Origin of the sequence: Rhodoferax sp. (genome assembly GCF_030646845.1) — a bacterium.
Taxonomy (GTDB): Bacteria; Pseudomonadota; Gammaproteobacteria; order Burkholderiales; family Burkholderiaceae_C; genus Rhodoferax.
The window spans coordinates 1-108,658 of record NZ_JAUSLE010000031.1; the positions used below are offsets into that span (position 1 = coordinate 1).

A 108,658-nucleotide genomic window follows, 5' to 3' on the forward strand; every position below is an offset into this window, starting at 1 on the left:
TTTTTGCTGCGGGACGGCGACCGCCGCGCCTATTCGATGGCCAACGCACCGCACACCCAGGCCGAGCAGCCCGGGGCCGAGCTGCACATTCGCCACATGCCGGGCGGCAAGTTCACCGACCAGGTGTTTAGCGCCATGAAGGAAAAAGACATCTTGCGGATCGAAGGGCCTTACGGCAGCTTCTTTCTGCGCGAGGACAGCGACAAGCCGCTGGTGCTGCTGGCGTCGGGCACGGGCTTTGCGCCCCTCAAGGCACTGATCGAGCACATGCAGTTCAAGGGCATCACGCGCCCCGCCGTGCTCTACTGGGGCGGCCGCCGCCCGCAGGATTTGTACATGAACGACTGGGTGCTGGCCAAAGTGGCCGAAATGCCCCAGCTGACCTACATCCCGGTGATCTCCAACGCCTTGCCCGAAGACGACTGGACCGGCCGGACCGGTTTTGTGCACCAGGCGGTGCTGCAGGATTTGCCCGACCTGTCGGCCCACCAGGTCTATGCCTGCGGCGCGCCGGTGGTGGTGGAGTCGGCCAGGGCCGACTACAGCGCGCTGGCAGGCTTGCCCGCTGAAGAATTTTTTGCCGACTCGTTCACCACCGAAGCCGACAAGGCCCAGGCGGCATAACGCGGGTTCCTCTCGCCAAAACGCCTGAAACCATAGCTGCTGACGCCTGCTGTTAAAGCGCCAGCGGCACTTTTCCTATAAATATCATGATGCATCCTCAACCGGCCACGCGCCAGATTTTCAGCCTTGCATCGCTGGTCACCGCCAGCGCGCTGGTGCTGGGCGCCTTCACCGCGACCCTGGCAGCGCCCGCCGCAGCGCAGACCGCAGCGCCCGCCAGCAAGGTCATGCGCCTCATCGTGCCCTACGCGCCCGGCGGCCCGATCGATGTGACCGCACGCCTGATGGCCGAAGGCGTGAAGGACACGCTCGGCACCGTGATCATTGAAAATCGGCCCGGCGCGGGCGGCAACATCGGCGTGGATGCGGTCGCCAAGGCCGCGCCCGACGGGCTCACGGTAGGCATAGCAGCGGTGGCCACGCACGCCATCAACCCGTGGCTTTTCAGCAAAATGCCCTACAACGCGGCGACCGATTTCGCGCCCATCACGCAAATGGTGCGGGTACCCAACGTGCTGGTGATGAACGCCGACACGGCGCGGCGCCTGAACATCAATACCCTGGCCGACCTGATCAGCTACGCAAAAGCCAACCCGGCCAAGCTCAATTACGCCAGCGGCGGCAACGGCAGCGCAGGCCACCTGGCCGGCGAGATGTTCAAGGCGCGGGCCGGCATTTTTGCGCTGCACATTCCGTACAACGGCGGCAACCCGGCCCAGCTGGCGCTGCTGAGCGGCCAGGTCGATTTCAACTTTGACAACCTGGCCACCGCAGCGCCCAACATACGCTCCGGCAAACTCAAGGCCATTGCCGTGACCACGCTGACCCGGACGGGCGCCCTGCCCGATACGCCACCCATGGCGGACACCCTGAAGGGCTTTGCCATCGACACCTGGTGGGGCCTGGTAGCGCCCGCAGCCACACCCAGGGATGTGGTGGCCCGGCTCAATCAGGCCTTTGTGGGAGCACTCAACGCGCCGGAGACCAAAACGCGTTTTGCCACGCTGCTGGCCGAACCGGTGCCGACCACACCGGACGAGTTTGGCGCCTTCATGAAAGGCGAGCGCGCCAAGTATGAGAAGCTGGTGAAGGCCACCGGCGCCCGGGTCGACTGATGCAGTTGCCTGGCGCGTATCGGCAGTTGGTACTGGGATAGCAGGACCGGCGGACAGGCAGTGTCCAGATGTCAGTCGGTCCTGGCCCCGGCCTCGAACCACTGCTTGACAAGCAGCCGCTCGGCATCGGTGATGTGGGTGGCGTTGTTCATGGGCATCAGCTTCGTCACCACAACTTGCTGGTAAATGTTCTGTGCGTGGGTCTTGACGTTGGCCGGTGAGTCCAGCCGGACATTCTTCATCTGCACCTCTTCGCCATGGCACATGGCGCAGCGCTGGGCCAGCACCGCCTGCAACTCTTTATAGCTATTTTGGCCTGTAGTCCCCGTAGAATATGCGTTACCAGCTATTGAATTCATAGCAACACCATTGGCCGCCAGTACCGGCTCCGGCCTGAGCCAGACGATCACGGCCACGATGGCCGCCAGTCCCACCAGTGCATACGGCAGCGGATTGCCATTGCGACCCAGCTTGTAGCCGTGACGCATCACAAAAAACTGGCGAATCGCTGCACCGGCAAACATCATCAGAATCAGCACCAGCCAGTTCTGCGGGTGACTGTAGGTAAAACTGTAATGGCCGCTGAGCATGGCAAACAGCACGGGCAAGGTGAAATAGGTGTTGTGCACGCTGCGCTGCTTGCCGCGTTTGCCGTGGATGGCGTCCACCGGCTCGCCCGCCTTGATGGCGGCCACCACCTTCTTCTGCCCCGGGATGATCCAGAAGAACACACTGGCGCTCATGGTGGTGGCGAGCATGGCGCCCACCAGCAAAAAGGCCGCGCGCCCCGCAAACCAGTGGCAGGCCAGCCATGAGGCTACACACACCAATACGAACACCAGGGCGCCCACGATGGCATCACCATGCTTGCGCTGACCAAAAACCCGGCACACGAGGTCGTACAGCAGCCAGAACACAACCAGGAACGACAGCGCCACCGCGATGGCCGTGGCGGGTGCCCAGTCCATGCGCGATTTGTCAATCAGGTAGGTGCTGGCGCTCCAGAGGTAGGACACGGTAAACAGCGCGAAGCCCGACAACCAGGTGCTGTAGCTCTCCCAATAAAACCAGTGCAGGTGACTGGGGAGCTGTGGCGGCGACACGTTGAATTTGACCGGGTGGTAGAAGCCGCCGCCGTGCACGGCCCACAACTCGCCGCTGACGCCCTGCCTTTTAAGGTCTTCGTCGACCGGCGGCGTGAGGCTGCTGTCCAGAAAAACAAAATAGAACGACGAACCGATCCAGGCAATGGCCGTGATGACGTGGACCCAGCGCAGCAGCAGGTTGGCCCAGTCGAGATAGTAGCTTTCCATCAGTGTTCACCTTGTTCATGCCTGCGATTCTCGTCAGGCGCTGGCAATGTCTGCAATATTTGTGCCGCCACAGCGACCGCAATCACCGCGGGTTCCTTGCCGGCAATCCCCGGCACCCCGATGGGGCAGGTGATATGCGCCAACTCCTGCGGCGTGAAGCCCCGGCCTTCGAGCCGGCGCCGAAAAGTGGCCCACTTGGTCTGGCTGCCTATCAGACCCACATACGGCAAGTCTGCCTGCAGGCGCTGGCGCATGAGACAGGCCGCCACCACATCCAGATCCTCGGCATGGCTGAAGCTCATGATCAGCACGCGCGAGCCGCTGGCCAGGGAATTCACCGCCGCCTGCACCGGGTCGGAATGCTCGCAGCTGACATTGGAGGGCAGGTCTGCCGGAAAAATCTCGTCGCGGCTGTCGACCCAGCTGACCTGCAAGGGCAGATCGCCCAGCACACGCACCAGCGCATGACCGACGTGGCCCCCGCCAAACAAGGCCACCGGGTAACGCGTCAGCACCAGACGCGCTCGCAGCGCGTCGCTGTCCGCCGCTGCGACCGGCTCAAACCGCAGCTGAACCTCTCCACCACAGCATTGGCCCAAGGCCGGACCCAGGGCATAACGCAATACCGGTTCGCCGGCACCACCGGACAAGCGCTGGCGGGCTTCCGTGATGGCCTGGTACTCAAGGTGACCGCCGCCAATGGTGCCCACCGTGTGCTGGCCAAATACCGCCATCCAGGCACCTTTATCGCGCGGCACCGAGCCCCGTGACGCGTGCACCGTGATCAAAATGGCATCCTCCTCGACCAGGCGCCTGAAAAAAATATCCGTTGTAGTCACACTACCGTTACCTTTTGAAACCCAAAATGCTTCCCCAAAACGCATCAATTCGGGCAAAGTGTGCCCCTGAGGCCTGCCCGACGCAGCTGATCGTCAACCAAAAAACACCAGTCCGCCCTGGAGACGCCGCATGAACTACCTACCCAGACTCCGCCACACTCTGCTGGCAGCCACCTCCGTCGGCGTTGCCGCCATCATGGCCGGCTGCACATCCGCGCCGCCATCGGTACCGGCAGCGCCGGTTCCTGCGGCACCGCCGCCGCCAGTATCAAGCCACACCACGGCGCCCGCGACCCATGTCTCTGGCGCCACGAATCCCCGCGATTACCGCCGCGACGCGGCCACTCATCTCTACGGGCAAAATGCGCACCGAATTTTCAAGGGCCAGATGCCCCCCCTGCTCTACGCCATTGGCGTATTGCAGGTTGAAGTCGATGGCAAAGGCCGTGTCACCAGCACCAACTGGATGCGGGCGCCCAGCCACGCACCCGAGGTCGTCGCCGAGATCGAACGAACTGTCCGACTCGCCGCGCCCTACCCGGTTCCTGCGCGCATGGGCCGTGTGACCTACACCGACACCTGGCTGTGGCACAAGAGTGGCCGTTTCCAGCTGGACACGCTGACCGAAGGGCAACTGTGAGCGCATTCGCAATGGGTCACGAACCACGGTAGGTGGAGTAACTCCAGGGGCTGACCAGCAGGGGCACGTGGTAGTGCTGGTCAGCACGGGCGATGCCAAAATCAATGCGCACCTTGCCCAGGAAATTCGGTTCCTCCAGCGGGACACCGCGCATCCTGAAATAACCAGACACATCAAAAACAAGCCGGTAGGTGCCGCGCTTGAGACTCTCGTTATCAATCAGCAATCCATCCGGGTTGCGTCCATCCTGGTTGAGCACGAATTGCCTCACCAGTGTCGCCGTCTCGCCGTCGGTCGCATACAGCGCAACCTGCATGCCCGCCGCAGGTGTGCCGTGCATCGTGTCCAGTACGTGTGTGCTCAAACCCATGGTGTGTCCTCTGTCGTGACAACCGCCAATCTGACAAGTGCGACGGTAGGCTGAAAGTGTATACACTTTTTTGGATTGAGGCTATCATGCCGTTATGGCGCCCCCACCTCCCAGTTCTTCCACCAGTTCCGCGACCAGTCTGATCGTCGACGCATTGACGAAAGCCATCGTTGAGCACCGCCTTGCGCCCGGCGTCAAACTTTCCGAACAAAAACTGGCGGACCAGTTCGGCGTGTCCCGCACCCTGGTCAGGCAGGCGCTGTTCCAGCTCTCGCAAAACCGCCTGATCCGTCTGGAACCGGCTCGCGGCGCGTTCGTGGCCACCCCGTCCGTGGCGGAGGCGAAACAGGTCTTCGCCGTGCGACGCATGCTGGAAGCGGAAATGACGCGGGCATTCGTGCGGGAAGTCACGCCGGCCAGGATCAAGGCACTCAAAGAGCATGTGGCCATGGAAAAGTCGGCCGTGGCGCTTGACGACGTGCCCGGCCGTACCGAACTGCTGGGGGACTTTCATGTGCGCATGGCTGAACTGATGGGCAATGATGTGCTGGCCCAAATGCTGGTCGACCTGATCTCGCGCTGCTCGCTGATTACCTTGATGTACCAGTCCGCCAGCGCGGCCGAACACTCCAACGAAGAACACGCGGGCATTGTGAAAGCGCTGGCCGCCAGAGACGAAGCCCGGGCTGTTCGGCTGATGGACGAACACCTGAAAAACGTCGAGGCCAACCTGACGTTTGACAACACGGTCCCCGGCAACGATATTTGCCTGCCACTGTCCTGAATCCATGAACCACTACGACAGCACACTCCCCTATCCCCGCGACCTGACCGGCTACGGGCCCAAGCCACCCGACGCGCAGTGGCCGGGCCAGGCCCGTGTGGCGGTGCAGTTTGTCCTGAACTACGAAGAAGGCGGCGAAAACAGCGTGCTGCACGGCGATGCCGGGTCCGAGCAATTCCTGTCCGAGATGTTCAATCCGCCAAGCTTTCCGGATCGCCACATCAGCATGGAGGGCATCTACGAATACGGCTCGCGCGCGGGCGTGTGGCGCATCCTGCGGGAGTTCGAGAAGCGACAACTGCCATTGACCGTGTTCGGCGTCAGCATGGCGCTGGAGCGTCACCCGGAACTGGTGCATGCGCTGAAAGACCTGGGGCATGAGATCGCCTGCCATGGGTGGCGCTGGGTCAGCTACCAGAATGTTGACGAGGCCACCGAGCGCGAAGACATGCGTATCGGCATGGAGATCATTGCCCGCCTGACCGGTGAACGCGCCCTGGGCTGGTACACCGGGCGCGACAGTCCGAACACGCGCCGCCTGGTCGCTGACTACGGTGGCTTTGAATACGACAGCGATTACTACGGGGACGACCTGCCATTCTGGATGAAGGTCAAGAAAACCGATGGTGAGGTGGTACCGCAACTGATCGTGCCCTACACGCTGGACTGCAACGACATGCGCTTTGCACTGCCGCAGGGCTACTCCCACGCCGACCCCTTCTTCCAGTACCTCAAGGACAGCTTCGATGTGCTGTACGCGGAAGGCGCCGAATCACCGCGCATGATGAGCGTCGGCATGCACTGCCGGCTGCTGGGTCGCCCGGGGCGCATCGTGGCACTGCAGCGCTTCCTCGATCACATCGAAAAACATGATCGGGTGTGGGTCTGTCGGCGCGTCGACATTGCCCGGCACTGGAAAAGCACCCACCCCTACCAGGACTGACGCGAGACCGAACATGAGCATTACCCTCGATCAACTCAATGACGCACCCATCGGGGAGGCGGCGAAGCTGCTGGAGGGTTTGTATGAGCACTCGCCCTGGATTGCACAGCAAGCGCTGACCGCACGGCCGTTTGCATCCCTGGCGCACATGAAGCACGCCATGGCGCGCGTGGTCGCCGGGTCCGGGCCCGACGCCCAACTGGCGCTCATCCGGGCGCATCCCGAACTGGCGGGCAAGGCGATGGTCAGCCAGTCCCTGACCGCTGAATCTGCCCTGGAGCAGAACAAGGCCGGCTTGACCCAGTGCAGCCCGGCTGAATTTGAAAAAATCCAGCAGCTCAATGCGGCTTACAACGAAAAGTTTGGATTCCCTTTCATTCTCGCGGTGCGCGGACCCCGCGGAACAGGTTTGTCCCGCCAGGAAATCATCGACACGTTTGAGCGCCGTCTGCAGGGCCATCCCGATTTTGAACGCGCGGAGTGCCTGCGCAACATCCATCGCATTGCCGAGCTTCGCCTGAACGACAAGTTCGGTGTCGCACCCACGGTGGGCAACATGGTCTGGGACTGGCATGAAGAGCTGGCGCAATTCAGTGATCCGGGCTACCGGGAGAAGGGACAACTGACCGTCACTTACCTGACTGAGGCGCACCGCGCGTGCGCCGCGCAGATCCACGCCCAGATGCGGGACTGTGGTTTTGATGAGGTCAGCCTTGATGCAGTCGGCAACGTCGTCGGTCGATACCGCTCCGGCAACAAGGAGGCCCGCACCCTGCTGACGGGATCGCATTACGACACGGTACGAAACGGTGGCAAGTACGATGGCCGCCTGGGCATTTTTGTTCCCCTGGCCTGTGTGCGCGAACTGCATGCCCAAGGCAAACGTCTGCCGTTTCACCTTGAAGTGCTTGCCTTTGCCGAGGAAGAGGGACAACGCTTCAAGGCGACCTTCCTCGGCTCTGGCGCACTCATCGGCCAGTTCAATACCGCATGGCTGGATCAAAAAGATGCCGATGGCATCACCTTGCGTGAGGCCATGACCGGGGCAGGCCTGCCTATCGACGACATCACCAAATTGACACGCAACGCCGCAGACTACCTGGGCTTTGTTGAAGTCCACATTGAACAGGGCCCCGTCCTCAACGAACTGGACCTTCCCCTGGGCGTGGTCACTTCCATCAATGGCGGCGTGCGTTACCTCGCTGAAGTCATCGGCACCGCCTGCCACGCCGGCACCACACCCATGGACCGGCGCAGCGATGCCGCTGCCGCCGTTGCTGAAGTGTTACTTTTTGCCGAAAAGCGGGCCCTGCGGGACGGCGACTCCGTGGCCACCGTGGGACAGCTGCTGGTGCCCAATGGCTCCACCAACGTGGTGCCGGGACGTTGCCAGTTCACACTGGACATGCGGGCGCCGACCGATGCCCAGCGGGACGCCATGGTGAATGACGTCCTAACAGAGTTGGAAGCGATCTGCGAACGTCGCAAGGTTCGCCACACGCTGGAAGAAACCATGCGCGCCGCCGCCGCGCCGAGCGCACCGCAATGCCAGCAACGTTGGGAACAGGCACTCAGCACCCTGGGGGTACCGCTTCACCGCATGCCCAGCGGTGCCGGCCACGATGCCATGAAGTTGCATGAGGTCATGCCGCAGGCCATGCTGTTTGTGCGCGGGCAAAACGCTGGCATCAGCCACAACCCGCTGGAGAGCACCACCGGCGATGACATGCAATTGGCAGTGCAAGCGTTTTCGCTGCTGCTTGACCAGCTCGCCTCCGAGTCCTGATTTTCAAATACCTGGTTTTTCATGAACACCTACGAACAACTCGACGCCTGGATTGACGCGCACTTTGATGAACAGGTCCGCTTTTTGCAGGAACTGATCCGCGTCCCCACCGACACACCGCCTGGCAACAATGCCCCCCACGCCGAGCGAACAGCCGAACTGCTGCACGGGCTTGGACTGGACGCTGAAAAACACCCGGTGCCTGCGGCCGCAGTCCACGCGGCAGGCCTGGAGAGCATCACCAATCTGCTCGTGCGCCGCAAATACGGGCCGGGCAAGACCGTGCTCCTCAATGCGCATGGCGATGTGGTGCCCCCCGGCGAAGGCTGGACCAAAGACCCCTACGGCGGCGAGATCGAAGACGGCAAGATCTATGGCCGCGCCTCAGCCGTGAGCAAGTGTGACTTCTCGACCTATACCTTTGCGGTGCGTGCGCTCGAGGCGGTGGCCCAGCCGAAGGCGGGCAGCGTCGAATTGCTCTTTACCTATGACGAAGAGTTTGGCGGCGAAGTCGGGCCCGCGTGGCTGCTTGCGCACCAGATCATCAAGCCCGACCTGATGATTGCCGCAGGCTTCAGCTACCAGGTCATCACGGCGCACAACGGCTGCCTGCAAATGGAAGTCACCGTGCATGGGCAAATGGCGCATGCCGCCATTCCCGAGTCAGGGGTGGATGCCTTGCAGGCCGCAGTGCACATCCTCAATGCCCTGTACGCGCAGAACACGCTGTACAAACAGGTGCGCTCCACGGTCGAAGGCATTACCCATCCTTACCTCAACGTCGGCATGATTGAAGGCGGCACCAACACCAACGTGATTCCGGGTCGCGTCACTTTCAAGCTGGACCGGCGCATGATCCCGGAAGAAAACCCGGCGCAGGTTGAAGCCACCTTACGCCAGATCATCAACGACGCGGCTGCGCAAAAACCGGGCGTCACCGTGGACATCAAACGCATTCTGCTTGCCAACGCCATGCAACCTCTGCCGGGCAACAAACCCCTGGTCGACGCCATTCAAAAGCACGGCCTGGCCATGTTTGGCGAAGAGATTCCAGCGCTGGGAACCCCCTTGTACACCGACGTTCGCCTGTTTTGCGAGGCGGGAATTCCCGGTGTCATTTACGGCGCCGGGCCGCGCACCGTGCTGGAGTCGCATGCCAAGCGCGCGGACGAGCGGCTCGATCTGGAAGACCTCCGCCGGGCGACCAAAGTCATCGCCCGCACCTTGAAGGACTTGCTCACTTAATCAGGAGAATCAAATGGCCAAGGAACTCTCCCCCGCAGAAAATGCCCTCCGGGAAGCAGCCCGCGAATACCACCGCCTGCCGATGCGCGGCAAGATCTCAGTCACACCCACCAAGCCACTCTCCAACCAGCGCGACCTGTCCCTGGCTTATTCGCCCGGCGTGGCCTACCCGTGCCTGGACATTGAAGCCGACCCCTCGCTGGCGGCGGAATACACCTCGCGCGGCAATCTGGTGGGTGTGATCACGAACGGCACAGCCGTGCTGGGGCTGGGTGACATCGGCCCGCTCGCCGCCAAACCCGTGATGGAAGGCAAGGGCTGCCTGTTCAAAAAATTTGCCGGCATTGATGTGTTCGACATCGAGCTGGCCGAGCGCGATCCAGACAAACTGGTGGACATGATTGCCGCCATGGAGCCCACGCTGGGTGGCATCAACCTGGAAGACATCAAGGCGCCCGAGTGCTTCTACATCGAGAGGAAATTGCGGGAGCGCATGAACATACCGGTGTTTCATGACGACCAGCACGGCACCGCCATCATCTCCAGCGCCGCCCTGCTCAATGGTCTGGAACTGGTGGGCAAGTCCATCGAGAGTGTGCGCGTCGCCGTCTCTGGCGCCGGCGCGGCCGCCCTCGCCTGTCTGGACGTCATGGTGGGCCTGGGCGTGCGACGCGAGAACGTCTATGTGTGTGATTCCAAAGGAGTTATCTATGAAGGTCGGGCGGGCGGTTTTGACGATTCTAAAACCCGTTACGCGCAAAAGACCGAATGGCGTACGCTGGCGGACGTCGTCAACGGTGCCGACGTCTTCCTGGGCTGCTCGGCCGCGGGTGTGTTGACGCAGGACATGGTCAAAACGATGGCGGTCAAACCCATCATCCTGGCGCTGGCCAACCCGGAACCCGAAATTCGTCCGGAGCTGGCGAAAGCGGTGCGGCCGGATTGCATCATCGCCACCGGACGCTCCGACTACCCGAACCAGGTGAACAACGTCCTCTGCTTTCCCTACATCTTCAGGGGCGCGCTGGACTGCGGCGCCACCAAGATCACTGAGGCCATGAAACTGGCCTGTGTGCGGCAAATTGCCGATCTGGCCAAAGCCGACATCAGCGAAGAAGTCGCCACCGCCTATGCCGGCAAGGAGCTGGTCTTTGGGCCCGACTACCTGATCCCCACGCCGTTCGATTCGCGCCTGATCCTGCGCATTGCGCCTGCCGTGGCGAAAGCGGCTGAAGAATCAGGCGTGGCAGTCCGCCCCATCCGGGACATGGAGGCCTACCGCCAGCAGTTGTCCCGCTTTGTCTATCAGACCGGCATGATCATGCGCCCGGTGTTCACGGCTGCAAAAACCGCGCCGCATGGCAGCAAGCGGGTGGCTTATGCCGAAGGCGAAGACGAACGGGTGCTCCGCGCGGCGCAAGTGGCCGTGGACGAAGGCCTGGCCCGCCCGATCCTGATTGGGCGCCCGGCAGTGATCGCAGCCCGATTGGCGAAGGCGGGCCTGAGAATACGGCTGGGTGCGGATGTGGAGTGCGTCAACCCGGAAGACGATCCGCGCTTTCACCAATACTGGGAAACTTATCACCGCCTGATGGGCCGGCGCGGTGTATCCATCGATGCCGCCAAAGCAGCCGTGCGCCGCTCCAACACCACCATTGCCGCCTTGATGGTCAAGCTCGGCGATGCCGACGCCATGTTGTGCGGCCTGCTCGGGCGCTTCGACACACACCTGGAGCATATTCGTGACATCATTGGTGTCAGGCCAGGCGCTTCAGGATTTGCGACATTGAATGCCTTGATGCTCGAGCATCGAACCCTGTTCATTGCGGATACCTTCGTCAATGAAGACCCGGACGCCGCACAGCTGGCCAGCATCGCCGTCATGGCCGCCGACGAAGTCAGGCGTTTCGGCCTGCCACCCAAGGTCGCCTTTCTCTCACACTCCATGTACGGATCATCCAACCGCAAGTCGGCGGTCAAAATGCGGCTGGCGCACGAGCTGTTTTGCCAACTGGCGCCGGATGTGGAATGCGATGGCGAACTGAATGGCGATGCGGCCTTGTCGGAAGACATGCGCCATGCAGCATTGATGGACACCAAGCTCCACGGCGAGGCCAACGTGTTGCTCTGCCCCAACCTGGACGCCGCCAACATTCTCTTCAATGTGCTCAAGGTAACGGGCGGACACGGCGTGACCGTGGGTCCCATCCTGCTGGGGGCGGCAGCATCTGCCCATGTGCTTACGCCGTCCGCCACGGTACGGCGCGTGGTCAACATGACAGCGCTGGCCGTAGCCAACGCAGCCCAAGGGGAAAAGCGCCCAGGCTAGGGGTTACTGGGGATGCCTCAGGACGCCTCACTGCAGATAATTGGCACAGTTATTGCGTAATAAATTCTCATCCAAACCGGATTTTTTTCATCCTCATCGGAGCCTTTCCATGACCAAACGTCTACTCCTGAAACTGACCGCAGCCTTGGCTATCACCTCGGGGCTGGGTGTTGCCCATGCCCAGAACACGCCCATCAAATTCCAGCTCGACTGGCGGTTTGAGGGCCCGGCAGCCTTGTTCCTGGCGCCTGCGGCCAAGGGCTACTTCAAGGACGCCAAACTGGACGTCACCATCGACGCCGGCAATGGCTCGGGTGGTACCGTGACGCGGGTCGCCTCCGGCACCTACGACATGGGATTTGCCGACCTGGCGGCGCTCATGGAGTTCCATGCCAACAACCCGGACTCACCCAACAAACCGGTGGCCATCATGATGGTCTACAACAACACGCCCGCCTCCGTCATGGTGCTCAAGAAGTCGGGCATCAAGACCCTGGCCGATCTGAGCGGCAAGAAGTTCGGCGCCCCCGTCTTTGATGCCGGCCGACGCGCTTTCCCGATTTTTTCAAAGGCCAACAACATCACCGGCGTGCAATGGACCGCCATGGATCCGCCCCTGCGTGAGACCATGCTCGCCCGCGGTGACGTCGATGCCATCACCGGCTTCACCTTCACTTCGTTGCTGAACCTGGAAGCCCGTGGCGTCAAGGCCGCCGATGTGGTGGTGTTTCCCTATGCTGACAATGGCGTCAAGCTTTACGGCAACGTGATCATTGCCACGCCGAAAATCCTCAAGGAAAATCCGGCGGCCGTCAAAGCGTTTCTGGCGGCGTTCACCAGGGGCGTCAAGGACGTCGTCGCCAAGCCCGAAGCCGCCATCGACTATGTGCGCCAGCGCGACGGCATCATCAACGTTGAGCTGGAAACGCGCCGCCTGAAACTCGCCATCGACACCGTGGTGAACAGCCCGGACGCCCGCGCCGAGGGATTTGGACAAGCCAAAGGACCACGCCTGACCTTGATGGCATCCCAGGTATCTGATGCCTTCAATACCAAAACCCGTGTCAACGCCGATGCGGTCTGGAATGGCTCTTTCCTGCCCAGCGCCGCCGAGCTCAACATCCTGCCAGGCAAGAAGTAAGCAGGCATGCAGGCCGCCGCTGAAACCTGCTTTGTTGACTTCCAGGATGTCTGGCTGGCTTACAACGAGCAATTACTCGCCCAAAATCACTTCGCCGTAGAGGCCATCGATCTCAAGGTGCATGAGGGTGAGTTCATTGCCATCGTGGGACCGTCCGGCTGTGGCAAGTCCACGTTCATGAAGCTGACCACCGGGCTGAAAATGCCATCCCGGGGTCGCATTCTGATCGACGAACAACCGGTCACCGGGCCCTTGAAGATTTCGGGAATGGCATTCCAGGCCCCTTCTTTGCTGCCCTGGCGTACGACGGTGGACAACGTGCTGTTGCCGCTGGAAATTGTGGAGCCCTACCGCAGCAACTTCAAGGCAAAGCGCAAAGAGTTTGAGGCGCGGGCCCGCGCGCTGCTGCAAAAAGTGGGGCTGGCGGGCTACGAGGACAAATTCCCGTGGCAGCTTTCGGGCGGCATGCAGCAGCGCGCCAGCATTTGCCGCGCGCTGATTCATGAGCCCAAAATGCTGCTGCTGGATGAGCCTTTTGGCGCGCTGGACGCCTTCACGCGCGAAGAGCTGTGGTGCATCCTGCGCGACCTGTGGACCGAGCAGAAGTTCAATGTGATTCTGGTCACGCATGACCTGCGGGAGTCGGTCTTTCTGGCGGATACCGTGTATGTCATGAGCAAAAGCCCGGGCCGCTTTGTGGTCAGAAAAGAAATCGAGCTGCCGCGTCCGCGCGACCTCGAAATCACCTACACCCGCGAGTTCACCGACATCGTGCACGAACTGCGTGGCCATATTGGCGCGGTTCGAAACACGGCCGCGCAAACGGCGAGCACCACACCATGAGCCGACACACTACCGAACGCTGGGCGCCCATTGTGCTGGCGCTCATTCTCTTGCTGCTGTGGCAGTCCGCGTGCATGGCATTCGCCATTCCCGAGTTCATTTTCCCCAGTCCCCTGGCCATCGGTCAGGCCATGGCGGAGTTTGCCGGACCCATTGCCGAGGCCGGCTGGAAGACCTTCTGGGTCACCATGGTCGGCTTTGGCATCTCGATTGTGGTGGGCGTGATGCTGGGCTTTCTGGTGGGGTCATCCCGTCTGGCCTACGCAGCGGTGTATCCGCTGCTGGTGGCGTTCAATGCAGTGCCCAAGGCTGCGCTGGTTCCGATCCTGATTGTCTGGTTCGGCATTGGCGTGGGGCCGGGCATCCTGACGGCTTTCCTGATTTCGTTTTTCCCGATCACGGTCAACATGGCCACCGGTCTGGCGACGCTGGAGCCCGAGCTTGAGGATGTGTTGCGGGTGCTGGGGGCCAAACGCTGGGATGTGCTGGTGAAGGTCGGGTTGCCGCGTTCCATGCCGTATTTTTTTGGCTCCCTCAAAATTGCCATCACGCTGGCTTTTGTCGGCACCGTGCTGGCGGAGATGACCGCTGGCGACTCGGGCATTGGCTATCTGATGCAGTCGGCGGGCTCGTCCCAGCGGCTGCCACTCGCCTTCGCGGGCCTGGTGGTGATCGGGGCCATGGCCATGGCCATGTACGAGTTGTTCAGCTTTATCGAGAAGAACACAACCGCCTGGGCACATCGCGGCTCCCAGGGCGAGTAGGTACCCTGCCGGCCGCGTCCATCCATGGCCTGGCACGCATCGCTCCAGCTTGACTATGCGTTGCGGGCCGGGCGCACGGTTGCCCAGTTTCGCCATGATGGGCCGCTTCGTGTGCTGCAAAGCCTGTACCCCGAGGGCGATGCTGTGTGCCATAGCGTGCTCGTGCATCCCCCCGGCGGTCTGGTGGGCGGTGACACGCTGGACCTCCGGATCACGGCAAGCGATGCTTCCCACGGCCTGATCACCACGCCAGGGGCCACGCGTTTCTACCGCTCCAGCGGCGAACCGGCGCTGCAACGCACGCACATCACATTGACTGAACAGGCACGCCTGGAATGGCTGCCCCTGGAAACCATCTGCTACAACAACTGCCTCGCCGAAAACCACCTCACACTGGACCTGGCACCGCAAGCGGAGTTCCTGGGTTGGGATGTCACGGCGCTCGGGCTGCCACACGCCCATCAGCCATTTGACCAGGGGAGCTTCCTGCAGCACATCGAAGTGCCCGGCGTCTGGCTGGAGCGCGGCCGCATCCAGGCCGATGACCATCGACTGATGAATGGCCCGCTGGGGCTGGCAGGGCACCGCTGCCTGGCCTCCATCTTCTTTGTAGCCGGCAGCAGGATCGAGAGGGCCCGGCGTCAGGGCGCGCTGGACCTGGCCCGGGCAGTGATCGAAGCCCATGACCTGCGCCACACGGCGGGCGCCACCAGCCCGGACGGACAGGTCATCGTGGTCAGGGTACTGGCCCCCATGGTGGAGCCCGCCATGGATCTGCTGCGCCGCGTATGGGCCGGCTGGCGTCAGCATTTATGGACTCTTTCGGCTGCCAGTCCCCGTATCTGGTCGACCTAGTGCTATTATTTTCATATCAGCACAACATGAGGTGATCAAATTTTCCATGCAGCATCTGTTGCTGCTCCGCAGACGGGGACGTTCTGATGGCATTGCCTGAAGACGACTTGTCGGCCTCGCAAGCGCTGGTCATAGACAGCAACCCGACCTCGCGCTCCATTCTGGTGTCCCAGTTGCGCGATTTCGGGATGGGCGTCATCGTCCAATGCGCGCGGCTGGCAGACGCCCGCCGCCAGCTCGAGTACCGGACCTTTGACGTTGTCCTGTGCGAGCAGCATTTTGCCGGTGAGTCCTCGTCGGGCCAGGATCTGCTGGACGATCTGCGTCGCAACCAGCTCCTGCCGTTTTCAACCGTCTTCATCATGGTGACGGCCGAGGCGACCTACGCCAAGGTGGCCGAGGCGGCCGAGTCGGCGCTGGACGGCTATTTGCTCAAACCGCACAAAGCCACCCAGTTGGGAGAGCGCCTGCGGCAGGCCCGCATCCGGAAAATCTCGCTACAGGAAATATTTGCCGCGATTGAAGCAGAAGACTTTGAGGCGGCTGCCGATCTGTGTCTTCACCGCTTTGAGACGAAGGGCCTGTTTTGGCTGTATGCCGCCCGCGTCGGTGCTGAACTGCTGCTGCGTGTCGGCAAATATGCAGAGGCCCATACGCTGTACGAAGCGGTCGTGGCTGCCAAAACCCTGCCGTGGGCCAAGCTGGGCGTGGCGCGCTCCTTGCTGGATTCCGGCCAGACCGCCGTGGCCGCCAGCACGCTGGAGAACCTGATCAGCGAAGACCCCAGCTACGCTGACGCCTACGACGTGATGGGACGCGCCCAGTTTGAACTCGGCAAATTTGACCAGGCCATGGCCACCTACAAGATGGCGGCCGAGCTCACGCCGGCATCCATCAGCCGCCTGCAGAATCTGGGCATGATGACCTACTACTCGGGCGACCGGCTAGAAGCCGAAAAAATACTCGACCGCACTGCACGGCTCGGGCTGGACTCGAAAATGTTCGACTGCCAGACACTGGTGCTGCTGGCATTCACGCGGCTGGAAAGCGGTGACCGCAAAGGCCTGCAGCGCTGCCGCGACGACTTCGTCCGCCTGATCGAAAAGAATCTGAAAAGCACGCGTCATCAGCGCCTCGCCGACATTGTGGATGCCCTGTCCGCGATTCAACAACACCAGTTTGCGCAGGCCCTAGACGCTGTGCGGGCCATGATCCGCTCCGTGAAAGCCGCCGACTTTGATTTCGAATCAGCCTCCAACCTCCTGGCCCTGATGGCGCAGCTGGCGAACAAGGCCATTCAGCTGGATGAGGTGGAGTCGGTTGTTGACACGCTGGGTATGCGCTTTTGTACCAGCCGGGCCATGTGTGAGCTCCTCGCCGGTGCAGCTGCCGTGCACGAGCCCTATGCGACCCGCATCCGGGCAGCCCACGCGCAGATTCTGAAAATCACCGAACATGCCATGTCCCTCAGCATGGGCGGCGATCCCCAGGCCGCCGTCAAAAACCTTGCCTTCCATGGCAACGCCACTCTCAATGGCAAGCTGATCGAGACCGCCCACCTGGTGCTGCATCGGTATGCCGGCAAGATTGCCGACGCACAAACCCTGGGCGCCATGGTGCAGGACCTGCGTACCCGCTTTTGCAGCATCAGCACCAAACCGGCCCTGGGTGAGCAAAAGCGCCAGGCGGGCGGGCTGACCCTGCGCACGGGCAGCGCGTCCGCCAAGGCATCGGTCGTCGCGTCCTGAAAATCGGCCAATCAAGACCCTGGGTGTTCATCGCCCTCAAATCGCCACCAGCTGCCGCACCCCGTCGGCTTCCATCTCCCGGCCCTGGCCACTGGCGCGCACGCAGCCGCGCTCCATCACCACGTAGTCATCGGCCAGCTCCTGCGCAAAATCGTAGTACTGCTCCACCAGCACAATGGCCATGTCGCCGCGATCCGCCAGCATGCGGATGACGCACCCGATGTCTTTGATGATGCTGGGCTGAATCCCCTCGGTGGGTTCGTCCAGCATCAGCAACTTGGGCGCAGCTGCCAGGGCGCGCGCAATCGCCAGCTGCTGTTGCTGCCCGCCCGACAGATCACCGCCGCGGCGATGCAGCATTTGCCTGAGCACTGGAAACAGGTCAAACAATTCGGGCGGTATCGGTGTGCCCGCGCTCTTGTAGGCCAGCCCCATGCGCAAATTTTCTTCCACCGTGAGTCGGGCGAAGATTTCACGGCCCTGCGGTACGAAGCCAATACCGGCTCGGGCGCGCTCATACGGCGTGGCGTTTTGAATCGGCTTGCCATCGAGCTCGATGCTGCCGGTCTTGATCGGCACCAGGCCCATCAGGCTCTTGAGCAACGTGGTTTTACCCACACCGTTGCGCCCCAGAATGACGGTGACGCGGCCCAGGCTGGCCTGCAGACTCACATCCCGCAGGATGTGCGAACCGCCGTAATATTGGTTGATGTTTTTGACGTTCAGCATGCTCACCATTACCTTCCCAGGTAGACCTCAATCACCCGCTCATCGGCCTGCACCTGCGCCAGCGTTCCCTGCGCCAACACCGCGCCCTCACACAGCACGGTGACGATGTCCGAGATGGTGTTGATGAAGCTCATGTCGTGCTCCACCACCATCAGCGAATGCTTGCCTTTGAGGCTGAGAAACAGCTCGGCCGTGCGCTCGGTCTCTTCGTCGGTCATGCCGGCCACCGGCTCGTCCAGCAGCAGCAGCTTGGGGTCCTGCATCAACAGCATGCCAATCTCAAGCCACTGTTTTTGCCCATGGCTCAAGTTGCCCGCCTGGGCGCTCACGCTGTCCGCCAGGTGAATGGTGTGCAGCACATCCAGCAGGCGGTCGCTCTGCGCGGAATCCAGCCGGAAGAACATCGATGCTGTCACCGACTTGTTGGTCTTGAGGGCCAACTCGAGATTCTCGAACACCGTCAGTTGCTCAAACACCGTGGGCTTCTGGAACTTGCGGCCGATGCCCAGCCCGGCGATTTCCGGTTCGGTGTAGCGCAGCAGGTCAATCGTGCTGCCAAAGTACACCCGGCCCTCATCCGGTCGCGTCTTGCCGGTGATGATGTCCATCATGGTGGTCTTGCCCGCGCCATTGGGCCCGATGATGCAGCGCAGCTCGCCCGGTGCAATGTCCAGCGACAGCTTGTTGATGGCCTTGAAACCATCAAAACTGACACTCACCTCTTCCAGGTAGAGGATGCGGCCATGGGTCACATCCACTTCGCCCGGCGTGTGCAGGCGGGAGAAGCCCGCGGCGCGTCCGCCGGACTCGGTCTGCCCCGTCCTGGCCGCCATGGCGGCCCGGTGCGCCTCGATCCGGCGGGCGCCCTGCTCCAGCAGATCAGGCGTCATTTCTTTCTCCTCAGCAGGCCGACCACACCGCTCGGCAGGAACAGGGTGACGCCAATGAACAGTGCGCCCAAAAAGTACAGCCAGAACTCGGGATAGGCCACCGTCAGCCAGCTCTTGGCCCCGTTGACGATGAAGGCGCCAACGATGGGGCCGATCAGGGTGGCGCGGCCGCCGACCGCGGCCCAGATGGCAATCTCGATCGAATTGGCCGGGCTCATCTCGCTCGGGTTGATGATGCCCACCTGCGGCACATACAGCGCACCGGCCACGCCGCACATCATGGCGGAGATAGTCCAGATGGTGAGCTTGTAGCCAATCGGGTTGTAGCCGCTGAACATGACACGGGTCTCCGCATCCCGCACCGCCTGCAGCACGCGGCCAAACTTGCTGCTCACCAGCCAACGCGCCAGCAAAAAGAAGCCCAGCAGCGCCACCCCCGTCATCACAAACAGCGTCATGCGCATGCCCGGCGTGGCAATCGGGATGCTCAAAATCCGCTTGAAATCAGTGAAGCCGTTGTTGCCGCCAAAGCCGGTCTCATTGCGAAAAAACAGCAGCATCGCGGCAAAAGTCATGGCCTGGGTGATGATGGAAAAGTACACCCCCTTGATGCGTGAGCGAAAGGCAAAGTAGCCAAACACAAAGGCCACCAGGCCCGGCACCGCCACCACCAGGAACAGCGTCGCAACAAAGCTGTCGCTGAAGGTCCAGTGCCAGGGCAGCTCCTTCCAGTCCAGAAACACCATGAAGTCCGGGAGATTGCTTTTGTAGTTGCCATCGGTGCCAATCTGGCGCATGAGGTACATGCCCATGGCGTAGCCACCCAGTGCAAAAAACACGCCGTGGCCCAGGCTCAGAATGCCGGTATAGCCCCAGATCAGGTCCATGGCCAGGGCACAGATGGCGTAGCACATGATCTTGCCGACCAGCCCCACAGCGTAGTCGCTCAGATGAAACAGGCTCTCTGCGGGCACGAGCAGGTTCAAGGCCGGCGCCACGGCGCACACCATGATCAGGGCGACGACAAAGGCACTCCAGCCTCTGCCGGACAGCACCGGGCTTTTGGAAGGGAGAACAAGGGTGCTCATGCTTCGGCGCTCCGGCCCTTCATGGCAAAGATGCCTTGCGGACGTTTTTGAATGAAGATGATGATGAACACCAGCACGGCAATCTTGGCCAGCACCGCACCCGCCCAGCCCTCCAGAAATTTGTTCAGCACCCCCAGGCCCATCGCGGCATACACCGTGCCCGCCAGCTGCCCCACGCCACCCAGCACCACCACCAGGAATGAGTCCACGATGTAGCCCTGCCCCAGGTCCGGCCCCACGTTGCCCACCTGACTCAAGGCGCAGCCCGCCAGCCCCGCAATGCCGGAGCCCAACGCAAAAGCGTAGGTGTCGATGCGGGCGGTGTTCACGCCCATGCACGCCGCAATCGGGCGGTTTTGCGTGACACCGCGCACGAACAGACCCAGCCGTGTGCGGCCGATCAGCCACGCCACCCCCAGCAGCACAAATACGGCGAAGCCGATGATCACCAGCCGGTTGTAGGGCAGCGACAAATTGCCCAGCACCTGCACGCCGCCGCTCATCCACGAGGGATTTTCCACCCCCACGTTTTGCGCGCCAAACAAAGTGCGCACCAGCTGCATCAGCATCAGGCTGATGCCCCAGGTGGCCAGCAGGGTCTCCAGCGGGCGGCCATACAGAAAGCGGATCACGCTGCGCTCCAGCGCAGCCCCCATCAGGGCCGACGCCATGAAGGCCACCGGTACCGAGGCCAGCAGATACCAGTCAAACGCGCCCGGCAGATATTTCTGGAACAGGCCCTGCACCACGTAGGTGGCGTAGGCGCCAATCATCATCAGCTCGCCATGCGCCATGTTGATCACGCCCATTAACCCGTAGGTGATGGCCAGGCCGAGCGCCACCAGCAGCAGGATGGACCCCAGGCTGATGCCGCTGAAGATCGCGCCCAGCCGGTCGCCCCAGGCCAGCGCGGTCTCCACCTTGTGCAGTGTGTTCTGCAACGCGGACTTGACGTCCGGCTCGGTCTCCAGTGCCAGCCGAGCCAGCAACACGGTTTTGGTGTTGGCCTGCGTGCTGCTGCTGAGCAATTTGGCGGCTTCCAGGCGTCTGGTTTTGTCGGTGCTGTTGAGCAGCGCCGCCGCCCGCACCAGGCCCAGTTGCTCCTTGATCTGCGGGTTTTGCTCCGCTGCAAACGCCTTCTCGATCAGCGGCAGCTTGGTTTCATCGGCATCGCTCTGCAACTGCTTGATGGCAGCAATGCGCGTCTTATCGTCTTTGGAAAACAGCCTGAGCGCGGCCAGCGCTGAATCCAGCTCGCCGCGCATGCGGTTGTTGTTCATCACGTCTTCGGCACCCTCAGGCACCACGGCTTCGGCGCCGCTCACGGGGTCAAAGCCCTTGCCGTCCTTCATGATGAACACTTGATCACCGGCCATTTTCACTGCGTCGTCGGTGAGGGCCTGCAAAAACGCAGCCGTTTTGTCGTCAGCCGTGACCATCGCTTTGTTCAAAGCCTCAACGCGTGCATCGGACTCGCCGGATGCAATGGCTCTTGCCTCTGTAGCCGTTATGGAATATGCATGACCAGCTATAAATAGCGTAGCAGCCATGAGGAAATATCGAATCAGCATAAATGGAACTACAACTCCTTGGCCAACTACAAAACGCGAAGAACGGAAGAAGCGTAGCGAGCGGTCCGAGGTGGGGCGAAGCCCCACTTCGGACTGCCAGGGTGCTTCTTACTTCTTCGCCGGCTCATCAGGCTTGGATGCATTGCCTTCGATGTAGGGCGACCAGGGCTTGGCTTTCACCGGGCCGGGTGTCTTCCACACCACGTTGAACTGGCCGTCGGCCTTGATCTCGCCGATAAACACCGACTTGTGCAGGTGATGGTTTTTCTCATCCATCTTGCTCACGATGCCGCTGGGCGCCTTGAAGGTCTGGCCCGCCATGGCGGCGATCACCTTGTCGACATCGGTGGACTTGGCTTTTTCAACCGCCTGCTTCCACATGTTGATGCCGATGTAAGTGGCTTCCATCGGGTCGTTGGTCAGCGCCTTGTCTTTGTGACCGGCAATGTTCTTGGCCTTGGCGTAGGCTGACCACTTCTTGATGAACTCGTCGTTGGTCGGATTCTTGATGGACTGGAAGTAGTTCCAGGCCGCCAGGTGGCCCACCAGCGGTTTGGTGTCCACGCCGCGCAACTCTTCTTCACCCACCGAGAACGCCACCACCGGCACGTCTTTAGCCTTCAGGCCCGCATTGCCCAGCTCCTTGTAGAACGGCACGTTGGAGTCCCCATTGATGGTGGACACCACGGCGGTCTTGCCACCGGCGGAAAACTTCTTGATGTCTGCCACGATGGTCTGGTAATCGGAGTGACCAAACGGGGTGTATTTCTCATCAATGTCGGTGTCTTTCACACCCTTGGATTTCAGGTAGGCGCGCAGAATCTTGTTGGTGGTGCGGGGGTAGACATAGTCGGTGCCCAGCAGCACCCAGCGCTTGGCCGCGCCGCCGTCCTTGCTCATCAGGTAGTCCACCGCAGGGATGGCCTGCTGGTTGGGTGCGGCACCGGTGTAGAACACGTTTTTGGACAGCTCTTCACCCTCATACTGGACGGGGTAGAACAGCAGGCCGTTGAGTTCTTCAACCACTGGCAAGACCGACTTGCGCGACACCGAGGTCCAGCAGCCAAAGATCACATCGACCTTGTCTTGCGTCAGCAGCTGCTTGGTTTTCTCGGCAAACAGGGGCCAGTTGGAGGCGGGGTCCACCACCACGGGCTCCAGCTTCTTGCCCAGCAAGCCACCTTTGGCATTGATCTCGTCAATCGCCATCAGCACGGTGTCTTTCAACACGGTTTCCGAAATGGCCATGGTGCCCGAGAGGCTGTGCAGAATGCCGACCTTGATGGTGTCGGCAGCAAACGCTGGCATGGCTGTCAAGCCAGACAGGGCGACGGCAGCAGTGAGTGCCTTGAGTGTGAAACGACGTTGCATGTGTGCTTCTCCGGTAGGTAAAAAAGAAACCATTTCGTTGCGCAGGGCCTGTGGGTAAGACAGGCTTTCGCGTAACGATGAGGTGACTTTAGGGAGAAGCGTGAAATTGGGAAATACGCCGAGTGGCGTACGGGGGCCGCTATCGCTTGAAGAATGCGCGCCAGGCTTCAGAACTACTCGGCGGGGACACATAGGGTTCGTGAACTTCCGATATGCAGCGTTTGCGGGTACTGGCAAATGCCCGCTATCTGGTCGCCCAATTTCATGATTTCAAGTGCCGTTCAGCCGACGTTCGCGGACTTCGGCAAAGCTGACCATACCGATCCGTCAGACTACTGAAATGCCAACTCGATACCGGCCATTGCCATTGCACCATACTGATACTCACAGGAGCCATGGCAAAGCACTACTTGGCCAACATCCAAGCCGCAGTTTTCTGAATAACGTCCCGCTCAAGTCCATTGAAACCATGGTACGCCATGGCCTCGCAAGGGTCACCACTGTTATGCCCCCCTTTAAAGGCAAGCAGATCTTTCCTAGGCGAATTGGACAACTTCTCCATGAGCGTCGGTAATTTTGAAAATTCGCACAGCTTGCAACCATCCTGTTCGTGATGCACAACGAGAACTGGAATTCGTATCTTTCCCAGCGGCATTGCAGGAACTGCTCGGCTACGGTCATCGGTGAGAATGGTTGAAGTCAAAACGATGCCATCCGGGCCATCGGCATCAGATAACTCCGTGGCGGCGTAAGCGACGGACTGAGTACCACGGCTGGTTCCCACCAGCCAGACAGGTGTTTGGGACTGCCCTCGCATCCATGCAATCACTGCCTTGATGTCTGATGCATGTTCGGCCATCTGGCGAAAGCCACCAAGATAAGGTGGATTCTGCCTGTCGGATGGGGCATCAATGACAGCAACCATGAATCCTTGTTCGGCGAACAGGTTGCGAGTGCGAACCAGGAAATTGCCATCGCCCCACTTGAACGATCCGTTGGGATATATCTGCAATCCACCGTGGCCGCCAGCAAACAAAATGACGCTTGCCTTTGGCGCTGCCGACGAAATCACAAGCATACGTTGAGTAACACCAGTCCTGGTGGAAATCTCCACTACCTTTTCCACAGCCTGTGCATTGGCTTGCAAGAGGAATGCAATCGCAATGGCTGCGATCCTTGGTTTGATGAGGTTTCGCATAGGTGTTCTCTGGACGTTCGACGTTTGGCCCGCGCGGACGAGACGCCATCTTCACAAGAAGCAAATAATGCGTGAATATTAATGGCTTGGAACGGTGTTTAACTGAGAATTATCAACCAGACTTCCGTAAGTTTTCGTTCGACAAGGTGCCGTAAGAATTAACATAGGCGCGGGTAGATGGCACTTAGCAGTCACTGGGGACTGACACATTTGGTCGTCGGATCTGCAGCGGGTCCAGTCGTTCACGACAGGCAGCTTTCCGGCTGCCCAGTTCGACTCCAGTCAGAAGCCGTTTGCGGCGACCCGCAAGGTGCCCAAAAACGATACAGATCATTGAGCAAAGCGGTTGGTGGGTATTCCAGTCGATCGTGACCGGCCATTCCGATTCCGGTTTGTCGGTCGGCAAGAGTTCCACCGGTACTCAGTCCGTCCCCCTTGTTGGCAAATGGCTGCAAGTCTGGTTGGCCCAAAGCCCGGGAGAACATGTTCGGTACACCCCAGCGTCACAAGCGATGAAACCTGGCTTACCCGTGCACGTTGTGGAAACCTGACCACAACTCGTTGAGGTCGGAGAAATGCCATCTTCCCGGATCTTCCCGGCTTGCGATTCTGTCCCTACAACTTGACAAGGAAAGGTCAATGATCTCAGGCAGAATGCGCATGTCCGTCCTGGTGGAAAAGAACACTTTGACGCGCGGAACGGTCAGTGATTTGACAGTCTGCTCCATCACCACGCCGATGCGCCCCGAATTCAGGCGCACGAGCGAACCCACCGGGTAGATGCCCATGGCCTTGACGAAGGCCTGAAACACCTTGGGGTCAAAATGGCCCTTGGTCCACTCGGCCATTCTCCGCAAGGACTCAGCCGGGTCCCAGCCCGACTTGTACGGCCGGTCGGAGGTGATGGCGTCATAGACATCACACACCGCACCCATGCGGGCCCACAGACTGATCTGATCACCTTTGAGCCCATCGGGATAACCGGAGCCATCCATCTTTTCATGATGGTACAGGCAGACCTCAATAGCGGCCGGGTCCACATTGACGCCCCCCAGAAGCATCTTGTGCCCTTCGACCGGGTGGCTCTTGATGATGCGGAACTCGGCATCGGTGAGTTTGCCTGGCTTGTTGAGCACGTCCATCGGCATCACGGCTTTGCCCAAGTCATGGAGCAGCCCAGCCAGACCGGCCGCGCGTGTCTGAGTCTCATCGAGACCGAGTTGCTTGGCCAAGGCCACCATCATGGCGCACACCGCGACCGAGTGCAGGTAGGTGTAGTCGTCCGCCGTCTTGAGCCGGGCCAGACTGATAAGCGCGCTGGGGTTGCGCGACACTGAGTCGGCTATTTCCTCGACCAGTAACTTGGCATCGCCGACTTTCACGGTGTTGCCCATGCGTGCTTCTTCAAACATCGAGATCACGGCCTGTTTGGAGCGGCGACAGATAGTGGCAGCACGGTCCATTTCCTGTGCGGCGGAAACCGGCGCCACCTGACGCTGTTCATTGGCTATTGGCGTTAGCTCTTCTTCCACCCGGGTTTCGGACTCAAACTCGGACACGACAGCCTCGCCGCTGGCCACGTCGACACCTTTGTCGCAGTCAATCCAGACTTCCTTGATGCTGCTGTCCAAAATGGCCACGATATCCGCCTCATCGGTCAAGACAAAACTTGAGCGAAAAAATGGATGCTCCATCCAGGAGCCACAAAACTCTCTCAGGTGCATCCCGAGGGTGAGTTGATGAACACTGATTCGTTTCAGCATGTGGATTTGATCCGCTGCCCTTGACGTTCAAACCAAAGATTGCGGCTGTTCGATCATTTGTTGGTAGACCATGCTTTGCAGCATCATTTGGTCATTCGGCTGGAGATCAACAAACTCCAAACCAAAATGCGCCAACGAAGTTCCACTTTGCTTGATCGTCTCGTCGACGAGAACCGCACGCACAATGGCAACCAGCGACAAATTTGCCTCGATGTTGTGCAGCTTGAGGGGAAAAGTTAATCGAATGGAGTCGCCCGTCGCTGCTGTATTGCGTGGCCCATCAATCAAGGCTCCGTTGGCACTGAGATTGGAGATGACGCCCGTCAGATCGGTGCCACCTCCCTGTTCCGTACGGACTTTGACAATGATCTTGGTCTTGACCCGGGCCGCTTTGCGAATCACTGTTCCCTGTACTTCTTTGGGGAAGGAAACATGCAGGTAGCTGTAGGGCACCTTGCAAACCCTCTGAACGTCACAGGCAAAGCCGAAGGCGTTTTGGCTGGAAAAGACCCGCATGACGAGCTGGTCTCCCTCCATCAGTTGCAAACGCACACTGTTGACCGTTGCCGGCGTTGTGACCAACATGCTGAGGTCCTGCAAGTAACCGATCAGACGCACAAAACAGCGCTCGGCAGAAACTCTTTTGGGCGGTTGGGCCTGCAAACGATCAGCCACCTTGAGATTCATGGCTTCAAATGGGAAGCTGCTTTGGGACGCATTGGTGCTTGACTCGGGTGTTGCGGGGTCCTCGGCGAGAGTTTTAGCTGTGGTGTCAGTCTCAAAATCGCCTTGCTCAACCGAGTTGTTAGTCATTGTGTGTGATCGATACGTTAGAAGTGGCGGATGCATTGCGTCACTGCGATGGCAGTTAGGGGGGCAGCTTACTGAACCCCTCCAGGCTTGGGTATCCCCCAAATAGGGGATACCGGTTGCGCTCGTGATGGCCGTGTGGCGCAGACGTCCCAAGACGCCGGTGATGATTCGTTCCGACCAAGGAAGTCAGGTTGGAAGCGATGACTGGGCTGCTGCCGGTTTCATAAACACTTTTTTAGGGTGGTCTGTTCTTTGCACTTGAACGTCCGCAATGGAGAAGTGGCCTGAATGGCCGGTCTTGGTCGGGACTTGCCGGCCAGCTTGGTCCCCTTACCAGTCATCCGCTAGTCATGTTCGCCAGTCCGTTTATTAAGAACCGAATGACCGTCAATGCGAGTGCAAGTGATGTGCATCCGGCACATGCGGATGTTCATGACGCATTGGTTCGTGCCGATGCCAATGGCTGTGGTGCACCAAGGGTACGACATCGTGGGTATGCAGGTGGTGCCCATCCTCATGCGTATGGGCATGTTCGTGTTCGAGCTCTTCATGGTCGTGCTCGTGACCATGCGACTCAAATAAATGCAGCACAACGCCGACCAACATCAATACACCTCCTACGCCCAGCATCCAATTGCCAGAGCGGCTACCGAATGCGAACGCGCCCAGTGCCCCGATGAACGGCGCAAACGCAAACACGGAGCCTGTACGTCCTGCACCAAACTCCCGCTGGGCGAGCAAATACAGCCGCAAGCTCAGCCCATAACCGGTAGCGCCAATGACAAGCAGGGCACCCGCCGTAAGGAGTCCGGGCAATGGTTCGTCAAATAGAAAGGCAAGACCCACTGTCGCACATGCCCCCAAGCTGGATTTAACAAAAACAACCTGCCCCGGGTCGCGTTCCGCAACGCCACGCGACAGTGTGTTGTCTATCCCCCATGCGGCGGTGGCGACCAATACGGCCAACAGCCCCAACAGTTGGGTGTCTCCGGCAATACCTTGCTCCAAAACCAGTGCTACTCCACCAGCAAGCAGGAACAGCATGGCAGTTCCTACCCGTTTGTCCATGGTTTCGCCGTAGAGTCGCCAGGCAAGCACGGCCGTGAACAGTGCTTCCAGTGTGAGCATGAGTGAGGCGCTGGAGCCACTGGTGCGTTGCAGTCCCCAGGCCAGTGCCACTGGGCCGACTACCGCCCCAAAACCTGCCATGGCAACAATACGCGGCAGCTCTGAGCGGCGCAGGCTCGCCTCCCGCTCAGGGGGATGGCGCATCAAGAGCGAAACCACGGCCGCTCCTGCATACAGCAGTGCTGCGGTCGTGAAAGCGCCAAGCCCTTGCCCGAAATGCTGCACCAGCGGCGTGCTGAGCCCAAACAGCGCAGCTGCCAACAGTGCAAGTGAACCACCCCTGAGGGCAGGTGCAGACATTCGGATATCCAAGGCTTACTTTCCAGTGAAGTTGGCAGCGATGAAGTTGCCAGTCAGTGTGTAGAACATATAGAGGGTCTGCTTGGTGGCGTCTTTCTCAGCCGGGTTCTTGAAGGTGAGCTTCCATTCCTTCATGTTCTTACCTTCAACAGATTCGGCCTTGTCCAGTTTGACCGACTTCCATGAAGCGTCGATTTTGCCGTTGCTTGCCAATGAATCCTTGTAATCGCTGGCGCAGCCCGCGATAAGAGCTTGCTTTACAGGCGCATGACCGTGGAAGTGGCAGCCACCGCCAGCGCCCGCAAAAGCGGTAGGCGCTGCAAAACAGGATACGGTCAAAGCAGCGATAGATGCGAATTTTTTCATGATGATTTCCTTGGGGGTTAAGTAGGTGTGAAAGATTGAAGGGCCTCAAAGGGAGTTGCGGCTGGGGTCCAGCGTCTTGTCAATGTCCATGTCCTCATGGATGTGCTTGTGCTCTTGGACTGGGAAGCGGAAGCTGTCCGGGTTGGCATCATGTTGGTAGCCGTGCAGTTGCATGAAGAGCAAATACACCCCGGCATAAATCAAACCCAGGTTGGCGGCAAAACTGAAACGCTTGAAGGATGGACGATGGCGCCAGAACGCCAGCAAGCCAACCATCACCGTCAAAGCGGCAATCTGACCAATTTCCACGCCGACGTTGAAGCTCAGAATGCGCAACAGCATGCCGGTGCTGTCGTCACCCAAGGGCAACTGTTGCAGACGGGTAGACAGGCCAAAACCGTGCAGCAAGCCAAAGCCAAAGACAGCAGCCAACAGGTTGGGCGACTTCATGTCAAAGACACGCTGAAAGCCCCCGTTGTTGTCAAAGCCCTTATAAATCACACTGATGGCGATGATGGCGTCGACCAGGTAGTAGTTCCAGGTGATTTTGAAATAGGTCGCAAAAATCAGGGTGATGCAATGTCCCAGCGTAAAGACGGTGACGAACTTCGCCACGTCCTTGAAGCTGGTCAGGAAGAACACCACGCCAAACAGGAACAGCAAGTGGTCATAGCCGGTGAGCATGTGACTGGCACCCAGTCCGATGAAACGGACGTAACCACCATCGAGCATGCTTTGCCGGTCAGCCTCGGAAATTCCGTGAGCAAATGCCATGAGTGGCAAAGCCATGAGCAGCAGGGCCATGAATCGGCCAAAAATTAGTTTTTCCATCAATAGGGCAAACGTAAAGTTGTCGTGCAATAGCGCACGTGCAGCTCCCAGCTCAACACAGCCGGTAGCTCCGAAAGGGATTCAGATTGCGAAAGTCAGCAGCCCGCCATCAAGGGGGCCGGGTCTTTCATTACGCGTTTTGCATGGGTGGCCGCAGGGGGCCTTCAAGCGTGGGAGAGCGCCAAATGACGTGGCTGGCCTCAAGGGGCGACATGGACCGACCGTGCGCAAGCGAAGGCTGTAACGAGGTCAATAACCCGGCGGCATTGGTTCCAGAGTCTGCGTGCAGGTGCTGCACAAGGCCGTCATCGTCCATGTGCGACGCATGGTCTGCATGGTGGTGGTGATTGACATCTTGGCTGTGCACTGCCAGATGCTCCAGCTCGCCAGCCCGCTGTGCCACCGTCATCGAGCCGAGCATCGCCATTGACTGCCATAAGAGGACAGCCAGAAGGATGAATGCGCGAAGATTGCGTGACATGGGGCTGGATTTTAAGGGCATCTCCATGTTCGCAACTTGGTGGGGCTATCAACAATGACTGCGAAGACTGATCGCTCCTAGCTTTTAATGGACGGTAGCCGACTGACATCCCCCCGTTCTGAGTGACCGGTTTGGAGCGTGGATTCAACCGGTCATTCGCGAGACAAATCAGCCTGCCTGGAGCGGCCTGCTTGGCAGGCACATCAGTATCTGCGAGACTTTCAGGATGAAATTCAGTGAACTTGGTCTGGATCGCTGGTTGGCGGACAAAGCCAGCGAACTGTGTGGGCCCGATTTGTCCGTAGCCAGGGTCACCGCGGTTGACCGGGGGCGTTACCTGATCCGGGGTGAGGACGGCGAGGTGCCAGCCGAACTGACCGGCAAATTCCTCCACCTCGCCGAGTCCTCCGCCGAACTTCCATGCGTGGGCGATTGGGTGTGCGTGCACTACCGCGATGCCGGCGCGCAGGCCAGCATTCACCACCTGTTGCCACGCCGGTCCTTCCTCCGGCGCAAAGCCGCCGGCCGCGACGTCGAGTTCCAGATGATTGCGGCAAACATCGACGTGGCGTTCATCGTGCAGGCCTGCCACTTCGATTTCAATGTCCGACGGCTGGAGCGCTACCTCGTGATGGTCAGGGACGGCCATATCGAGCCCGTGGTGCTTCTGACGAAGACGGATCTGGTCAGTCCGGAAGAATTGGAGCGGTTGATCGGCCAGATCCGGCTCATGGGGATAGACGCGAAGATCGTCTGCGTCAGCAACGTGACGGGCGCGGGCGTCGATCAGGTTCGCGAGCTCATGGCGCCCGGCAAGACCTACTGCCTCCTCGGTTCGTCGGGCGTTGGCAAGACAACCCTCATCAACCGTCTGCTGGGTGGCGGCGCGCTCGAAACCCGCGAGGTCAGCCATACGGGTGAGGGGCGTCACACCACCACGCGGCGCCAGTTGATCGTGCTCGGGCATGGTGGCTTGTTGATAGACATGCCGGGCATGCGCGAACTGGGGATGCTTGGCGCTGGTGAGGGCATCAATGAGGCCTTTGCCGACATCAGCGCACTTGCAGGGAACTGCCGGTATCCCGACTGCAGTCATGGCCGCGAACCGGGTTGTGCGGTTCGTGCGGCGATCGAGCGGCGCGAACTGAGCGAAGAGCATTTGCAGAACTACCTGAAGCTGCGCAAGGAATCCGAATTCCACGACCTGTCCTACATCGATCGGCGCAAGAAGGACCGGGCATTTGGCCGGTTTGTCCACTCCTACAAAAAGCAAAAGGACGGGCCGGACCAGAACTAGACCGGCATGTGGAAACGGCGCACGGCTGCTTTCGGTGTTTTGTCACAATTCGGCCCGACTTGCCTTGTCGTTGAGGTATCTCATCGGTGCTTTGTCTTTTATATTTCAGGTAAATCGTTGGCTGAGAACATAAAAATGACCCAAGAAAATCAAAGTTTCAAACTGGTGAATGACGCGTTTCCCAATATCGGAAGATCCATTCTGCTGTTCTGGGGTCACCCTGACTTCCATGAATTCATGGAGGGCCTTCAGCAGGAAAAGGGAGGACGAACCAGAGCAGGGTTTCCGCCTGACGTCTTGAAGGCCCTGTTTGATCTGACTTCTGAACATGACGAAACGTTTCCGGAATTGGCTCCGCAAGCCACCGGTATTTGGGCATTGCGTAGCAAGGTAGGGGCATTTCAGGCACCTTGGTGACCATCGCGCGGCGCAGGTGAAATTGAGCAAATGCGCGCAAGCGTGTAGGCTCTGCTGTTCATGCAACTCCTCACTCGCCCCGCCAAACAAGTTCTCAAGCACCCCGGGGCATTCGCCCTGCGGACGCTGAAAGGTTTCCGCGCCAATCAGGGCCTGCTGCTGGCCGGGGCCGTCGCGTACTACGCCTTGCTGTCCATTGTGCCGATGCTCATCCTCACGGTGATTGCGCTGTCGCACTTTGTCGATCAGGCCGCACTGCTGCAGACCCTGGGCGGATCGCTCGAGTGGCTGGTACCCGGGCAGTCGAAGGCGCTCGTGGCCGAACTCGCCAACTTCCTGGTGCACCGCGATATTCTTGGCTGGGTGTTGCTGGGCAGCATGCTGTTCTTCAGCTCGCTCGCCTTCACGGTGCTGGAGAACGCAATGTCGGTGATCTTTCATCACCGTGTGGCCATACGGCGGCGCCACTTCCTGATTTCCGCTGTGATTCCCTATGCCTACATCCTGTCACTCGGGCTCGGTCTGCTGCTGGTGACGCTGGTGGCGGGCAGCCTGCAGGCAATGGGCCAGCAGCAGGTGGATTTTCTGTGGCGCAGCTGGTCGCTTGGTGGGCTGTCCGGCGTGCTGCTGTATCTGCTCGGCTTCGCGGGCGAGATCTTTGTGTTCACCTCCATTTACCTGGTGATGCCGGTCGGCCGGCTGTCGCTGCACCACGCACTGCTGGGCGCCATTGCAGCGGCGCTGCTGTGGGAGATCTCGCGCCATGCACTCGTGTGGTATTTCACGACGCTGTCCCAGATCGGCACCGTCTACGGCTCGCTGACCACCGCCATCGCGGTTCTCTTGAGTCTCGAGCTGGCGGCCACCCTGCTGTTGCTGGGCGCGCAGGTGATCTCCGAATACGAGCGCCTTGCGAGCGAGGGCCTTGAGGCGCCACCGCAGCCCTTCACAACCGACGCGCGATGAATTTGCCAGGCTTTTGAACAGAATTTATTCGCTACAAAATCAATAGCTGCTTACGCTTATTGGACGCGGGCTAGCGGCCTAAAACACTCTTAACGCCCGGCCTGGTCGCCCCACAGTTGTTTCAGCCGCGCATCCCGGCCGCAACTGGTGCGGTAGTACTTGTAGCGAATCGGGTTCTTCTGGTAATAGTCCTGGTGGTATTCCTCGGCGGGGTAGAAGGCGCTTGCCAGCGTGATCTCGGTGACGATGGGTCCCTTGAACGGTTTGGACTTTTCCAGTGCGGCGCGCGAGGCCTGGGCAATCTTCAGTTGCTCGGCGTTTTGCGCATAGATGGCGGTGCGGTAGGGTGAGCCGATGTCACAGAACTGCTGGTCTTTGACGGTCGGGTCGATGGTGTGCCAGAAATAATCCACCAATCGCTGGTAACTGACTTTGGCCGGTTCATACACGACCTCGACCGCCTCCGCGTGGCCGGTGATGTCGCTTGAGACCTGCTCATAGCTGGGGTTGGCTGTGCGCCCGCCTGTGTAGCCTGAGGTAGTGGAGATGACGCCGGGGATCTTGTCAAAGTCAGACTCCACACACCAGAAGCAGCCACCCGCAAAAATGGCCTTGGCCGTCGCCGTGGGCGCAGCCCCCGTCGGTGTGGTTTGCGCACGGACCTGCGCGCAGGTCAGCACCGCAAGAGCGAGTAGGGTCGCCAGGGCGAAAACGTTTGACCGTAGGTGTCGGAACATGGTGAGCCTCTATCGGGTGGGTAATATGCAGTTGGTCGCGCGAAGGCGAAAAACCTTTCATCAGCATAGCGACGAACACCTGTCCATGATCGTTGCAGTGGCTTCAACGCCACCGCGACGCCATGGCCCCAACTCAACAGCGAGACGACTTGAACAAATTAACCCTCGGCAAGGTCAATGACCACGTGTATCAGGTCCTGACGGACCAGGGCGCTCACGTGGGCAACCTGAAACTGATCAACGCAGTCTGGAAGTTCAAAGCGATTGGCTACGAGCCCAACGGCGAGGTCATCCCCGGCGGCGGGCCGCTGACGGACCGGCACAACACCACCTTCGACACCCTCGACGAGGCGGTGATTGCCGCCAGGCTGATGCCAGGCTGAGAGACTGTTGGCACGCCCGCGTTACCGCTACCTGTTGCCCTGGGGACCCCGTTGCTCATCTTTCTCGCGCCCGCTCCCCCGCCCCTGCTGCGGCGGCTGCCTGTGCTCCTGCCCGGCTGAGCCGCCTGGCGGTCTGCGCTGGGAAGGTACAGGGATCCGTTTTACGGCTTGTTCCTCATAGTGCTGGCGCACGACGGCGTCGCGCGGCTGGTAGCGGTAATTGCGGTCATGCAGCAGCGGCTGCTGTTCGGTGTGGGGGTAGCGATCGCCTGAATAGCCTCGCTGATAAATCGGCAACGGGGCGGGCGCCGGTACAGCCCGGCGGTCCCACCGGTCCCAGCCGCCTCGACGCTGCTCCCATTCCCTGCCCCAGTGCTCACCCCAGTGTGGCGGTGCATCCGGTTGCCAGCCGCGAAAGTACGGCGGCGGAACCCGGTAGTAGCGCACGGGGATTCGCAGGATAAAGAAGGGCACGTAGTTGGGGCCCACCAGGCCCCAGGGGCCGTTGTACCAGGAGCTCGCGTACCAGTTGTCACCGTGGTACACCCAATACATGCCGTCGTAGAAAAAGAAGTTCGCTTCCAGTCGTGGCGCGTAGTAGACCGGGTAGCCCGGTACCCGCACCAATTCCGGGTACACCGGCAGATTGAACCCGATGCTCACCCCAGGAAACCCGATGCCGATGCTCACCTGAGCGACGGCCGAAGTCGCCGAGCCCAACAGCATCAGAAACACAATGAGTAGGTAGCGCATTTTTGTCCTCCAAAAAACTGAACTTTTGCCAGACTACCCCTCTCTACCTGGCGACTCCTTGCGCAATCGCACATGGGGTGATCGGCGCATCGATGGATATGTTGATTCGTTATGGGCGGATTGGGTTAGACATTTACACAACGTCGCATTTCGACATCAATTTGATACATGTGCGCGCCATACTCTCGTTTAACCTGACAGTTCAAGCCCATGCAGGGCGCACCCGTCTCGCCCACTGCATGTGGCGGACCCCTCACACAGGAGAGAAGTGATATGAATCCCAACGATACGCCCAGGTCAGTTTCATCGAACAAATCGGGTTGCCAGGTCTCCGAAATCTCGATCGCGCAATTGGTGGGCCAGGTCTATGAATTCGCACCCCCCGCCGAGCGCAGCCGCCTGCTTGAGCATCTGCTCAAGCCACTGGGCGTGCTGTCCCTCGTCGCCGTGGCCAATGGCATCTTCGCGAGCATCCGGTTTCGCAGCGGGTGGCCGGACGTGCACGTTCGCATGGAGGATGCTCAAAACGTACAGGCCCGCGACGTGATCACCCTGGTCAACCATGTGCAGCAGGTCAGCGCCCACGCCGTCGATGGACTGGCCACTTTGCTTGCGGCTTCGCCGGCGATGGCGGGCTCGGCCGCCGCGGCGCTGCTGGTAACCGTGCTGCTGCAGCGCGCCCGAACCCGTCGCGCCGGTGACGGTGAGCTTGGCGATTCTGGCCCAGCGCGGGCCTGAGCGAGCCAGCTGGCAACAAAACGTCATGCCGGCGCCAATCGCCAGGCTTTGACGAAAAACCGCCAATTTCCCGCTAAGTTCGCCAGGACACAGACGGGCGCCACGCGGCCTGCTCCAATTGATTCACAACGCGTGCTGATGCACCCTCTCAGAGGATGGGCAATGCGGTGGAGATCGACATGTATATCGGCGCCGGCACCCTCCTGATCATCATTCTTCTGGTTATTTTTCTACGCTAGAACACGCCCCACGAATCACCCCGTGCCCGCACGCCAGGGGCGCACGCAGGAGCAAGTTCATGTACAAAAATAGCCAGACCTTCAAATTGTCCGACGACGAGGCCAGCCGGTTCGCCGTGCGCCACCGGGAACTGCCACATTGGGCACTCGGGTCGTCCCTTGACCTGCGCGCACCGGTGTGGCCGGGGATTCTGGCGACGCTGGGCATCATCGCCCTGCTGCTGACCTTTCATCAGGTCGTGCTGGGGGCCGTGGAGCAAGGCGACCTGCGACGGCAAGTCAACGCCACGCATGTCGAAGCAACGTGGCGCTGCAACGCCTTGCAGGGCCTGCGCGCCAGCGACGCCTGCCTGACGCAGCTGAATTCGGCGGCGCCTGGCTACGCCACGCAGCAAGCCGCGAACATGCCACGGGCGCGCCGATCAAATCCCCAGTATGCGCTGACAGCGACCTCAGTTGACGATTGACAATTGAACCAGTAGCTCCCGGCGCCTATATTCGATCAGGGGCGGGCAGCAAGTCGCAGCCGGCGAAACGCTCAGCATCGATCAACAACCGGAGGAATTTACATGCTTAAGAACAAAGTTGCGCTCGTCACCGGCGCTTCGTCGGGCATCGGGCGCGCCGTCGCGCTGATCTGCGCTCGCGAAGGCGCCAGGGTGGTGGTGTCGGATATCCAGCAAAAAGGCGGGGAAGAAACCGTGGCACTGGTGCGCGCGCAGGGCGGCGATGCGATTTTTGTGGCGGCTGACGTTGGCAAGCCGGAGGACGCCGAGGCGTTGGTGGCGCGTGCCATGGCACATTACGGCCGGCTTGACGTGGCCTGCAACAATGCCGGCATCGGCGGCCCGCAGGCCCCCACGGCAGACTACCCGCTGGACGGCTGGGCGCAGGTGATCAACATCAACCTGTCGGGCGTGTTCTATGGCATGAAGTACCAGATTGCGGCCATGCTCAAGACGGGCGGCGGCTCCATCATCAACGTCGCCTCCATCCTGGGGGCGGTCGGCTTTGCCACGTCCCCGGCCTACACGGCCGCCAAGCACGGTGTGGTGGGTCTGACCCAGGCGGGCGCGCTGGAATACAGCGCGCAGGGCGTGCGCATCAACGCCGTCGGACCGGGCTTCATCCACACGCCGATGATCAGTGCACTCGAGCAGGATGCGGGCGCGAACGCGATGCTGGTGGCGGCCCACCCCATCGGCCGGCTGGGCCGCGCGGAAGAAGTGGCCGAACTGGTGGCCTGGCTTGCCTCGGATCGTGCTTCATTCGTCACCGGCGCCTACTACCCGATCGACGGCGGCTACCTGGCGCGCTAACTGCAGTTAGTTTGATTTCGCTACGGCGTTGCGCTGCTCTGATTGGGAATCCCATCGATGGGCGCCTCGTCCGTGCCTATCGTTGTGCGGGTAAATGACTCCACCTGCGCGCGGGTGCCCTCGGGATCGCGCAGCCAGTTGGCGTAAAAATCGAACGGGCAGGCGGCCACGCCCTTGTCGCCTTCACCCGAGTTGATCACACCCGTGTAGCCGCGGTGCAGCAGCTTGAAGAGATGGTTCTCGGACTGGCCATTGCGCCGGAAGTCGCGAATCAGGCTCTTGGACAGGGCCGCATACTGAATGCCCATCTCCTCCTCGCCGCACTCGCCCAGCGTCCGGCCGTCAAAGCCGATCAGGGCCGAGTGCCCGAAGTACGAATACACCCCGTCAAAGCCCGCCGCGTTGGCCACGGCCACATAGGTGTTGTTGGCAAAGGCCATGGCCTTGGAGATCAGGATTTGCTGCTCCTTGGCCGGGTACATGTAGCCCTGGCAGCGCACGATCAGCTCGGCGCCCTTCATCGCACAGTCACGCCAGATTTCCGGGTAGTTACCGTCATCGCAAATGATCAGGCTGACCTTCATGCCCTTGGGCCCGTCACTGACGTAGGTGCGGTCGCCCGGATACCAGCCTTCAATGGGCACCCAGGGCATTATTTTTCGGTACTTCTGCACAATCTCACCCTGGTCGTTCATCAGGATCAGCGTGTTGTAGGGCGCCTTGTGGGGGTGCTCTTCATGGCGCTCGCCGGTAAGCGAAAAGACGCCCCAGACCTTGGCCTTGCGGCAGGCGGCGGCAAAGATCTCCGTCTCGGCGCCCGGCACGGTGGCGGCGTTCTCATACATCTCTTTGGCGTCGTACATGATGCCGTGCGTGCTGTACTCGGGAAAGATCACCAGATCGAGTCCGGGCAGACCCTGCTTCATGCCTTCGACCATGCGGCCAATGTTGCGCGCATTCTCCAGTACCTCGGCCTGGCTGTGCAGCCGGGGCATTTTGTAGTTGACCACCGCCACGCCGACGGTGTCCTTGCTGCTTGATATATCGCCGTGAATCATATTGACCTCATTCGTTGATGCGACCTCGCGGTCAGTGACTGATCATCCAGGGGCGCTTGCCCGGGAAGGCCTTGTTGCCGTTGGGGGCCGTTACCGTGGCCCCGCGCTTGCCGGTCGAACAGCAACCGCAACCGGCCGGGTGTTTGAGCCGCGCATAGTCGCCGGAGCGTTTGGGCTCGTGTCGGGCACGCTCGTTGGCATCCATGGCACGGCGCGTGCCACCCTCCATCAGGGCCAGGTGGGGAGCGCTGGCAAACACGCGCGGTGCAGCACCGCCACACTCGGGGCAGACAGCCGCCTCGTTGCGTGCGGCCAGCGTGCGAAACGCGTCGAAGCCCCCGCACTGGGGGCAGGCGTAGTCATAGGTGGGCATGGGGCTGGCCTCGTGTTGTGTCAGATCAGGTCGTGCGACAGCGGCATGTCGACCTTGCCGTCGATGTGCTTGATGGGCCCCAGCGCATTCGGGTTGATGTCGAAGTCGAAGATCTGCGTCGGCAGCCACAGCGTGGCGCAGGCATTGGGCACGTCGACCACGCCGCTGATGTGGCCCTGCACCGGCGCCGTGCCGAGGATGGAATAGGCCTGGGCGCCGGAATAGCCGAACTTCTTCAGGTACTCGATGGCGTTCAGGCAGGCCTGGCGGTAGGCCACGTTGACGTCCAGGTAGTACTGCTTGCCGGTCTCGTCGACCGAGATGCCTTCGAAGATCAGGTAGTCGTTGTAGGCCGGCGTGATGACGCTGGGCTTGAAGATGGGGTTCTTGATGCCGTACTTGGCCATGCCGCCCTTGATCAGGGTGACCTTCATGTGCACCCAGCCGGCCATCTCAATGGCGCCGCAAAAGGTGATCTCACCGTCGCCCTGGCTGAAGTGCAGGTCACCCACGGAGAGGCCGGCGCCATCTACATACACGGGGAAGAAAACCTTGGAACCGCGCGACAGATCCTTGATGTCGCAATTGCCACCGTGCTCGCGCGGTGGCACTGTGCGCGCGCCCTCGGCGGCGGCCTTGGCGCGGGCCTCGCCGGTCATCTTGCCCATGTGGGCGGTACCGGCAGACGGCGGGTTGGCCAGGCCAGGCACGCGGGTCGGATCACTGTCAATCAGGTTCTGCTCGCGCACATTCCACAGGTCCAGCATCGCCCGGTCAGGCAGGCAGCCGATCAGGCCCGGGTGGATCAAGCCGGCGAAGTTGACGCCGGGGATATGGCGTGAGCTGGTGAACATGCCCTTGAAGTCCCAGATCGATTTCTGGGCCTCAGGGAAATGTTCAGTCAGGAAACCGCCGCCGTTTTTCTTCGAGAAGAAACCATTGAAGCCCCACAGGCTGTCCTGCTTGGCGCCGATGTCGAGCAGGTCCACCACCAGCAGGTCGCCGGGCTCGGCCCCTTTGACGCCGACCGGGCCCGACAGGTAGTGCACTGTGCTCAGGTCGATGTCGCGCACGTCGTCGGCACTGTCGTTGTTCTTGATGAAGCCGCCCGTCCAGTCGAAGGTCTCCAGGATGAAGTCATCGCCGGGATTGACCCAGCAGGCCATCGGGATGTCCGGATGCCAGCGGTTGTGGATATTCTCGTTGTCGGTGGGCGATTTGCTCAGGTCAACTTTGATCAGGGTATCGGTCATGTCACTTCTCCTGGGTTAGGGCGGTTTCGGGATTTTTGATGCTTGCAACTACACGGACAGGTACTGCTTGATGCGCGCAACGTCGGTGTCGGCGCGGGCTGTCTCATGGACCAGCCTGCCGCCTTCTATGACGAAAAGACGGTCAGCCACTTCGAGCGCGAAGCTCAGAACCTGCTCACTCACAACAATCGTGATTTCGCGCAGCTTCCGGATTTCGTTGAGCGCCTTGGCGATGTCCTTGATGATGGAGGGCTGAATGCCCTCGGTCGGCTCGTCCAGCAGCAGTACCTTCGGATTGGTGACCAGCGCCCGGGCGATCGCCAGTTGCTGTTGTTGGCCGCCCGACAGATTGCCCCCCTTGCGCCGGCGCATGTCCCAGAGCACGGGGAACAGCGCATAGATCTCTTCGGGGATCACCCGGTGCCTGGCGTTCTCCAGCCCGGTCTGGATGTTTTCCTCCACCGTCAAGGTGGGAAAGATCATGCGGCCCTGCGGCACGTAGGCGATGCCCTTGGCCACGCGACGGAAGCTTTCGTCGTGGCTGATTTCCTGGCCGGCCACCGTGACGGAGCCACTGCGCGTGGGCAACACGCCCATGAGGCTTTTGAACAGCGTGGTCTTGCCCATGCCGTTGCGGCCCATGATGGCCACGGTTTCCTTGCTGGCGGCATCGAACGAGATTCCGTGCAGCGCCTCGCTTTGCCCATAGGCGACGAAAAGGTCTTTCACATTCAACATGGTTTGGCTCCTCAATGACCCAGGTAGACGTCGATGACCTTGGGGTCGTTCTGCACTTTGTCCATCGACCCTTCGGCGAGAATTTTTCCCTGGTGCATGACCGTCACCTTGTGGGCGATCTGCTTGACGAATTCCATGTCGTGCTCGATCACGATCACAGACCGGTTCCTGCAGATGCGCTGCAACAGCTCGGCGGTCAGCTCGCGCTCCCGGGCGCTCATGCCGGCAATGGGCTCGTCGAGCAGCAGCAGTTCCGGGTCCTGCATCAGCAGCATGCCGATTTCAAGCCACTGCTTCTGGCCATGACTCAGCAGCCCGGCCTCGGTGTCGAGTTTGTCGGCCAGGTGAATATCCTGAGCCACTGCTTTGACGCGGTCCTTCACCTCATCGGTGCACTTGAATGCCAGCGCCCCCATGACGGATCGGCCCTTGGGAAAAGACACCTCCAGGTTCTGGAAAACGCTCAGGTTCTCGTAGATCGAGGGCGTCTGGAACTTGCGGCCTATGCCCATGCGCACGCGCTGGAACTCGGCCATTTTGGTCAGCTCGGTGTTCTTGAACTTGATGCTGCCGGCCGCCGCCTTGGTCTTGCCGCAGATCAAATCCAGCAGGGTAGTTTTGCCCGCTCCGTTGGGGCCGATGATCACCCGCAACTCGTTCTTGTCGATGTAAAGCGTCAATGCATCGATGGCCTTGAAGCCGTCGAAGGAGACCGTCAGGTCCTCAACGGCGAGCGCGAAATCCGTATTGCTCATGGCTTGCTTTCTGGTTCAGGCTTGTTGGCCGCTGATGCCGGAGGGCAGCTTGGCGGTATCTTCCGTGCTGCTGGAGGCAGCCACTGCGCTTGAAGGCAAGCCGGCTTTGCCCAGGCGCCATCTGTTCCACCTGGGAACCACGTGATCCACCCACACACCGGCCAGTCCCATCGGGAAGGCCATGGTGACGCCAATGAACATGCCGGCCATCAAGAACAGCCACAGGTCCGGGAAGCTTTCCGAGAAATAGGTCTTGCCCGCGTTGACCAGCAGCGTGCCGTACACCGCGCCAACCAGGCTCATGCGCCCGCCGACCGCGGCGTAGATCACCATTTCGATCGACGGCACGATGCCGACAAAGCTGGGGGACATGAAGCCGACCTGCAAGGAAAACAGCGCACCACCAATGCCCGACAGCGCCGCAGCGAGGCAGAAGGTAAAGACGCGGAAGTTGGCCACGTCGTAGCCGGAGAAACGCACCCGGTCCTCCTTGTCGCGCATCGCCAGCAGCAGGGTGCCGGCCTTGCCGGTCTGGATCCAGCGGCACAACAGGATGCTGCCGATCAGCAGCGCGACGCAGAGGTAGTACAGGATGTACTTGGCCGAGTCGGTGCGCGTGTCCCATCCCAGCACGGTCTTCAGGTCGGTCATGCCGTTGACCCCGCCGGTATAGCCCTGCTGGCCGATGATCAACACGGTGACAATGAGCGCCACCGCCTGGGTGATGATGGCGAAATACACCCCGCCTACGCGGCGCTTGAACATCGCATAACTGATGATCCAGGCCAGCAACGAAGGCACCGCCACCACCGCGATCAGCGTCAGTGGCAGGCTCTTGAAGGGCAGCCAAAAAACCGGCAGCTCGGTCAACTGGTTCCAGTCCATGAAGTCTGGAATTCCTGGGGTGGACTGGATCTTGGTGGTGATCGGGTCACTGGCCTCCAGTTTCAGAAACATGGCCATCGCGTAGCCGCCCAGGCCAAAGAAAACGCCCTGCCCCAGGCTCAGCACGCCACCGTAACCCCACACCATCACCAGCCCGATGGCGACAAAGGCATAGGTGAGGTACTTGCCCACCAGATTCAGGCGGAAGATATCGAGCGCCAGCGGAAAAACCACGGCCAGCAACACGGTGAGCAGCAGCAGGCTGGCCAGCTGGTAGCGCTTGATCAGGTCTTTGAAGTCATTCATGGGGTAGTGCTCCGGGTAATTTTTCGGACGTTCAGCGCCGCACTTTGCTGGCAAAGAGTCCTTGCGGCCGGATCATCAGGATCAGTACCACCAGGGACAGCGTGATCACTTTGGCCATCGAGCCGGACAGGAAGAATTCGGTGATCGACTGGGTCTGGGCAATGCCAAAGGCCGACACCACGGTGCCCAGCAGGCTGGCCGCACCGCCAAAAGTGACCACCAGAAATGAATCGACGATGTAGAGCGAGCCGGAGGTCGGCCCGGTGGAGCCGATCGTGGTGAAGGCCGCACCGGCCATGCCGGCAATGCCGCAACCGATGGCAAAGGTCAGGCGGTCGGTTTTCTGGGTATTGATGCCGATGGCATTGGCCATCGTGCGGTTGCTCACCGTGGCGCGCACTCTGAGTCCCCAGCGGCTTTTGGCCAGGGCGATCAGGACGCCACATGTCACCACGGTGGTGAGGCCAAGCACGAACATGCCGTTGATCGGGATGTCCAGCCCCGGCGCAGGCGCCCAGGAGCCCAGCAGCCAGTCTGGCAGCGTAGGGCTTACCTCTTTGGGCCCGATGAAAGTCCGAAAGGCCTGCTGCATGGCCAGGCTGATACCCCAGGTCGCCAGCAAAGTGTCCAGTGGACGTTTGTAGAGATGGCGGATGAGCGCCCACTCGACCAGCCATCCCATTCCAAAAGAAAAGGCGAAGGCCAGCACGATGGCGACAGGAAAATACAGATCATGCATTTGCGGCGCGTACTTCTCGGCCAGCGTCGAGCCCAGAAAGATGGTGTAGGCGCCAATGGTCATGAACTCGCCATGCGCCATATTGATCACCCCCATCTGGCCAAAAATGATGGCCAGCCCCAGACCCATCAGCAGGAGCACCGCAAACAGGCTCAGACCTGCAAAGCCCTGCATCAGGCCGATGTTTAGCATCTCGGAAAAGTTCATGGCGTACTCGCTGTATCAGGCTGGCTATATCAGGCCGGTTGGGGCGGGCCCGGCGTACCGGGCCCGAAGGGATTACTGGTAGCCTTTGGGGAACGGATCGGGTTTGATCAGCGCGGGCGACTCGGCCACCACCTTGAACGTGCCGTCGAGTTGCCCCTGGGCAATACGCGATTTGCTCCACAGGTGATGGTTGGCGTCAAGCTTGACGTAGCCCTCGGGAGCGGTCTTCAGCTCGATGTTGCCGGTCTCCGAAGCTGACACCACCTTGTCGACGTCGAAGCTGCCGGCCTTCTCGACCGCCGCTTTCCACAGCCAGGGGCCCAGGTAGCCTGCCTGGGTCACGTCGCCGATCACGGCGTCCTTGCCGTACTTGGCCTTGAAGGCCGCGACGAATGCCTTGTTGTTGGGGTTGTCCAGCGACTGGAAGTACTTCATTGACGAGTAGAAGCCGGCAAAGTTCTCGCCGCCGACGCCGGTCATCTCGTCCTCGGTGACCGCCAGGGTCAGCAGCAGCTGCTTGTCGCCCGTGATGCCGGCGGCCTTCAGTGCCTTGTAGAAGGCCACGTTGGAGCCACCCACCACAGCGGTGAAGATGCAGTCAGGCTTTTGCAACTTGATCTTGTTCATCAGGGAGCCGAAATTGGTGCTGCCCAGCGGGTAATACTCTTCGCCGACGACCTTGCCCTTCTGGAAGTTTTCAATGTGCTTGCGGGCGATCTTCATCGACGTGCGCGGCCAGATGTAATCCGAGCCGATCAGGAAGAACGTCTTGGCCTTCTTCTCCTTCTGTGCCCAGTCCAGGCCGAAGAGGATCTGCTGAGTGGCTTCCTGGCCCGTGTAGATCACGTTTTTGCTCTGCTCCAGGCCTTCGTAGAAGGTCGGGTAGTACAGCAGACCGTTCTCTTTTTCGAACACTGGCAACACGGCCTTGCGCGAGGCCGAGGTCCAGCAGCCAAACACGGCGGCCACGTGGTCGTTGACCAGCAACTTCTTGCTTTTCTCGGCAAAGGTGGGCCAGTCGGAGGCGCCGTCTTCCTTGATCACCTTGATCTTGCGACCCAGGATGCCGCCCATGGCGTTGATCTGGTCGATCGCCAGCTGCTCTGCCTGGATCGAGCCGGTCTCGGAGATCGCCATGGTGCCGGTGGATGAGTGCAGCTGACCCACGGTGACTTCGGTGTCGGTGACGGCCAGTTTGGTTGTATTGACCTTGGCCGTGGGGAATTGCTGGGCCTGCGCCCATTTGGGGAGCACTGCCAGCGGCAAGGCCGCGGCCATACCCTGCATCAGGCGGCGCCGGTTGTTCGAAGAGGGTGAATCGCGATGGTCGTTTGACATGGTGAGCTCCTGCGGTTGATGGAAAGGGTTGAAAGCTTGCGCTTGGTGAGATGAATCATCTTCACAAAGGCACTCCCATCCAATACGTCAATCAACGTAGACAGCGGTCGCGATTGGCCTGAGAAGTGGCCGGCACACTTCTTGCAAAAGCCTTCATCATTCGACGGAGTCCGTTTTGACCATTGCCACGCAGAAAATATTCCGTATCCGTCGCGAGTACAACGCCTGGGTCGCGGACGAATCGATCGAGGACTACGCGCTGCGCTACACGCCGCGCGGTTTTCGCAAATGGTCGGAATGGCGGGTGGGCAACACCGCCTTCGGCGCGGTGTCGTTTCTTGCGCTGGAGGCCATTGGCGGCGCCATCGCCCTGAACTATGGCTTCACCAATGCGCTGTGGGCCATCATCGTGGTGGGGTTGATCACCTTCCTCACCGGCCTGCCCATCACCTACTACGCCGCCCGCTACGGGGTCGACATGGACCTGCTGACGCGGGGTGCGGGCTTTGGCTACCTGGGCTCGACCATCACCTCGCTGATCTACGCCAGCTTCACTTTTATCTTCTTTGCGCTGGAGGCCGCCATCATGGCGCTGGCGCTGCAGATGTACCTCGATATCCCGATCGCCTGGTGTTACGTGATCAGTGCCTTGCTGATCGTCCCCATGGTGGTGCGCGGCATCACGCTGATTTCGAGGCTGCAGATGTGGACCCAGCCACTTTGGGGCGTGCTGCTGTTGTTGCCCTACCTCGCGGTCCTGTGGAAGAACCCGCAGGCGTTCTCCGATTTCACGGGCCTGGCCGGCCACACCTCGGGCAGCAGCGAATTCGATCCGCTCATGTTTGGTGCAGCGGCGACCGTCGCATTCTCCCTTGTGGTGCAGATCGGCGAACAGGTGGACTTCCTGCGCTTCCTGCCCGAAAAGACCCAGGCCAACCGCAAACGCTGGTGGACCGCCGTGCTGATGGCCGGACCGGGCTGGATCGTGCTGGGCATGCTCAAAATGCTGGGCGGCGCGTTCCTGGCCTTTCTGGTCCTGCAGCACGAGCTGCCGGTGGCCAGGGCGGTGGAACCCACGCAGATGTACCTGGCCGGATTTTCCTATGTGTTCACCGACCCGGCGTGGGTGCTGGCGGCCACGGTGCTGTTCGTGGTGCTGTCGCAGCTCAAGATCAACCTCACCAACGCGTACGCGGGGTCGCTGGCGTGGTCCAACTTCTTCGCACGGCTGACCCACAGCCACCCGGGCCGTGTCGTGTGGCTGGTGTTCAACGTGGCCATCGCCCTGCTGCTGATGACGCTGGGGGTTTTCTCCGCGCTGGAAAAAGTGCTGGGGCTCTATGCCAATGTGGCCATTGCGTGGGTCGGCGCGCTGGTGGCCGACCTGGTCATCAACAAACCCCTGGGTCTCAGTCCGCCGGGCATCGAGTTCAAGCGGGCCCATCTCTACGACATCAACCCGGTCGGCCTGGGCTCGATGCTGCTGGCGGCCGCCGTCGCCGTGGTCGCCTACACCGGCCTCATGGGCCCGCAGGCCGAGGCCTTTTCACCGTTCATTGCGCTCGCCACCTCCATGGTTCTGTCACCGCTGCTGGCATGGTTCACCAAGGGGCGTTACTACATCGCCCGTCAGCCGCAGGCGATGGGTGTACCGGGTCAAATGGTGCGTTGCCATGTGTGTGAGAACGCCTTCGAGGCAGAAGACATGGCCAGCTGCCCGGCCTACGGCGCCCCCATCTGCTCCCTGTGCTGCACGCTGGAGTCACGCTGCCACGACCGCTGCAAAACCCGATCGCGCGCGGCCGAGCAGGCTGAACAGTTCCTCAGCACCCTGCTACCCAGCGCCTTGTCGAGCCGGGTGAACTTTCGGGTCGGCCACTACATCGTCGTGACGCTGTCACTGTGTGCCCTGCTCGCCACGGTCATGGGCATGGTGTACACGCAGGAGACGGCCCTGCCGCTTGCCGCCGATCCGGTCGCCCTGTTGCGGTCTGCCTTCGTGAAGGTGTTTGCCATGCTGCTGCTGATCGTGGCGGTCTGCAGCTGGTGGGTGGTTTTGGGCAGCGAAAGCCGACGCATGGCGCAGGACGAGTCCAACCGCCAGAACCAGCTGCTCTCGCGCGAGATTGAGGCGCATCAGCGCACCGATGCAGCCCTGCAGGCCGCCAAGGAACTTGCCGAGTCTGCCAATCAGGCCAAGACACGCTATGTGGCAGGCATGACACACGAGTTGCGAACACCACTCAACAGCATCCTGGGGTACTCGCAAATCCTGCTCAAAAGCGAAGTGCTGGCCAACACCTCTCGCGAAGCCGTGCAAACCATTCATCGCAGCGGTGAACACCTGCTGGCGCTGGTTGACGGACTGCTGGACCTGGCCCGCATCGAGGCGGGTCGGCTGCGGCTGGAGCCGACGCCGCTGCCCCTGCCCGACTTTCTGGACGAGTTGGTGAGCATGGTGCGGCCACAGGCCGAGGCCAAGGACGTGGACTTCACCTACACCCACAGTGGGCGCATGCCAGCCTGGGTGCAGGCGGATGCCAAGCGTCTGCGCCAGATCATCATCAACCTGTTGAGCAATGCCGTTCGCTTTACGGATTCGGGAACCGTGACCCTTCACGTGGATTGCCGCAGTGATGTGATCCGGTTTGACGTGGTGGACACCGGCATCGGCATCGCCCCACAGGATCAGCAGCGCATTTTCCTGCCCTTTGAACGCGGCGCTGCCGGGCGGCGCCGGGGTGAACCGGGCACCGGGCTGGGTCTGACGATCACGGCCTTGCTCACCTCGCTGATGGGAGGGGACCTGTCATTGCAGAGCGAACCCGGCAAGGGCAGCACCTTCAGCGTCCGGCTGTACCTGCGGGAAATCGATGACCCCGGCCCTCTGGCTGACCCGCCACACCAGATCGCTGGCTTCTTCGGCAAGCGCAGAACCTTGCTGGTGGTGGACGACCAGCCAGTGCAACGTCAGATGCTGGCTGGCATGCTCAGCCCTCTGGGCTTTGAAGTCCATGAGGCGGCCAGCGGCATGGAGTGCATCGACAGCCTGAAGGACAACCTGCCAGATGCGATCCTGCTCGACATCAGCATGGATGGCATGGATGGCTGGCAAACGGCGGTTCAAATTCGTGGCAAGGGGTATGACAGCGTGCCCATCATCGTGGTGTCGGCCAACGTATTCGAGAACCAGGCCTCACGGCTCAAAGCCGCAGGCTGCCAGGCGTTTGTGGGCAAGCCCGTGCTTGAGTCAGAGCTGATGGACGCCTTGCAGCGCCATATGGGGTTGGAATGGGTGACCGCAGACGTCCTGCCGCCAGTCCCGGCCTCAGCCGGTCCGACCGGCGAAAGACTCAAACTCCCGGAAGACGCCCGCGCCGAACTCATCCGGCTGGTGCGGCTTGGCCACGTCCATGGCCTGCTCCGCCTGCTTGACCGCTTTGTGGCGGAAGACCCCACGCTCGAAGCCCATTGCACCAGGTTGCGCGGCTTCGTCAGCCGTTGCGAGCTTGAATCCCTGCTGGACCTTTTGACCGAGGAAGAAGATGCCTGCGAATCCTGACCCGCAACGCCCGGTCGTGCTGGTGGTGGATGACACCCCCAGCAGCCTGGGCATGTTGTGCGATACGCTAGAGGGCGAGGGCTACACCGTGCTGGTGGCGCGGGATGGGGATGCTGCGCTGCAGCGCCTTGAACTGGTGGCGCCGGACGCCATCCTGCTCGATGCCGTCATGCCGGGTCTGTCGGGCTTTGACACCTGCCGGCTCATCAAGGCGAACCCGGTGCTGGCGCACATTCCCGTGATCTTCATGACCGGCCTGTCGGAGACGCCGCATGTGCTGGAGGGTTTTGCCTGCGGCGGTGTCGACTATGTGGTCAAACCCTTGCGCGCACAGGAGGTGGTGGCCCGCCTGCACACCCATACCCGCAATGCCCGCATGACCCGGCTGGCCCGCGAGGCCGTTGATGTGGCCGGCTTCGGGGTGGTTCTGGTGGACGCGCGGGGACGCATCGCCTGGCGCTCGCCACAGGCGGCCCGGTGGCTTCAGACCTCGGACAGTGGTGCGGCCGACGGGCGCCTGCCCGAGCCTGTGTACGCCGCCCTGGACGGCGATAGCGACCAGGTGCTATTGACACTGGCGGGCGTGCAGCTGTCGGTACGCAATATGGGACGGGTTGGCATTGGCGAGACCATGCTGCTGCTGGAACAGCGCAGCGCCAATGGAGGCGCCCCCTCCCGACTGGCCAATGCCGCCTTGACGCCACGCGAAACCGAAGTGCTGTCATGGCTGGCCAAGGGAAAAACCAACCGCGACATTGGCGACATCCTCGGCATGAGCCACCGAACGGTGAACAAACACCTGGAACACATTTTTGAGAAGCTCGGGGTCGAGACCCGCGCTGCTGCCGCGGCACTTGCCAGCGGGCACATGCTTTGAGACAGCGACTAGCCCACCAGCACGAAGTCAATGAACCCGCGCTCCACGTTGGTCCCCACCAGCTTGACGCTGACTTTGTCGCCGACTTTCAGACCACCGTCGCCTTCCACCAGTTTGCCGTCGGCGGGCGGTGAAAAAATCCGGACCCAGACGCCGTCGTCGGTGCTGCCATTGACAACGCCGTCAAAGCGCTGGCCCAGGCGGGATTCGAGCAGCAGCGCCGCCTCGGACTTGCGCATGCGCCGCTCCACTTTCTGGGCGGAGTCTTCCTGGCGGGTGCAGTGCATGGCCAGTTCGACCAGCTCGGCATTCGAATACGGTTGCGGCTCATCGGCCAGCGCCGCCTTGAGCAGCCGCGAGGTGATCAGGTCGGGAAAGCGCCGGTTTGGCGCGGTGGAGTGCGTGTAGTCGCGCACGGCCAGGCCAAAGTGGCCAATCGGCGGTCCACCGGGCGTCTCCACCACATACTCGCCGGAACCCATGAGCCGGACGATGACCAGCGACAGGTCGGGAAAGCGCAGCGGGTCGGCCTTGGGGCGTTTGGCCAGAAAGGCTTCGAGTGCCTTGGAATCAGGGTCGGCCGGCAGGGTCTCACCGTACTCCTTGGCCACCGCCACGATGCGCAGCCAGCGCTCGGGCGAGCGCACCACGCGCCGCAACGAGGCGCCGCCCCGCCCCGCCAGATAACGTGCGGTGCAGCCGTTGGTGGCGATCATCACCTCCTCGATCAACTGACGCGCGCGGTTTTGCACCTGCTGGCGAATGTCGACCACCTCCTCACCCTCAAACACAGCGCGCGGCTGGAAAGTCTCCAGCTCCAGCGAACCCTCGGCATGGCGGCGCACCCGCAGTGTCTGGGCGATCAGGTCCTGGGTGCGCAGCTGCGCCTCCATGCCGGGCACGGCCGCCGCCGCCGCAGGCAGGGCGGCGTCGCCATCGATCCAGGCGCTCACGGCGTCATAGGCCAGCTTGGCCTTGTTGCGCACCCTGGCGCGGTACACGGTGGAGCCCGCCAGCGAGCCGTCGGCGTTGAAGACCATCTCGGTCACCAGCGCCAGCCGGTCCTCATTGAAATTGAGCGAGGTCAGGTCGGTGGACAGGCGCTCGGGCAGCATCGGGAAGATGCGGGCCGAGGTGTAGACGGACGTCGTGTTGATGAGGGCGTGCTCGTCAATCGGTGTGCCCTTCTTCACCAGCGCGTCCACATCGGCAATGGCCACCCACAGCCTGACCTTGCCCTGCGCCAGCACCTCGCTGACGGTGAGCTGGTCCAGATCGAGCGAGTCATCGTTGTCGAGGGAACACCAGAGCAGATGGGTGAGATCGCGTATGGCCGGGTCAGCCTCGTTGCCGGGGCCGGTGATGGCAGCCACTTGATGCTCGACACGGGAGGAAAACTCGGGTTCGAGGCCGCGCTCCGCCATGGCGCGGGTGGCAATGCGAACTAGGTCGGAGCGGTGATGGAGGTGTTTGTCGTGCATGAGGGCAATATACCGCGGCGGGCCATGGCCCTCGCCCGCGCGACCCCCCAAACGCCCCGGCCGCCGGTCAGCGGCCGGTGAACAGATGCGAGAGCTCGCGGTTCATCAGGTCAGCGTCCCCGCTGTTCAACTCAAGGAGCCGGCGCAGCCGCGTCAGGCTGGTCACATCGATGTCCTGGCATTCGATGCCGACGTGCTGGTTGTCCAGATGGACGATCTTTCCCGCCATCACGATCCCCTCGCCGCCATCGGTCAGGGGCAGCACCAGGCGGCATTCTTCCTGCAATACGAGCGGCTGTGGCGTGTCAGTCTGCACCAGCGCGCCCTTGAGCGCGATGTCGATCAGGTGGACGTTGATGGTCCGGTCATGCAGGTGCAGCAACACCTCGGCATGAAACGGTATGCGAGAGTAATGACGAAGGCCTTTGATCGTTGTTGTCTTCATGGTGGGTCCCCGAAAACGCTGGTGCGCTGGTGAGTCAGGGGCAAGGTTACGGGGCTTTGCCGCAAAGCGCAATACCGTCCAGCATTCGCTATGCATTTGATAGCTACTAACGCTTATGACACGGGGGCCAGAGGCCAAAACCGCTATATAGATCGAGTCAAGCGCGCCAACCATCCGCACCGCCATTGTGGCGGCGTTTGACGGTCATCAATGCCCATGGCGGCGCCGCCCCTAGCATGGATGGCGCCAGTGATCGGCAGGCGAAGTCCGCCCCGCCGTGTTGACTTGCTGGCGGTATTGAGAGGCACCCATGACAACCTATGCGATGAGCCCTGCCGACGCGGCTTGGTACCACATGGACGGGCCAGCGAATCTGGCCATCGTGACAGGCGTCCTGCTGACGAAGGACCCACTCGACTTCGACCGGGTGCGCGCGGTCTACCAGGAGCGGCTGCTTGGCTTCGATCGCTTCCGCCAGCGCGTGGTTGAGGCCGGTTTCCCCCTGGCGACACCGCACTGGGAGGACATGGCGCACTTTGACATCGACCAGCACCTGCACCACATTGCCCTGGCCGCACCCTACGACCAGGCGGCTTTGCGGGCGCTGATCAGCGACATCGCAAGCACGCCACTGGACCTCACGCAACCGCTATGGCAGGTGTATGTGGTCGACGATGTCGAGGGTGGCAGCGCCTTGATCATGCGTTACCACCACTGCATTGCCGACGGGACGGCGATGATGACGGTGATCGGAAAGCTGTTCGACACGACGCCCGGCGCGCCGCTCCATCCGCATGGAACGACGGATGCCGCGCCGGCTGGCCAGCCCGCGGGCGACGGATTGCTGGCGCCGGCGCTCGACGCGATCGAACGCGCCGCCCACGACGCGATGGCGATGGCCAGCGCCACGGTCGATATCGTCACGCATCCACAGCAGGCAATCGACCAGGCGAAGCGGGTGCTGGGCGGTGCCGGCATGCTGCTGGGCGAGTTGCTGAAAACCTCCGATCCCCAGTCTCCCCTGAAAGGCGAATTCGGGCTTCGAAAGCACGTCGCCTGGTCCCGGCCCGTCGCGATCAAGGACGCCAAGGCCATTGGCGCGCAGCACGGCGCCAAGGTCAACGACGTGCTCGTGGCGGCCATGACGGGCGCCCTGCGCAGCTACCTGAAGGGCCGCGATGTCGACGTCGATCACACCACGCTTCGCGCCATGGTCCCGGTCGACGTGCGCCCGCCGGAGCGGGCTGGCGAACTGGGCAACGAGTTCGGGCTGGTGCTCCTTGATCTGGCAGTGGCCAGCGCCCGCCCGGCGCAGCGCCTGGCCAGGACCAAGGCCGGCATGGATGCGCTGAAACATTCGCCGGAACCGATCGCAACGCGCGTCCTGTTCGACATCCTGGGACGCGTGCCCAAAGCGCTGGAGGACCTCTCCAACGAACTCTACGGCAGCAAAGCCAGCCTCGTCATGACCAACGTCGCGGGGCCGCGCGAATTGCTTTACCTGGCGGGCGTGCCGATCGACCGCATGTTTTCCTGGGCACCCCATCCGGGCAAAGAGCTCGGCATGGCGATCAGCATCCTGAGCTACCGGGGGCTGGCCACCCTGACCGTGATCGGCGACGCGCACCTGGTGCCCGACCCCGAGACGATCACCGACCTGTTCAACCGCGAGTTCGAGACGATGCGCCGCGCGTTGAAGGCGGATACCGCGAAGGCGCCGGCCAGAAAGCGGGCCCCGCGGCATGCCCCACGCTAGCGCAACAGTTGGGCGTTCGCTCGGCAAACTGAGCCCGCCACGGCTGGGCCGTGTCATCGGGCGCGAGCGCCTGTTTGCCCGGATGGAACAGTATGCCGCGGCGCCAGGTATGTGGATCGCGGGACCGCCCGGCATCGGCAAGACCACGCTCGTCGCCACCTACCTCGAAGCGCGGGCCCTGCCCTGCCTGTGGTTGCAGCTCGACGCCGGCGATGCCGACCCTGCAACCTTCGTTCATTTCCTGCGTGCGGCGGCCGCACGGCACGTGCCGCAGCGCCAGTTGCGACTGCCCTTGCCCAGCGCAGACGACCTGCGCGATGTGCCGGGCTTCACGCGTCGCTGTTTCCGGCGCCTCGCCCTCTCGCTTGACCCGCCTTGGGTGCTGGTGCTGGACAACCTGCAAGAGATCGGTCCCGCGGCCCCGCTGCATTCCGGCATTGCCGCCGCGCTGACGGAATTGCCCGGGCAAACCCGCCTGATCGCCATCAGCCGCGAGCCACCGGGCCCCGCCTACGCGCGCGCGCTGGCGAGCCAGCAACTTGCGCTGATTGAGGCCGCAGCATTGCGCTTCAACGACCTGGAAACACGGCAACTTGTGCGATTGCACGACCGGGACTGGCAAGCCAGCGCACTGCGCCACGCGACCGACGGCTGGGCCGCGGCCATGATCCTGCTGCTCGCCGCGCGCAGCGAGCTGGACCCCGAAGCGGCGATGCACGGCGGTGCGGCGCGCGACCGACTGTTCGATTTTTTCGCCGGTGAGGTGATGCAAACGATGGCACCCCCGGACGGGCTGGCACTGATGCGCATCGCCTTCCTGCCCAGCGCCACCGCCGCCATGGCGGTAGCCATCAGCGGCGATCCACACGCCGCCGAACTGTTGGCCGATCTGGCCCGGCGCAGTCTGTTCACGGATCGTCGCGCGGGTCCGCCACCTGCCTATACCTTCCATGCACTGTTCAGCGCGTTCCTTCGTGCGCGGGCCGCGGACCGTCTGGATGCCGAGGCGCTGCGCTCACTGCGCGTGCAGGCGGCGCAGATTCTCGTCGAGCACGGCCAGGCCGATGCCGCCATGGCGCAACTGATCGAAGCCGCGGCGTGGGATGAAGCGCTGACGCTGCTGGTGGCACAGGCCGGGCACTTTGTCGCACAGGGGCGAACGGCCACGGTACGGGGCTGGATCCTGGCGCTGCCTGAAGCCGTGCGCGGCGGTGCGCAGGCATCGTACTGGCTCGGCTACTGTGCACTGGCCAGCGAACCGGCCGACGCGCTGCGCCACCTGGAGCGCGCGCACGCTGGCTTCACGGCGGCTGCGGATGCGCTTGGCTCGTTCTACACCGCCGCGGCGGCCGCCGACGCGATCATTTTCCTCGGCACCAACCTCGACGCACTGGCGCCGTGGATGCCACTGCTGGAGTCCTACGCGCCGGTGTACCTGGCGAGTCGGGATGTTGAGTCCGACCTGCGCGTGCTGCCCGGTCTGCTGGCCGCCTTTGTCCATCGGGAAACGGCCCATCCCCTGACGGCACCACTGGCCGATCTGGCCGAGCGCATGCTGGACCAGCCGCTGGCTGCCAGCCAGCGCATCCTACTCGGCTCGCTGGCCTACTACCTGCTGTGGACGGGCCAGACCGTGCGGCTCGATCGCATCATGATCAAGATCGACCGCATGTGCGCCGGGCAGGATGTGGCGCCCGCAACGCTGTTTCGCTGGTATGGCGTCGGGGTGCTCATCCGGTCGCTGCTCGGTCGCATCGACGAGGCCAGTGACTACGCGCGCCGAGCCCTCGCCCTGGCCAGCCCGGGAGCAGCACCGATGCGCGCCAAAGCCCACCTGCTGATGGTGCTGGCGGCCCTGGCGGCGCGCAACAGCGAACTGGCGCGCACGCATCTCCATGAAGCGGCCAGCGTCCTCCACGCAGACAACCCGATTGATGTGACCACCTACGAGTTCCAGCGCGGCCTGCTCATGATGCTCGATGGCGACTGGCGTGGCGCAGAGCAGCTCATGCGCGCGGCGGTCGCCAGCGGGCATACAAGCGGCTGGCCGCTGCGCGAACACATTGCGCTGCTGGGCCAGACGCTTGCCTGCACCCAGGTGGGTGCCTTCGCTGACGCCGAGGATGCACTGCGGGCCGTGCTGCTGCACCGCTTCCATTCGGTGTGCCGCTGGCACCAGTGGCTGGCGGCGCTGATCGAAGCGTACCTGGCGGAGCGGCAAGACGACCGGCCACGCTGCCTGGCTGCACTTGAACAAGCCTTCACTATCGGTCGGGCCTGCGGCTACGACTTCGGGCCGATGCCGTATTGCTGCGATGACATGATGCCCCGCCTGACCTCGCTCGCTCTCGATCACGGTATCGACCGGCCTTTTGCGCTGCAAATCGTGCGCCGCTACGCCCTTCCCGCACCCAGGGGCGCTGGCGAACATTGGCCCTGGCCGGTTCGCATCCGCACGCTCGGCCACTTCAGCGTCGAGCGCGATGGGGAGCCGGCAAAGTCCTCCCGCAAGGAGAGCCGCAAGCCACTTGATCTGCTGAAAATACTGATGTCCCTTGGCGGCGAGGCGGTACCGGTGACCCGCCTTTGCGCCGCCCTTTGGCCCGAGGCGCCGGGGGATGCGGCTCGCAATTCGTTTGACAACGCCTTGCATCGATTGCGCAAGTTGCTCGGCGGTGACCAGCGGGTGCAACTGCACTCTGGTGGTCTGAGCCTCGATGCCGCCACCTGCTGGACCGACGTGACGGCACTGACAACCTGTCTGACCCAACTGGACCGGCTTGCCAGTGACTGCGACTCGGCATCGCGGCTGGCGCTGCTGGAGCTGGCACTGACGCTCTACCAGGGCGAATACCTCGCCGGCGAAGACGAGCTGCCTGATGTGCTGGTGACGCGCCAACGGCTCCAGACCTGGTTCAGCCGCCAGGTGGGTGCGCAGGGGGCATGGCTGGAGGCGGAGGGACAGTTTGACGCGGCAGTGCGTCTTTACAGGCGCGTCATTGAGCAACAACCCCTGGCCGAGGCAATCTATCGCCGGCTGATCAGGTGCCTGCTCGAACTCGGGCAACGCGCCGAGGCGTACGAGGTCTATCGACGTTGCCGCCAGCAGTTGTCGATCGTTCTGGGCATCCGCACTGCCCCTGAAACCGATGCCCTGGTCGCGGCGCTGCGCAATCTCTAAGCCATTTCTAGGATCACGCTGTTTAGCCTCTGTCTGAGGGAGCGATGCAATCGGCACCGCGACAACACAGGGGAAATTCATGCGACATATCTCTAAACCTTCTTGCTCAATCAGGCTTGGCGCGGGACTGGTGCTTTGGGCGCCCATTCCCGCTTTGGGAGGTTTTTCATGAACCACCATCCTCCATCCCGGCGGGCGTTTCTTGGTGCATCCGGGGCCCTGGCCACAGTGCTCACCCTTGGCCTTCCTGACCTCGCCCAGGCGCAATCACCGATCGACCAGCTGCGTATCCTGTGCAGCGGGCCGGCCGGCAGCATTCCTGACATCGTGGCACGCCGCATCGCGGAGCAATTGACCAGTCACTACCCGCGGGGCGTTGTTGTTGACAACCGGCCAGGCGCCGCCGGGCAGATTGCCGTGACCGCCTTGAAGTCGGCCCCGGCCGACGGCGCAACCGTTCTTCTGGCCCAGGGAGCGATCGCAACCGTCTACCCGTATCTGTACGCCAAGCTGGCGTATGACCCATTTGTCGACCTGCAGCCGGTGTCGCTGGCAGCGGAAATGACGCTCGGGCTGGCGGTGGGACCTGCTGTGCCGGACAGCGTCATCACCGTCCGCGACCTGGCTGAATGGATGCGCCGCAACCCGAAGGCAGCCAACGTGGGCTCGCCCGGCACCGGCACCTTGCCGCACCTGCTCGAAGAGTTGCTGTTTCGGGAAGCCAACGTGCCATGGCAGCACGTCGTTTACGCCGGTGGCCCGCCAGCCATGGTCGACTTGCTGGGCGGACAGATCGCGGCGCTGGTGCTGCCCGAGGGGCTGTTGCGCCAGCATCGGGCGTCGGGCAGGCTGCGGGTGCTGGCCACCTCGGGTGCCCAGCGCAGCACCTATTTGCCCGATGTGGCAACGCTCGTCGAGCAGGGGTATCCCGACCTGGTGGTGCGCGAGTGGTTCTCTTTTTTCATGTCGGGGCGGGTGGCCGCCGCGACGGTAGACGGCGCGTCGCAGGCCCTGCGCGGCGCAATCGCGCGACCCGAACTGGCCGCGGCCTTTGCGGAGTCGGGGATGGTTGCCGCCTCCAGTACGCCGGCAACGCTGGCCGCGCGCATCGCGACCGAGCAGCGCTATTGGGCGCCGGTTATCCGTGCAACGGGCGTGAGGGCCGAGTGATGCGATCCCCCACAGTTGAAACCGGGCCCCAATCTGCCGCCCCGTCCAGCCCGGTCTGGGACAAGGGCGCAGACGGCTGGAACAAGCACGCAACGCTGATCCGCAGCTGGCTGCACGACGTGACGGCCGCCATGCTCGATGCCGCCGGCGTCGCACCCGGCTCGCGCGTGCTGGACATCGCCGCCGGCGCCGGCGACCAGACGCTGGATGTTGCGCGCCGCGTCGGGCCGCAGGGCTACGTGCTGGCGACCGACATCTCAGCACGCATGCTCGCCCTGGCGCAGGAGAACCTGCGTGCTGCCGGTTTGCAGCATGTGGAGACGCGGCTGGCCGATGCGCAGGCGCTGGGTCTCGCTGGGTCTGACTTCGATGCCGCCGTATGCCGGCTCGGATTGATGTTCTGCGCAAACCCGCTGGATGCGTTGAGCGGCACCCGCCAGGCCCTCAAGCCCGGGGGGCGGCTCGCTGCGGTGGTGTTCTCGCAGCCGCAGCACAATCCGTGCCTCGCCATCATGATGGCCACCGCGCTCCAGCATGCCGGCGTGCCGGCGAAACAGCCCTTCGAACCGGGCACGCTGCTCAGCCTGGGCAAGCCAGGTCTGCTGGCACAGCTGCTGGATGACGCCGGCTTCGTCAATATCGAGGTGCAGTCGGTGTCCGCCCCGTTTCGCGTGCCATCGAGTCAGCACTATGTTGATTTCGTGCGGGCATCCGGCTCGCCGGTTATGGCGATCCTGGCCTCGCTTCCCCTACAGGCACAGAAAGATGCATGGGACGACATGGTGCAGCGCTTGAATGTCTTCACAACGCCGGCGGGCTGGGTCGGACCGAACGAGCTGTTGCTGTGTGCCGCGGTAGCACCGGCCGTTGGGAGCGTCTGAAAACGTACCCCGGCCTGAAACATCCGTTTTTCTAGCTATTAAATAAATAGCATACTGCGCATATTTCACGGGGGCTGCAGGCCAAAATGCCGCTCCTCGGTGAAGCAGGGCACCTGGAGGCGACGAGGAAGCTAGCGACGCAGCCGGAGCCGCGAGCGCTCAATGAATCGATCGGTGATTTCCTGCACACGCCGTTGCACCACACGCTCGACGGCACTTCTGGCAATGGCATCGGGAAGCAGTCTCAACGCAAGCGGCTTCGGTATGCTGGCTGTAATCGCCACGTCATAGCTTGCCTGTGTCTGGGCGCCGGCGGATCGAAGCGCCAAGCGGCTGGAATACTCTCCCTGACCTGTCAGCGAACTCCAGCTGGCCCGTGACGCGGCAGGCGCAAGTCCGCGCCAGGGGGTCACAAGGAGAACATGGTCCACCTCATTGAACCGAGCCTGGATGTCGCTGTAGAGTTCGACCTGATAGACGCCGGCCACGGCGGCGCTGTACAGGACCCGGTATCGGTCGTTCGAATACAGCTCCGTCAGACGCAACTCCGGCAAGTCCTGCAACGTCCCGCGAAAATCCCGGAAATGCGCCACTGCCGCTGTCAGATCCGTCGGCAGGGTGAACTCGCGATGGGCCGCGACGGCAATGCTCAAAACAGGCTGTGACATGACCACTACATCGCGCTGAATGTCCGCTTCGAGCAGAACGCCTCGGAGGAGCTGCGCCTATTTACCATGCATCAGCCATGCTCTTGTGTGTCACCTTCTCTGGAGACAGGACCAAGGCCGGGCGCTCTTGCCCGTGCGATCAACACCAGGCCGAACACACCGGCGACACCGAGCCCCAGGTCCTGTGACACACCCAGAAGAAAGGCGGCCTGGACCCCTACAAAACTCCAAAGGACCGGAACAATCAACGGACTGCGCGGATACGGTGCAACCAAAAATGCGAGCAAGCCGATGGTGAATAGGGTGGTGGGACACGGAAGGCCAAATGTCGGCACGGCCGGGTACCGGTGTCCCGCGTAATAAGACCAGGCGGGATACAAGACGAGTGCGAACACGATGAGCAAGGCACCGACCCAAGAGCGGGCACTGGAGGTCCATCGGAAATCAAGCGTGCGACGAACAACGCCTTGCCAAAAAAAGATGCCGGCGCCTGCCAGCGATATCCCCGCGAAGGCATAGGCTAGCGGATTGATCGACGTGAAAAATGCGAGGTGGTACGCCAGACCAAGCCAGGCCCAAAGATAAGCAAGAATGGCGGACACGGCCACACCGGACCAGCGACGCGGGACGAGTACGAGGGCAATGGCCGCAAGGGCGAGCGCAAGCAGAACCACCTGGGCTGGCCACAGGGCTGTGTTGTATTCGCGAAAAACGCCGTAGAACTGGCCGATCGAAAATGGAAGCTGCACCGGTACTCCTGACGGCGCGCGGTTCCCTCAGCGCGTCAGATTGAGTGTACCCACCAGTTCCTCGCGATCGGGACTGTTTTGCGACGTCGTCACTTCCGTCGGCGGCAGCCATAGCTCGATCACGCCCGGGCGCGCCTGGAGCGAGCGCGGCAGGTCGCGCAGCCAGACCTGATCCACATCCCCGGGCAAAACCCATGGGGCGCCGATGTGGCGCAGGATGGCGCCGGCACAGTCCCGGCTAGCGGGGTCGTGCAGCACCAGCGTCGGTTTCGGCCAGGGCACCGGCCGCCGCTGCCGGCGCAGGTCGGCGCTGCGAATCACGTTCTCGACGGGCGCAACCAGCACAGGCGAGTCAGCCCCCGCCTGCAGGGACTGACGCAGCGCCGTCGCAGGCAGGCGCGACGCTTCATCGTAGATATGGATGTACAGCGTGGTGCGCCCCGCCTCGCGCAGGCACGGCTGCAGCGACGGCAGGGCGATGCTGCTCGTGCTGGCCTGCGGCCGGACCGGTACCAGCACAGGCGGTACCACCGGCACCGCAGGCGAGGGGCTGCCAGCCGCCACAGTGACATCTTGCGGACCCGGCATGGACCGTGTCCCGAACACCGGAAACCGACCCGCCGCCGCCAGCAACACCTTGCGACTGTCGCGGGCCTGCTCCCGCGGCGACGCGCCCGGGTGCCAGTAATTCAGCGCGGTGTTTTCGGTGGGCGGCTTCAGGACCAGCGCACACAGGCTGCTCTGGATCCGCTCATGCGCCGCCAGACACCCCGGGCTGGCCTCCACCTCCTGGATGCATTCGTCGGCGATCCGCCCCGCCAGGCGTTCCAGGCCGGCCTGTTCGAGCGGCCGCATGGTCGGACTGCCGCGCAGATCCAGCAGCAGGGAGGCCTGCGTGACCACGTGCTCCGGTATCTCCGGGCAGGACCCCTTGAAGGACTGCAGCCCCTTGGAAACGTCGGTGAACAGCTGGCGGGCCTCGGTTTGCTCGTCGGTGCGGTTGCGCTGCAACTGCTCCTGCACCTGCCACAACGAGAGCAGCAACGTACCGGATGCCCCGACGCCCAGCGTGGTGCCTATCGCCGTGGCGCGCGCACTGCGCCGCCACAGCGGTTCGGCCCGCGGCGCGTCGGCAACGTCCTTGCCTGAGCCCAGCCGGGCCGCCACGCGGATGCCGTGGCGCGCCGCACTGCGCCAGCCCGGCAACTGGGCCAGCCAGCTCTCGTGCATGGCCCGGCCAAAGTCCTCACCGAGCCGGTGGTAGCTCTCCCACTGGGCCTCGTCGAATGACTGGTCGCCGGTGGATTCGTGCGGGAAAGTGTCATGCTTTTGCGCATAGGCCAACAGGTCGACGTCGAGCGCGTCGTGCAGATTCGGCTTGATCACCAGCAGCGTGCCTTCGGGCCGGAATGACTGGCCCCCACCGCCATCGGCACCGCCCGGCCCCGGGCGCTCACGGTAGCGAATGCGCGCCAGCAGCACGCCGCGGCACGAATGGTTGTTGGCCATGTCTTCCGGCGACAGCACCGTGAGCTCGGTGCTGCCCAGCGTGAACAGGTTGGCCGCTTCTTCACGGCTGTAGAAATCAATCTCGGCCCCGAAGTCGATGCGTGCCTTGCGCACCAGGTTCTCGATGTCGCCAAACTCGTATTGCGCGTCGCAACTCGCGTCCGACAGGATGATGAAGCCAAGCTCGCGCTTGAGCAGCGCATAGACACCGCTGTTCTCGAAATGCCCGCCGTCCGACAGGTACCACCAGGGCCGCTCCACGCCAAAGAACGTGGCCGAGGCCTCGCTGGTCAGCATCATGGGCTTGGGTATGGCGCGCCATGCCAGGCGGCTCAGCCAGCGCAGCTGCACCCGCTCGCGCGGCGCCCGCATCCAGTGGCCCAGCCGCACCCCGAGAAAATACACCAGCAGGGACAGCCCGCGCGAGGTGTAGGCACCGGCGCCCGGCGAGGCCGCCGCCCCCGACACCGCGATCCAGCGCCCCAGCGTGCCGGCGTCGTGTTCGGGCTTGAGGGCAATGAACTCACGCGGACCAAGCTCGAAACCGCGCCAGCTGGCCGTGACAGCCGTGCCCTTGCGGTCGGCGTTGTACAGGCCGCTTTTGTCGTCGCGCGTCTGGTTCAGGCAGGTATTGACGAGGTGAATCGGGCCGCCTTCGAGCTCGGGCCGGTAGTTGCGCAGGCGGGTGTCGTCGCCTTCCACCACCCGCGTGACGTCGGCGCGGTTGCCCACCGCGTCATCATCCAGACAGCGTTGGCGGTTGCCCACGGCCAGATACGCGCGGGTCAGGCGGGCGCGATAGAAGCTGTGCAGCGAAGACGTGTTGGCCATTTGCGAATTGCCGGCGGTCAGCACCACCCAGGTGAGCCACGCCGCCGCCAGCAAACCGGCCCGCATCCAGGCCGGCACGCTGCGCAGGGCGCTGAACGTCTCGGGCGCAAAGATGAACCATTGCAGCACCACCAGCCAGGCCGTGACCAGCACCAGCAGTCCCAGCAGGCTGCCAAAGTTGAGCAGCCGTGGCAACCAGTCGTGCGCCCGGCTGCGCGATTCCGCGGCAATCTTCTGCAGCGGCTGCATCAGCGTACGCAGCACCACCAAAGCGATGCCGCCCACGCCTACCCCGCCCCACAGCCACTGGTTGCCGGTCTGGAATTCCTCCAGCACCCACCAGCTGAGCCGGTCCAGCGCACCGAGTCCGGCCAGCGCCAAGGCGCCCAGCAGAACCACGCGCAGCGCCCGCGTCAGCCAGTTGCGCAGGCGCGCCACCTTCAGCGCGTGGGGCGCCCGGCTGGCGGCCATCCAGCCCATCACGGCCAGTTGCCCCATTACCAGCGAGACCAGCGCCAGCACACCGGCGCTCGGCCAGTTCAGGCTGTGGCGCACCGGATCGATCGCACCATCGGGCTGCAGCGCCCGCAGCAGCAGGTAGGCGCCCGCCGCCGCCACCGACACGAACAGGGCATCACGCCAACCTGGCGCCAAAGCGGTCGTCGCCGGATTGGAGGCATCGCGGGCCGCCCAGTACCCGGCAATCAGCCCTGGCGCAAGGGCCGCCCAGAACGCCAGCGACAAGGCCCACCACGCCGTATGCCAGCGTTCCCAGCCCTGCGGGTCAAGCACCTGAACACTGTGTTGCCACAGATGGGGCACCACCACCACCAGCCCCAGCAGGATGCAGGCAAACATGAACTCGGTATGAATGGCGACCCAGGCGCGCAGGTAGGTCACCACCGCAATGCCGACGTCGCGCGAGCCGGCAGGGCTGAGGTAGCGCCCATTGCGGCGCAGCCACTCCAGCACCGGCGAGCCACCGCGCGCCATCAAGGCCAGGGCACGCTGTACGCCGTAGGTCGCGACCAGTCGGCCGTACATGCCGCCGGCGTAGCCGCCGCCGGACACGGTGGACAGGTAGTCGAGCCGCCCCAGCAGCCCGTCGCTGATCAGCGTGCGCCTGGCCGGGTCGGCAGCGGCAGCCTCCCGGCTCTGCGCGAGGCCACGCATCAGCCCGAGCGCGAACGTGGCGCTGCGCACGCCGCCGCCGGACAGGGCCAGACCGACGCGTGGCAGATTCAATTCGCTCTGATTGCTGCTGGCCGCCTCGCCCAGCACACGGCGGCGGCGCGCGGCAATGGCTTGTTCCTCCGCGGCACACAGCGCGGCCCAGTCATTGGCCAGTTCGGGTTCAGCCGCGTCGGGGCCCGGTTGCACGGCGGCCCCGTTCGGGGCGGGATCAGTGTTCATGGCGATACCTCCATGCCCAAGATGCACGCGCATTGGCCGTGCGGTTCAGTCGGCCATGCTACGCCGGGCGCCGGCATACGTCAACGCACCACCGATACCATCCGACTGTAGTAAGGTCATCACTGCAAACGGAGGTGTCACCATGGCCAAACGCGCTTTACCCCTGTCCCGGGTCTACGGTCTTCTCGAACCCGGTCCCGTGGTGCTGCTGAGCACCATGCACAAGGACCAGGCGAACGTCATGACAATGTCATGGCACACCATGATGGAATTCGAGCCACCACTTGTCGGTTGCGTCGTCAGCGGCCATGACTTCAGCTTCACTGCGTTAAAGACCACACGGCAATGCGTGCTCAACATCCCGACGGTGGAGCTGGCAAAGAAGGTGGTGGCCTGCGGCAACACCTCGGGCCAACAGGTCGACAAGTTCGAAGCCTTCGGCCTGACTGCTGCACCAGCTGCATTGGTCGACGCCCCGCTGATTGCCGAGTGCTACGCCAATCTGGAGTGCCGCGTGGTCGACACCCGACTGGTAAATCGCTACAACTTCTTCGTGCTTGAGGTGCTCAAGGCCTGGATCGACCCGGCCTGCAAGGACCCGCGTACCCTGCATCACCGGGGACGCGGCGCTTTCATGGTGGCCGGCGACACAATCAGACTGCCATCGAAGATGCGCTGATCAGGGGGCGCCCGCTGCGCCTTCGCCGGGGTCGGGTCAGTCAAAACTGCATTCAAAGTACAAACCGCGCGGATGGCGTTGCACGGATGCCAGGAAGCGCTGCCGGGCGGCGCTCGACAGCCCCGACAGCTGCCGCTCGGTCGGGATCTTTCCATCGGACTGCAGCAGGCGCCCCCCGGTCTTCTCCTTGAGCCGGTTGACCAGTGGCGCAAACGGCATGTTCATCCACCGGTTCTTGACAGCTTGCTCCTTGAACACGGGAATGAACGCCACCAGGTCTTCGCTGGTCATTTGTTCCAGACCCAATGTCCGTAGCGTCGCGTTGTGACTGCCATGATGGCCGACTTTGTAGAACACGGTTCTGGACAACAGCTCCGGGCCGGTCACCTCCACCGAACCGCCCGGTGACTTGACACGCCATCTGAGGTCCTGCCATGACAACCAGTTACCGACTTGTGCGTCGGCCGGGAACAGGAACACTTCGCCAGTGTCCTCGAACTCGAACGCCAGCACGACACAGGTGTTGTTGGTATGGGTGTCCAGATTGAGCGCCAGCGTTTCGGCCGCCTGTGTCCAGTCGTCTTCGATCCGGCGCCACTCTTGACCCTCTTTGTTCCAGGTGGCTGCTATCAGGGCATCCAGCTCGCGCGACCCCCGGGGCACCGTGTTGCCTCCCGGCTTGACACCTGCATCAAAAGGGCAGTCATTGCATAACGCGCCGGTGTCATCACCAACCGCCATCCGGCCAAATGCAGCGCCCAAACTCATCGCAACATTCGCTTCAGCCGCGAGCTCATACACCTCACGCCCTTTCATGCCCGGTGCACTTTTCTTGATCAGGGATTCGTCTTGAGGTGGGCCCAGCACGAATGCCCTGGCCTGCTCAACGCCACGCAAGGGCATCGGCGCCTTGTCGGGATACAGATACCGGGTCTTCACGCCTCTTCGCTTCATGAGATAGTCGAACGCCGAGCGGGTGCGCTGAATGGGTTGGCCGGCGGCAAGGTCTGTCGAGGCCCGCTCAACACCAAAAAATCCCAGCATGGACGCCAGGCCCTTCGCCCGCTCTTGCGCGGCAAGGCTAGGCGAACGCTCCAGCGCCAGCGTGGCCATCGCAAGTGCCTGAACCTTGTCAGCGCGTTCTCTGCGCAACCGTTTGCCCAATTCATTCTGCGGGTCCTCGGTCCAGCCGTACCAGACTTCACCAATGTCGATCCTGTCAAAGAGGGATTGGGCCTGCTGTTCGGAAAACCCGGACGCATGATCCCAATGCTCATGGGTCATCACGACGACATCCAGCCGGCCACCACAGGCCGTGGCAATATCGTCAACGACGCTCTTCATGGTGGCCGCGGCGCCACTCGCCACAGTGATGATGCCGCAGTCGATCAGCACGTTGAACGTGGTGCCGTCGGACTTTGCGAACCGCAGGAGCAGACAATCTCCCAGCCCGTGGGCGTACAGGCGGATCCGCAGCCGGGGTTCGGTCGGTTTTTTTACTTTCGCCGCAGTGCGAGCGGTGGTCCTCTTTGCCGTGGCGCTGGTTCCCATCGCCGACCTCCTAGTTCTCGCCGTGCAGCATGTAGAAGGGCTCGGCAGCGCGCAAGGCGGTGGTGTCCCCAAAGTAGGTTTCCCGTAGCGACAGACCTTGCCCCAGCCGGGTCTGTCGGTAGGTCTGGATCGCCGCCAGCCTGGCGGCATCATTGATGGGGCGGGTGATCGCGTACCGCAGGGTTGGCGACTCACCTTCCATATCGAAGATGAGCGTGCTGCCGCCGCGAAAATCAAACGTCCCGTTGGCCGGTATCTCGGGATCGATGGGCATGTCCTTCAGCCACTGTGTCATCGAGATGATCAGCTGTTTCATGATCTGCCCGTCGGGGGTCACGCGCAAGGTCGGCAGCACCGAATGAACCTCAAAGGACGGCAGTCCCGATGGCCGGAAACTCAGGCCCGGCAAACCGGCGTCACGGTTCATGTTCAGTCCCGTCACCTTCATGAAATTCTCGCGCTGCAGGGTCATGTTTTCTTCCAGCACACCCCGGAGATATTCATGGGCCTTGAGCCGGGCCTCTGTCAGATGATTGAACACCTTCTCCCGATCCTGCAGATAGAGGGACGCACTGATCAAGTCCTTCAGCTCAACCGCCAGCGCAGCCAGTGCATTCCATTGCATGCCGTCGGAGTCTTCATACTCCAGGCGCGCATAGGGCCAGCGGAGTTGTTCTTCCGAGAGGGTTTTCAGCCCTTGCGGAATGATTCCCCAACGCCGGAATGACTCGATCAAGGCAACCCGATAGCCGTACTTGTCGTTGGCGACCATGTCGTAATCTGCCGTGATCAGCGCGCGCAGGTAATCGCCGTAGGTGATGTCAAACGGCGGACAGTAGTCGAGGGCGCGTATGCACATGCTGAGGAAATGATGCGCCGCCCTGGTCGCCTCGTTCGCGAGGGCGTCCACCAGATTCGGATGCAGCGCGCCCTGCGGCAGGATGCCCGAGCCGGCGCTGGCCAGCGCGATGATGCCCTTGGTCCGCACCTTGTAGATCGCGAGGAATGCGGAGAACATGGCGGCTACCAGAATGGAGCCCCGTTCATGTGGTTCGGTCGCGTCCCGCAGGCGATCCGGGTTGGGCACGACCAGCTTCCACTTGCCGTCGCGATCGGGTTCACCGATAGCGTTGCGCAGGGCGCCGTAACGGCCCGTCGCCTCGCCGAACTGCTGGGCAAGCTCACCCAGCAGCGACTGGGTCTCCAGGTCGCCGCGGGTGCGGGCGATCTGGTGCCTGAGAACCTCGGGAAAGGTGAAATGCTGAAACAGCGCAACGAGGTCGGCGAAGGCTTCGTGAAAGGCCAGCGTATCCGGATGGTTGTCCTCCACGTATCGGCGATGCATGCCGTCCAGCAGCGCATGGGTAGTTTCATGCGCCACGATGTCTTGCGACAGGCAGCTGAAGACGGTGCCCGTCTGGCCCTGAAAGTAGCCAAACAGAAGCGCTTTTTTCTCCGGACTGTAGTAAGCGTTGGCCGCGCGCAGGGCATGGGGATAGATCCGCAAGGTCCTGACAAAGCTGTCACGTTGGCCAGATTCAGCCTCCGGGTTGGTCTGGGGCGACCACAACACCTGCCGGCCCAGCGCCTGCTCGAAGTGGTTGATCGTGTTCATGGCCACGGCATAGACCATCTGCTGATGAAATTGCGGATTTCCTTCGGAAGGCGCCAGCCCATCCTGCGCAAGGAGATTGGTCGCATTCAGATCGACCGGCTCATACCAGCAGGCGCTGGCGGGGTCGTAGTCAATGACCTCAACATACTCACCCCTGGGCCCCGGCTTCAGGTAGCGCTCCCACGGGATCTCGAACACTGCGTGGTTGATGGCCGCCGTCTCCAGCCTGATGGACAGGCTGGGGTCAAATGCATAACCCCTGAGGCGGCGAAAAGGTGGCCGGTTGGCCAGCTGATCAGGCGGGTCGTAGCGGTATTCGGCGCTTGAAAAGGCCATCATGGGCAGGGTGTCCTTCCCGCGTGGGCGGGCGTCATGGAATCAGCTCGGGCGCGTAGGCCCTGATGCGGGACTCGACCAGGGCGCCGCCATGGCGCACCAACACGGCCCTTTGAGCCGCATTGAGCGCCATCAGATTGGTCGCAATCGAACTGGCAAACTGCGCATCGCCGTCTTGCGCCTGCCCGAGCGTGCTGTCGATGGAGAACCACATGGGTTTGGGCCCCAGCGCGGATTTGTGACGATGCTCCATGCGGTCGAACTCTAGTCCCCGGATCTGCTCCATCATGATGTCGAGCGCCGCTTTCAGGACCATGGCACCGGACTCGGTTGGCTGTGCATCATTGGCGAAGGGCTTGCCACCATCGCTGACGATCAGGTAGTCGAGGGCGTTGCGCGCACGCAGGGCCGGGTTCACGCCCATGTTGTCGTAGACACCGCCGTCTGCCAGCGTGACATAGTCGACCTGGGCGGCGGGGACGTATTCCGACGATTCAAGTCGCAATGGGGGAAACACAGGGGGAAAGGCAGACGATGCGGCAACGGCTCTTGCCAGGCTGAAGTCAGAACCATGGACGACACCCAGTTCATGCTCCCCCATTTCTTCCGGACCGGCGCCACCGGCGACAAAAAAGAACATGTTGCCGGTCGCCAGGTTGGTGGCGTTGAGATAGATCCGGGGCCCCGCCCGCAGCGCGCTCAGCCGGGCGCCCTTGAAGAGATCGCGGTCATAGGTGCCAGCCAGCTTGTCCAGGCGGCTTTCGAACGGATCCAGAATGCCGCCGATGACGGAACTGACGGCGATGGACCGGGTCGCCAGGTAGTTTTCAAGCTCGTCAAGCACCGTGGCCTTGCCCCAGTTCAGCGCGACGAAGGCGCCTGCGATGCTTCCGCCACTCACGCAGGACAGCAGGTCCAGGGAGGAAAACAGTCCGAGGCTCTGCAGTTTTCGCATGACGCCCAGATGGAATGCTGCCGCGCGAAAGCCGCCGCCAGACAAAGCCAGACCAATTCTGCGTTGTTGACCGTTGATGCTGATGGTCATTTTTTCCCCCTGCTGAAACTGCCACGAGAAGCCAACTGCACTCTATGACCGGGGTTACGCCATGGCTTGATATTTCGCAAACGCAACGCACATCCCATCGCCGTACAGGGGCCGCCACGATTGACAGCGGCAGTCCGATATGGAGATACTGAAAAACCGTCATTGAACTGCCGCGCCGCGTCGCCACACGTCAGCGGGTTTTTACATTGCCGGACTCGCGCATGCCCTCCCCTGCATCTGCCAGGGAGTGGCGTGTCCACGCCAACCGGCCGCAGAAGAATTGCAGCGGCTCCACGAGGGACAGCATCATGGCAAAGAAACCAGACACAACGAGCACCGCACGACCCAGGGGCATCTCCCTGCACATCGGCCTGAACAGCGTCAGTCGCGCCGCCTACGGCGGCTGGGAAGGACCCCTGGCGGCCTGTGAATTTGACGCCAACGACATGGCAGCGATCGCCAAATCGAAGGGCATGAAATCCACCGTGCTGCTAACAAAAAAAGGGACGCGAGCGAATGCGCTCGCCGGCATGCGCAGCTCCGCCAAAGCGCTGAAGGCTGGCGATTTCTTCTTCCTGAGCTACTCCGGCCACGGTGGGCAGGTGCCGGACGTGAGCGGCGACGAAGCCGACAAACAGGACGAAACCTGGTGCCTCTACGACGGCCAGCTGATCGACGACGAGCTGTACTTCGAACTCAGCAAGTTCGCAGCTGGCGTACGCATTCTGGTGCTGTCCGACAGCTGCCACAGCGGCACCGTCACGCGTGTTGCACCGCTCATGATGGCCACCAGGCACCAGCGGCCCAAGCTGATGCCGCCGTCGGTGGCGATGCGCACCTACCGCGAGCACCAGGCGTTCTACGACAAGCTGCAGCTCGACATTGCCAAGGCCGCCGGCAAGGCGGCAGTGGACCCCGACGCCGCGCTTGCCAACGTGGCTGCGAGCGCGCGCCTGACCGCCATCGTCAAGAATTTCAAACCGGCGGTGCTGCTGATCTCGGGCTGCCAGGACAACCAGACCTCGATGGACGGCGACCACAACGGCGCATTCACCGAGCAGTTGCTGAAAGTCTGGAACCAGGGCACCTTCAAGGGCAACTACGGCAGCTTCCACGCGCGCATCAAGGCCACGATGCCGGCCACCCAGTCGCCCAATCTGTTCGCCCTGGGCAAGGCGGGCACATTCCTGGCGCAGACGCCTTTCACCGTCTGAGGCAATTCACCCGGCGCCAGGCGCCGGGGTCAGAGCAGGAGCGACAGGCCCTTGGGGTGGAATGCCTCGTAGCGGCGCGCCTGCTGGTCCGCGGGATCGCTCCACGCCAGGGTGGTTTCCGTCAGGTAGTTGAAGTGCAAGCGCGGCTTGCCCGGGCCAGCGTGTTCGCTCAGGAGCAGTAAAAGCGCGCGCGCGTGCGGGTGGCGGAACACAGCGCCGCTGGTGGACACGAGGTAGTGCTGGCAGCGCAGCCTGCCCAGCAATGAGGCGCTCATGTTGGCGACGCTGCCATGGTGCGGCAGCTTGAAACCGGTGAGCGAAAGCCGCTTGTCCTGCCCCGGTACCAACTGCTTCACCGAGGCTTCCAGCACCGAAGGCCAGGCATCGCCAGCGAGCAGGAACCGCACCTTCGGCTGCTCTTTCGGGTATTCGAGCAGCACCGCAATGCTGCTGCCGTTGGCACGACTGGCGTCGCCGCCGAACGCCGCGTCCGCGCCGGCCTCGCCGTCGCCGCCACCGAGCGTGTCGTCCAGCCCCGCCGCGAGGTCGTGACCGGCGGGGTCCGGCAGTTCGAAGCGTCCCTCGATGGACTCGCCGTCCGTGCCCAGCACATCACCGAGCGGGCGCAGATTGCGCGCCTCTTCCAGCGCGTGCCGCAAGGCCGCTTCGTCCCCCGATGCCACGCCCGCCTTGCGCAACTCGTCGCGCCAGCGGTCCTTGAGTTCGAGCAGGCGCTCATGGTCGGGCGACAGCAGCGTCAGGCGGCAGTCACCCGGCAGATCAACCACCGGCAGTGTGCCGGCCGCGCGGTCGATCGCCGCCAGGGCAGCCGGCAGGCCGGCGTTCCACACCTGCTGGCCGGTTCGCTTTTCATAGTCGGCGATCAGCATGCCCAGCATTTCACCCTGCAGCGCACCCAGCGGCGCGCCCGCCGGATCGAACACCTGGTCCAGTTGCTCGCGGCCGTTGAACCAGATGCGCTCGAAGCGGCAGTTCAGCGCCTCGGCGTCCTGCAGCAGGCGCACGACGCCTTCAATGTGATCAGCGTCGATGTGGGTGATGATGAGCAGCTCGAAATGCCGCTCATCGGCTGGCAGGTGCAGGATGCGCTCGCGCAGCGCCGGGTAAGTGTGCGCCGGCCCGCCATCGATGAGAATGCGCCGGGCCTGCTGCCCGCTGCCATACTCGATCCACAGACAGTCGCCATGCGCGGCGGGCAGCATCTCGATACGGAACATGAATCTTCTCCCGATGCAATGTCAAGGCTGGCCAACCGCCGCTCGCGGTGTCAGACGCCATTCGGCATCACCGAGCGCGACCAGACACAGCGCCATCAGGTAGCCACGCGACAGCATGCGGCGGCGCACGCGGCGCATGATCGTGCCGAAATCAGCCTGCGCATCCGCCACAGCCACAAGTTCGGCGACCAGTTCCCGCGCCAGCGGCGCCGCATGGCGGCCCAGGATCTGTGCCAGGGTGCCGAGCACGATGGACGCGTGCTGCTGCTGGATGAGCTGCGTCATCTCACCGTAGCCGGTTTCGGTCTCGCCCGCCGTCTGGCAGCCCAGCAGCAGCACGATTGGCCCAGGATCGCGGCCGTCCAGATTGACGTACTGCCGGTCGATCTGCCCACGGCTCAACTTGCCGAGATCCTCAGCCAGCTTCTCATCGCCAATTTCCAGGTAGTCGAGTGCCGCCTGGATGCCATGGTGCGGCAGCAGCATCAGCAGCGCGGGATGCTGTTTCATTGCCGTCTTCCACTGGCTCCAGTCATCGGCCAGGAACAGGTGCGTGAAGCTTTGCTGCAATGCCGCCTGCGTCGCCCGCCTTTCTTCCTCCGGAACCAGATGGCTGCTGGCGAAGGCAACCGAATCGATCACTGGCAGGCTGCGCCGACCGACCGCGGGCGACGACGCCTGCGCGGCATCGCCCGGGGCCACGTGCTCGATGATCTTGCGCAGCGACCAGAAACCGAAGGGGCAGATGACAGGCGCGTTGCTGCGCTGATCGTCCGGCGCCGGTAGGGCGCAAACGGGGCATGCGTCGTGCCCGGACTTCAGGGCCTGCAGGCCCGGCTCGCAGAGCTTGGCCGCACTGATGGGATAACCGCGGTCGTAGACGAACTCCAGCGGCACGTAGGTCCGGGGCTCGTGGTTCAGCACCTGGATGCGATCGCCCGGATCCGTGAAGCCCTGGCTCATCAGCTGGTTGTACATGCCGGCCCCGTGTCGCGCCATGTCGCGCAGCAGCGTGCGAACGTCGGGGTCGTCGGAATCGAACACGTCCGGCGCGCCGCCACCAGCGCCTTGCCCCGTGCTGGCCGGCCCCTTGGTCGCCTGCCGCCGCACGACCAGCTTCTCGGTGGTGAAGAGCGTCTCGTTCAGCCACTTGATCGCCACCCTGGCATCGCTGAGGTCGAAGCCTTTGCCGCGTTCGCCGCCGAATACGCGCAGGCTCGAAGGCGCCGGTGCGGCAGTGTCCTGCCCCTGACGCGGGCGGTCGTCACCAACGACGATAACGGCATCCACCGGCTGGCTGTCCGGCAGTTCGATCACCTGGCGGCGACTGGCCTGTACCCGGACCCTGACTTCGTGCTGAGGCCCCTGCACCTCATCGGCTGCCAGCGCGAACGCCTCCAGGCGCACGGCCTCGAACGTGCGACCGCGGTACAGAAACAGGATCTCGGCGCTGACGTAGCGCTCACCCTCGGGCACATGGATGTGCAGGTCGCAGTCCCCGCTGCGCGCGGTGCGATCGGGCGGCAGCAGCGCCGTCTTGCTGTCGGTATGGTCCTGGCCGCTCCCGTCACGCCATAGCAGCTGAACCGTCAGCAACAAGCCTTCGGGCGGAATGTGCACCGGCGGGATGGTGCCGTCCGCCACGGCGGCGTCTTTGTCCGGCAGCCCGATCCAGCAACGAATGACGTTGTCGGCGCCGGCGATGAAAGTCTTGCGGACTTTTCCCTCGTGCAGGATGAACGCATTGACCCTGCGTTGCTCGACATCCGCCATTTCCCCTGGCGCCGCCATCGCTGACCCGGCCATCGCCGGTGGCGCCATGGACATTGGCGCCATTGCCGGCGGCGCGCTCTTCTTGACCGGTGGTGCTGATTTTCTGGGCGCCATGCTTCCTGCCGCCCGGGAAATCGTGTCATCGATCAGTTCGCCCTGGCCTGTGGGGGCACTGCCGGCCGGGCCGGCACCACGCACCGGAGAGCCTGCGCGACCGCCCTGGCAATCCGCCGCCGCGCCGAGCAGGTGCAGGATGCGCAGGCGCTCATTCACGCTGCGCCCGGGCGTCAGCAGGCTGGCAAGCTGGGCGATCAGTTGCTCGGCCGGCGCGCGGGCGATGACCCAGGCGAACTGGCCATCGTCAGGGGCGGGATGCGGCGCACCCAGGTGCCCGACCGTGAGATCGACCACCGCCGGCGGCCCGGATGCCGGCGCCGGCACGGGCGGCGGCACTGGTCCCTCCCCCCGCGGCGTGCCTTCGGCATCGGCGATGCCGGTGGCTGCCCACACGGTCAGCCGCAGCAGGCGCTGCGTGGCATGGTCGGGCTGCTGGTCCGCAGGGGCGGCCTCGAGCCGGGCGAGCTGCGCCAGCAGATGGACACGCATCGGCTCGGGTACGGGCCGGATGCGCGCAATGGCGTCGTAGGCTGTCCACGGACTGCCCCAAAACAGTCCGGGTTCAGGTGCTGCCCCGGAAAAGAAGGCATCCAGCGGCCCGAACTCACCAAGCCGTGCCAGCACCAGCGCACGCCAGAACAGGGGCGCCTCGCCCGGCGCCAGCGCAGGCACGTCAGCCACCTTGATCATGTCTTCAACCGGCATCATCGCCAGCCATTCGAAATTCTCAAGGCGCCCGATGCGCACCTGCGCCAGCAGCGGCAGGATTCGCGATGGATCGCCCGCCTGGTCGAGCGCTTGCGCAAGCGCGTCGCGGTCGGCCTCGCCGGTGTCTTCGGCCATGCCGCGCAGATGGTCGCGCAGCGAACGCAGCGGAACGCGCACGGCCAGTGCCAGCGCCTGGCGGCGCGCTGGCGAACCCGCCACCTCGCCCTGGACAATCCGCCAGTTCACATCGGCGACGCCCTGCCAGGCGGATTTGGTCAGTGGAAATCTGGTGGCCGCGTCCAGCGCGGCAATGCGCACCGCAACATCCGGATCGTTGGCCGCAACGGACAACAGCGGCGCCAGGGCATCAGGCGTGAGTTGCTCCGCCATGGCTAACACTGACGGAACGGTGCAACACCGATTTCCCGTAGTTCATCGTTGATGGTTTTGAGCACTTTTCCCTCCATGACATCCGGCCCCGCGAGCCAGCCTCACTCTATGTCCGGGGCGCCCCGATGGCTTGATATTTCGCAATCGCGAGGAGGAACAGAGACGGCAATTGATTCAAGGGTCATTTTCCTGACATGTTGAACCAAAACAATCCGCTCATCCCTTAAACACTGGAGAGCCCTGATGGACCGTCGCAGCTTCTTGAATACCACCACCGTGTTGGGAGGCGCCGCCCTCGCAGCGCCCGGACTCGCCCTGGCGCAGACTGCGCCCGCGGTGATCACGCGCGACGCCATGCGGCCCCAGATGGCGCATGGCATTCAGAGTGGCGACCCCCGGTCAGACGGCGCCGTGATCTGGACGCGCAGCGACCGCCCGTCGCGCCTTTGGCTGGAGTGGGCCACCACCGCCAGCTTTGCCAATGCCACCCGGGTACGCGGCCCGTATTTGATGGAAGACACCGATTTCACCGGGCGTGTCGATCTGGCAGGCCTGCCAGCCGGGCAGGAGATTTTTTATCGCGTGGTGTTGCAGGACCTGCATAACGAGCGTGTGTTGTCCGAGGCCATGCCGGGCCACCTGCGACTGCCTGCCGCAGCAGGGGCCAGGGCTGTGCGCGACGTGCGCTTCACCTGGAGCGGCGACACCGCCGGCCAGGGCTGGGGCATCAACGAAGCCTGGGGCGGCATGAAGATCTATGAGCAGATGCGCATAGTCAACCCGGACTTCTTTTTGCACAGCGGAGACGCCATTTACGCCGACGGCCCGATTTCGGCGCAAGTCAAGCTGGCCGACGGCTCGAACTGGAACAACGTGGTGACGGAAGAGGTGAGCAAGGTCGCCGAGACGCTCAACGAGTTCCGGGGCCGCTACCGCTACAACCTGATGGACGCCAACGTGCGCCGCATGGCGGCCGACGTGCCGCAAATCTGGCAATGGGATGACCATGAGGTGAGCAACAACTGGTCTGACTCCAAGGACCTGAGCGGCGACAAGCGTTATACGGAGAAGAACGTGCCTTTGCTGGTGGCACGCGCGACCAAGTCGTTTCTGGAATATGCGCCGCTGCGCCGCACGGCCGACGTGGAAAACGAGCGCATTTACCGTCATTTGCCGCAGGGCCCGCTGCTGGACATGTTCGTGGTGGACATGCGCAGCTACCGCGGCCCCAATAGCCACAACCTGCAGACCACCGAGACCGAAGAGAGCGCGTTCATGGGCCGCCCGCAAATTGCCTGGCTGCTGGACGGACTCAAGCGGTCCAGGTCGGTGTGGAAAGTGATCGCGGCCGACATGCCCATCAGCCTGCATGTGGCCGACGGCAAGGATGCCGAGGGCCGCAACCGGTGGGAAGCCAGCGCCAATGGGGACGACGGTGCACCGCTGGGCCGCGAGATTGAAATTGCCCGCCTGCTGCGCGAGATCAAGCGTGCCGGCATCAAGAACGTGGTCTGGTTGACGGCCGATGTGCACTACACCGCCGCGCATTACTTTGACCCGGCCAGGGCCAGGTTCAGTGACTTTTCTCCATTCTGGGAATTTGTGTCCGGCCCGCTGAATGCCGGTGGCTTTGGCCCCAACAAGACCGACGCCACCTTTGGCATGCAGGTGATGTACCAGAAAGCGCCGAGCGAAGTGAATGCGCCGCCCACCAATGGCATGCAGTTTTTTGGCCAGGTGGACATCGATGCCAAAACCAAAGCCATGACCGTCACGCTCAAGGACCTCGCGGGGGCGTCGCTGTACGCCAAGACACTGGCCCCGCAGCGGGCCTGACTTTCTCGCCGTACACATGGCTGAGTAAACGCGGTGCGCCAGGGTTTCGACACGATACCCTGGCCCCGCCCGGGCCAGGCCACCGGCGCCGATGCGCTATCAACTAGATAGCTACTGAAGCATATTTCACGGGGGCTAGAGGCATAAAACCTATAAATCACCCCTCAAACTGCGGATGCAACTGCCGTATCCGGCTCATCGCCATGCCGGCAGCAGCGGTGCGGGTTTCGACGCCCAGCTTGGCAAACACGCGCTCCAGGTGCTTCTTCACGGTCATGGGGCTGGAGCCCAGGATGTCGCCGATGTCGCGGTTGATCTTGCCCTTGACCACCCAGTACAGCACCTCGGCTTCGCGCGGCGTGAGCTTGAAGCTGAAGGACATGGCTTCGATGACGGACTCGTCTGACACCTCTTGCATGATGATGAGCCAGTCGCCGCCGCCTTCGCTGTCGCCGATCTGCTGGTGCAGACGAAAGGTCAGGCGCTTGGGGCCGGACTCAATGCTCAGGCGCGGTGGCTCGATCAGCGCCACGGTGTCAGCCACGTGGCGGCGCAGCCATTGGCACACCGGCTCGGGCGTGTGCGGCGCACTGGTGCCGTAGTAGCGCAGCAGCAGATCGCGCGCCAGCGGGGTTTGCCACATCAGCTTGCCGTCGCTGGCGCGCACGGTGATGCTGGCGAAACCAAAGGCGTCGAGCGCGTTGCGGGCCTGGCGCCTTTCCCGCGCACCCTGCAAGTGCACACTGATGCGGGCCAGCACTTCCTTGGGCTTGATCGGCTTGGTGACGTAATCCACACCGCCGGCCTCCAACGCGGCCACCAGGTACTCGGTCTCGGTCAGGCCGGTCATGAAGATGATCGGGATGTGCGCCGTCTGGGGCGACGCCTTCAGCCGCTTGGCGACTTCGAAGCCGTCCATGCCGGGCATCATGGCGTCCAGCAGCACGATGTCGGGCAAGGCTTGCGCGGCGCGCTGCAGGGCGGCTTCGCCATGGGTCGCCACCAGCACGGTGTAGCCGGATTCATCCAGCGCATCGTGCAGCACCGACAGGTTGTCGGGTACGTCGTCCACAATCAGAACGACGTCGCTATTGGCACGGTCCAGGGTCTGGTCCAGCGCGCGACTGGGCATGCTAATTTTCATGGACTTCTCCGGCCAACTGCTGGCCCATGGCCTCAAACCTGAACTGGCGGGCCAGGCTGCGCATCTCGCCGACGAAGGCCGCGCATTGCGGCTGCATCTTCTCAATGTCATCAAGCTTGTTGAGAATGCCCCGGTAGTAGCCCAGGCTCACCACCTCGCGCAGCGCATCCAGGTATGGCCGCTGGGGGTAGACCCATGCCGGCCGTGGCGACGGTGTGACAGGGGCTATTGGTGCAGGGGCAGATTCCAGCCAGGTGAGGGCCAGTCGAAGCGCCAGCCAGTCCAGCAGTTCGGAATGGCGCACCGGCTTGCACATGAAGTCGTCTGTCGGAATACCCGCATCGTTGTCCAGCCCCTTGTCAAACGCATTGGCCGACACGATGGCGATGTGCGCCTTCACCCTCGGTCCGTCGCGACCCAGTGCGCGCAGGCGGCGAATCGTCTCCCAGCCGTCGATACCGGGCATGGCCAGGTCCATGAAGATGACGTCGGGCTGGTAGCCGGTGGCGAGCAGGTCCAGGCAGTCATGGCCGCTGGCAGCGGTGCGCAGTTCGAAGCCCAGCGGCTGCAGCAGGTTGACGAGCAGCTCGCGGTCGGCCTCTTCGTTGTCCACCACCAGCACGCGCCGGCGCGGCCCCGCATAGCCATGGCGCGGCTTGCGGGCCAACGGCCTGGGGCTGCCAGCCAGCACCGCGGATGAGGTGCCAGAGGCAACATACGTCACGTGCACCTCGGGCAAGAACAGCTTCACGCGAAACACCGACCCGACGCCCGGTGTGCTGGAGACCGTGAGCTCACCGCCCATCAGGTCGGTCAACATCTTGGCGATGGTCAGCCCCAGGCCCGCACCGGGGGCCGTTGCACCCGGCGTGTTGGCGCGGGTGAAAGGCTCAAAAATGCGCTCATGCTCCTGGGTCGACAGACCCGGGCCGGTGTCTTCTATTTCAATCGCCGCCATCTCGCGCGCGTAGCGAATGCGAAACGTCACCTGCCCGCGGGTCGTGAACTTGATGGCGTTGCCCAGCAGGTTGATCAAAATCTGGCGCACGCGCTTTTCGTCTGCCCGCACCACCGCCGGCAGCGCGCCCTGCTCCTCATAGAAAAAGGCGAGGCCCTTGGCCTGCGCCTCGAGCTCGAACATGCTGGCGATCTCCTGCACAAAATTGGAGAAGTACATGGGCCGGACCGTGAGGGTGAGCCGGCCGCTCTCGATGTGCGCGATGTCGAGCGTGCCCTCGATCAGTGACAACAGATGCTCGCCGCCGCGCTTGATGACGCTGACCGCCTGCTTGCGATGTGCCGGGATGGAGGCGTCTTCCCCCATCAGTTGCGCGTAGCCCAGGATGCTGTTGAGCGGTGTGCGCAACTCGTGGCTGATGGCGCTGATGTAGCGGCTCTTGGCCTGGTTGGCCTGGTCGGCAGCCTGCCGTGCCTGCTCGGCCGCCTGTCTCGCCTCGTCCGCCACGTGCCTGGCGGTTTGCAGGGCTTCGTCCGTCTGGCGGTGTGACTCGATCTCCTGCATCAGCAAATGGGTCTGGCGGTTCGATTCCTCCTGCGCCACCTGGCGGCTCTTGTGCGCCAGCACCACCCACCAGGCCACCAGCCCCGCAATGACCAGCAGCGCCATGTAGGCCTTGAGAAAGCCCGAGCGCAGGGCCGCCTGTGGCGCCTCGAGCAGGTCGATGTCAATCAAGGCGAGCGCGAGGGCCCGCAGCTCCTGGTGATACAACAGCCCGAACACACTGGCGAGCAGCGGCGCAATCACCAGCATCAGCAGCAGGAAATAGCCCAGACCGGTATCCAGATAAGGCCAGCTGCGTTGGGGCAGCAGCCAGTGCAAGGTGGCGGTCCATTGCGAGGACAGACTGGCGTGCGGTTTGCACATGTCACCACAACGCGCGTCCAGCGTGCAGCACAGCGAGCAGATGGACCCCTGGTAGGCCGGGCAATGCGCCATGTCAGGCCCCTCGTACTCGCGCTCGCAGATCACGCAGCGCTTGAGCTGATAAGGATGGTCGCTGGCAGACGCAAAAAGCAGGCGTTTCGCCGCCGGGCCGCCCCAAGGCGAAACAGCCCTCTCGGGGGGCAGCGACCCGCGCAGCGGCGGAGCGTGGGGGTCAGTCCCTCGGGCGATGTAGTACTTGCCGCGAGTGGCCCAGGCAATCAGCGGCGCAGCAACAAATGCCGTCCCCAGTGCGATCAGCGCCGAGAAGGCCTGCGCCAGTTCGCCAAATAGTCCCAGATGCGCCGTGATCGACAGGATGGACGCGAGCGCCATGGCACCCACGCCCACCGGGTTGATGTCATACAGGTGGGCGCGCTTGAACTCGATGCCCGGCGGCGACAGGCCCAGCGGCTTGTTGATGACCAGATCGGCCACCACCGCCATCATCCAGGCGATCGCGATGTTGGAGTACAGGCCCAGCACATCACCGAGCGCCTGGAACACGTTCATCTCCATCAGCATGAAGGCGATCAGCGTGTTGAACACCACCCACACCACGCGGCCCGGGTGGCTGTGCGTGAGGCGCGAGAAAAAATTGGACCAGGCCAGCGACCCGGCGTAGGCATTGGTGACGTTGATCTTGAGCTGCGAGACCACCACAAACAGCGCAGTGGCGGCCACCGCCCAGCCATAGTTGGGAAACACATACTCATAGGCCGCCAGGTACATCTGATTCGGGTCGACCGCCCGGTCAGCCGGCACGGCGTGGCTGATGGCCAGATACGCCAGAAAAGCACCGCCCAGCATCTTGAGCACGCCCAGAATCACCCAGCCCGGCCCGCCCATCAGCACACCCAGCCACCAGCGGCGTTTGTTGGCCGAAGTCTGTACCGGCATGAAGCGCAGGTAGTCGGCCTGTTCGCCCATTTGCGTCATCAAGGCAATGCCGACGGTGAGTGCCGCACCAAACAAGGGCAGACTGAAGCCCGGGCCCACGCCCTTCTCCCCGATATAGTGCGTGACGCCCGCAAAGGCACCAGGATCGCGCATGAGCACATAGGCAAACGGAACGACCAGCATCACCAGCCACAAGGGCTGGGTCCAGACCTGCAGGCGGCTGATGGTCGAGACGCCATGCGTCACCAGCGGAATCACCACCAGCGCACAGATGAGATAACCCCACCGCGGCGGAATGCCCAGGGCCAGTTCCAGCGCATAGGCCATGACGGCCGCCTCCAGCGCGAAGAAGATGAAGGTGAACGACGCGTAAATGAGCGAAGTGAGCGTGGAGCCGATGTAGCCAAAACCTGCGCCGCGAGTGAGCAGGTCCATGTCCACCCCGTAGCGGGCGGCGTAGATGCTGATGGGCAGACCGGCCAGAAAGATGATGAGCCCGGTGGCCAGGATGGCCCAGAACGCGTTGGCAAAACCATACTGGACCAGCAGCGTGGCGCCCACCGCCTCCAGAATCAGGAAAGAGGCCGCGCCAAAGGCGGTGTTGGCCCCCCGCCACTCCGACCACTTGCGAATGCGCTGCGGCGTGAAGCGCAGCGCGTAGTCTTCCATGGTTTCACTGGCCACCCACGCGTTGTAGTCGCGCCGGACCAGCGTGATGCGCTGCACCGCATCGGGCTGGGAAGGTGGGTGGGTCGCTGAAGTCACACCCTTGTGGTGCAGTTTTCATGCCACGGCACGGGATTTGCATAGTTGGAGCCATGGAACTCACCCCGCGCGTTCGGCCGGCATTTCCGGCCGCACGAGCTAATTGATCAAAGCATTGAGTGAAACGAAATGGAACTTTCTCCTCGTGAAAAAGACAAGCTGCTGATTTTCACTGCTGGTTTGCTGGCCGAGCGCCGCAAGGCCCGCGGACTCAAGCTCAACTACCCCGAGGCGCTGGCCCTGATCAGTGCGGCCGTGATGGAAGGCGCGCGCGACGGCAAGACCGTGGCGCAACTCATGAGCGAAGGCCGCACCCTCCTGACCCGGGCGGACGTGATGGACGGCATTGCCGAGATGATTCCCGACATTCAGGTGGAAGCCACCTTCCCCGATGGCACCAAACTGGTCACCGTGCACCAGCCGATCCTATGAACAACCCCCGGATTGCCCACTGCGTGTGGCCGCTTTCCCCCTTGCAGGGGGCAACAGGGGTGGCCCGGCTGAGCCGGTTCCACGGTGTTTCTGGCACAGACACTTCATTTTCCGCCGATCATTTTTTGGAGTCACCATGCGAAGCCAATTTCTAAATGCTATTGTTTTGCTAGCTACATACGCAATATCTACGAGGGCTAGCACCGCATTTGCCCACGATGGTCATGGCCTGGCGGGCTCGCACTGGCATACCACCGACGTGTGGGGCTTTGTGGCGCTGGGCGGCATGATTGCGCTAGCCATCTGGTTGTCGCGCGGCGGCAAGTGAGGCGACCATGACGCCCGGCGAAATCATCACCGACGGCCCTGATCTCGCGCTCAACCCCGGCCGGCGCACCGTCACGCTGGTGGTGCAGAACACGGCAGACCGCCCGATCCAGGTCGGTTCCCACTACCACTTTGCCGAGACCAATGGCGCGCTCGGGTTCGACCGGGCTGCCGCGCGGGGCATGCGCCTGAACATTGCGTCCGGCTCGGCCGTGCGCTTCGAGCCGGGGCAGCAGCGCACGGTGGAACTGGTGGACTACGCCGGTGCCAGAGTGGTGTTTGGTTTTCGCGGACTCACCCAGGGGGCTCTCTGATGGCAACGATTGGACGACGCGCCTACGCCGAGATTTTTGGCCCCACGGTCGGCGACCGGGTGCGGCTGGCTGACACTGATCTGCTGATCGAGGTGGAGCGGGACCTCACGCTGGGCGCCGGAGGTTACGGCGAGGAAGTCAAGTTCGGCGGCGGCAAGACCATTCGCGACGGCATGGCGCAATCGCAGCGCACACGCGCTGAAGGCGCGGTGGACTGCGTCATGACCAACGCCCTCATCCTCGACCACTGGGGCATCGTCAAGGCTGACATCGGCCTGAAGCGCGGGCGCATCGTGGCCATCGGCAAGGCTGGCAACCCGGACGTGCAGCCGGGCGTCGACATCGTCATCGGCCCCGGCACCGAGGTCATCAGCTGCGAGGGCAACATCGTCACCGCCGGCGGCATCGACTCGCACATTCACTTCATCTGCCCGCAGCAGATTGAAGAAGCACTGGCCTCGGGCGTGACGACCATGATGGGTGGCGGCACAGGCCCGGCCACCGGCACCTTTGCCACCACTTGCACACCAGGACCGTGGAACATCGAACGCATGCTGCAGGCGGCCGACGCCTTCCCGATGAACCTGGGCTTTCTGGGCAAGGGCAATGCCTCATTGCCGGCGGCGCTGCACGAGCAGGTCAACGCCGGCGTCATCGGCCTCACGCTGCACGAGGACTGGGGCACCACGCCGGCCGCCATCAGCAACTGCCTGGACGTGGCCGAAGAGACGGATGTGCAGGTGGCGATTCACTCCGACACGCTCAATGAGAGCGGCTTTGTCGAGAACACCATCGCCGCCACCAAGGGGCGTGGCCTGTGCGCCTTCCATACGGAGGGCGCCGGCGGCGGCCATGCGCCCGACATCCTGCGCGTGGTGGGCGAGAGCAATTTTCTGCCCTCCTCCACCAACCCCACCATGCCCTATACGGTCAACACGCTGGACGAGCACGTGGACATGCTGATGGTGTGCCACCACCTGGACCCGGCGATTGCCGAGGACCTGGCCTTTGCCGAGAGCCGCATCCGCAAGGAAACCATCGCCGCTGAAGACGTGTTGCACGACCTGGGCGCCATCAGCATGATGTCCAGCGACAGCCAGGCCATGGGCCGTGTCGGCGAAGTCATCCTGCGCACCTGGCAGACGGCGCACAAGATGAAGGGACAGCGCGGAAAACTAGCTGAAGACAACACACGCAACGACAACTTTCGCGCCAAACGTTATGTCGCCAAGTACACCATCAACCCGGCCATTGCCCACGGCATCAGCCATGAGGTGGGCAGCATCGAAGTTGGCAAATGGGCTGATCTGGTGGTGTGGAAACCGGCGTTCTTTGGTGTCAAGCCGGCCCTGATTCTGAAGGGCGGTTTCATCGCCATGGCCGCGATGGGCGACCCCAATGCGTCCATCCCGACGCCGCAGCCGGTGCACTACCGCCCCATGTTTGGCGCCTATGGCGGGGCGCTGGCGCGGGGCTCGCTGACCTTTGTGTCGCAGGCGGGGCTGAATGCCGGCATCAAGGAACGCTTTGGTCTGGCAAAGACTGTGAGCGCCGTCAAGAACATCCGGGGCGTGCGCAAACAGCACATGGTGCACAACAGCTACCTGCCTAAAATGGAAATTGACGCCCAGACTTACACAGTGCGCGCCGATGGCCAGTTGCTGACCTGCGAGCCCGCCGTCAGTCTGCCCATGACGCAACGCTACTTCTTGTTCTGATGCTCCAAACTTCCAAACTCATGCCCCAAGGCGCCGGCCTGGCCCCGGTGCTGCTCAAACGCGCCGCCACCGTGGAACTGGATTGGGACGTGCGCCAGAAAAGCCGCTTTGATGCCAGCGACTCGCAAGGCCGTCAACTCGGAATCTTCCTGCCGCGCGGTACCTTGGTGCGTGGCGGCGATGTGCTGGTGGCCGAAGACGGCTCGCTGATCCGGGTCATTGCAGCACCGCAGCCCGTGCTGGTGATCACCGCCTGCACCCAGCACGGCCGCCCGTTCGACCTGACGCGCGCCGCCTATCACCTGGGTAACCGCCATGTGCCGATCGAACTCAAGCCCGACCATCTGAAAATCGAGCCCGACCATGTGCTGGCCGACATGCTGCGGGCCATGCATTTGACGGTGCGCGAGGCGACCGAAGCATTTGAGCCGGAAGGTGGTGCCTATTCGGTCACCGGCCACAGCCACGCCGCCGGCGAGCACGGGCATGACCATGCCCATGCAGCGCCAAAGCCCAACCCCGCCACCATCACGATTGCAGCGGCAGTGCCCCACGTTCACGGGCCGGGTTGCAGTCACGACCACGGGCACAAGCACTGATGCGCCGCCCCGGCACGACCCAACGCAGCAGCCTGTATGCCGGCATTCGTCGGCGCCGGGAAGCCCCTGCCGCACGCAGCGGCACCAGCCTGATGCAACTGATGTGGCTGGCCTCACCCGCCCTGCCCATCGGCGGCTTCTCCTACTCGGAATGCCTTGAAGCTGCCGTCGATACTGCGCGGGTGGCTACAGAATCAGGAGCAAAAGAATGGCTACTGGATCAACTTCACTTGAGCCTGGCGCGCGGCGACCTGGCCGTGGTGGCCAAGGCCGTGCCCGCCTGGCAGCGTAACGATCTGCCCCGCATCACCGAGCTCAACGCCTGGGTGCTGCAAACCCGCGAAAGCAGCGAGTTGCGGGCGCAGGCCGAGCAAATGGGCCGCTCCCTGCTGGAGTGGCTGCGCAACCACACCACCGCCCGGACAGAACAAATCGAGGCGCTGGCCGCACTGCAGCCGACCTACCCAGTGGCGTTCGCGCTGGCCGCCAGTGCCTGCCAGGCCCCGTTGCGCGATTGCCTGCTGACCTACACCTTCGGCTGGGCCGAGAACATGGTGCAGGCGGCTATCAAGTCGGTCCCGCTGGGCCAGAGCGCGGGGCAGCGCATTCTCTCGGCCTTGACGGCGGAGATCCCTGCCGCCGTGGACCACGCCATCTCGTTGGCGGACTGCGAGCGCCAGGCGTTTTCTCCCATGCTGGCGATCCTGAGCGCCCAGCATGAAGTCCAATACTCACGCCTGTTCAGATCCTGAAAGTCGAACCCCATGTCCGCACTGCACCACATCGCCCATCGCACCAAGACACTCCCGCCGCTGCGCGTCGGCATCGGCGGCCCCGTCGGCTCCGGCAAGACCACGCTGCTGGAAATGCTGTGCAAGGGCATGCGCGACAAATATGACCTGGTCGCCATCACCAATGACATCTATACCAAGGAAGACCAGCGCCTGCTGACCGAAAGCGGCGCGCTGCCCGCCGAGCGCATCATGGGCGTGGAAACCGGCGGCTGCCCGCACACCGCCATCCGGGAGGATGCCTCCATCAACCTGGAGGCCATCGACCGCATGCTGGTGGACTTTCCCGATGCCGACATCGTGTTTGTGGAGAGCGGTGGCGACAACCTGGCCGCCACCTTCAGCCCCGAGCTGAGCGACCTGACGATCTACGTGATCGACGTGGCGGCCGGCGAAAAGATCCCGCGCAAGGGCGGCCCCGGCATCACCAAGAGCGACCTGTTCGTCATCAACAAGACTGACCTTGCCCCGCATGTGGGCGCCGACCTGAACGTGATGGCGGCCGATACCACCCGCATGCGCACCACCCCCAAAGGACTCAAGCCCTTTGTGATGACCAATTTGAAGACCAATACGGGACTCGCCGACGTGATTGCCTTCATCGAAACCAAAGGCATGCTGCGAGCCAGTTAGAATATGAGGCTCGGAAGCGTGGCAGAGTGGTCGATTGCACCGGTCTTGAAAACCGGCAACGGGAAACCGTTCGTGAGTTCGAATCTCACCGCTTCCGCCAATTGGCCTGGAGTTCCTCCAACGGGCCATGACTCCACCGGCCCCGTGCCTCAGCTCCCCAAAACTGGGGATACCGAATAAAATCCCACGCTTAAAATGATTTTGTCTTGGCGCCCGATCCTGCAGGATCGGCTTGAAAAAAGCAGGTCATCGTGAATTGAAAGTGGGGGATCTCATGGTCAAGGAAACTTCTCAAAAACCGCCTGCAGAGCCTAAATCGCCGACCGTTCATCCCTATTCGGTCAACGATCCGATCCCCGTCCCGGAGGCGGTCGAGTCTGATTCCGACACCGCGTGGGATTTGTGGGAAGACTCTCTATCACCGCAAAACAGAACGCCTGAGACCGGTTTTGAAAACACCGTACCCGCCGAACTGCCAGCCGTGCCTTCCGCCAAATCGCCCAAACGCCGCCTTTAGCCCCAGAGATCGAGCGGCGGGTCCGTCACCACCGCACGCAGGATGTCGGACCGCGAGACAAAACCGGTCACCAGCCCCTGCTCGTCAACCACCGGAAGACCTGGCAGACCCGTTTCCAGCAGCACACGGGCCACCCGCCGGATATCGGTAGCCGGTGAAACGCTGGGCATCGGCGTCCACATGATGTCCACGACGCTTTGCGCCAGCAGGGCCCGCCAGACCAGCACATTGCTGTCTGGCCTGGGCAGCCGCTCGGGGCGCAGCAAATCAGCGCGAGACAGCAAACCAACCAGCGTCCCCGCCCCGTTCACCACAGGGGCCTGCCCAACACCCTGCAGGAAGAGGATTTGCCAGGCCTCCAGCACCGTTGCGGTATCCGGTACGGTGATCACCGTACGGCTCATCAGGGCATCCACCTGACTCAGGGGATGGCGCGCCAGCATGGGCTTCTGGGTCTGGGCGTAGGCCGCCAGTGCGCTGCGATGCGCCTCGTCGCTGGGGACGGGTTGCGCCACGCCGGTCAATAGGCCCGATGCAGCGTCTCGCCCATCGCGGCCGACCGCATCGACTGGATTGGTGCGGGCAACAGAAGCTACCGCGCCTATTTGACGCAGGCCCTCCAGCGAGCCACGAAACACCTGCCCTGATATGCCATACACCGAGAACATGGTTCAGCCCTTCCGTCGTTCGATCCGACTATAGCGCGGCAACGCCAACACGCCGGAGAAACCTTAGCGGTCCGACGGCAGGAACAGCGCCTGCAGGTCATTCAGGAAGTCAAATCCACGCACACTGGGTTTGACGCGGGCAAAGTCGCGCTCGATCAGGCCCTTGCGTTCGGCCTCTTCCAGCCCCTTTTGAATGGCGCTGAGGGGCAAGCCGGTACGCTCACAGAACTGCTGCAAGTCAAAGCCATCTTTCAAGCGCAAGGCATTCAGCATGAATTCAAACGGCAGGTCTGCGCGGCTGACTTCCGTGTCCTGCGCCAGGCAATGGCCGGCCAGTGCTTTTTCCATATACAGGCGGGGCTCACGAAAACGCACCTGACGCACCACCCGGTGGGCGAAGCTGAGCTTGCTGTGGGCGCCGGCGCCCAGCCCCAGGTAGTCGCCAAACTGCCAGTAATTGAGATTGTGAAAACAGCGGTGGCCATGGCGCGCATAGGCTGACACTTCGTAGCGCTGCAGCCCGGCTTCCCCCGTCATGTCGGTGATGAGATCCAGCATGTCGTACGCCGTATCGTCTTCCGGGATCACCGGTGGATATTTGGCGAAATACGTGTTGGGCTCGATGGTGAGGTGATAGATCGAGATATGCGGCGGCGCCAGCGCCAGGGCGGTCGCCATGTCCTGTTTGAGATCGGCCAGCGTCTGGCCGGGTAGCGCGTACATGATGTCCAGATTGAAGGTGTCGAAAGACTGCGCCGCCTCCTCTACCGCGGCCAGCGCCTGGGCCCGGTCGTGTACCCGCCCCAGGGTTTTCAAAAAGTCATCGTTGAAGCTCTGCACGCCCACCGACAGTCGGGTGACGCCAGCAGACCGGAAGACCCGGAAACGGTCCTTCTCGAACGTACCCGGATTGGCCTCCAGCGTAATCTCGCAGTCGGGCTCCAGCCGGAGGCGGGCGCGAATGCCGCCCAGCAAGCGGTCAATGGCCTCGGGCGAAAACAGGCTGGGCGTCCCGCCGCCAATAAAAATACTGTGCACTGCGCGGCCCCAGACCAGCGGCAGCGCGGCTTCCAGGTCGGCCATCAAGGCATCCAGGTAGCGCTGCTCGGGCATTTCCGCCACGCGCATTTCGTGCGAGTTGAAGTCGCAATACGGGCACTTTTTGATGCACCAGGGCAGATGCACGTAGAGCGAGAGCGGCGGCAAGGCCGCCAACTGCAAGGTGCCCGGGCGCATGTAGTGCTGAATATCGTGGGCGACCGATGTCTCGGCCGTCACTGGCTGAATGGGGATCATGGTGAGTGCAACTGCTTTGTTCCGTTTCTAATTCGATGCGAGATTAGGCGTACCGCTGCAGACAGCACTTCAGTGCGGCAAAGCGGGGCAACGACATATCGCATTGAAGAAGAAATGGAATTACAGCCAGCGCTCGCGCATCAGCTCTACCATGGCCCGCGCCGCCCGCCCGCGATGGCTGTTGGCGTTCTTAACCTCCACTGGCAACTGGGCAAACGTCTTGCCGAACTCTGGGATGTACATCACCGGGTCAAAGCCAAAGCCGTTGTTGCCCATCGGGGCGCGGGCGATCTCGCCTACAACGCGCCCCACGGCAATCAGGGGCTCGGGATCCTGGGGTGAGCGGACCGCCACCAGGGTGCTCACCAGGGCGGCCCGGCGATTGTCGAGATCGCGCATTTGCTCCAGCAGGGCGCGCACATTGTTGTCGTCGCCTTTTTCATAGCCAAAGCGGGTGGCGTAATACGCCGTATCCACACCCGGCAGGCCACCAAAGGCATCGACGCACAAACCGGCATCGTCTGCCAGCGCGGGCAGGCCGCTGTGCTCTGCGGCGTGGCGGGCTTTGGCGAGCGCATTCTCCACAAAGGTGTGAAACGGCTCAGCCGCTTCCGGAATGCCCAGGTCACCTTGCTGTATTAACTCAAACCCCAGCGGCGCCAACATGGCGCGAAGCTCTGCCAGCTTGCCCTTGTTGTTGGAGGCCAGAACAATTTTCATTAAATAAGGCCAGAGCCCTCGTAGAATATGCCTATGAAGCTATTAATTTGATAGCGAATGTTTCTGCAGTGCGACCAGGTCACTGATGCCTTTTTCGGCCAGCGCCAGCAAGGCATCCATCTCCTGGCGCGAGAACGCCGCGCCCTCGGCAGTGCCCTGCACTTCCACGAAGTGACCGGCCCCGGTCATCACCACATTCATGTCGGTATCGCAGGCCGAGTCTTCGGTGTACTCCAGGTCCAGCAAGGGCGTGCCCTGCACCATGCCGACCGAGATCGCCGCCACGTGGTCGCGAATGGGAGATGTCTGGAGTTTGCCCTGCGCGATTAACTGGTTCACCGCATCCTGTGCCGCGACAAAAGCACCGGTGATGGCCGCAGTGCGGGTGCCGCCGTCAGCCTGCAGCACATCACAGTCCAGGTGAATCGTGCGCTCACCCAGCTTGGTGAGGTCAAACACGGCCCGCATGGAGCGACCGATGAGGCGCTGAATTTCCTGGGTGCGTCCGCTTTGCTTGCCGCGCGCGGCCTCGCGGTCGCTGCGGGTATGCGTGGCACGCGGCAGCATGCCGTATTCGGCGGTGACCCAGCCCTCGCCACTGCCTTTTTTGTGCCCCGGCACTTTTTCCTCAACCGATGCCGTGCACAGAACCTTGGTGGCGCCAAATTCGATCAGGACGGACCCTTCGGCATGGATGGTGTACGCGCGCGTGATGCGCACAGGCCGAAGCTCGTTTGCAGCGCGCGCGCCGCTTCTGACAAATTCACTCATGCTTTTTTTGCTGCCGACCGGCGGATGGCTTCGTTGATTTCGGCGATTGACCGCTCAATGGCGTCGTCGTCCAGATCCTCCAGCTCGGAGTCCAGCCAGCCAGCCTGAACGGTGGAAGCAAAGACGCCTTCGCTGATGGTATCGGTTGAAATGCTCCCGCGGGTTGACTCAAACCCGTCAGGCGTTTCCCACTCCAGCGCAATGCACGTGACGTTGTCGCTGCTGTCACCGGCCTTGCGGAGCGCTTTTTCCACCAGATCAGGAACGGCTTCACTCACCGGTTTGTGGCCCAAATGGTAGGCAATATCCACATCGCTCAAACTGCCCCACAGCCCATCCGAGCACAGCATGAGCTTGTCACCCTGTTGCAATGCAACCGGCCCGGTAATGTCAAACACCGGCTTGGTCGGGGAGCCCAGACAGGTAAACAGAATATTGCGGTTGATGCGCTCCGGCATTTTCATGGCCGCCGGAGAACCCTGGCGCTGTTCAAGAAATGAATGATCCCGCGTGCGCGCCAACAACTCACCCTGGCGCACCAGATAAAGTCTCGAGTCACCGCAATGAAGCCAGGTGACCGCCCCTGCCTGCACCACGGCTGCAACCAGCGTGGTCCGGGGCGTGTCCAGCATGCCCTTTTCGATCGCATAACGGAGAATCTGGCGATGAGCCGCCATCACTGCGGACGCCAGAAATGCGGCAACGTCAGGCAATTGCGGTTTGGCCTCTTTTTGAAACATCGCAGAGATCGCCTGCAAGGCCAACTGGGCTGCCACCTCACCTTGCGGATGACCGCCCATGCCATCCGTGAGCAGGAAAATGCCGGATCCGCGGGTGTAGCAATACCCCATGCGGTCCTCGTTTTTTTCCCGCCCGCCCTTACGACTTACCTGAAAAACAGAGAACTTCATTTGGGTTTTCCGCCAACCGCCGTCGCTTTCTGGACATTCTTCTTGGTGTCCGACACCATGGTGTCGAACTGCAGACGAACCTTTTCGCTGACACTGAGCTTGGTATAGCGGCGTTCGCCTTCCCGGCTCAGCTCTTTTTGCAGGGCGAACACCGACTGCGGTCGGGACAGCGGGTCAAGCGACATGCACCACTCCACCACCTCGATCAGGTTGTCCGAGTACACGCCTCGCAAACGCGTCAGTGCGGTGGTTATGCGGTCCTTCTCAAGACGCTGTGGCGCCTCGTTCGGCGGATAACCCTGCATACAGGCATAAATGCAGGCGCCGATGGCGTAAATGTCAGTCCAGGGCCCCATCGCGGCGTCGCGCCGGTACATTTCCGGCGCGGCAAAACCGGGGGTATACATCGGACGGATGAAATTGCCTTCTTTGCTCAGGACTTCACGGGCCGCACCAAAGTCAATCAGCACCGATTTATTGTCATCCGTGATGAAGATGTTGGCGGGCTTGATGTCCAGATGCAGCATCTTGTGCTGGTGGACAATGCGCAGACCACGCAGGATTTCGTCGAACAGGGACCGGATCGTCGATTCCCGGAACACTTTCGCCTTCTTGAGATCCCGCGCTGTGATGATGAAATCCTGCAGGCACGCACCCTCCAGATAATTCATCACCATATAAACGGTTTCGTTCTCCCGGAAGAAGTTCATCACACTCACCACCGAGGGGTGTGAAATCTGGGCGAGCGAGCGCCCCTCTTCAAAGAAACTCTTCAGGCCCAACCGGTACAAAGACAGCTTTTCCGGCTGAACTTTGGGCAGCAATTCGCCTGGCGCACGCGATGCCAGTGATGACGGCAAGTACTCCTTGACGGCGACCTGCTGGCCCTCTGGATCGACCGCCAGATACACCACGCCAAATCCGCCAGCGGCCACTTTTCGGACAACACGGTACCCACCTATCATGGTGTCGGGTGGTAACGGTGCGGGTTTGACCTTTGACATAATTTTTGATGAACCCCGATCTCGCCTGCCTGAACCGGGTTATTCTCAGGCACATTCCATTGATCAAAGAGTCGAGATGCCAGTTTACAGCATGACCGGCTATGCCAGTGCCCAGCACAGCACAGCCAATTCCAGTCCCGAGCCCGAGTCCAAAAATTCGCCTCCCAGCCATCTCGGCCTGGAAATCCGGTCTGTCAACAGCCGCTTCCTGGACCTGTCATTTCGACTGCCCGAGGAACTCCGGCAATACGAGCCGGCGCTGCGGGAACTCGTGGTCGGCCGGCTCAAACGGGGCAAGGTCGAAGTGCGCGCTGCCATTGAAACGAGTTCCCAGGGCGCCGTGGTCGATCCGACGCCCCGACTGCTGCAGCGGCTCAATGCAGTACAGGACAGCGTCAAAGCCTGGCTGCCAGATGCCCGGCCATTGAGCGTGGCAGATGTCATCCGCCTTTCCTCCAGCGAACAGACCTCCACCCGCGACTGGCGCGAGGACATTCTTCCGCTTGCCGAGAAAGCGCTGCAAGCACTGCTGTCCGCGCGCGAGCGTGAGGGCGCCCGGCTGGCGACCATGCTGCTGGAACGAATCGGGCAGCTTCGCGCCCTGGCCGGCCAGGCCGTGCCCCTGGTGCCCCAATTGGTGGCACAGCAGCGCCAGCGCTTCCTGGACCGCTGGATGGAGGCCATGGCCCTGACTGAAGGCGCGGCCTTGCCGGAGGCGGCGCAGGATCGGGCGCTTACAGAAGCCACTGCATTTGCCATTCGCATTGACGTCGCCGAAGAAATCACCCGCCTGAACTCCCACCTGGATGAACTGGAGAGACTGATCAACAAGGGTGGCGAGCTCGGGAAACGACTCGATTTCCTGATCCAGGAACTGCACCGGGAAGCGAACACCATGGGCTCAAAATCCGCGGCGCTGGAACTGACCCATATCTCGGTGGACATGAAGGTGCTGATCGAGCAAATGCGCGAGCAGGTGCAGAACATAGAATAAAGCGACTCTGTCAATCGCCCTCGAAAGCCGCTTCCCGTATGGACTACCCCGGAAATTTGTTTGTCGTTGCAGCCCCGAGCGGGGCTGGAAAATCAAGTCTGGTCAAGGCTCTGCTTGAGCTTGACTCACATGTCCAACCTTCGGTTTCACACACCACGCGTGCGCCCAGAGGACAGGAAAAACACGGACGCGAGTACTTCTTTGTATCCGAACCTGAATTTGACGCCATGATTCAGGCGAATGCCTTTGTGGAATGGGCCAATGTGCATGACCATCGCTACGGCACCTCCAAGAGAGCCATCGAGGAGCGGATGTCGCAGGGCGCCGATGTCATTCTTGAGATCGATTTCCAGGGCGCGGTCCAGATCAAGAAGATTTTTGCCAATGCCATCAGTATCTTCATCTTGCCGCCAAGCTGGGAAGAATTGCGCGCCCGACTGGAACGCCGTGGGGAAGACTCACCCGACGTCATCGAGTTGAGGCTCAAAAACGCCGCAGTTGAAGTCGCGCAGGTCAACAAATTCGACTTCGTTATAATCAACGAGTTGTTTGATCGGGCGCTTTTTGACCTGAAGGCGATCGTTCACTCCCAGCGACTCAAGTTCTCGGCGCAACGTCGCGCCAGGGCTGAAACGTTCAAAGCACTGAACATCCCCTAGTGCATTTCCCTGGTCTTTCGGAGAATTTCATGGCCCGTATTACCGTCGAAGACTGCCTTTTGCAGATCCCCAATCGCTTCCAACTGGTGTTGGCCGCAACCTACCGCGCGCGCATGCTGAGCCAGGGCCACGCGCCCAAAGTGGAGAGCAAAAACAAGCCCGCCGTCACCGCCCTGCGCGAGATCGCAGCTGGCAAGATCGGCCTGGAAATGCTGAAAAAAGTGCCTCTCTAAGACTTTTCCACATCCTCTGAAAAGCACCGTTCGCGGTGCTTTTTTGTTGTTGGCCGGCAGACTGGCATCCGCACGGCTATATTCAAGGGGTGGGTACTGTAGTCAAATCATCCTCCAGCAAGGCCCCGGCCTCCGGTGCAGATCGTCAAGCGACGACAACGCCGAGTCCAGCCGCGGCCAACGCAGCTGCGGCCAGTTTCGCCAGCCTGATGGCGAAGCTTGACTACCTGTCACCCCCCGATCTCGAGCAGGTACGCCTGGCCTACCGATTTGCCGACGAGGCGCATCTGGGACAAATCCGCAACAGCGGTGAGCCCTACATCACCCATCCCATAGCGGTAGCCGCGCAATGCGCAGAGTGGAAGCTTGATGCCCAAGCGCTCATGGCCGCGCTTTTGCACGATGCACTGGAAGACTGCGGGATCACCAAGACCGAGCTGATCGAACGCTTCGGCTCCCCCGTGGCTGAACTGGTGGACGGCCTGACCAAACTGGACAAGCTGCATTTCAATACCCGGGAGGAAAACCAGGCAGAGTCATTTCGCAAGATGCTTCTGGCGATGGCGCGTGATGTCCGCGTCATCCTGATCAAGCTGGCTGATCGAACCCATAACATGCGCACGCTGTCAGACGCGCCGCGCGAAAAATGGGTGCGCATTGCCTCCGAAACACTCGATATCTACGCCCCAATTGCACACCGCCTTGGCCTGAACCAGACCTACCGTGAACTCCAGGACCTCGCCTTTTGCCATTTGCGGCCGTGGCGTTACGCCATTTTATCGAAGGCGGTGGCCAAAGCGCGCAGCCGCCGAAGGGACCTGATTCAAAAAGTGCAACGGGAAGTGGAAACAGCTTTCGCCAACAGTGGCATGAAGGTAAGGATCGCAGGACGGGAGAAGACCCTGTACTCGATCTACAAGAAGATGGACGAAAAACACTTGAGCTTTGCCCAGGTGACGGACATCTATGGCTTCCGGGTTCTGGTGCCCAGCGTGATTGACTGCTATACGGCCCTTGGCACCTTGCACCAACTCTACAAACCGGTGCCGGGCAAGTTCAAAGACCACATCGCCATTGGCAAACTCAACGGTTACCAGTCACTTCACACCACCCTGGTTGGCCCCTCTGGCGTCAATGTGGAATTCCAGGTGCGTACCGAAGCCATGCACCTCGTTGCCGAGTCCGGCATCGCCGCGCACTGGCTGTACAAGGTCAACAGCCCGCAAGAGATAAGCAACGGCGACCGGCTGGGTTCCAAGTGGCTGCAGTCGTTGCTGGATATTCAGGACGAGACCCGGGACGCCGCTGAATTCTGGGACCATGTCAAGGTAGATCTGTTCCCGGACGCTGTGTATGTTTTTACGCCCAAAAGCCAGATCATGGCGCTCCCAAGGGGGGCGACCGTCGTGGACTTTGCCTACGCAATTCATAGCAACGTTGGCGATCGGACTCTGGCCGCCAGAATCAATGGCGAACAAGTGCCATTGCGTACCGAACTCAAAAATGGCGACGTCATAGAAATCGTCACCGCACCGGTGTCCACACCCAACCCTGCTTGGCTGGGTTTCGTGCGAACCGCGCGCGCGCGTTCAAAAATCCGTCATCACCTCAAGACACTGGCACAAGCTGATTCGGAAGGCATGGGCGAGAAGATGCTGGCGCAGGCGCTTCGCGCCGAGGGGATTCAGAAATTGCCGGACAACACCGGTGAGCACAAGCTGATTTGGGAAAAGCTGCTGCGCTTCACTGGCAACAAGAATCGCTCCGAACTACTGACGGATATCGGTCTGGGCAAACGAATTGCCACCATCGTCGCCAAGCGCTTGCTGACGCTGCTGACGGACAGTGGTGAAAAGCCGGATGCTCTGCTGCTCACGCGTGAACGGTACACCGCGAACGAGACTGTCTCTCAGGGTGGCGTCGTACTGGATGGCAGTGAAAACGCATCCGTCCAATTTGCGACCTGCTGCAGACCTGTGCCAGGTGACGGCATTGTGGGCTACCTGGGCCGCGGCGAAGGCTTGATCGTGCACGCGGAAGACTGCGCTGTGGCCAGGAAGCTCAAAAACAAGGACAGCGAGCGCTTTATCAGCGTGGAGTGGTCAGATGAACCCGTTCGCACATTTGAAACCGAGGTGCTGGTGACTGTCGCCAATGGCAAGGGCGTTTTGGCCCGCGTGGCGGCCGCGCTGGCGGCTGCCGAGGCCGACATCACTCACATCGACATGGAAGATGAAGCCGCCCAGGATGCTGCGGATCTGCGTTTCATCATCGCAGTGCGCGACCTCACCCAGCTGGATGCCGCGCTGCGCAATTTGAGAAGAACGCCGTCTGTCCTCAAGGCGCAACGGGCCAAAAGCGCACAACAGGTCAGTTGAGGCCCGGCACGGGGTATTGCACGCTGATGACCTCAATTTCCACAAGGCCGGCCGGCGTCACAAGCTGAAGCACATCCCCGGTCCTGGCTTTCAGGAGGGTTCTGGCAATGGGCGACACCCAGGTGACCTGGCCTTTTGAACTGTCCGCCTCATCAATGCCCAGAATCGTGACCGTTCGCTGCACGCCAGCGTCGTCCATGTAAGTGACGGTCGCGCCGAAGAATATCTGATCGCTGCCATGGTGCACGGCGGGGTCTGTGACCTCCATGATTTCAACGCGTTTCGTCAGAAACCGGATTCTGCGGTCAATCTCGCGCAAGCGTTTCTTGCCGTAGATGTAATCCCCATTTTCCGATCGATCCCCGTTGCTGGCGGCCCAATGAACAATCTCGACCACCTTGGGGCGCTCGTTGTCTATCAAATCCAGCAGTTCGGCACGAATTCGGGCATAGCCTTGGGGCGTGATGTAATTTTTCCCGCCAGACGGCAAGGACGGCAAATGCGGATCATCATCGTCCGCATCGTCAGATTCCTTGGTGAAGGCCTTGTTCATTGGATTTTGGCGAAGAACGCGTGAGCATACATGGCGCACAAGAAAAAGGCCTGCAACTTTGCAGTTGCAGGCCTTAACTTTTTGGTGCGGCTGGCAGGAATTGAACCCACGACCCCTTGGTTCGTAGCCAAGTACTCTATCCAACTGAGCTACAGCCGCTAAGCTTTGAAGTATAGCACGAAGGGCCCCGGATACGCAAAATCATTTGCCTTTTTATCGAACTCAGGCACGCGTCAGCGGACCGCCATCTCTGGCATGAGCGCCATGGCGCGTTCGGCCATCGCGGTGATCGTGAGGCTGGGATTGACGCCCACATTGGCGGGGATCGCGGAAGCATCAACAACGTACAGGCCAGGGTAGCCAAACACCTCATGCCGCTCGTCGATGACGCCATCGGCGGCCGAACCGCCCATCACACAGCCGCCCAACACGTGCGCGGTCATTGAAGCGTTGCCGACAGACTCCAGCAAGGCATTGCCCGGCACCCCACCACTGACACGGGCAAACACCTCGGCAATGCGATTGGCTTCCGGCAAATACGAGGGTGCACGAGTCTCATGAGCGGGAATGACCGAGCGCAGACTCCAGCGAAAACCCCGCCAGGCACTGCGACCGTAGTCAAAGGATAGCTGGTTGTCGGCCGTCTGCATGACTGTCAACAAGGAGGTACGGGCCGACCATTGGCGACCCGCACGCATGGAAAGCGTGGAATCAAGCGGATGGGCGACGAAGCGCCACACCGTTCGCAAGGCGCGCCGCCACGGGACTGCGTCGCTGACCAGCGGGCCGGTCTGCCAGCGCAGAACGCGGTGCGACGGCGAAAATCGGTTTTGTGTGACGTGCGACGCCCCGACAAAAAAATGCGTTGATATGGTTGCACCATCGCCTATATCGGTCGCCGGATCGCGCGAAATGACCGGCAGAATGCTCTCGCTATTGGTGCGGACATGTCTGCCCAGCACGGGCGAGAGTCTGGGCAGTGCGGCATAACGGTCCCGACAGGCCAGCAACAGCTCGAGCGTGCCCACCACGCCTGCTGCCACAATCACTTTGCGCGCAGTGATCGTCAACGGTGCCACCTGCTTGTCCCAAGGATGTTCCAGGACCAGGCTATAACCGCCTTGCGCGCCCTCCGATGGCGTGATGCGTTGCACGCGACGCTCGGCCAGAATTCTCGCGCCCCGGCGCTGCGCCAGATGCAGGTAGTTTTTGTCAAGCGTGTTTTTGGCGCCTTGGGCGCAGCCGGTTGCGCAGCGCGCACAAAAGATGCAACCGCGCCGGCTCGGGCCCTCGCCTGCAAAAAAAGGATCGGGGTTTTCCGTGTCTGGCGAACCAAAGTAAATGGCCTGCGTCACCGGGCCAAAGCTGTCCTCAGCGCCAAGCTGACGTGCCGTTTCTCGCAGCCAATCGTCTTGCAGAGACTGCCGCGGGTTTTCCGCCAACCCCAGCATTCGACGTGCCGTCAAATAATGGGGCGCAAGCTCCTGGCGCCAATCACGCGACGGCAATCGCTTCCAGGCGGCATCGTCATAGAACGCCTGCTTGGGCTCAAGCAGAACCGCTGCCCAGACGACGCTGCCACCCCCCACGGCAATGCCACGCACCAGACTGATGTGTCGGTAAATCTCCTGGGCGAAGAACCCCCGCTTCAATCCCAAAGCAGGCATGCGCATGAGCCGCTTTGAGTCTTCCCCGGCGGCCTGCAAGTCTTCCTGGCTGACATGCCGTCCCTGTTCGACCACCAGCACCCGATAGCCTTTCTCGGCCATGCGCAAAGCGCTGACCGAGCCGCCAAAGCCACTGCCGACAACAACGACGTCCCAATCCGACGGGACTGGATCAGTCGGCATACATCTTCTCGACCACCTGGCGATAGCGGTCAATCACCACCTTGCGTTTGATCTTCATGGTCGCGGTCAATGCACCGGTGTCAATTGACAAAGGTTCGGCCAGCACGGTGAACTTGCGGATCCAGGCAACGCGGGCCTGGTTCTGATTGATCGCATCAATTCCTTTCTGCAGCTCCGCCAGCACCAGCGGATGCTGGCACGCATCTGCATCGCCAACGCCAGACACGCCGCCAGCTTCCAGAAATGTCTTCAGCACATCCGGCTTGAGCGTCAACAACGCCGCCAGGAAATGCCTGCCGTCACCGCACACCACGCCATGCTCTACCAAAGGCAAGTCCATCAATTCCGCTTCAATATTTGCCGGCGAAATATTCTTGCCACCGGAAGTAATCAGCAGGTCCTTTTTGCGACCTGATACATACAGGTAGCCGTCGGCATCAAAATGGCCGAGATCACCTGTGTGCAGCCAGCCATCGACCAGGGTCTGCGCCGTGTCTTCGGGCCGACCCATATAGCCTTGAAAGACATGGGGCCCACGCACCAGAATCTCGCCGTCGCCGGCGATTCGTACTTCTGTGCCCGGCAGCGGCCTGCCCACCGCGCCAATGCGGGTCGTGCCCGCCAGGCTGATGGAGGTCGGCCCGCAATCCTCGGACTGCCCGTAACTTTCGCAGATCAACAGATCAAGGCCTGTGAAAAACCGCAAATTCTCGGGCGAAATCGGGGCTGCGGCAGAAATCATCAGACGAGCCTGATCCAGGCCCAACGCCTTCTGAACCTTCTGGTGAATCAGCCTTGAAGCCAGCGCCTTCTCCGCCCGCAGCAACACACCCGCTGTTGTGCCGGCAAGCTGGCTGGCGTGCCAGCGCTGGCCGACGTCGAGCGCCCACCGTGCCAGCCGGGCCTTGAAGCCGGTGGCGGTGGCCAGCTTGCCGGCAATGCCGGTGTGCATCTTTTCCCAGACACGCGGCACGCCAAAAAAAATCGTCGGACGTACTTCGGTGAGATGCGCTCCCAACGACTCAATGCTTCGGGCAAAGTACAGCGTATAGCCAGCGTTCACGTGGTTGTGAATGGCACCCAGCTGTTCAGCCACATGGGCCAGTGGCAGGTAGGAGATCAGGCGATCGGCCGGGTTGGCACCAAAAGCAGCCGACAAGGCCACCGACGTCCACATCAGATTGCCATGCGACAGCATCACAGCCTTGGGCGCACCGGTGGTGCCTGATGTGTAAATCAGGGTACCCAGATCATCGGGGCCCAGCGCGGCCATGCGGCGGTCTACCTCGGTCTGATGCTTCTGCTCGCCCAGCGCGAGGAAGTCATTCCAGGTGACCTGCCAGCCATCGTCGGCCCTGGCGCCACGCATCATGACCACCCGCTGCAGGCGGGGAAGCGCCGCGCGACGGTCCGCCACCTTGGCCCATTGCGCCTCGTTTTCTGCAAGCAGCACCGCGCAATGGGAGTGGTCGATGATGTACTCCACCTCGCCGGCAGCACTGGTCCAGTAAATACCCGCTGCTACCGCCCCGATCATCATCGCGGCGTGATCCATGATCACCCACTCAGGACGGTTGAATCCCAGGATGCACACGGCCTCACCCGGCATGACACCGATCGCGACCAGCGCGCGCGCCGCGCAACGAACCTGTTCGGCATAGGCCGTCCAGCTCGTTGGCTCCCATTGCGTGTCCCCGCGCTCAAAGTAGGCGGGCACCGCACCGAGTCGCTGCGCCGTCGCCAACAGGCGGACTGGTGCTGCAACAAAGGGAACACCTGCCACCTGGGTGGCTTGAATGGAAGCGGCGTTCATCAGTGATGCAAGCCGAGCAGGACTCGTGCCTCTGCCGGGCTCGCCACAGAGCGGCCAGCATTGCGCGCGCACCCGGCCAAGGCCGTGATCAACTCGCCATTGCCCTTGGCCCGTTCCCCATTGGGCAGATAGAAGGTGTCTTCCAGACCGGTGCGCAGCATGCCGCCCAGATCGGCGGTTTTTTGATGCACAGGCCAGATCTCGGTGCGGCCAATCAAGGTGGCTTGCCAGACACTGTTGGGCACCATCCACTGCGGCAACAAGGCCAGCAGATCGGCATCGCAAGGCATGCCCGAAGCCACGCCCATCACCAGGTTGTATTCGGGGCGGCCCATCTCGGGCTTGAGCATGCCGTTCTTCACGAACATACCCACGGCACGCACGATGCCCACGTCAAAGCACTCAAACTCGGGGTGGGTGCCGCACTCCGCCATCACGTCCAGAAACTGCTGCACCTTGGCCACCGGGTTGTCAAACACCATGGGTGGCCAGGCCCAGCTCCCATCTTCCTTGATCTTCAGGTAGTTCAGGCTGCCAGCGTTGCAGGCAGCAATCTCGGGCTTGACGCGGCGGATGCACGCCAGGGGTCCGGAAACATCCTTGCCCACCACACCGGTGGTCAGGTTGATGATGACGCCGGGGCACGCAGCACGAATCGCATCCACCACCGACGCCATCACTTCCGGGTCCCATGAGGGCATGTGGCCCATGCCCTCTTCCTGGTTGCGCACATGCACATGCATGATGGAGGCGCCCGCATTGAACGCGTCACGCGCCTCGGCGGCCATCTGCGCCGGGGTCACCGGCACGGGATGCTGTTTGGGGTTGGTCAGGACGCCAGTCAGCGCACAGGTCAGTATTGCTTTTTCCATCATGCTTCCTTGGTTGTATTGAGTTCAATTTCGATCAGCAAGGCGCCCGACTCCATCTGGTCTCCGACCTTGGCGTGAACCGCTTGCACCGTGCCCGCGGCCTCGGCGGATAGCCACATTTCCATCTTCATCGCCTCCACGCAGACCATTTGCTGCCCCTCCTGCACGGGAGCGCCAGGCGCCACCAGAATCTGCGTGACTTTGCCGGCCACCGGCGAGCGGGCCCGGCTGGCGTCCTTCAAGGCATCGGCGCTGGGGAAGGCCGACACTTCGCTGAAGGCAAACGAGTAGCCATCCAGCGCCAGATGCAGGTCGCTGCCATTCATCACGGAAATGGCGGACTGCAGCACGCCGTCGACAGAAAAACGCAACACGCCGTCGGCATAGGACAGCACAGCCGCATGGACCACGACGCCATCGAGCGTGAGCGCGATGCCGCCATGGCGATCAGGGTGCACCCGAACACTGCGCACCACGTCGCCGCTTTGCAGTTTCAAATCAAACGCAGCCACACTGTTCGCGCGCCAGCTATTGCCATGTTGCATGGCCATCACCATGGCGGCGACACGCCATACGGCGTCATTGGCCGCGGTCGCTTGCAGCAGGGGCTCGCCTTGCTCCAGCCACTGGTCAATCAGCGTGGTGGTCATTTCAGCCTTGCGAAAAGCAGGGTGGTCCACCAGGTCGCTCAGGAAGCGGCCATTGTTCTTCAGGCCCAGCAGGGGCGTGTTGGCCAGCGCCGCGCGCAGGCGGCGGATGGCGTCATCGCGGTCCCGTCCATGCACGATGACCTTGGCCACCATCGGATCGTAATACGGCGAAATCACACTGCCTTGCCGGATGCCATCGTCAATGCGCACCCCGGCGTGCAACGCGCGGCCGGGCTGCCACCAGAGCACGGTGCCCGTTTGCGGCGCAAAGCCGGCATAGGGATCTTCCACGTACAGACGGGCCTCAATGGCATGGCCGGTGAGTTGAATATCGCGCTGCTTCGCCGGCAAGGGCTCGCCCGACGCCACCCGCAGTTGCCACTCCACCAGGTCGTAGCCGGTGATCATTTCAGTCACCGGGTGTTCCACTTGCAGGCGGGTATTCATCTCCAGGAAGTAGTGCTTGAGCTTGTCATCCACAATGAATTCGACGGTGCCCGCGCCACGGTAGCCAACGGCCAGAGCGGCCGCGACCGCATCTTTGCCCATGGCTTCACGCATGGCGGGTGTCACCACCGGTGACGGCGCTTCTTCAATGACTTTTTGGCGCCGGCGTTGCGCCGTGCAATCGCGCTCACCCAGGTACACGGCATTGCCATGGGCATCGGCAAACACCTGTATTTCAATGTGACGGCCGTTGTCAATAAGCCGCTCCAGCATCAGCGTGCCGTCGCCAAACGCGCTGGTCGCTTCGCGGCGTGCACCATCGATGCCCTGCTGCAGTTCCGAGAAATGGCGCACCAGGCGCATGCCGCGACCACCACCACCGGCCACCGCTTTCACCAACAGCGGAAAGCCCAGTTTCTCAGCCTCTTCGATCAACTGTGCATCGCCCTGCTCTTCACCCAGATAGCCCGGTGCGCAAGGCACGCCGGCCTCCAGCATGCGGCGCTTGGCCAGGGCCTTGTCGCCCATAGCCTCAATGGCGGAGGCAGGGGGGCCGATGAAGACCACCCCGGCGTCGACACAGGCTTGCGCAAACGCAGCGTTTTCGCTCAGGAAACCATAGCCCGGGTGCAAGGCATCGGCACCGGTCTTGCGTGCCGCCTCCAGCAAGGCGTCAAAGCGCAGATACGACTCGGCAGCGGGTGAAGCGCCGATGTGGACGGCTTCGTCCGCCAGCGCCACATGGGGCGCGTCGCGGTCCGCGTCGCTGAAGACAGCCACAGTCCTGTAGCCAAGGTTGCGCGCAGTCCGAATGACGCGGCAGGCGATCTCGCCACGGTTGGCAATCAATAGTTTGGAGAAAGTCATTGCAATGCCCAGTCTGGTTTGCGTTTCTGAATAAATGCGGTCATGCCTTCGACCCCCTCAGGGCCCTGCGCAGCATGGGAAAAAATGGCGGCAGCATCAAGAACCAGCTCCTGGGGTGGCACCAGCCGCGCCCGTGCCATCAGGGCCTTGGTGGCAGTCACCGCCCCGGGAGCACAGGCCAGAATGTCGGCCAGCACCTGGTCCAGCTGCGCCTGCAGGCCGGCGCTGTCTGCCACCGCGTGCACCATGCCAATCGCCAGGGCCGCGCCCGCGTCGAGCCGGCCACCGGTCACTGCCAGCCGCTTGGCCTGTGAATAGCCGAGCCGCTCCACCAGGAAAGGGGCGATTTGCGCGGGTACCACGCCCAGGCTCGTCTCGGGCAGGCGAAAACTGGCAGTTTCACTGGCAATGGCGACATCCGCCACACAGGCCAGGCCGAGCCCGCCACCCATCACGGTACCTTCCAGCACCGCCACCACAGCCAGCGGCGTTTGGGCATAGGCCACACACAGCTCGCCAAATTCGGCGTTGACCTGGGCGATGGGATCTGGCGCATCACCTTCGGGCTTTTGCATGGCACGCATGCGCGCACCCGCCATGTCTTTCAAATCAGCACCAGCGCAAAAGTGCCCGCCGGCACCGCGCAGCACCAGCACCCGCACGGCTCCGTCTTTGCCGGCAGTGTCTTGCGCCGCTGCCAGCACCTGACGCAGCTCGGCCACCATCTTGAGCGACATGGCGTTGCGAGACTCCGGACGGTTCAAGGTAATATGCAGCACAGCCCCCGTCTGCTCTGCATAGACTGCTTCCAAATTCATAGCATCTAATGCCAGCCCCATGATCAGGCCTTGCCCGGCAAGGTGCCTTCGAATTTGCAGATGATGCCCAGCATGATTTCATCGGCACCGCCGCCGATGGAGATCAGGCGGCCATCCCGATAGGCTTGGGAGATCGGGTTGTCGGCGGTAAAGCCCATACCTCCCCAGTACTGCAGGCAACTGTCGGCCACTTCGCGGCTCAAACGGCCTGCCTTGAGCTTGGCCATGGAGGCCAGCTTGGTGACGTCCTTGCCGGAAACATAGGCCTCCACCGCCCGGTAGGTCAGAGCGCGCAGTGCTTCCACCTCGGTGCGCAATTCCGCGAGGCGGAAGTGCACGACCTGGTTATGCAAAATGGGTTTGCCAAAGGTCTGGCGCTGGCGCGTGTAGTCAATGGTCTGGTCGATCAGGCTGTCCAGCGAGCGCAGGCAACCGGCGGCGCCGTACAGGCGTTCTTCCTGGAACTGCAGCATCTGGAGCATGAAGCCCATGCCCTCCTGCCCGATCAAATTGCTCTGTGGCACGCGCACGTTGTCAAAGAACAGCTGTGCGGTATCGCTGGAGTGCATTCCGATTTTCTCGATCTTCTGGCGCGTCACGCCGGGGCTGTCCAGGCGCACCATGATCAGCGACTTGTTCTTGTGCGCCGGTGCATCGGAGGTGTTGGCCAGCAGGCAGCACCAGTCGGCCTGCATGCCGTTGGTGATCCACATTTTGGAGCCGTTGATGAGGTAGTCGTTGCCGTCTTTGCGGGCCGTGGTTTTGAGTGCGGCCACATCCGAGCCACCGCCTGCTTCGCTCACCCCAATGCAGCCCACCATGTCACCGGCGATGGCCGGAGCCAGGAACTCGTGGCGCAGCGCGTCGGAGCCAAAGCGCGCCAGTGCGGGCGTGCACATGTCGGTCTGCACCCCAATGGCCATGGGCACGCCGCCGGCCTTGCATTCGCCCAGCGCCTCGGCCATCACCATGGAGTAACTGAAGTCCAGCCCCATGCCGCCAAACTCGGTCGGGTACTTGATGCCCAGCAGCCCCAGGTCGCCCATTTTCTTGAACAACTGGTGGGCCGGAAATATTCCGGCCTTCTCCCACTCGGGCAAATGCGGATTGATTTCATTGGCGACAAACTTGCGTACGGTGTCACTGATCTGTTCGTGTTCAGGGGTGAATTTCATGGTTCGTTCTCGTAAATTGGAGGAAGGAAAAGGCTGGAAAGATCTTTGCGCTCTACATGCGTGCCACACCAAAGGTGTTGGGACGCAGGGTTCGCTTCTCAGCTTCGTCGGCCAATGCCAGGCACAAACCCAGAAGCCGGCGCGTGTCGCGCGGATCGATGATCCCGTCGTCCCAAAGGCGCGCCGTGCCAAACAGCACGGCAGACTCTTTGTCCAGCCGCAGGCGCAAGCCATCGGACATGGCCTTGAGCGCCTCGTCGTTGGCCTCCATGCCCATGCGCTCGATCTTTGCACGGTTGACGATGTCCATCACCTTGGCCGCCTGGGCGCCGCCCATCACCGCCGTGCGGGCGGTTGGCCAGGAGAAGATGAAACGCGGGTCAAAGCCACGGCCACACATGCCGTAATTACCGGCGCCGTAAGAGCCGCCCAGCACCACGGTGAACTTGGGCACACGGGCGTTGGCCACCGCCTGGATCATCTTGGAGCCATGCTTGATAGCACCGCCGCGCTCAGCGGCCGAGCCCACCATGTAACCCGTGGTGTTCTGCAAAAAGATCAGGGGCGTGCCGCTCTGGTCGCACAGCTGAATGAATTGCGCCGCCTTGGTGGAGCCGGTTGGCTGGATGGGGCCGTTATTGCCCAGAATGCCGACCAGATGGCCCTGCACGCGGGCGTGCCCACACATCATTTCAGGTGCATACGAAGCCTTGAACTCCAGAAAGTCGGAGCCGTCCACCAGACGGGCAATGATCTCGCGCACGTCGTAGGGTTCACGCTCATCCGCCGGCACGATACCCATCAATTCCTGCTCGTCAAACAAGGGCTCAGCAAAGGTGACTGGAGCGGGCGTGGTGTCCCACCGCAACTTGTCCATCACCTCGCGCGCCATGGCAATGGCATGGGCATCATCTTCAGTGAGGTATTCACCCAGACCCGTGACTTGCGCATGGGTTTCGGCGCCGCCCAGCTCATCATCCGTGCAGTCTTCGCCAATGGCGGCTTTCACCAGCGGTGGGCCTGCCAGGTAGATGCTGGAGCGCCCGCGCACCAGAATGACATAGTCCGACAGGCCTGGCAGGTAGGCACCACCGGCCGTGGATGAGCCGTGCACCACCGAAATCTGCGGCACACCAGCGGCCGACATACGCGCCTGGTTGGCAAAGCTGCGCCCACCATCGACAAAAATCTCCGCCTGGTACATCAGGTTGGCGCCACCGCTCTCCACCAGGTAGATGACAGGCAATTTATTCTCGAGCGCAATTTCCTGCGCGCGCAGGGCCTTCTTCAGGCCCATGGGCGCCACCGTGCCGCCCTTGACGGCACTGTCGTTGACCGAGATCAGGCAGCGCTTGCCGGCGACCACGCCTACCCCAATGATGGAGCCGCCACCCAGCACGGACTTCTTGCCGTCGTCGTCATGCATATTGAGGCCCGCCAGGCGGCTGAGTTCCAGGAACGGAGTGCCACGGTCCAGCAGTCGGGCAACGCGCTCGCGCGGCAGCAACTGCTTGCGCTTCTCGAACTTTTCCCGCTTGGATTCGGATTCGGCGATCACCATGCCTTCGAGGCGCTGCACCTCGGCCAGCAGGTCATTCATCCGCTTTGCATTGGCGGCAAAGGCATCGGAGCGGGCATTTATTTTGGAACGTATTAAGGGCATCAGAACGGGTCCTTCACGAAAAGTTTCCGCATTAGATACTAAGGTAACGTATACGTCAACCTGATTTCGTATAGGTGTTTATACTGTTCTTAACGGCATGTGTGAGTGTTACTATCCATCCCGTTCCAAACCACCCTTTTCTACAACCCTGTTTTAACCAAGGAAACCACAATGAACATCGAAGAATGCACCCAAGCCATCCGCACCAAAGTAGGCGCTGACAGCGGCTTGGCAGCTACCTTGAAATTTGACTGCGGCGCTGATGGCGTGATCGTCATCGACGGCAAATCCACTCCCAACACCGTCACCAATGACAACGTGGATGTGGACTGCACTGTCGGCATCACCCTGGACAACCTCAACGCCCTGCTGAGCGGCGACCTGGAACCCGCAACCGGCTTCATGGCAGGCAAACTCAAGGTGTCCGGCGACATGGGCGTCGCCATGCGTCTGCAACGCGTCATCTAATCCCTTCGGACGCAAGGCGTGGCCTCACCCTCTTCGCCAGTCAAGGCGCCGCGAGCACGCAAGCAGCGTGTCATCGCGGCCAGTCCGTCGGGCACGACCGACGCGCAGGCTTTTGTCGACTCGCACCGCGACGAGGGAAACTCCGAGCTGTTCGGCATTACCGAGTTGTGCAAGGAGTTCGGCATCACCTTGCGGGCTCTGCGGTTCTATGAAGACAAGGGACTGCTGGCGCCCAGGCGCGTCAACGGCGCCCGGGTCTACACCCGGCGCGACCGGGCACGCCTGGCCCTGATCCTTCGCGCGAAGGACATCGGCTCACCCCTGTCAGAAATCAAGCGCTATCTCGACCTGTACGGCGATCACGGTGAAGGCCGTTCACAGCAATTGAGCTATGTCATCGACCGGACGGACACGGCCATTCAAGAGCTGGAACAGAAGCGCGCCCAGATTGACGAAACGCTTGCCGAGTTGCGCGTCATCAATGCCAGCTGCCGCAAGCACCTGGAATCACGTCGCCGCACCGCAAAACCTCCCGCCTGAAATTTTGGCGGCGTATTGACGCCGCAATTCACGAGACCTCACATGGCTATCGACAACTTTGAATCCACCTGGATGACCGAGGAGCATCGCATGCTCCAGGATTCGGTCAAACGCTTTTTCAACGAACGCTGGGTTCCGCGCGCCGCTGAATGGCGCGCCGCTGGCGTCATGGGACCGGAAGTTTGGCGCGAGGCCGGCGAGCAAGGCCTGTTGTGCGCGGCCATGCCTGAGAGCTATGGCGGAGGTGGCGGCGACTTTGGCCATGAGGCCGTCATGATCATGGAACAGGCGCGCGCCAACCTGAGTGGTTTTGGCGGCGCACTGCATTCAGGCATTGTTGCGCCCTACATCCTCCACTACGGCACCGAGGCTCAAAAACAGCGCTGGCTGCCCAAAATGGCTACCGGTGAACTCATCAGCGCCATTGCCATGACCGAACCCGGCACCGGCTCCGACCTGCAAGCCATCCGCACCACCGCCCGACGCGATGGTGACCACTATGTCCTGAACGGACAGAAGACCTTCATCACCAACGGCCAAAACGCCAACCTCATCATCGTGGCGTGCCGCACCGTGGCGGCCGATGGCGCCAACCCCGCCGAAACCAAAGGCGCCAAGGGCATGTCCCTGCTGGTACTGGAGACTGACCGTTCGCCCGGATTTCGGCGTGGCCGCAAGCTCGACAAAATTGGCATGAAGGCACAGGACACCTCCGAGCTGTTCTTCGATGATGTGCGCGTGCCCGCCGATCAATTGCTCGGCGGCAGCGAGGGACAAGGCTTCTTCCAGCTCATGCAGCAATTGCCGCAAGAGCGCCTGATCGTCGCCCTGGGGGGCATGGGCGCCATGGAACGCGCTCTGGCTGAGACCGTGGCATACACCAAGGAGCGCCAGGCCTTTGGCAAGCCGATCTGGAACTTCCAGAACACACGCTTCAAACTGGCCGAAGTCCAGGCCACCGTACTGGCCGCGCGCACGCTGGTGGACGCCAGCATGGCCGCCCACCTGCAAGGAAAACTCGGCGTGGATCGCGCCGCATTGTTGAAATACTGGGTGTCAGAGCAGCAATGCAAGGTGATGGACGAATGTCTGCAGCTGTTTGGCGGCTATGGCTACATGAGCGAATACACCATCGCCGAGTTGTACACCGACTCACGCGTGCAACGCATTTACGGCGGCACCAATGAGATCATGAAGGAGCTGGCGTCACGGTTCATGTGAGCACATCTGCTTGCTGAGCAAGCGGATACAGATTGAATGGTGGGCCGTCACAGACTTGAGCTGTGGACCAAAGGATTGTCAGGGGGAACCCTTAGTTATCAACGACTGAGGCTCGTCTCCGCTCATCATGCTTCGCCAGCGTCCGTCAAGATTGTCACCTTGCAGTCACGCTTTCGGCTTGGAGATCCGTCTGCGAAGATGGGCGACGCACAACCCGCTCACCGGGACCGTAGCACCATCTGGTTTTTGCCCATTGTGATGTCGAATTTCGACAGGAACGACTGGCCCAATAGAGCTTCGTTTTCATCACCAAGATTCAGGCCCACGCCCACTTTGACGTTGGTGACGCTCACCGGTCCGATAGACACACCCAAACCCTCCACAATGCGCCCGGGACGATCGCCATTGGCCGTATGGAACATGGCGGGCACGCCGCCGCGAATGAATGCTTTCTGGGCGAATTTTTCACTCACGCTCACCAGGGATGCACCGGTATCGACCATGAATCTGGCCTCTCTTCCGTTAATGGTGCCGGTGGTGTAAAAATGGCCGTCCTGCGACCGATTGATCACCAGATCACCATTTGCCAACACCCTGGCTTGTTTGGGCTT

96 protein-coding genes and 2 tRNA genes are annotated in these 108,658 nt (G+C 62.2%); 46 read left to right on the plus strand and 52 right to left on the minus strand.

Annotated elements, in window-relative coordinates; translation table 11 throughout:
- Both Q7T10_RS08170 and Q7T10_RS08175 read left to right on the plus strand, forming a co-directional pair.
- A partial coding sequence (locus Q7T10_RS08170; RefSeq protein WP_304747401.1) for an FAD-binding oxidoreductase occupies nucleotides 1-624 on the plus strand: 624 nt, incomplete at its 5' end.
- Between the two features lie 89 nt (nucleotides 625-713).
- A complete protein-coding gene (locus Q7T10_RS08175; protein ID WP_304747402.1) occupies nucleotides 714-1,739 on the plus strand; it encodes a tripartite tricarboxylate transporter substrate binding protein in 1,026 nt (341 codons plus the stop codon).
- 71 nt (nucleotides 1,740-1,810) lie between these two features.
- Here the strand turns inward: Q7T10_RS08175 and Q7T10_RS08180 are convergent, their stop codons facing one another.
- A complete protein-coding gene (locus Q7T10_RS08180) occupies nucleotides 1,811-3,052 on the minus strand; it encodes a urate hydroxylase PuuD (protein ID WP_304747403.1) in 1,242 nt (413 codons plus the stop codon).
- Nucleotides 3,052-3,891 carry a xanthine dehydrogenase accessory protein XdhC gene (gene xdhC, locus Q7T10_RS08185; protein WP_304747404.1) on the minus strand — a complete coding sequence of 280 codons (840 nt, stop codon included), beginning with the start codon at nucleotides 3,889-3,891 and terminating at the stop codon, nucleotides 3,052-3,054. Before xdhC ends, Q7T10_RS08180 begins: the two co-directional genes overlap by 1 nt.
- A 130-nt stretch (nucleotides 3,892-4,021) precedes the next feature.
- On the opposite strand from xdhC, the gene Q7T10_RS08190 reads away from it, so the two are divergent.
- Nucleotides 4,022-4,531 carry a hypothetical protein gene (locus Q7T10_RS08190; protein ID WP_304747405.1) on the plus strand — a complete coding sequence of 170 codons (510 nt, stop codon included), beginning with the start codon at nucleotides 4,022-4,024 and terminating at the stop codon, nucleotides 4,529-4,531.
- Nucleotides 4,532-4,547: 16 nt separating this feature from the next.
- On the opposite strand, the gene uraH is transcribed toward Q7T10_RS08190, so the two are convergent.
- A complete protein-coding gene (uraH, locus tag Q7T10_RS08195; protein WP_304747406.1) occupies nucleotides 4,548-4,901 on the minus strand; it encodes a hydroxyisourate hydrolase in 354 nt (117 codons plus the stop codon).
- Nucleotides 4,902-4,995: 94 nt separating this feature from the next.
- On the opposite strand from uraH, the gene Q7T10_RS08200 reads away from it, so the two are divergent.
- From Q7T10_RS08200 to Q7T10_RS08245, 10 genes are all read left to right on the plus strand, one after another.
- Nucleotides 4,996-5,685, plus strand: coding sequence for a GntR family transcriptional regulator (locus tag Q7T10_RS08200; RefSeq protein WP_304747407.1), 690 nt, complete (start codon nucleotides 4,996-4,998; stop codon nucleotides 5,683-5,685).
- Nucleotides 5,686-5,689: 4 nt separating this feature from the next.
- Nucleotides 5,690-6,628, plus strand: coding sequence for an allantoinase PuuE (puuE, locus tag Q7T10_RS08205; RefSeq protein ID WP_304747408.1), 939 nt, complete (start codon nucleotides 5,690-5,692; stop codon nucleotides 6,626-6,628).
- A gap of 13 nt (nucleotides 6,629-6,641) precedes the next feature.
- Nucleotides 6,642-8,414, plus strand: coding sequence for a 2-oxo-4-hydroxy-4-carboxy-5-ureidoimidazoline decarboxylase (gene uraD, locus Q7T10_RS08210; protein WP_304747409.1), 1,773 nt, complete (start codon nucleotides 6,642-6,644; stop codon nucleotides 8,412-8,414).
- 21 nt (nucleotides 8,415-8,435) lie between these two features.
- Nucleotides 8,436-9,659, plus strand: a complete 1,224-nt coding sequence (locus Q7T10_RS08215; protein WP_304747410.1) for an ArgE/DapE family deacylase — start codon at nucleotides 8,436-8,438, stop codon at nucleotides 9,657-9,659.
- Nucleotides 9,660-9,672: 13 nt separating this feature from the next.
- Nucleotides 9,673-11,988, plus strand: a complete 2,316-nt coding sequence (locus Q7T10_RS08220) for an NADP-dependent malic enzyme (RefSeq protein WP_304747411.1) — start codon at nucleotides 9,673-9,675, stop codon at nucleotides 11,986-11,988.
- Between the two features lie 109 nt (nucleotides 11,989-12,097).
- Nucleotides 12,098-13,129: an ABC transporter substrate-binding protein gene (locus tag Q7T10_RS08225; protein ID WP_304747412.1), complete on the plus strand. Its 1,032-nt coding sequence runs from the start codon at nucleotides 12,098-12,100 to the stop codon at nucleotides 13,127-13,129.
- 6 nt (nucleotides 13,130-13,135) lie between these two features.
- On the plus strand, nucleotides 13,136-13,972 hold the full coding sequence (locus Q7T10_RS08230; RefSeq protein WP_304747413.1) for an ABC transporter ATP-binding protein: 837 nt from the start codon (nucleotides 13,136-13,138) through the stop codon (nucleotides 13,970-13,972).
- A complete protein-coding gene (locus Q7T10_RS08235; RefSeq protein WP_304747414.1) occupies nucleotides 13,969-14,736 on the plus strand; it encodes an ABC transporter permease in 768 nt (255 codons plus the stop codon). The genes Q7T10_RS08230 and Q7T10_RS08235 overlap by 4 nt, the downstream gene beginning before the upstream one ends.
- A gap of 24 nt (nucleotides 14,737-14,760) precedes the next feature.
- Nucleotides 14,761-15,591, plus strand: a complete 831-nt coding sequence (locus Q7T10_RS08240) for an urease accessory protein UreD (RefSeq protein WP_304747415.1) — start codon at nucleotides 14,761-14,763, stop codon at nucleotides 15,589-15,591.
- An 86-nt stretch (nucleotides 15,592-15,677) separates the two neighbouring features.
- Nucleotides 15,678-17,339 carry a response regulator gene (locus tag Q7T10_RS08245; RefSeq protein WP_304747416.1) on the plus strand — a complete coding sequence of 554 codons (1,662 nt, stop codon included), beginning with the start codon at nucleotides 15,678-15,680 and terminating at the stop codon, nucleotides 17,337-17,339.
- Between the two features lie 36 nt (nucleotides 17,340-17,375).
- Here the strand turns inward: Q7T10_RS08245 and urtE (Q7T10_RS08250) are convergent, their stop codons facing one another.
- From urtE (Q7T10_RS08250) to Q7T10_RS08300, 11 genes are all read right to left on the minus strand, one after another.
- Nucleotides 17,376-18,068: an urea ABC transporter ATP-binding subunit UrtE gene (urtE, locus tag Q7T10_RS08250; RefSeq protein ID WP_304747417.1), complete on the minus strand. Its 693-nt coding sequence runs from the start codon at nucleotides 18,066-18,068 to the stop codon at nucleotides 17,376-17,378.
- An 8-nt stretch (nucleotides 18,069-18,076) separates the two neighbouring features.
- Nucleotides 18,077-18,958, minus strand: coding sequence for an urea ABC transporter ATP-binding protein UrtD (gene urtD / locus Q7T10_RS08255; protein WP_304747418.1), 882 nt, complete (start codon nucleotides 18,956-18,958; stop codon nucleotides 18,077-18,079).
- A complete protein-coding gene (gene urtC / locus Q7T10_RS08260) occupies nucleotides 18,955-20,046 on the minus strand; it encodes an urea ABC transporter permease subunit UrtC (RefSeq protein ID WP_304747419.1) in 1,092 nt (363 codons plus the stop codon). Before urtC (Q7T10_RS08260) ends, urtD (Q7T10_RS08255) begins: the two co-directional genes overlap by 4 nt.
- Nucleotides 20,043-21,596, minus strand: coding sequence for an urea ABC transporter permease subunit UrtB (gene urtB, locus Q7T10_RS08265; protein WP_370653748.1), 1,554 nt, complete (start codon nucleotides 21,594-21,596; stop codon nucleotides 20,043-20,045). The genes urtC (Q7T10_RS08260) and urtB (Q7T10_RS08265) overlap by 4 nt, the downstream gene beginning before the upstream one ends.
- A gap of 129 nt (nucleotides 21,597-21,725) precedes the next feature.
- Entirely contained in the window at nucleotides 21,726-22,988 is a 1,263-nt protein-coding gene (gene urtA, locus Q7T10_RS08270) for an urea ABC transporter substrate-binding protein (protein WP_304747421.1), read from the minus strand.
- A gap of 406 nt (nucleotides 22,989-23,394) precedes the next feature.
- On the minus strand, nucleotides 23,395-24,186 hold the full coding sequence (locus tag Q7T10_RS08275; protein WP_304747422.1) for an alpha/beta hydrolase: 792 nt from the start codon (nucleotides 24,184-24,186) through the stop codon (nucleotides 23,395-23,397).
- A 524-nt stretch (nucleotides 24,187-24,710) separates the two neighbouring features.
- On the minus strand, nucleotides 24,711-25,949 hold the full coding sequence (locus Q7T10_RS08280; RefSeq protein ID WP_304747423.1) for an HD-GYP domain-containing protein: 1,239 nt from the start codon (nucleotides 25,947-25,949) through the stop codon (nucleotides 24,711-24,713).
- 27 nt (nucleotides 25,950-25,976) lie between these two features.
- A complete protein-coding gene (locus tag Q7T10_RS08285) occupies nucleotides 25,977-26,762 on the minus strand; it encodes a flagellar brake protein (protein ID WP_304747424.1) in 786 nt (261 codons plus the stop codon).
- Between the two features lie 387 nt (nucleotides 26,763-27,149).
- On the minus strand, nucleotides 27,150-28,190 hold the full coding sequence (locus Q7T10_RS08290) for a DMT family transporter (protein WP_304747425.1): 1,041 nt from the start codon (nucleotides 28,188-28,190) through the stop codon (nucleotides 27,150-27,152).
- Nucleotides 28,191-28,205: 15 nt separating this feature from the next.
- The gene (locus Q7T10_RS08295; protein WP_304747426.1) at nucleotides 28,206-28,556 is read right to left on the minus strand and encodes a DUF6488 family protein; all 351 of its coding nucleotides are present in this window, start codon (nucleotides 28,554-28,556) and stop codon (nucleotides 28,206-28,208) included.
- Nucleotides 28,557-28,601: 45 nt separating this feature from the next.
- Complete coding sequence (locus Q7T10_RS08300; RefSeq protein ID WP_304747427.1) at nucleotides 28,602-29,387, minus strand: HupE/UreJ family protein; 786 nt, start codon at nucleotides 29,385-29,387, stop codon at nucleotides 28,602-28,604.
- A gap of 283 nt (nucleotides 29,388-29,670) precedes the next feature.
- On the opposite strand from Q7T10_RS08300, the gene Q7T10_RS08305 reads away from it, so the two are divergent.
- The 4 genes from Q7T10_RS08305 (at nucleotide 29,671) to Q7T10_RS08320 (ending at nucleotide 32,548) form a co-directional block, all read left to right on the plus strand.
- Entirely contained in the window at nucleotides 29,671-29,817 is a 147-nt protein-coding gene (locus Q7T10_RS08305; RefSeq protein WP_304747428.1) for a hypothetical protein, read from the plus strand.
- A gap of 277 nt (nucleotides 29,818-30,094) precedes the next feature.
- On the plus strand, nucleotides 30,095-31,165 hold the full coding sequence (gene rsgA, locus Q7T10_RS08310; protein ID WP_304747429.1) for a ribosome small subunit-dependent GTPase A: 1,071 nt from the start codon (nucleotides 30,095-30,097) through the stop codon (nucleotides 31,163-31,165).
- A gap of 135 nt (nucleotides 31,166-31,300) precedes the next feature.
- Nucleotides 31,301-31,582, plus strand: coding sequence for a hypothetical protein (locus Q7T10_RS08315; RefSeq protein ID WP_304747430.1), 282 nt, complete (start codon nucleotides 31,301-31,303; stop codon nucleotides 31,580-31,582).
- A gap of 60 nt (nucleotides 31,583-31,642) precedes the next feature.
- A complete protein-coding gene (locus tag Q7T10_RS08320) occupies nucleotides 31,643-32,548 on the plus strand; it encodes a YihY/virulence factor BrkB family protein (protein ID WP_304747431.1) in 906 nt (301 codons plus the stop codon).
- 89 nt (nucleotides 32,549-32,637) lie between these two features.
- Here Q7T10_RS08320 and msrA read toward each other — a convergent pair whose 3' ends face one another.
- A complete protein-coding gene (gene msrA / locus Q7T10_RS08325; protein ID WP_304747432.1) occupies nucleotides 32,638-33,285 on the minus strand; it encodes a peptide-methionine (S)-S-oxide reductase MsrA in 648 nt (215 codons plus the stop codon).
- A 149-nt stretch (nucleotides 33,286-33,434) separates the two neighbouring features.
- Between msrA and Q7T10_RS08330 the strand changes: the two genes are divergently transcribed.
- Nucleotides 33,435-33,668, plus strand: coding sequence for a hypothetical protein (locus Q7T10_RS08330; RefSeq protein WP_304747433.1), 234 nt, complete (start codon nucleotides 33,435-33,437; stop codon nucleotides 33,666-33,668).
- A 27-nt stretch (nucleotides 33,669-33,695) separates the two neighbouring features.
- On the opposite strand, the gene Q7T10_RS08335 is transcribed toward Q7T10_RS08330, so the two are convergent.
- Nucleotides 33,696-34,421: a hypothetical protein gene (locus Q7T10_RS08335; RefSeq protein ID WP_304747434.1), complete on the minus strand. Its 726-nt coding sequence runs from the start codon at nucleotides 34,419-34,421 to the stop codon at nucleotides 33,696-33,698.
- 273 nt (nucleotides 34,422-34,694) lie between these two features.
- Here Q7T10_RS08335 and Q7T10_RS08340 point away from each other — a divergent pair, with 273 nt between their 5' ends.
- The 3 genes from Q7T10_RS08340 to Q7T10_RS08350 all read left to right on the plus strand — a co-directional run bounded on the left by Q7T10_RS08340 (nucleotide 34,695) and on the right by Q7T10_RS08350 (nucleotide 36,717).
- Nucleotides 34,695-35,159, plus strand: a complete 465-nt coding sequence (locus Q7T10_RS08340) for a hypothetical protein (protein WP_304747435.1) — start codon at nucleotides 34,695-34,697, stop codon at nucleotides 35,157-35,159.
- Between the two features lie 298 nt (nucleotides 35,160-35,457).
- Nucleotides 35,458-35,865 carry a hypothetical protein gene (locus tag Q7T10_RS08345; RefSeq protein ID WP_304747436.1) on the plus strand — a complete coding sequence of 136 codons (408 nt, stop codon included), beginning with the start codon at nucleotides 35,458-35,460 and terminating at the stop codon, nucleotides 35,863-35,865.
- A gap of 102 nt (nucleotides 35,866-35,967) precedes the next feature.
- Entirely contained in the window at nucleotides 35,968-36,717 is a 750-nt protein-coding gene (locus tag Q7T10_RS08350) for an SDR family NAD(P)-dependent oxidoreductase (RefSeq protein WP_304747437.1), read from the plus strand.
- Between the two features lie 20 nt (nucleotides 36,718-36,737).
- Here the strand turns inward: Q7T10_RS08350 and Q7T10_RS08355 are convergent, their stop codons facing one another.
- The 8 genes from Q7T10_RS08355 to urtA (Q7T10_RS08390) form a co-directional block, all read right to left on the minus strand.
- Nucleotides 36,738-37,775 carry an aliphatic amidase gene (locus tag Q7T10_RS08355; protein WP_304747438.1) on the minus strand — a complete coding sequence of 346 codons (1,038 nt, stop codon included), beginning with the start codon at nucleotides 37,773-37,775 and terminating at the stop codon, nucleotides 36,738-36,740.
- Between the two features lie 31 nt (nucleotides 37,776-37,806).
- The gene (locus Q7T10_RS08360; RefSeq protein WP_304747439.1) at nucleotides 37,807-38,148 is read right to left on the minus strand and encodes a zinc ribbon domain-containing protein; all 342 of its coding nucleotides are present in this window, start codon (nucleotides 38,146-38,148) and stop codon (nucleotides 37,807-37,809) included.
- Nucleotides 38,149-38,168: 20 nt separating this feature from the next.
- Nucleotides 38,169-39,401 (minus strand): formamidase, encoded by a 1,233-nt coding sequence (fmdA, locus tag Q7T10_RS08365; protein WP_304747440.1) that lies wholly within the window; start codon nucleotides 39,399-39,401, stop codon nucleotides 38,169-38,171.
- A gap of 48 nt (nucleotides 39,402-39,449) precedes the next feature.
- The gene (urtE, locus tag Q7T10_RS08370; protein WP_304747441.1) at nucleotides 39,450-40,139 is read right to left on the minus strand and encodes an urea ABC transporter ATP-binding subunit UrtE; all 690 of its coding nucleotides are present in this window, start codon (nucleotides 40,137-40,139) and stop codon (nucleotides 39,450-39,452) included.
- Nucleotides 40,140-40,150: 11 nt separating this feature from the next.
- Nucleotides 40,151-40,894, minus strand: a complete 744-nt coding sequence (urtD, locus tag Q7T10_RS08375) for an urea ABC transporter ATP-binding protein UrtD (RefSeq protein WP_304747442.1) — start codon at nucleotides 40,892-40,894, stop codon at nucleotides 40,151-40,153.
- A gap of 15 nt (nucleotides 40,895-40,909) precedes the next feature.
- Nucleotides 40,910-42,085 carry an urea ABC transporter permease subunit UrtC gene (gene urtC / locus Q7T10_RS08380; RefSeq protein WP_304747443.1) on the minus strand — a complete coding sequence of 392 codons (1,176 nt, stop codon included), beginning with the start codon at nucleotides 42,083-42,085 and terminating at the stop codon, nucleotides 40,910-40,912.
- 31 nt (nucleotides 42,086-42,116) lie between these two features.
- Nucleotides 42,117-43,031, minus strand: coding sequence for an urea ABC transporter permease subunit UrtB (gene urtB, locus Q7T10_RS08385; RefSeq protein WP_304747444.1), 915 nt, complete (start codon nucleotides 43,029-43,031; stop codon nucleotides 42,117-42,119).
- Nucleotides 43,032-43,103: 72 nt separating this feature from the next.
- Complete coding sequence (gene urtA, locus Q7T10_RS08390; protein WP_304747445.1) at nucleotides 43,104-44,369, minus strand: urea ABC transporter substrate-binding protein; 1,266 nt, start codon at nucleotides 44,367-44,369, stop codon at nucleotides 43,104-43,106.
- A 175-nt stretch (nucleotides 44,370-44,544) separates the two neighbouring features.
- Between urtA (Q7T10_RS08390) and Q7T10_RS08395 the strand changes: the two genes are divergently transcribed.
- Together Q7T10_RS08395 and Q7T10_RS08400 are read left to right on the plus strand one after the other, a co-directional pair.
- A complete protein-coding gene (locus Q7T10_RS08395; protein ID WP_304747446.1) occupies nucleotides 44,545-47,931 on the plus strand; it encodes an ATP-binding protein in 3,387 nt (1,128 codons plus the stop codon).
- Entirely contained in the window at nucleotides 47,915-48,808 is an 894-nt protein-coding gene (locus tag Q7T10_RS08400; RefSeq protein WP_304747447.1) for a response regulator transcription factor, read from the plus strand. The genes Q7T10_RS08395 and Q7T10_RS08400 overlap by 17 nt, the downstream gene beginning before the upstream one ends.
- An 8-nt stretch (nucleotides 48,809-48,816) precedes the next feature.
- On the opposite strand, the gene Q7T10_RS08405 is transcribed toward Q7T10_RS08400, so the two are convergent.
- Nucleotides 48,817-50,289, minus strand: a complete 1,473-nt coding sequence (locus Q7T10_RS08405) for an RNB domain-containing ribonuclease (protein WP_304747448.1) — start codon at nucleotides 50,287-50,289, stop codon at nucleotides 48,817-48,819.
- Nucleotides 50,290-50,356: 67 nt separating this feature from the next.
- Entirely contained in the window at nucleotides 50,357-50,734 is a 378-nt protein-coding gene (locus tag Q7T10_RS08410) for a PilZ domain-containing protein (protein WP_304747449.1), read from the minus strand.
- Nucleotides 50,735-51,044: 310 nt separating this feature from the next.
- Here Q7T10_RS08410 and Q7T10_RS08415 point away from each other — a divergent pair, with 310 nt between their 5' ends.
- The 4 genes from Q7T10_RS08415 to Q7T10_RS08430 all read left to right on the plus strand — a co-directional run bounded on the left by Q7T10_RS08415 (nucleotide 51,045) and on the right by Q7T10_RS08430 (nucleotide 57,722).
- Nucleotides 51,045-52,490: a wax ester/triacylglycerol synthase family O-acyltransferase gene (locus Q7T10_RS08415; RefSeq protein ID WP_304747450.1), complete on the plus strand. Its 1,446-nt coding sequence runs from the start codon at nucleotides 51,045-51,047 to the stop codon at nucleotides 52,488-52,490.
- Nucleotides 52,477-55,671 (plus strand): BTAD domain-containing putative transcriptional regulator, encoded by a 3,195-nt coding sequence (locus tag Q7T10_RS08420; RefSeq protein WP_304747451.1) that lies wholly within the window; start codon nucleotides 52,477-52,479, stop codon nucleotides 55,669-55,671. The genes Q7T10_RS08415 and Q7T10_RS08420 overlap by 14 nt, the downstream gene beginning before the upstream one ends.
- Before the next feature lie 168 nt (nucleotides 55,672-55,839).
- The gene (locus Q7T10_RS08425) at nucleotides 55,840-56,841 is read left to right on the plus strand and encodes a tripartite tricarboxylate transporter substrate-binding protein (protein ID WP_304747452.1); all 1,002 of its coding nucleotides are present in this window, start codon (nucleotides 55,840-55,842) and stop codon (nucleotides 56,839-56,841) included.
- Nucleotides 56,841-57,722, plus strand: a complete 882-nt coding sequence (locus tag Q7T10_RS08430) for a class I SAM-dependent methyltransferase (RefSeq protein ID WP_304747453.1) — start codon at nucleotides 56,841-56,843, stop codon at nucleotides 57,720-57,722. Before Q7T10_RS08425 ends, Q7T10_RS08430 begins: the two co-directional genes overlap by 1 nt.
- A 131-nt stretch (nucleotides 57,723-57,853) precedes the next feature.
- On the opposite strand, the gene Q7T10_RS08435 is transcribed toward Q7T10_RS08430, so the two are convergent.
- The 3 genes from Q7T10_RS08435 to Q7T10_RS08445 all read right to left on the minus strand — a co-directional run bounded on the left by Q7T10_RS08435 (nucleotide 57,854) and on the right by Q7T10_RS08445 (nucleotide 62,892).
- Nucleotides 57,854-58,390 carry a hypothetical protein gene (locus Q7T10_RS08435; protein WP_304747454.1) on the minus strand — a complete coding sequence of 179 codons (537 nt, stop codon included), beginning with the start codon at nucleotides 58,388-58,390 and terminating at the stop codon, nucleotides 57,854-57,856.
- A 71-nt stretch (nucleotides 58,391-58,461) separates the two neighbouring features.
- Entirely contained in the window at nucleotides 58,462-59,139 is a 678-nt protein-coding gene (locus Q7T10_RS08440) for a DUF6064 family protein (protein ID WP_304747455.1), read from the minus strand.
- A gap of 27 nt (nucleotides 59,140-59,166) precedes the next feature.
- Nucleotides 59,167-62,892, minus strand: coding sequence for a hypothetical protein (locus Q7T10_RS08445; protein WP_304747456.1), 3,726 nt, complete (start codon nucleotides 62,890-62,892; stop codon nucleotides 59,167-59,169).
- A gap of 142 nt (nucleotides 62,893-63,034) precedes the next feature.
- Here Q7T10_RS08445 and Q7T10_RS08450 point away from each other — a divergent pair, with 142 nt between their 5' ends.
- Complete coding sequence (locus Q7T10_RS08450; RefSeq protein WP_304747457.1) at nucleotides 63,035-63,571, plus strand: flavin reductase family protein; 537 nt, start codon at nucleotides 63,035-63,037, stop codon at nucleotides 63,569-63,571.
- Nucleotides 63,572-63,607: 36 nt separating this feature from the next.
- Here the strand turns inward: Q7T10_RS08450 and Q7T10_RS08455 are convergent, their stop codons facing one another.
- Genes Q7T10_RS08455 through Q7T10_RS08465 form a run of 3 tightly spaced genes read right to left on the minus strand, consistent with a single transcriptional unit; the run spans nucleotide 63,608 to nucleotide 68,118 of the window.
- A complete protein-coding gene (locus Q7T10_RS08455) occupies nucleotides 63,608-65,122 on the minus strand; it encodes a hypothetical protein (protein WP_304747458.1) in 1,515 nt (504 codons plus the stop codon).
- Between the two features lie 10 nt (nucleotides 65,123-65,132).
- Nucleotides 65,133-67,076 (minus strand): hypothetical protein, encoded by a 1,944-nt coding sequence (locus Q7T10_RS08460; protein WP_304747459.1) that lies wholly within the window; start codon nucleotides 67,074-67,076, stop codon nucleotides 65,133-65,135.
- A gap of 31 nt (nucleotides 67,077-67,107) precedes the next feature.
- Nucleotides 67,108-68,118 (minus strand): patatin-like phospholipase family protein, encoded by a 1,011-nt coding sequence (locus Q7T10_RS08465; RefSeq protein WP_304747460.1) that lies wholly within the window; start codon nucleotides 68,116-68,118, stop codon nucleotides 67,108-67,110.
- Nucleotides 68,119-68,426: 308 nt separating this feature from the next.
- Between Q7T10_RS08465 and Q7T10_RS08470 the strand changes: the two genes are divergently transcribed.
- Complete coding sequence (locus Q7T10_RS08470; protein WP_304747461.1) at nucleotides 68,427-69,332, plus strand: caspase family protein; 906 nt, start codon at nucleotides 68,427-68,429, stop codon at nucleotides 69,330-69,332.
- A 29-nt stretch (nucleotides 69,333-69,361) separates the two neighbouring features.
- On the opposite strand, the gene Q7T10_RS08475 is transcribed toward Q7T10_RS08470, so the two are convergent.
- Nucleotides 69,362-70,570 (minus strand): hypothetical protein, encoded by a 1,209-nt coding sequence (locus Q7T10_RS08475; protein ID WP_304747462.1) that lies wholly within the window; start codon nucleotides 70,568-70,570, stop codon nucleotides 69,362-69,364.
- Nucleotides 70,571-70,591: 21 nt separating this feature from the next.
- Nucleotides 70,592-73,558, minus strand: coding sequence for a hypothetical protein (locus Q7T10_RS08480; protein ID WP_304747463.1), 2,967 nt, complete (start codon nucleotides 73,556-73,558; stop codon nucleotides 70,592-70,594).
- 243 nt (nucleotides 73,559-73,801) lie between these two features.
- On the opposite strand from Q7T10_RS08480, the gene Q7T10_RS08485 reads away from it, so the two are divergent.
- On the plus strand, nucleotides 73,802-75,394 hold the full coding sequence (locus tag Q7T10_RS08485) for an alkaline phosphatase (RefSeq protein WP_304747464.1): 1,593 nt from the start codon (nucleotides 73,802-73,804) through the stop codon (nucleotides 75,392-75,394).
- 157 nt (nucleotides 75,395-75,551) lie between these two features.
- Here Q7T10_RS08485 and Q7T10_RS08490 read toward each other — a convergent pair whose 3' ends face one another.
- Nucleotides 75,552-76,538: a response regulator transcription factor gene (locus Q7T10_RS08490; protein WP_304747465.1), complete on the minus strand. Its 987-nt coding sequence runs from the start codon at nucleotides 76,536-76,538 to the stop codon at nucleotides 75,552-75,554.
- Nucleotides 76,528-80,145, minus strand: coding sequence for an ATP-binding protein (locus Q7T10_RS08495; RefSeq protein WP_304747466.1), 3,618 nt, complete (start codon nucleotides 80,143-80,145; stop codon nucleotides 76,528-76,530). The genes Q7T10_RS08490 and Q7T10_RS08495 overlap by 11 nt, the downstream gene beginning before the upstream one ends.
- Before the next feature lie 129 nt (nucleotides 80,146-80,274).
- Between Q7T10_RS08495 and ureA the strand changes: the two genes are divergently transcribed.
- The 9 genes from ureA (at nucleotide 80,275) to Q7T10_RS08540 (ending at nucleotide 85,476) form a co-directional block, all read left to right on the plus strand.
- Nucleotides 80,275-80,577, plus strand: coding sequence for an urease subunit gamma (gene ureA, locus Q7T10_RS08500; protein WP_304747467.1), 303 nt, complete (start codon nucleotides 80,275-80,277; stop codon nucleotides 80,575-80,577).
- Between the two features lie 136 nt (nucleotides 80,578-80,713).
- A complete protein-coding gene (locus Q7T10_RS08505; RefSeq protein ID WP_304747468.1) occupies nucleotides 80,714-80,905 on the plus strand; it encodes a hypothetical protein in 192 nt (63 codons plus the stop codon).
- 7 nt (nucleotides 80,906-80,912) lie between these two features.
- Nucleotides 80,913-81,218 carry an urease subunit beta gene (locus Q7T10_RS08510; RefSeq protein WP_304747469.1) on the plus strand — a complete coding sequence of 102 codons (306 nt, stop codon included), beginning with the start codon at nucleotides 80,913-80,915 and terminating at the stop codon, nucleotides 81,216-81,218.
- Nucleotides 81,218-82,936, plus strand: a complete 1,719-nt coding sequence (ureC, locus tag Q7T10_RS08515) for an urease subunit alpha (protein WP_304747470.1) — start codon at nucleotides 81,218-81,220, stop codon at nucleotides 82,934-82,936. The genes Q7T10_RS08510 and ureC overlap by 1 nt, the downstream gene beginning before the upstream one ends.
- Complete coding sequence (gene ureE / locus Q7T10_RS08520) at nucleotides 82,936-83,535, plus strand: urease accessory protein UreE (RefSeq protein ID WP_304747471.1); 600 nt, start codon at nucleotides 82,936-82,938, stop codon at nucleotides 83,533-83,535. Before ureC ends, ureE begins: the two co-directional genes overlap by 1 nt.
- Before the next feature lie 92 nt (nucleotides 83,536-83,627).
- The gene (locus tag Q7T10_RS08525; protein ID WP_304747494.1) at nucleotides 83,628-84,287 is read left to right on the plus strand and encodes an urease accessory protein UreF; all 660 of its coding nucleotides are present in this window, start codon (nucleotides 83,628-83,630) and stop codon (nucleotides 84,285-84,287) included.
- 12 nt (nucleotides 84,288-84,299) lie between these two features.
- Nucleotides 84,300-84,959: an urease accessory protein UreG gene (ureG, locus tag Q7T10_RS08530; RefSeq protein WP_304747472.1), complete on the plus strand. Its 660-nt coding sequence runs from the start codon at nucleotides 84,300-84,302 to the stop codon at nucleotides 84,957-84,959.
- 12 nt (nucleotides 84,960-84,971) lie between these two features.
- Nucleotides 84,972-85,059 (plus strand) — tRNA-Ser (locus Q7T10_RS08535).
- 132 nt (nucleotides 85,060-85,191) lie between these two features.
- The gene (locus Q7T10_RS08540) at nucleotides 85,192-85,476 is read left to right on the plus strand and encodes a hypothetical protein (protein ID WP_304747473.1); all 285 of its coding nucleotides are present in this window, start codon (nucleotides 85,192-85,194) and stop codon (nucleotides 85,474-85,476) included.
- On the opposite strand, the gene Q7T10_RS08545 is transcribed toward Q7T10_RS08540, so the two are convergent.
- From Q7T10_RS08545 to Q7T10_RS08570, 6 genes are all read right to left on the minus strand, one after another.
- Complete coding sequence (locus tag Q7T10_RS08545) at nucleotides 85,473-86,144, minus strand: CBS domain-containing protein (RefSeq protein ID WP_304747474.1); 672 nt, start codon at nucleotides 86,142-86,144, stop codon at nucleotides 85,473-85,475. The genes Q7T10_RS08540 and Q7T10_RS08545 overlap by 4 nt on opposite strands.
- 63 nt (nucleotides 86,145-86,207) lie before the next feature.
- Nucleotides 86,208-87,440, minus strand: coding sequence for a radical SAM family heme chaperone HemW (gene hemW / locus Q7T10_RS08550; RefSeq protein ID WP_304747475.1), 1,233 nt, complete (start codon nucleotides 87,438-87,440; stop codon nucleotides 86,208-86,210).
- 120 nt (nucleotides 87,441-87,560) lie between these two features.
- Nucleotides 87,561-88,160, minus strand: a complete 600-nt coding sequence (gene rdgB, locus Q7T10_RS08555; RefSeq protein ID WP_304747476.1) for an RdgB/HAM1 family non-canonical purine NTP pyrophosphatase — start codon at nucleotides 88,158-88,160, stop codon at nucleotides 87,561-87,563.
- 42 nt (nucleotides 88,161-88,202) lie between these two features.
- Nucleotides 88,203-88,931, minus strand: coding sequence for a ribonuclease PH (gene rph, locus Q7T10_RS08560; protein WP_304747477.1), 729 nt, complete (start codon nucleotides 88,929-88,931; stop codon nucleotides 88,203-88,205).
- Nucleotides 88,928-89,842 carry a PP2C family serine/threonine-protein phosphatase gene (locus tag Q7T10_RS08565; protein WP_304747478.1) on the minus strand — a complete coding sequence of 305 codons (915 nt, stop codon included), beginning with the start codon at nucleotides 89,840-89,842 and terminating at the stop codon, nucleotides 88,928-88,930. Before Q7T10_RS08565 ends, rph begins: the two co-directional genes overlap by 4 nt.
- Complete coding sequence (locus Q7T10_RS08570) at nucleotides 89,839-90,846, minus strand: serine/threonine-protein kinase (RefSeq protein WP_304747479.1); 1,008 nt, start codon at nucleotides 90,844-90,846, stop codon at nucleotides 89,839-89,841. The genes Q7T10_RS08565 and Q7T10_RS08570 overlap by 4 nt, the downstream gene beginning before the upstream one ends.
- Nucleotides 90,847-90,922: 76 nt before the next feature.
- Here Q7T10_RS08570 and Q7T10_RS08575 point away from each other — a divergent pair, with 76 nt between their 5' ends.
- The 4 genes from Q7T10_RS08575 to Q7T10_RS08590 all read left to right on the plus strand — a co-directional run bounded on the left by Q7T10_RS08575 (nucleotide 90,923) and on the right by Q7T10_RS08590 (nucleotide 95,110).
- Nucleotides 90,923-91,840, plus strand: a complete 918-nt coding sequence (locus Q7T10_RS08575) for a YicC/YloC family endoribonuclease (RefSeq protein WP_304747480.1) — start codon at nucleotides 90,923-90,925, stop codon at nucleotides 91,838-91,840.
- A 38-nt stretch (nucleotides 91,841-91,878) separates the two neighbouring features.
- Entirely contained in the window at nucleotides 91,879-92,499 is a 621-nt protein-coding gene (gmk, locus tag Q7T10_RS08580; RefSeq protein ID WP_304747481.1) for a guanylate kinase, read from the plus strand.
- Nucleotides 92,500-92,528: 29 nt separating this feature from the next.
- A complete protein-coding gene (gene rpoZ, locus Q7T10_RS08585) occupies nucleotides 92,529-92,732 on the plus strand; it encodes a DNA-directed RNA polymerase subunit omega (protein ID WP_296444873.1) in 204 nt (67 codons plus the stop codon).
- Nucleotides 92,733-92,941: 209 nt separating this feature from the next.
- On the plus strand, nucleotides 92,942-95,110 hold the full coding sequence (locus Q7T10_RS08590; RefSeq protein WP_304747495.1) for a bifunctional (p)ppGpp synthetase/guanosine-3',5'-bis(diphosphate) 3'-pyrophosphohydrolase: 2,169 nt from the start codon (nucleotides 92,942-92,944) through the stop codon (nucleotides 95,108-95,110).
- Here Q7T10_RS08590 and greB read toward each other — a convergent pair.
- The 9 genes from greB to Q7T10_RS08635 all read right to left on the minus strand — a co-directional run bounded on the left by greB (nucleotide 95,103) and on the right by Q7T10_RS08635 (nucleotide 105,818).
- A complete protein-coding gene (gene greB / locus Q7T10_RS08595) occupies nucleotides 95,103-95,663 on the minus strand; it encodes a transcription elongation factor GreB (protein ID WP_304747482.1) in 561 nt (186 codons plus the stop codon). The two genes, Q7T10_RS08590 and greB, sit on opposite strands and share 8 nt — an antisense overlap.
- Before the next feature lie 82 nt (nucleotides 95,664-95,745).
- Nucleotides 95,746-95,822 (minus strand) — tRNA-Arg (locus Q7T10_RS08600).
- 74 nt (nucleotides 95,823-95,896) lie between these two features.
- Nucleotides 95,897-97,513 carry an FAD-dependent oxidoreductase gene (locus Q7T10_RS08605; RefSeq protein WP_304747483.1) on the minus strand — a complete coding sequence of 539 codons (1,617 nt, stop codon included), beginning with the start codon at nucleotides 97,511-97,513 and terminating at the stop codon, nucleotides 95,897-95,899.
- On the minus strand, nucleotides 97,503-99,326 hold the full coding sequence (locus Q7T10_RS08610; RefSeq protein WP_304747484.1) for a long-chain fatty acid--CoA ligase: 1,824 nt from the start codon (nucleotides 99,324-99,326) through the stop codon (nucleotides 97,503-97,505). The genes Q7T10_RS08605 and Q7T10_RS08610 overlap by 11 nt, the downstream gene beginning before the upstream one ends.
- Entirely contained in the window at nucleotides 99,326-100,201 is an 876-nt protein-coding gene (locus tag Q7T10_RS08615; protein WP_304747485.1) for a 3-keto-5-aminohexanoate cleavage protein, read from the minus strand. The genes Q7T10_RS08610 and Q7T10_RS08615 overlap by 1 nt, the downstream gene beginning before the upstream one ends.
- Complete coding sequence (locus Q7T10_RS08620; protein WP_304747486.1) at nucleotides 100,198-102,162, minus strand: acetyl/propionyl/methylcrotonyl-CoA carboxylase subunit alpha; 1,965 nt, start codon at nucleotides 102,160-102,162, stop codon at nucleotides 100,198-100,200. Before Q7T10_RS08620 ends, Q7T10_RS08615 begins: the two co-directional genes overlap by 4 nt.
- The gene (locus Q7T10_RS08625) at nucleotides 102,159-102,980 is read right to left on the minus strand and encodes an enoyl-CoA hydratase/isomerase family protein (RefSeq protein WP_304747487.1); all 822 of its coding nucleotides are present in this window, start codon (nucleotides 102,978-102,980) and stop codon (nucleotides 102,159-102,161) included. Before Q7T10_RS08625 ends, Q7T10_RS08620 begins: the two co-directional genes overlap by 4 nt.
- A 23-nt stretch (nucleotides 102,981-103,003) precedes the next feature.
- Entirely contained in the window at nucleotides 103,004-104,155 is a 1,152-nt protein-coding gene (locus Q7T10_RS08630) for an acyl-CoA dehydrogenase family protein (protein ID WP_304747488.1), read from the minus strand.
- 52 nt (nucleotides 104,156-104,207) lie between these two features.
- Complete coding sequence (locus Q7T10_RS08635) at nucleotides 104,208-105,818, minus strand: acyl-CoA carboxylase subunit beta (protein WP_304747489.1); 1,611 nt, start codon at nucleotides 105,816-105,818, stop codon at nucleotides 104,208-104,210.
- 171 nt (nucleotides 105,819-105,989) lie between these two features.
- Here Q7T10_RS08635 and Q7T10_RS08640 point away from each other — a divergent pair, with 171 nt between their 5' ends.
- Genes Q7T10_RS08640 through Q7T10_RS08650 form a run of 3 tightly spaced genes read left to right on the plus strand, consistent with a single transcriptional unit; the run spans nucleotide 105,990 to nucleotide 108,047 of the window.
- Complete coding sequence (locus Q7T10_RS08640) at nucleotides 105,990-106,286, plus strand: SCP2 sterol-binding domain-containing protein (RefSeq protein WP_304747490.1); 297 nt, start codon at nucleotides 105,990-105,992, stop codon at nucleotides 106,284-106,286.
- Nucleotides 106,287-106,304: 18 nt separating this feature from the next.
- The gene (locus tag Q7T10_RS08645; protein WP_304747491.1) at nucleotides 106,305-106,826 is read left to right on the plus strand and encodes a MerR family DNA-binding transcriptional regulator; all 522 of its coding nucleotides are present in this window, start codon (nucleotides 106,305-106,307) and stop codon (nucleotides 106,824-106,826) included.
- A gap of 42 nt (nucleotides 106,827-106,868) precedes the next feature.
- Complete coding sequence (locus tag Q7T10_RS08650) at nucleotides 106,869-108,047, plus strand: acyl-CoA dehydrogenase family protein (RefSeq protein ID WP_304747492.1); 1,179 nt, start codon at nucleotides 106,869-106,871, stop codon at nucleotides 108,045-108,047.
- Between the two features lie 218 nt (nucleotides 108,048-108,265).
- Here the strand turns inward: Q7T10_RS08650 and Q7T10_RS08655 are convergent.
- On the minus strand, nucleotides 108,266-108,658 hold a 393-nt coding region (locus Q7T10_RS08655), incomplete at its 5' end, for a TIGR02281 family clan AA aspartic protease (protein ID WP_304747493.1).

Bases quoted from the DNA above. Each gene is read 5' to 3' on its own strand.
- Q7T10_RS08400 (WP_304747447.1), top strand. From the start codon at position 47,915: ATGCCTGCGAATCCTGACCCGCAACGCCCGGTCGTGCTGGTGGTGGAT.
- Q7T10_RS08350 (WP_304747437.1), top strand. From the start codon at position 35,968: ATGCTTAAGAACAAAGTTGCGCTCGTCACCGGCGCTTCGTCGGGCATC.
- Q7T10_RS08465 (WP_304747460.1), bottom strand. From the start codon at position 68,118: ATGACCATCAGCATCAACGGTCAACAACGCAGAATTGGTCTGGCTTTG.
- Q7T10_RS08510 (WP_304747469.1), top strand. From the start codon at position 80,913: ATGACGCCCGGCGAAATCATCACCGACGGCCCTGATCTCGCGCTCAAC.
- Q7T10_RS08315 (WP_304747430.1), top strand. From the start codon at position 31,301: ATGACCCAAGAAAATCAAAGTTTCAAACTGGTGAATGACGCGTTTCCC.
- Q7T10_RS08295 (WP_304747426.1), bottom strand. From the start codon at position 28,556: ATGAAAAAATTCGCATCTATCGCTGCTTTGACCGTATCCTGTTTTGCA.
- hemW (WP_304747475.1), bottom strand. From the start codon at position 87,440: ATGATCCCCATTCAGCCAGTGACGGCCGAGACATCGGTCGCCCACGAT.
- urtD (WP_304747418.1), bottom strand. From the start codon at position 18,958: ATGACGCCTGATCTGCTGGAGCAGGGCGCCCGCCGGATCGAGGCGCAC.
- uraD (WP_304747409.1), top strand. From the start codon at position 6,642: ATGAGCATTACCCTCGATCAACTCAATGACGCACCCATCGGGGAGGCG.
- fmdA (WP_304747440.1), bottom strand. From the start codon at position 39,401: ATGACCGATACCCTGATCAAAGTTGACCTGAGCAAATCGCCCACCGAC.
- Q7T10_RS08570 (WP_304747479.1), bottom strand. From the start codon at position 90,846: ATGTCAAAGGTCAAACCCGCACCGTTACCACCCGACACCATGATAGGT.
- urtE (WP_304747441.1), bottom strand. From the start codon at position 40,139: ATGTTGAATGTGAAAGACCTTTTCGTCGCCTATGGGCAAAGCGAGGCG.
- Q7T10_RS08355 (WP_304747438.1), bottom strand. From the start codon at position 37,775: ATGATTCACGGCGATATATCAAGCAGCAAGGACACCGTCGGCGTGGCG.
- Q7T10_RS08245 (WP_304747416.1), top strand. From the start codon at position 15,678: ATGGCATTGCCTGAAGACGACTTGTCGGCCTCGCAAGCGCTGGTCATA.
- Q7T10_RS08410 (WP_304747449.1), bottom strand. From the start codon at position 50,734: ATGAAGACAACAACGATCAAAGGCCTTCGTCATTACTCTCGCATACCG.
- Q7T10_RS08435 (WP_304747454.1), bottom strand. From the start codon at position 58,390: ATGTCACAGCCTGTTTTGAGCATTGCCGTCGCGGCCCATCGCGAGTTC.
- Q7T10_RS08175 (WP_304747402.1), top strand. From the start codon at position 714: ATGCATCCTCAACCGGCCACGCGCCAGATTTTCAGCCTTGCATCGCTG.
- Q7T10_RS08490 (WP_304747465.1), bottom strand. From the start codon at position 76,538: ATGAAAATTAGCATGCCCAGTCGCGCGCTGGACCAGACCCTGGACCGT.
- rdgB (WP_304747476.1), bottom strand. From the start codon at position 88,160: ATGAAAATTGTTCTGGCCTCCAACAACAAGGGCAAGCTGGCAGAGCTT.
- Q7T10_RS08575 (WP_304747480.1), top strand. From the start codon at position 90,923: ATGCCAGTTTACAGCATGACCGGCTATGCCAGTGCCCAGCACAGCACA.
- Q7T10_RS08620 (WP_304747486.1), bottom strand. From the start codon at position 102,162: ATGACTTTCTCCAAACTATTGATTGCCAACCGTGGCGAGATCGCCTGC.
- Q7T10_RS08180 (WP_304747403.1), bottom strand. From the start codon at position 3,052: ATGGAAAGCTACTATCTCGACTGGGCCAACCTGCTGCTGCGCTGGGTC.
- Q7T10_RS08615 (WP_304747485.1), bottom strand. From the start codon at position 100,201: ATGATGGAAAAAGCAATACTGACCTGTGCGCTGACTGGCGTCCTGACC.
- Q7T10_RS08635 (WP_304747489.1), bottom strand. From the start codon at position 105,818: ATGCCCTTAATACGTTCCAAAATAAATGCCCGCTCCGATGCCTTTGCC.
- urtB (WP_304747444.1), bottom strand. From the start codon at position 43,031: ATGAACTTTTCCGAGATGCTAAACATCGGCCTGATGCAGGGCTTTGCA.
- Q7T10_RS08345 (WP_304747436.1), top strand. From the start codon at position 35,458: ATGTACAAAAATAGCCAGACCTTCAAATTGTCCGACGACGAGGCCAGC.
- Q7T10_RS08470 (WP_304747461.1), top strand. From the start codon at position 68,427: ATGGCAAAGAAACCAGACACAACGAGCACCGCACGACCCAGGGGCATC.
- Q7T10_RS08200 (WP_304747407.1), top strand. From the start codon at position 4,996: ATGGCGCCCCCACCTCCCAGTTCTTCCACCAGTTCCGCGACCAGTCTG.
- ureA (WP_304747467.1), top strand. From the start codon at position 80,275: ATGGAACTTTCTCCTCGTGAAAAAGACAAGCTGCTGATTTTCACTGCT.
- Q7T10_RS08320 (WP_304747431.1), top strand. From the start codon at position 31,643: ATGCAACTCCTCACTCGCCCCGCCAAACAAGTTCTCAAGCACCCCGGG.
- Q7T10_RS08525 (WP_304747494.1), top strand. From the start codon at position 83,628: ATGCAACTGATGTGGCTGGCCTCACCCGCCCTGCCCATCGGCGGCTTC.
- Q7T10_RS08630 (WP_304747488.1), bottom strand. From the start codon at position 104,155: ATGAAATTCACCCCTGAACACGAACAGATCAGTGACACCGTACGCAAG.
- Q7T10_RS08485 (WP_304747464.1), top strand. From the start codon at position 73,802: ATGGACCGTCGCAGCTTCTTGAATACCACCACCGTGTTGGGAGGCGCC.
- Q7T10_RS08235 (WP_304747414.1), top strand. From the start codon at position 13,969: ATGAGCCGACACACTACCGAACGCTGGGCGCCCATTGTGCTGGCGCTC.
- gmk (WP_304747481.1), top strand. From the start codon at position 91,879: ATGGACTACCCCGGAAATTTGTTTGTCGTTGCAGCCCCGAGCGGGGCT.
- Q7T10_RS08450 (WP_304747457.1), top strand. From the start codon at position 63,035: ATGGCCAAACGCGCTTTACCCCTGTCCCGGGTCTACGGTCTTCTCGAA.
- Q7T10_RS08505 (WP_304747468.1), top strand. From the start codon at position 80,714: ATGCGAAGCCAATTTCTAAATGCTATTGTTTTGCTAGCTACATACGCA.
- Q7T10_RS08590 (WP_304747495.1), top strand. From the start codon at position 92,942: ATGGCGAAGCTTGACTACCTGTCACCCCCCGATCTCGAGCAGGTACGC.
- Q7T10_RS08625 (WP_304747487.1), bottom strand. From the start codon at position 102,980: ATGAATTTGGAAGCAGTCTATGCAGAGCAGACGGGGGCTGTGCTGCAT.
- urtB (WP_370653748.1), bottom strand. From the start codon at position 21,596: ATGGCTGCTACGCTATTTATAGCTGGTCATGCATATTCCATAACGGCT.
- rpoZ (WP_296444873.1), top strand. From the start codon at position 92,529: ATGGCCCGTATTACCGTCGAAGACTGCCTTTTGCAGATCCCCAATCGC.
- msrA (WP_304747432.1), bottom strand. From the start codon at position 33,285: ATGTTCCGACACCTACGGTCAAACGTTTTCGCCCTGGCGACCCTACTC.
- Q7T10_RS08640 (WP_304747490.1), top strand. From the start codon at position 105,990: ATGAACATCGAAGAATGCACCCAAGCCATCCGCACCAAAGTAGGCGCT.
- urtC (WP_304747443.1), bottom strand. From the start codon at position 42,085: ATGAATGACTTCAAAGACCTGATCAAGCGCTACCAGCTGGCCAGCCTG.
- Q7T10_RS08605 (WP_304747483.1), bottom strand. From the start codon at position 97,513: ATGCCGACTGATCCAGTCCCGTCGGATTGGGACGTCGTTGTTGTCGGC.
- Q7T10_RS08475 (WP_304747462.1), bottom strand. From the start codon at position 70,570: ATGTTCCGTATCGAGATGCTGCCCGCCGCGCATGGCGACTGTCTGTGG.
- Q7T10_RS08275 (WP_304747422.1), bottom strand. From the start codon at position 24,186: ATGCGAAACCTCATCAAACCAAGGATCGCAGCCATTGCGATTGCATTC.
- Q7T10_RS08285 (WP_304747424.1), bottom strand. From the start codon at position 26,762: ATGACTAACAACTCGGTTGAGCAAGGCGATTTTGAGACTGACACCACA.
- ureC (WP_304747470.1), top strand. From the start codon at position 81,218: ATGGCAACGATTGGACGACGCGCCTACGCCGAGATTTTTGGCCCCACG.
- urtC (WP_304747419.1), bottom strand. From the start codon at position 20,046: ATGAGCACCCTTGTTCTCCCTTCCAAAAGCCCGGTGCTGTCCGGCAGA.
- ureE (WP_304747471.1), top strand. From the start codon at position 82,936: ATGCTCCAAACTTCCAAACTCATGCCCCAAGGCGCCGGCCTGGCCCCG.
- Q7T10_RS08405 (WP_304747448.1), bottom strand. From the start codon at position 50,289: ATGCACGACAAACACCTCCATCACCGCTCCGACCTAGTTCGCATTGCC.
- Q7T10_RS08220 (WP_304747411.1), top strand. From the start codon at position 9,673: ATGGCCAAGGAACTCTCCCCCGCAGAAAATGCCCTCCGGGAAGCAGCC.
- Q7T10_RS08225 (WP_304747412.1), top strand. From the start codon at position 12,098: ATGACCAAACGTCTACTCCTGAAACTGACCGCAGCCTTGGCTATCACC.
- Q7T10_RS08565 (WP_304747478.1), bottom strand. From the start codon at position 89,842: ATGAAGTTCTCTGTTTTTCAGGTAAGTCGTAAGGGCGGGCGGGAAAAA.
- urtA (WP_304747445.1), bottom strand. From the start codon at position 44,369: ATGTCAAACGACCATCGCGATTCACCCTCTTCGAACAACCGGCGCCGC.
- puuE (WP_304747408.1), top strand. From the start codon at position 5,690: ATGAACCACTACGACAGCACACTCCCCTATCCCCGCGACCTGACCGGC.
- greB (WP_304747482.1), bottom strand. From the start codon at position 95,663: ATGAACAAGGCCTTCACCAAGGAATCTGACGATGCGGACGATGATGAT.
- Q7T10_RS08240 (WP_304747415.1), top strand. From the start codon at position 14,761: ATGGCCTGGCACGCATCGCTCCAGCTTGACTATGCGTTGCGGGCCGGG.
- rsgA (WP_304747429.1), top strand. From the start codon at position 30,095: ATGAAATTCAGTGAACTTGGTCTGGATCGCTGGTTGGCGGACAAAGCC.
- Q7T10_RS08460 (WP_304747459.1), bottom strand. From the start codon at position 67,076: ATGATGGCCTTTTCAAGCGCCGAATACCGCTACGACCCGCCTGATCAG.
- uraH (WP_304747406.1), bottom strand. From the start codon at position 4,901: ATGGGTTTGAGCACACACGTACTGGACACGATGCACGGCACACCTGCG.
- ureG (WP_304747472.1), top strand. From the start codon at position 84,300: ATGTCCGCACTGCACCACATCGCCCATCGCACCAAGACACTCCCGCCG.
- Q7T10_RS08480 (WP_304747463.1), bottom strand. From the start codon at position 73,558: ATGGCGGAGCAACTCACGCCTGATGCCCTGGCGCCGCTGTTGTCCGTT.
- Q7T10_RS08300 (WP_304747427.1), bottom strand. From the start codon at position 29,387: ATGGAAAAACTAATTTTTGGCCGATTCATGGCCCTGCTGCTCATGGCT.
- Q7T10_RS08230 (WP_304747413.1), top strand. From the start codon at position 13,136: ATGCAGGCCGCCGCTGAAACCTGCTTTGTTGACTTCCAGGATGTCTGG.
- Q7T10_RS08340 (WP_304747435.1), top strand. From the start codon at position 34,695: ATGAATCCCAACGATACGCCCAGGTCAGTTTCATCGAACAAATCGGGT.
- urtA (WP_304747421.1), bottom strand. From the start codon at position 22,988: ATGCAACGTCGTTTCACACTCAAGGCACTCACTGCTGCCGTCGCCCTG.
- Q7T10_RS08455 (WP_304747458.1), bottom strand. From the start codon at position 65,122: ATGGGAACCAGCGCCACGGCAAAGAGGACCACCGCTCGCACTGCGGCG.
- Q7T10_RS08445 (WP_304747456.1), bottom strand. From the start codon at position 62,892: ATGAACACTGATCCCGCCCCGAACGGGGCCGCCGTGCAACCGGGCCCC.
- Q7T10_RS08280 (WP_304747423.1), bottom strand. From the start codon at position 25,949: ATGCTGAAACGAATCAGTGTTCATCAACTCACCCTCGGGATGCACCTG.
- Q7T10_RS08415 (WP_304747450.1), top strand. From the start codon at position 51,045: ATGACAACCTATGCGATGAGCCCTGCCGACGCGGCTTGGTACCACATG.
- Q7T10_RS08190 (WP_304747405.1), top strand. From the start codon at position 4,022: ATGAACTACCTACCCAGACTCCGCCACACTCTGCTGGCAGCCACCTCC.
- Q7T10_RS08650 (WP_304747492.1), top strand. From the start codon at position 106,869: ATGGCTATCGACAACTTTGAATCCACCTGGATGACCGAGGAGCATCGC.
- Q7T10_RS08335 (WP_304747434.1), bottom strand. From the start codon at position 34,421: ATGCGCTACCTACTCATTGTGTTTCTGATGCTGTTGGGCTCGGCGACT.
- Q7T10_RS08215 (WP_304747410.1), top strand. From the start codon at position 8,436: ATGAACACCTACGAACAACTCGACGCCTGGATTGACGCGCACTTTGAT.
- Q7T10_RS08545 (WP_304747474.1), bottom strand. From the start codon at position 86,144: ATGTTCTCGGTGTATGGCATATCAGGGCAGGTGTTTCGTGGCTCGCTG.
- Q7T10_RS08425 (WP_304747452.1), top strand. From the start codon at position 55,840: ATGAACCACCATCCTCCATCCCGGCGGGCGTTTCTTGGTGCATCCGGG.
- Q7T10_RS08360 (WP_304747439.1), bottom strand. From the start codon at position 38,148: ATGCCCACCTATGACTACGCCTGCCCCCAGTGCGGGGGCTTCGACGCG.
- urtD (WP_304747442.1), bottom strand. From the start codon at position 40,894: ATGAGCAATACGGATTTCGCGCTCGCCGTTGAGGACCTGACGGTCTCC.
- Q7T10_RS08610 (WP_304747484.1), bottom strand. From the start codon at position 99,326: ATGAACGCCGCTTCCATTCAAGCCACCCAGGTGGCAGGTGTTCCCTTT.
- Q7T10_RS08420 (WP_304747451.1), top strand. From the start codon at position 52,477: ATGCCCCACGCTAGCGCAACAGTTGGGCGTTCGCTCGGCAAACTGAGC.
- rph (WP_304747477.1), bottom strand. From the start codon at position 88,931: ATGAGTGAATTTGTCAGAAGCGGCGCGCGCGCTGCAAACGAGCTTCGG.
- urtE (WP_304747417.1), bottom strand. From the start codon at position 18,068: ATGCTGAACGTCAAAAACATCAACCAATATTACGGCGGTTCGCACATC.
- Q7T10_RS08290 (WP_304747425.1), bottom strand. From the start codon at position 28,190: ATGTCTGCACCTGCCCTCAGGGGTGGTTCACTTGCACTGTTGGCAGCT.
- Q7T10_RS08430 (WP_304747453.1), top strand. From the start codon at position 56,841: ATGCGATCCCCCACAGTTGAAACCGGGCCCCAATCTGCCGCCCCGTCC.